The organism is Streptomyces sp. CBMA291 (genome assembly GCF_014596525.1).
In the GTDB taxonomy this organism is placed as follows: Bacteria; Actinomycetota; Actinomycetes; order Streptomycetales; family Streptomycetaceae; genus Streptomyces.
Window position 1 is genome coordinate 1 of record NZ_MSJP01000067.1, and the last position, 115,343, is coordinate 115,343.

The 115,343-nt window shown below is 70.6% G+C and carries 107 protein-coding genes, 3 tRNA genes and 4 pseudogenes (1 of these 114 running past the window's edge); 92 read left to right on the forward strand and 22 right to left on the reverse strand.

Annotation, left to right across the window (positions count from 1 at the left end):
- Positions 1-746, reverse strand: a pseudogene (locus tag BU197_RS16810) (hydrolase); the annotation flags it as partial.
- Positions 747-997: 251 nt separating this feature from the next.
- On the opposite strand from BU197_RS16810, the gene BU197_RS16815 reads away from it, so the two are divergent.
- From BU197_RS16815 to BU197_RS16840, 6 genes are all read left to right on the forward strand, one after another.
- Positions 998-1,070 (forward strand) — tRNA-Thr (locus BU197_RS16815).
- Between the two features lie 44 nt (positions 1,071-1,114).
- Positions 1,115-1,187 (forward strand) — tRNA-Met (locus BU197_RS16820).
- Positions 1,188-1,272: 85 nt separating this feature from the next.
- Positions 1,273-1,437, forward strand: a complete 165-nt coding sequence (gene rpmG, locus BU197_RS16825; RefSeq protein WP_003956487.1) for a 50S ribosomal protein L33 — start codon at positions 1,273-1,275, stop codon at positions 1,435-1,437.
- Between the two features lie 95 nt (positions 1,438-1,532).
- Positions 1,533-1,985: a MaoC family dehydratase N-terminal domain-containing protein gene (locus tag BU197_RS16830; RefSeq protein ID WP_188269118.1), complete on the forward strand. Its 453-nt coding sequence runs from the start codon at positions 1,533-1,535 to the stop codon at positions 1,983-1,985.
- A 2-nt stretch (positions 1,986-1,987) separates the two neighbouring features.
- Positions 1,988-2,416, forward strand: a complete 429-nt coding sequence (locus tag BU197_RS16835; RefSeq protein WP_188269119.1) for a MaoC family dehydratase — start codon at positions 1,988-1,990, stop codon at positions 2,414-2,416.
- Positions 2,417-2,463: 47 nt separating this feature from the next.
- The gene (locus BU197_RS16840; protein WP_188269198.1) at positions 2,464-3,576 is read left to right on the forward strand and encodes a UDP-N-acetylmuramate dehydrogenase; all 1,113 of its coding nucleotides are present in this window, start codon (positions 2,464-2,466) and stop codon (positions 3,574-3,576) included.
- 142 nt (positions 3,577-3,718) lie between these two features.
- Here the strand turns inward: BU197_RS16840 and BU197_RS16845 are convergent.
- Positions 3,719-4,340 (reverse strand): annotated as a pseudogene (locus BU197_RS16845) (NAD(P)-dependent oxidoreductase).
- On the opposite strand from BU197_RS16845, the gene BU197_RS16850 reads away from it, so the two are divergent.
- Positions 4,263-4,454 (forward strand): hypothetical protein, encoded by a 192-nt coding sequence (locus BU197_RS16850; protein WP_188269209.1) that lies wholly within the window; start codon positions 4,263-4,265, stop codon positions 4,452-4,454. The pseudogene BU197_RS16845 and the gene BU197_RS16850 overlap by 78 nt on opposite strands.
- A gap of 46 nt (positions 4,455-4,500) precedes the next feature.
- Here BU197_RS16850 and BU197_RS16855 read toward each other — a convergent pair whose 3' ends face one another.
- Together BU197_RS16855 and BU197_RS16860 are read right to left on the reverse strand one after the other, a co-directional pair.
- The gene (locus tag BU197_RS16855) at positions 4,501-5,520 is read right to left on the reverse strand and encodes an adenosine deaminase (RefSeq protein ID WP_188269120.1); all 1,020 of its coding nucleotides are present in this window, start codon (positions 5,518-5,520) and stop codon (positions 4,501-4,503) included.
- 140 nt (positions 5,521-5,660) lie between these two features.
- Positions 5,661-6,887, reverse strand: a complete 1,227-nt coding sequence (locus tag BU197_RS16860) for a pyridoxal phosphate-dependent aminotransferase (RefSeq protein ID WP_188269121.1) — start codon at positions 6,885-6,887, stop codon at positions 5,661-5,663.
- A gap of 206 nt (positions 6,888-7,093) precedes the next feature.
- Between BU197_RS16860 and BU197_RS16865 the strand changes: the two genes are divergently transcribed.
- The 15 genes from BU197_RS16865 (at position 7,094) to tuf (ending at position 25,903) form a co-directional block, all read left to right on the forward strand.
- Positions 7,094-7,166, forward strand: a tRNA-Trp gene (locus tag BU197_RS16865).
- Positions 7,167-7,269: 103 nt separating this feature from the next.
- Positions 7,270-7,557 (forward strand): preprotein translocase subunit SecE, encoded by a 288-nt coding sequence (gene secE, locus BU197_RS16870; RefSeq protein ID WP_188269122.1) that lies wholly within the window; start codon positions 7,270-7,272, stop codon positions 7,555-7,557.
- Between the two features lie 43 nt (positions 7,558-7,600).
- Positions 7,601-8,536, forward strand: coding sequence for a transcription termination/antitermination protein NusG (gene nusG / locus BU197_RS16875; RefSeq protein ID WP_188269123.1), 936 nt, complete (start codon positions 7,601-7,603; stop codon positions 8,534-8,536).
- Positions 8,537-8,695: 159 nt separating this feature from the next.
- Complete coding sequence (gene rplK, locus BU197_RS16880; protein ID WP_188269124.1) at positions 8,696-9,130, forward strand: 50S ribosomal protein L11; 435 nt, start codon at positions 8,696-8,698, stop codon at positions 9,128-9,130.
- Between the two features lie 85 nt (positions 9,131-9,215).
- Positions 9,216-9,944 carry a 50S ribosomal protein L1 gene (gene rplA / locus BU197_RS16885; RefSeq protein WP_188269125.1) on the forward strand — a complete coding sequence of 243 codons (729 nt, stop codon included), beginning with the start codon at positions 9,216-9,218 and terminating at the stop codon, positions 9,942-9,944.
- A 115-nt stretch (positions 9,945-10,059) separates the two neighbouring features.
- Positions 10,060-10,983: a hypothetical protein gene (locus BU197_RS16890; RefSeq protein ID WP_188269126.1), complete on the forward strand. Its 924-nt coding sequence runs from the start codon at positions 10,060-10,062 to the stop codon at positions 10,981-10,983.
- Between the two features lie 243 nt (positions 10,984-11,226).
- Entirely contained in the window at positions 11,227-11,757 is a 531-nt protein-coding gene (rplJ, locus tag BU197_RS16895; protein ID WP_030687887.1) for a 50S ribosomal protein L10, read from the forward strand.
- 111 nt (positions 11,758-11,868) lie between these two features.
- Positions 11,869-12,255: a 50S ribosomal protein L7/L12 gene (rplL, locus tag BU197_RS16900; RefSeq protein ID WP_188269127.1), complete on the forward strand. Its 387-nt coding sequence runs from the start codon at positions 11,869-11,871 to the stop codon at positions 12,253-12,255.
- A gap of 546 nt (positions 12,256-12,801) precedes the next feature.
- Entirely contained in the window at positions 12,802-16,284 is a 3,483-nt protein-coding gene (gene rpoB / locus BU197_RS16905; RefSeq protein ID WP_188269128.1) for a DNA-directed RNA polymerase subunit beta, read from the forward strand.
- Positions 16,285-16,384: 100 nt separating this feature from the next.
- On the forward strand, positions 16,385-20,284 hold the full coding sequence (locus BU197_RS16910; RefSeq protein WP_188269129.1) for a DNA-directed RNA polymerase subunit beta': 3,900 nt from the start codon (positions 16,385-16,387) through the stop codon (positions 20,282-20,284).
- Positions 20,285-20,421: 137 nt separating this feature from the next.
- Positions 20,422-21,246, forward strand: coding sequence for a hypothetical protein (locus BU197_RS16915; protein WP_188269130.1), 825 nt, complete (start codon positions 20,422-20,424; stop codon positions 21,244-21,246).
- 304 nt (positions 21,247-21,550) lie between these two features.
- The gene (gene rpsL / locus BU197_RS16920; RefSeq protein WP_003948652.1) at positions 21,551-21,922 is read left to right on the forward strand and encodes a 30S ribosomal protein S12; all 372 of its coding nucleotides are present in this window, start codon (positions 21,551-21,553) and stop codon (positions 21,920-21,922) included.
- Between the two features lie 2 nt (positions 21,923-21,924).
- A complete protein-coding gene (gene rpsG, locus BU197_RS16925; protein WP_015035567.1) occupies positions 21,925-22,395 on the forward strand; it encodes a 30S ribosomal protein S7 in 471 nt (156 codons plus the stop codon).
- Between the two features lie 39 nt (positions 22,396-22,434).
- Positions 22,435-24,561: an elongation factor G gene (gene fusA / locus BU197_RS16930; protein ID WP_188269131.1), complete on the forward strand. Its 2,127-nt coding sequence runs from the start codon at positions 22,435-22,437 to the stop codon at positions 24,559-24,561.
- Between the two features lie 148 nt (positions 24,562-24,709).
- Positions 24,710-25,903 (forward strand): elongation factor Tu, encoded by a 1,194-nt coding sequence (gene tuf / locus BU197_RS16935; RefSeq protein WP_188269132.1) that lies wholly within the window; start codon positions 24,710-24,712, stop codon positions 25,901-25,903.
- Positions 25,904-26,074: 171 nt separating this feature from the next.
- On the opposite strand, the gene BU197_RS16940 is transcribed toward tuf, so the two are convergent.
- Positions 26,075-28,057 carry a PIG-L family deacetylase gene (locus BU197_RS16940; protein ID WP_188269133.1) on the reverse strand — a complete coding sequence of 661 codons (1,983 nt, stop codon included), beginning with the start codon at positions 28,055-28,057 and terminating at the stop codon, positions 26,075-26,077.
- 779 nt (positions 28,058-28,836) lie between these two features.
- On the opposite strand from BU197_RS16940, the gene rpsJ reads away from it, so the two are divergent.
- The 21 genes from rpsJ to rplO all read left to right on the forward strand — a co-directional run bounded on the left by rpsJ (position 28,837) and on the right by rplO (position 38,498).
- The gene (gene rpsJ / locus BU197_RS16945; protein WP_003948644.1) at positions 28,837-29,145 is read left to right on the forward strand and encodes a 30S ribosomal protein S10; all 309 of its coding nucleotides are present in this window, start codon (positions 28,837-28,839) and stop codon (positions 29,143-29,145) included.
- Between the two features lie 13 nt (positions 29,146-29,158).
- Positions 29,159-29,803: a 50S ribosomal protein L3 gene (gene rplC / locus BU197_RS16950; protein ID WP_188269134.1), complete on the forward strand. Its 645-nt coding sequence runs from the start codon at positions 29,159-29,161 to the stop codon at positions 29,801-29,803.
- Positions 29,804-29,810: 7 nt separating this feature from the next.
- Entirely contained in the window at positions 29,811-30,461 is a 651-nt protein-coding gene (gene rplD, locus BU197_RS16955) for a 50S ribosomal protein L4 (RefSeq protein ID WP_188269135.1), read from the forward strand.
- The gene (rplW, locus tag BU197_RS16960) at positions 30,461-30,784 is read left to right on the forward strand and encodes a 50S ribosomal protein L23 (protein ID WP_053646169.1); all 324 of its coding nucleotides are present in this window, start codon (positions 30,461-30,463) and stop codon (positions 30,782-30,784) included. Before rplD ends, rplW begins: the two co-directional genes overlap by 1 nt.
- 40 nt (positions 30,785-30,824) lie before the next feature.
- A complete protein-coding gene (rplB, locus tag BU197_RS16965; protein WP_030318653.1) occupies positions 30,825-31,661 on the forward strand; it encodes a 50S ribosomal protein L2 in 837 nt (278 codons plus the stop codon).
- A gap of 12 nt (positions 31,662-31,673) precedes the next feature.
- On the forward strand, positions 31,674-31,955 hold the full coding sequence (gene rpsS, locus BU197_RS16970) for a 30S ribosomal protein S19 (RefSeq protein WP_015035577.1): 282 nt from the start codon (positions 31,674-31,676) through the stop codon (positions 31,953-31,955).
- 42 nt (positions 31,956-31,997) lie between these two features.
- Complete coding sequence (rplV, locus tag BU197_RS16975; RefSeq protein WP_004571827.1) at positions 31,998-32,345, forward strand: 50S ribosomal protein L22; 348 nt, start codon at positions 31,998-32,000, stop codon at positions 32,343-32,345.
- Positions 32,345-33,193 carry a 30S ribosomal protein S3 gene (gene rpsC / locus BU197_RS16980; RefSeq protein ID WP_033201982.1) on the forward strand — a complete coding sequence of 283 codons (849 nt, stop codon included), beginning with the start codon at positions 32,345-32,347 and terminating at the stop codon, positions 33,191-33,193. Before rplV ends, rpsC begins: the two co-directional genes overlap by 1 nt.
- Positions 33,194-33,198: 5 nt before the next feature.
- Positions 33,199-33,618 carry a 50S ribosomal protein L16 gene (gene rplP, locus BU197_RS16985; protein WP_017239579.1) on the forward strand — a complete coding sequence of 140 codons (420 nt, stop codon included), beginning with the start codon at positions 33,199-33,201 and terminating at the stop codon, positions 33,616-33,618.
- Positions 33,618-33,842, forward strand: coding sequence for a 50S ribosomal protein L29 (gene rpmC, locus BU197_RS16990; protein ID WP_017239580.1), 225 nt, complete (start codon positions 33,618-33,620; stop codon positions 33,840-33,842). The genes rplP and rpmC overlap by 1 nt, the downstream gene beginning before the upstream one ends.
- Positions 33,842-34,123, forward strand: coding sequence for a 30S ribosomal protein S17 (gene rpsQ, locus BU197_RS16995; RefSeq protein ID WP_030208995.1), 282 nt, complete (start codon positions 33,842-33,844; stop codon positions 34,121-34,123). Before rpmC ends, rpsQ begins: the two co-directional genes overlap by 1 nt.
- Before the next feature lie 106 nt (positions 34,124-34,229).
- Positions 34,230-34,598 (forward strand): 50S ribosomal protein L14, encoded by a 369-nt coding sequence (rplN, locus tag BU197_RS17000; RefSeq protein ID WP_003956455.1) that lies wholly within the window; start codon positions 34,230-34,232, stop codon positions 34,596-34,598.
- Positions 34,599-34,600: 2 nt separating this feature from the next.
- Positions 34,601-34,912, forward strand: coding sequence for a 50S ribosomal protein L24 (gene rplX, locus BU197_RS17005; protein ID WP_015035583.1), 312 nt, complete (start codon positions 34,601-34,603; stop codon positions 34,910-34,912).
- Positions 34,909-35,466: a 50S ribosomal protein L5 gene (gene rplE, locus BU197_RS17010; RefSeq protein ID WP_086024646.1), complete on the forward strand. Its 558-nt coding sequence runs from the start codon at positions 34,909-34,911 to the stop codon at positions 35,464-35,466. Before rplX ends, rplE begins: the two co-directional genes overlap by 4 nt.
- Before the next feature lie 5 nt (positions 35,467-35,471).
- Entirely contained in the window at positions 35,472-35,657 is a 186-nt protein-coding gene (locus BU197_RS17015) for a type Z 30S ribosomal protein S14 (protein ID WP_003948630.1), read from the forward strand.
- 206 nt (positions 35,658-35,863) lie between these two features.
- Positions 35,864-36,262: a 30S ribosomal protein S8 gene (rpsH, locus tag BU197_RS17020; protein ID WP_030209003.1), complete on the forward strand. Its 399-nt coding sequence runs from the start codon at positions 35,864-35,866 to the stop codon at positions 36,260-36,262.
- Positions 36,263-36,283: 21 nt separating this feature from the next.
- Positions 36,284-36,823, forward strand: a complete 540-nt coding sequence (rplF, locus tag BU197_RS17025) for a 50S ribosomal protein L6 (protein ID WP_188269136.1) — start codon at positions 36,284-36,286, stop codon at positions 36,821-36,823.
- A 3-nt stretch (positions 36,824-36,826) separates the two neighbouring features.
- On the forward strand, positions 36,827-37,210 hold the full coding sequence (gene rplR, locus BU197_RS17030; RefSeq protein WP_015035587.1) for a 50S ribosomal protein L18: 384 nt from the start codon (positions 36,827-36,829) through the stop codon (positions 37,208-37,210).
- A gap of 46 nt (positions 37,211-37,256) precedes the next feature.
- Positions 37,257-37,859, forward strand: coding sequence for a 30S ribosomal protein S5 (rpsE, locus tag BU197_RS17035; RefSeq protein WP_015035588.1), 603 nt, complete (start codon positions 37,257-37,259; stop codon positions 37,857-37,859).
- The gene (rpmD, locus tag BU197_RS17040; protein WP_015035589.1) at positions 37,859-38,041 is read left to right on the forward strand and encodes a 50S ribosomal protein L30; all 183 of its coding nucleotides are present in this window, start codon (positions 37,859-37,861) and stop codon (positions 38,039-38,041) included. Before rpsE ends, rpmD begins: the two co-directional genes overlap by 1 nt.
- Position 38,042: 1 nt before the next feature.
- The gene (gene rplO / locus BU197_RS17045) at positions 38,043-38,498 is read left to right on the forward strand and encodes a 50S ribosomal protein L15 (RefSeq protein WP_188269137.1); all 456 of its coding nucleotides are present in this window, start codon (positions 38,043-38,045) and stop codon (positions 38,496-38,498) included.
- 110 nt (positions 38,499-38,608) lie between these two features.
- Here rplO and BU197_RS31345 read toward each other — a convergent pair whose 3' ends face one another.
- The 3 genes from BU197_RS31345 to BU197_RS17060 form a co-directional block, all read right to left on the reverse strand.
- Entirely contained in the window at positions 38,609-39,205 is a 597-nt protein-coding gene (locus BU197_RS31345; protein WP_188269138.1) for a LuxR C-terminal-related transcriptional regulator, read from the reverse strand.
- A 168-nt stretch (positions 39,206-39,373) separates the two neighbouring features.
- Positions 39,374-40,039: a hypothetical protein gene (locus BU197_RS17055; RefSeq protein ID WP_188269139.1), complete on the reverse strand. Its 666-nt coding sequence runs from the start codon at positions 40,037-40,039 to the stop codon at positions 39,374-39,376.
- A 109-nt stretch (positions 40,040-40,148) separates the two neighbouring features.
- Positions 40,149-40,628, reverse strand: coding sequence for a hypothetical protein (locus BU197_RS17060; RefSeq protein WP_188269140.1), 480 nt, complete (start codon positions 40,626-40,628; stop codon positions 40,149-40,151).
- Between the two features lie 360 nt (positions 40,629-40,988).
- Between BU197_RS17060 and secY the strand changes: the two genes are divergently transcribed.
- The 10 genes from secY to truA all read left to right on the forward strand — a co-directional run bounded on the left by secY (position 40,989) and on the right by truA (position 48,402).
- The gene (gene secY, locus BU197_RS17065; protein ID WP_188269141.1) at positions 40,989-42,308 is read left to right on the forward strand and encodes a preprotein translocase subunit SecY; all 1,320 of its coding nucleotides are present in this window, start codon (positions 40,989-40,991) and stop codon (positions 42,306-42,308) included.
- Positions 42,308-42,955: an adenylate kinase gene (locus tag BU197_RS17070; RefSeq protein ID WP_188269142.1), complete on the forward strand. Its 648-nt coding sequence runs from the start codon at positions 42,308-42,310 to the stop codon at positions 42,953-42,955. The genes secY and BU197_RS17070 overlap by 1 nt, the downstream gene beginning before the upstream one ends.
- A 94-nt stretch (positions 42,956-43,049) precedes the next feature.
- A complete protein-coding gene (map, locus tag BU197_RS17075) occupies positions 43,050-43,901 on the forward strand; it encodes a type I methionyl aminopeptidase (RefSeq protein WP_188269143.1) in 852 nt (283 codons plus the stop codon).
- A gap of 292 nt (positions 43,902-44,193) precedes the next feature.
- Positions 44,194-44,415 carry a translation initiation factor IF-1 gene (gene infA / locus BU197_RS17080; protein ID WP_003956442.1) on the forward strand — a complete coding sequence of 74 codons (222 nt, stop codon included), beginning with the start codon at positions 44,194-44,196 and terminating at the stop codon, positions 44,413-44,415.
- 64 nt (positions 44,416-44,479) lie between these two features.
- Positions 44,480-44,593, forward strand: a complete 114-nt coding sequence (gene rpmJ / locus BU197_RS17085) for a 50S ribosomal protein L36 (RefSeq protein WP_003956441.1) — start codon at positions 44,480-44,482, stop codon at positions 44,591-44,593.
- Positions 44,594-44,799: 206 nt separating this feature from the next.
- A complete protein-coding gene (gene rpsM, locus BU197_RS17090; protein WP_188269144.1) occupies positions 44,800-45,180 on the forward strand; it encodes a 30S ribosomal protein S13 in 381 nt (126 codons plus the stop codon).
- A gap of 66 nt (positions 45,181-45,246) precedes the next feature.
- Positions 45,247-45,651: a 30S ribosomal protein S11 gene (rpsK, locus tag BU197_RS17095; protein WP_003956432.1), complete on the forward strand. Its 405-nt coding sequence runs from the start codon at positions 45,247-45,249 to the stop codon at positions 45,649-45,651.
- Positions 45,652-45,811: 160 nt separating this feature from the next.
- Positions 45,812-46,834: a DNA-directed RNA polymerase subunit alpha gene (locus BU197_RS17100; RefSeq protein WP_003966937.1), complete on the forward strand. Its 1,023-nt coding sequence runs from the start codon at positions 45,812-45,814 to the stop codon at positions 46,832-46,834.
- Positions 46,835-46,997: 163 nt separating this feature from the next.
- Positions 46,998-47,465 (forward strand): 50S ribosomal protein L17, encoded by a 468-nt coding sequence (gene rplQ, locus BU197_RS17105; protein WP_188269145.1) that lies wholly within the window; start codon positions 46,998-47,000, stop codon positions 47,463-47,465.
- Positions 47,466-47,544: 79 nt separating this feature from the next.
- On the forward strand, positions 47,545-48,402 hold the full coding sequence (gene truA / locus BU197_RS17110) for a tRNA pseudouridine(38-40) synthase TruA (protein WP_188269146.1): 858 nt from the start codon (positions 47,545-47,547) through the stop codon (positions 48,400-48,402).
- Here the strand turns inward: truA and BU197_RS17115 are convergent.
- A complete protein-coding gene (locus BU197_RS17115; protein ID WP_188269147.1) occupies positions 48,373-49,542 on the reverse strand; it encodes a hypothetical protein in 1,170 nt (389 codons plus the stop codon). The two genes, truA and BU197_RS17115, sit on opposite strands and share 30 nt — an antisense overlap.
- Positions 49,543-49,598: 56 nt before the next feature.
- Here BU197_RS17115 and BU197_RS17120 point away from each other — a divergent pair, with 56 nt between their 5' ends.
- The 4 genes from BU197_RS17120 to glmM all read left to right on the forward strand — a co-directional run bounded on the left by BU197_RS17120 (position 49,599) and on the right by glmM (position 53,915).
- A complete protein-coding gene (locus tag BU197_RS17120) occupies positions 49,599-51,221 on the forward strand; it encodes an ABC-F family ATP-binding cassette domain-containing protein (protein WP_188269148.1) in 1,623 nt (540 codons plus the stop codon).
- A gap of 220 nt (positions 51,222-51,441) precedes the next feature.
- Positions 51,442-51,885 (forward strand): 50S ribosomal protein L13, encoded by a 444-nt coding sequence (gene rplM, locus BU197_RS17125; RefSeq protein WP_148005774.1) that lies wholly within the window; start codon positions 51,442-51,444, stop codon positions 51,883-51,885.
- Positions 51,886-51,929: 44 nt separating this feature from the next.
- Complete coding sequence (rpsI, locus tag BU197_RS17130) at positions 51,930-52,442, forward strand: 30S ribosomal protein S9 (protein ID WP_188269149.1); 513 nt, start codon at positions 51,930-51,932, stop codon at positions 52,440-52,442.
- A 114-nt stretch (positions 52,443-52,556) separates the two neighbouring features.
- On the forward strand, positions 52,557-53,915 hold the full coding sequence (gene glmM / locus BU197_RS17135; RefSeq protein ID WP_188269150.1) for a phosphoglucosamine mutase: 1,359 nt from the start codon (positions 52,557-52,559) through the stop codon (positions 53,913-53,915).
- A 147-nt stretch (positions 53,916-54,062) separates the two neighbouring features.
- On the opposite strand, the gene coaA is transcribed toward glmM, so the two are convergent.
- Positions 54,063-55,031 (reverse strand): type I pantothenate kinase, encoded by a 969-nt coding sequence (gene coaA, locus BU197_RS17140; protein ID WP_188269151.1) that lies wholly within the window; start codon positions 55,029-55,031, stop codon positions 54,063-54,065.
- Between the two features lie 282 nt (positions 55,032-55,313).
- On the opposite strand from coaA, the gene glmS reads away from it, so the two are divergent.
- The 7 genes from glmS (at position 55,314) to BU197_RS17180 (ending at position 62,975) form a co-directional block, all read left to right on the forward strand.
- On the forward strand, positions 55,314-57,161 hold the full coding sequence (gene glmS / locus BU197_RS17145; protein WP_188269152.1) for a glutamine--fructose-6-phosphate transaminase (isomerizing): 1,848 nt from the start codon (positions 55,314-55,316) through the stop codon (positions 57,159-57,161).
- Positions 57,162-57,168: 7 nt separating this feature from the next.
- Entirely contained in the window at positions 57,169-57,537 is a 369-nt protein-coding gene (locus tag BU197_RS17150) for a holo-ACP synthase (protein WP_188269153.1), read from the forward strand.
- A 190-nt stretch (positions 57,538-57,727) separates the two neighbouring features.
- Positions 57,728-59,167 carry an NAD(P)H-hydrate dehydratase gene (locus BU197_RS17155; protein ID WP_188269154.1) on the forward strand — a complete coding sequence of 480 codons (1,440 nt, stop codon included), beginning with the start codon at positions 57,728-57,730 and terminating at the stop codon, positions 59,165-59,167.
- A gap of 422 nt (positions 59,168-59,589) precedes the next feature.
- Positions 59,590-60,738 (forward strand): alanine racemase, encoded by a 1,149-nt coding sequence (alr, locus tag BU197_RS17160; protein ID WP_188269155.1) that lies wholly within the window; start codon positions 59,590-59,592, stop codon positions 60,736-60,738.
- A 19-nt stretch (positions 60,739-60,757) separates the two neighbouring features.
- The gene (locus BU197_RS17170) at positions 60,758-62,143 is read left to right on the forward strand and encodes an alpha/beta hydrolase (RefSeq protein WP_317452195.1); all 1,386 of its coding nucleotides are present in this window, start codon (positions 60,758-60,760) and stop codon (positions 62,141-62,143) included.
- Between the two features lie 40 nt (positions 62,144-62,183).
- Entirely contained in the window at positions 62,184-62,684 is a 501-nt protein-coding gene (gene tsaE / locus BU197_RS17175) for a tRNA (adenosine(37)-N6)-threonylcarbamoyltransferase complex ATPase subunit type 1 TsaE (RefSeq protein ID WP_188269156.1), read from the forward strand.
- A gap of 111 nt (positions 62,685-62,795) precedes the next feature.
- Positions 62,796-62,975, forward strand: coding sequence for a hypothetical protein (locus BU197_RS17180; RefSeq protein ID WP_188269157.1), 180 nt, complete (start codon positions 62,796-62,798; stop codon positions 62,973-62,975).
- Positions 62,976-63,081: 106 nt separating this feature from the next.
- On the opposite strand, the gene BU197_RS17185 is transcribed toward BU197_RS17180, so the two are convergent.
- Complete coding sequence (locus tag BU197_RS17185) at positions 63,082-63,654, reverse strand: hypothetical protein (RefSeq protein ID WP_317452194.1); 573 nt, start codon at positions 63,652-63,654, stop codon at positions 63,082-63,084.
- 96 nt (positions 63,655-63,750) lie between these two features.
- On the opposite strand from BU197_RS17185, the gene tsaB reads away from it, so the two are divergent.
- The 10 genes and pseudogenes from tsaB to BU197_RS17235 all read left to right on the forward strand — a co-directional run bounded on the left by tsaB (position 63,751) and on the right by BU197_RS17235 (position 71,808).
- On the forward strand, positions 63,751-64,407 hold the full coding sequence (tsaB, locus tag BU197_RS17190) for a tRNA (adenosine(37)-N6)-threonylcarbamoyltransferase complex dimerization subunit type 1 TsaB (protein WP_188269158.1): 657 nt from the start codon (positions 63,751-63,753) through the stop codon (positions 64,405-64,407).
- Between the two features lie 32 nt (positions 64,408-64,439).
- A complete protein-coding gene (rimI, locus tag BU197_RS17195) occupies positions 64,440-64,913 on the forward strand; it encodes a ribosomal protein S18-alanine N-acetyltransferase (protein WP_188269201.1) in 474 nt (157 codons plus the stop codon).
- Positions 64,903-66,012, forward strand: coding sequence for a tRNA (adenosine(37)-N6)-threonylcarbamoyltransferase complex transferase subunit TsaD (tsaD, locus tag BU197_RS17200; protein WP_188269159.1), 1,110 nt, complete (start codon positions 64,903-64,905; stop codon positions 66,010-66,012). The genes rimI and tsaD overlap by 11 nt, the downstream gene beginning before the upstream one ends.
- 11 nt (positions 66,013-66,023) lie before the next feature.
- On the forward strand, positions 66,024-66,266 hold the full coding sequence (locus tag BU197_RS17205; protein ID WP_188269202.1) for a hypothetical protein: 243 nt from the start codon (positions 66,024-66,026) through the stop codon (positions 66,264-66,266).
- Positions 66,267-66,370: 104 nt separating this feature from the next.
- Complete coding sequence (locus BU197_RS17210; protein WP_317452193.1) at positions 66,371-67,309, forward strand: polysaccharide deacetylase family protein; 939 nt, start codon at positions 66,371-66,373, stop codon at positions 67,307-67,309.
- Between the two features lie 146 nt (positions 67,310-67,455).
- Positions 67,456-67,821, forward strand: coding sequence for a YciI family protein (locus BU197_RS17215; protein WP_188269160.1), 366 nt, complete (start codon positions 67,456-67,458; stop codon positions 67,819-67,821).
- A 31-nt stretch (positions 67,822-67,852) separates the two neighbouring features.
- Positions 67,853-69,268, forward strand: coding sequence for an RNA polymerase sigma factor (locus tag BU197_RS17220; RefSeq protein WP_188269161.1), 1,416 nt, complete (start codon positions 67,853-67,855; stop codon positions 69,266-69,268).
- Positions 69,269-69,298: 30 nt separating this feature from the next.
- Positions 69,299-69,808: a DUF6924 domain-containing protein gene (locus BU197_RS17225; RefSeq protein WP_223183285.1), complete on the forward strand. Its 510-nt coding sequence runs from the start codon at positions 69,299-69,301 to the stop codon at positions 69,806-69,808.
- A gap of 31 nt (positions 69,809-69,839) precedes the next feature.
- Positions 69,840-70,717, forward strand: a pseudogene (locus tag BU197_RS17230) (IS5 family transposase).
- A 467-nt stretch (positions 70,718-71,184) separates the two neighbouring features.
- Complete coding sequence (locus tag BU197_RS17235) at positions 71,185-71,808, forward strand: hypothetical protein (RefSeq protein ID WP_188269162.1); 624 nt, start codon at positions 71,185-71,187, stop codon at positions 71,806-71,808.
- Positions 71,809-72,053: 245 nt separating this feature from the next.
- Here BU197_RS17235 and BU197_RS17240 read toward each other — a convergent pair whose 3' ends face one another.
- A complete protein-coding gene (locus tag BU197_RS17240; RefSeq protein ID WP_223183283.1) occupies positions 72,054-73,235 on the reverse strand; it encodes a class I SAM-dependent methyltransferase in 1,182 nt (393 codons plus the stop codon).
- Between the two features lie 364 nt (positions 73,236-73,599).
- Here BU197_RS17240 and BU197_RS17245 point away from each other — a divergent pair, with 364 nt between their 5' ends.
- From BU197_RS17245 to BU197_RS31020, 5 genes are all read left to right on the forward strand, one after another.
- Positions 73,600-74,520: a polysaccharide deacetylase family protein gene (locus tag BU197_RS17245; protein ID WP_188269205.1), complete on the forward strand. Its 921-nt coding sequence runs from the start codon at positions 73,600-73,602 to the stop codon at positions 74,518-74,520.
- Positions 74,517-74,771 carry a hypothetical protein gene (locus BU197_RS17250; RefSeq protein WP_188269164.1) on the forward strand — a complete coding sequence of 85 codons (255 nt, stop codon included), beginning with the start codon at positions 74,517-74,519 and terminating at the stop codon, positions 74,769-74,771. Before BU197_RS17245 ends, BU197_RS17250 begins: the two co-directional genes overlap by 4 nt.
- A 205-nt stretch (positions 74,772-74,976) precedes the next feature.
- Entirely contained in the window at positions 74,977-75,285 is a 309-nt protein-coding gene (groES, locus tag BU197_RS17255; protein ID WP_188269165.1) for a co-chaperone GroES, read from the forward strand.
- Positions 75,286-75,386: 101 nt separating this feature from the next.
- Positions 75,387-77,012, forward strand: a complete 1,626-nt coding sequence (gene groL / locus BU197_RS17260; RefSeq protein WP_188269166.1) for a chaperonin GroEL — start codon at positions 75,387-75,389, stop codon at positions 77,010-77,012.
- Between the two features lie 247 nt (positions 77,013-77,259).
- Entirely contained in the window at positions 77,260-80,790 is a 3,531-nt protein-coding gene (locus BU197_RS31020) for a hypothetical protein (protein WP_188269167.1), read from the forward strand.
- On the opposite strand, the gene BU197_RS17270 is transcribed toward BU197_RS31020, so the two are convergent.
- The 5 genes from BU197_RS17270 to BU197_RS17290 form a co-directional block, all read right to left on the reverse strand.
- Positions 80,727-81,746, reverse strand: a complete 1,020-nt coding sequence (locus BU197_RS17270) for a hydroxyacid dehydrogenase (protein WP_188269168.1) — start codon at positions 81,744-81,746, stop codon at positions 80,727-80,729. The two genes, BU197_RS31020 and BU197_RS17270, sit on opposite strands and share 64 nt — an antisense overlap.
- A gap of 17 nt (positions 81,747-81,763) precedes the next feature.
- Positions 81,764-82,618 carry a carbohydrate ABC transporter permease gene (locus BU197_RS17275; protein WP_188269169.1) on the reverse strand — a complete coding sequence of 285 codons (855 nt, stop codon included), beginning with the start codon at positions 82,616-82,618 and terminating at the stop codon, positions 81,764-81,766.
- A complete protein-coding gene (locus BU197_RS17280; protein WP_188269170.1) occupies positions 82,615-83,514 on the reverse strand; it encodes a carbohydrate ABC transporter permease in 900 nt (299 codons plus the stop codon). Before BU197_RS17280 ends, BU197_RS17275 begins: the two co-directional genes overlap by 4 nt.
- A gap of 4 nt (positions 83,515-83,518) precedes the next feature.
- On the reverse strand, positions 83,519-84,835 hold the full coding sequence (locus tag BU197_RS17285; protein WP_188269171.1) for an ABC transporter substrate-binding protein: 1,317 nt from the start codon (positions 84,833-84,835) through the stop codon (positions 83,519-83,521).
- 108 nt (positions 84,836-84,943) lie between these two features.
- Positions 84,944-86,161, reverse strand: coding sequence for a substrate-binding domain-containing protein (locus tag BU197_RS17290; protein WP_317452192.1), 1,218 nt, complete (start codon positions 86,159-86,161; stop codon positions 84,944-84,946).
- A 173-nt stretch (positions 86,162-86,334) separates the two neighbouring features.
- Between BU197_RS17290 and BU197_RS17295 the strand changes: the two genes are divergently transcribed.
- Positions 86,335-88,338, forward strand: coding sequence for a DUF2264 domain-containing protein (locus BU197_RS17295; RefSeq protein WP_188269172.1), 2,004 nt, complete (start codon positions 86,335-86,337; stop codon positions 88,336-88,338).
- Positions 88,339-88,363: 25 nt separating this feature from the next.
- On the opposite strand, the gene BU197_RS17300 is transcribed toward BU197_RS17295, so the two are convergent.
- Together BU197_RS17300 and BU197_RS17305 are read right to left on the reverse strand one after the other, a co-directional pair.
- Entirely contained in the window at positions 88,364-89,137 is a 774-nt protein-coding gene (locus BU197_RS17300) for an SDR family NAD(P)-dependent oxidoreductase (RefSeq protein WP_188269173.1), read from the reverse strand.
- 143 nt (positions 89,138-89,280) lie between these two features.
- Complete coding sequence (locus BU197_RS17305) at positions 89,281-89,955, reverse strand: MOSC domain-containing protein (RefSeq protein WP_188269174.1); 675 nt, start codon at positions 89,953-89,955, stop codon at positions 89,281-89,283.
- A gap of 81 nt (positions 89,956-90,036) precedes the next feature.
- Between BU197_RS17305 and BU197_RS17310 the strand changes: the two genes are divergently transcribed.
- Positions 90,037-90,930, forward strand: a complete 894-nt coding sequence (locus BU197_RS17310; RefSeq protein ID WP_188269175.1) for a LysR family transcriptional regulator — start codon at positions 90,037-90,039, stop codon at positions 90,928-90,930.
- Between the two features lie 290 nt (positions 90,931-91,220).
- Here BU197_RS17310 and BU197_RS30525 read toward each other — a convergent pair.
- Positions 91,221-91,529: pseudogene (locus tag BU197_RS30525) on the reverse strand (WhiB family transcriptional regulator); the annotation flags it as partial.
- A gap of 443 nt (positions 91,530-91,972) precedes the next feature.
- Here BU197_RS30525 and BU197_RS17320 point away from each other — a divergent pair.
- From BU197_RS17320 to BU197_RS17335, 4 genes are all read left to right on the forward strand, one after another.
- Entirely contained in the window at positions 91,973-92,584 is a 612-nt protein-coding gene (locus BU197_RS17320) for a response regulator transcription factor (protein WP_003948568.1), read from the forward strand.
- Between the two features lie 243 nt (positions 92,585-92,827).
- Positions 92,828-93,430, forward strand: coding sequence for a sigma-70 family RNA polymerase sigma factor (locus tag BU197_RS17325; RefSeq protein WP_223183282.1), 603 nt, complete (start codon positions 92,828-92,830; stop codon positions 93,428-93,430).
- A gap of 152 nt (positions 93,431-93,582) precedes the next feature.
- A complete protein-coding gene (gene guaB, locus BU197_RS17330; protein ID WP_188269178.1) occupies positions 93,583-95,085 on the forward strand; it encodes an IMP dehydrogenase in 1,503 nt (500 codons plus the stop codon).
- 106 nt (positions 95,086-95,191) lie between these two features.
- Positions 95,192-96,316 carry a GuaB3 family IMP dehydrogenase-related protein gene (locus tag BU197_RS17335; protein WP_188269179.1) on the forward strand — a complete coding sequence of 375 codons (1,125 nt, stop codon included), beginning with the start codon at positions 95,192-95,194 and terminating at the stop codon, positions 96,314-96,316.
- A 58-nt stretch (positions 96,317-96,374) separates the two neighbouring features.
- Here the strand turns inward: BU197_RS17335 and BU197_RS17340 are convergent, their stop codons facing one another.
- Entirely contained in the window at positions 96,375-97,616 is a 1,242-nt protein-coding gene (locus BU197_RS17340; protein ID WP_188269180.1) for a nucleotide sugar dehydrogenase, read from the reverse strand.
- A gap of 422 nt (positions 97,617-98,038) precedes the next feature.
- Between BU197_RS17340 and BU197_RS17345 the strand changes: the two genes are divergently transcribed.
- The 6 genes from BU197_RS17345 (at position 98,039) to BU197_RS17375 (ending at position 112,385) form a co-directional block, all read left to right on the forward strand.
- Positions 98,039-99,745: a glycerol-3-phosphate dehydrogenase/oxidase gene (locus BU197_RS17345; protein ID WP_188269181.1), complete on the forward strand. Its 1,707-nt coding sequence runs from the start codon at positions 98,039-98,041 to the stop codon at positions 99,743-99,745.
- A gap of 190 nt (positions 99,746-99,935) precedes the next feature.
- Positions 99,936-102,419, forward strand: a complete 2,484-nt coding sequence (locus BU197_RS17350) for a protein kinase domain-containing protein (protein ID WP_188269182.1) — start codon at positions 99,936-99,938, stop codon at positions 102,417-102,419.
- A gap of 160 nt (positions 102,420-102,579) precedes the next feature.
- Positions 102,580-106,455 (forward strand): protein kinase, encoded by a 3,876-nt coding sequence (locus BU197_RS30530; RefSeq protein ID WP_317453393.1) that lies wholly within the window; start codon positions 102,580-102,582, stop codon positions 106,453-106,455.
- 147 nt (positions 106,456-106,602) lie between these two features.
- Positions 106,603-108,495, forward strand: coding sequence for a serine/threonine-protein kinase (locus BU197_RS17365; protein ID WP_188269183.1), 1,893 nt, complete (start codon positions 106,603-106,605; stop codon positions 108,493-108,495).
- A 230-nt stretch (positions 108,496-108,725) separates the two neighbouring features.
- Positions 108,726-110,438 carry a succinic semialdehyde dehydrogenase gene (locus BU197_RS17370; protein ID WP_223182455.1) on the forward strand — a complete coding sequence of 571 codons (1,713 nt, stop codon included), beginning with the start codon at positions 108,726-108,728 and terminating at the stop codon, positions 110,436-110,438.
- Between the two features lie 96 nt (positions 110,439-110,534).
- Positions 110,535-112,385, forward strand: coding sequence for a GMC family oxidoreductase N-terminal domain-containing protein (locus BU197_RS17375; protein ID WP_188269184.1), 1,851 nt, complete (start codon positions 110,535-110,537; stop codon positions 112,383-112,385).
- Between the two features lie 701 nt (positions 112,386-113,086).
- Here BU197_RS17375 and BU197_RS17380 read toward each other — a convergent pair.
- Positions 113,087-113,407: a chorismate mutase gene (locus BU197_RS17380; RefSeq protein ID WP_188269185.1), complete on the reverse strand. Its 321-nt coding sequence runs from the start codon at positions 113,405-113,407 to the stop codon at positions 113,087-113,089.
- Positions 113,408-113,757: 350 nt separating this feature from the next.
- Here BU197_RS17380 and guaA point away from each other — a divergent pair, with 350 nt between their 5' ends.
- On the forward strand, positions 113,758-115,343 hold the 5' portion of the coding sequence (guaA, locus tag BU197_RS17385; RefSeq protein ID WP_188269186.1) for a glutamine-hydrolyzing GMP synthase. Its footprint extends 16 nt past the window's final position; 1,586 of the gene's 1,602 nt are visible here — the first part of the coding sequence; it begins with the start codon at positions 113,758-113,760; its stop codon lies off the right edge, out of view.

The window sequence follows — 115,343 nt, forward strand, 5'->3', positions numbered from 1 at the left end:
TCCACCGGCAGCCGCCCCAGCCCCGCGCACGGCCCGATCGCCACCCCCGCCCGCAGCCCGCCCGCCATCGACGCGAGCAGCGCGAGCCGCGCCGGATCCCCGCCGTCCGTGTGCAGATCGACCGGGAGCCCGTGCTCGGCCGCCAGCCCGAGCACCGCCTCCACATAGCCCGAAGGGTCCGGATCGAGATCGGGACAGCCGCCGATCACCCCCGCGCCCATCCGCACCGCGTCCCGCAGCATCGCCAGACCGTCCGCGCCCGCCACCCCCGTGAGCAGCCGGGGCACCGCCACCGCCGTCAGGTCCACCAGACCGCGCAGCGAGCGCCGGGCCTGGAGCACCGCCTCCAGCGGCCCGAGGCCCTGCGCGTCCCCGGTCCGCACATGCGCCCGCAGCGCGGTCGCGCCGTGGCCCAACTGGAGCAGCGCCGCCTCGGTGGCCCGCCGCTGCACCTCCTCGGAGGCGTACGAGAGGGGGCCCGGCGCATCGGCGGTGAGCGCGGTGTCGGCGTGGGCGTGCGGCTCGGCGGCGGCGGGCAGCAGCAGATGCCCCCCGAGGTCGACCCGCGCCCCGACGGTGGTGAGGCTGCCGGCCGTGCCGACCGCCTCGATGCGTCCGCCGAGCAGCCGTACGTCGACGGTCCGCCCGTCGGCGAGCCGGGCGTGGCAGAGCAGGAGCGAGGTGGCGTCGGTGGTGGCGGACCCGTCCTCGGGTGGCGGCTGGGGCTGCTTGCTGTCGGCGGACATCGGCTTCTCGGGCTCCCCTCACGCTCAAGATCACGCAGCGTGGGCCGAGCCTAGGGGCGCTCCCGGCACGCTTCCGGGAGGAGCGCAATAGTCGTACCGATGAGGCCACGAGTGGCGTACGAGGCGCCGGGTCAGGCCGCAGGTGAGGTGCCTGGTGAGAGCCCGGAGCGGGCCCGGGACGGGGCGTCCGAGGGGGGCGGGGAAACGGATTTGGGTGATGGGCCGGAGACCGTGTAATGTCTTCCTCGCTCGCCCCAATAGCTCAGTCGGTAGAGCGTCTCCATGGTAAGGAGAAGGTCTACGGTTCGATTCCGTATTGGGGCTCTGGTGAGAAGGGTCCCGTCTTCGGACGGGGTCCAGATCATCAAAGCGGTGTAGCTCAGTCGGTAGAGCAAGCGGCTCATAATCGCTGTGTCACCGGTTCAAGTCCGGTCACCGCTACACACGGTAGCCGATTGTGGGGTCGGTCCTTCGATCGGCTACTCTTTTATGCGTTCATCCGTCCATCCGTCCAAGGAGCACTCACGTGGCTGCCACCGACGTCCGCCCGAAGATCACGCTGGCCTGCGTGGAGTGCAAGGAGCGGAACTACATCACCAAGAAGAACCGGCGTAACAACCCGGACCGTCTTGAGATGAAGAAGCACTGCCCCCGCTGCAACTCGCACACGGCTCACCGCGAGACGCGCTAATCAGGCTCGTATACGAGGCCGCCCCCACTCGGGGGCGGCCTCGTGTCGTTTGTCGGCAGAAAATCTCGGCAACAAATCCAGGAGGTATCGAGTCCATGGCGCTCGACCAGTCCTTCGTGGGCCGGACCTATCCGCCCACCGCGCCCTACGAGGTCGGCCGCGAGAAGATCCGCGAGTTCGCCGAGGCGATCGGCGACGCGAATCCCGCGTACACCGACACCGACGCGGCCAAGGCGCTCGGACACTCCGAGGTGATCGCCCCGCCGACCTTCGTGTTCGCCATCACGTTCAAGGCGGCGGGCGCGGTCATCGAGGACCCGCAGCTCGGCCTGGACTACAGCCGCGTCGTGCACGGCGACCAGAAGTTCGCCTACACCCGGCCCGTACGCGCCGGAGACCGGCTCTCGGTCACCTCCACCATCGAGGCGATCAAGTCCCTCGCGGGCAACGACATCCTGGACATCCGAGGCGAGGTCCACGACGCCTCCGGCGAGCACGTGGTCACCGCCTGGACCAAGCTCGTCTCCCGCGCACCCGAGGGGGCCTGACCATGACCGCGAAGATCTCCTACGACGAGGTCGAGGTCGGCACCGAACTGCCCGCCGCGGCCTTCCCCGTGACGCGCGCCACGCTCGTCCGCTACGCCGGAGCCTCCGGCGACTTCAACCCCATCCACTGGAACGAGAAGTTCGCCAAGGAAGTCGGCCTGCCCGACGTCATCGCCCACGGCATGTTCACCATGGCCGAGGCGATCCGCGTCGTGACCGACTGGACCGGCGACCCCGCCGCCGTCGTCGAGTACGGCGTCCGCTTCACCAAGCCGGTCGTCGTCCCCAACGACGACGAGGGCGCCGTGATCGAGGTCTCGGCGAAGGTCGCGGCCAAGCTCGACGACCGCCGGGTGCGCGTCGACCTCACCGCCACCTCCGCCGGCCAGAAGGTCCTGGGCATGTCCCGGGCCGTGGTGGAGCTGGGCTGAGCCCACCCGTATGTCGCCCCGGTGCCCGGCGGCGCCGGGGCTTCGGCATTTCCACCGCGGCAGTCGAAACCCGCAGTCGGAACAGCCGTAACCTTGAGCCCGTGCAGCTCCTCAACGACGCCCCCCTCGCCCCCCTGACCACCTTCAGGCTCGGCGGGCCCGCCGCCCGGCTGGTCACCGCCACCACCGACGACGAGGTGGTCGCGGCGGTCCGCGAGGCCGACGACGCGGGGATCCCGCTGCTTGTCGTCGGGGGCGGGTCCAACCTCGTCATCGGGGACAAGGGCTTCGACGGCACCGCGCTGCGCATCGCCACCACCGGTTTCTCCCTCGACGGGACCCGGCTGGAGCTGGCCGCGGGCGAGGTCTGGACGGACGCGGTCGCCCGCACCGTGGAGGCGGGGCTCGCCGGGGTCGAGTGCCTGGCCGGCATCCCCGGCTCGGCGGGCGCCACCCCGATCCAGAACGTCGGCGCCTACGGGCAGGACGTCTCCGCCACCGTGACCGAGGTCGTCGCGTACGACCGGCGCGCGGGGGAGACCGTCACGCTGACCAACGCCGAGTGCGCCTTCTCGTACCGGCACAGCCTCTTCAAGGAGCACCCCGAGCGGTACGTGGTGCTGCGCGTCCGGTTCGAGCTGGAGGACGCGGACGGCCTGTCCGCGCCGATCCGGTACGCCGAGACCGCCCGCGTCCTCGGCGTGGCGGCGGGGGACCGGGTGCCGCTCGCGAAGGCCAGGGAGACCGTCCTGCGGCTGCGCGCGGGCAAGGGCATGGTCCTGGACCCGGCGGACCACGACACCTGGTCGGCCGGCTCCTTCTTCACCAACCCGATCCTCACGGCGGGGGAGTACGAGGCGTTCCTCGCGCGCGTGGCCGGGCGGCTCGGCGCCGACGTCACCCCGCCCGCCTTCCCCGCGGGCGAGGACGGCGCGGTGAAGACCTCCGCCGCCTGGCTCATCGACAAGGCGGGCTTCACCAAGGGGTACGGGACCGGGCCCGCCCGGATCTCCACCAAGCACACCCTCGCGCTCACCAACCGGGGCGAGGCGACCACCGAGGACCTCCTCGCCCTCGCCCGCGAGGTCGTCGCCGGGGTCAGGGACGCCTTCGGCATCACCCTCGTCAACGAGCCGGTGACGGTCGGGGTCCAGCTCTAGGACCCTCCCGCACGGCCGTGCTCCGACCGACCGCACGGGACCCCTCCCGGACCCTCACGGGACCTCCTGCCTGGACCCTCACAGGACCCCGTCCACGGAGCCGGACAGGACACCGCCCCGACGGCGTCCCCGTCCGGTCTCACTACGCCACCCCCACCCCCTGCCCGACCGTGGCCGGGTCCTCGACCATCGCCGGCATCGCGTGGGCCACGTCCGCGCGGGCCAGGGAACGGCCCCGGGGCGGGTTTCCACCGACGACGGTGCGGTACCGGCCGGTGACCGGCCTGTCGGTCAGCCTGGGCGGGCGGACGGACGTCCAGTCCGTGTCGCTCGCGGCGAGTTCCGCCTCCATGACCCGCAGATCGGCGTAGACGTCCTTCAGGAAGGCGCCGACGCCCTTGAGGACGGCCTTGTCCAGGAGCCCCTGACCGGCGGGGACCGGACCGACGGGGGCCGCGCTGACCACCAGGAGCCGCCGGACCTCCTCCGCCTCCATGGCCGCGAGCACCGCACGGGTGAGCCGGGCCGCCACCCCCGCCTCCGCGCGGGTCCTGGCGCCCGGACCGGAGAGCACCGCGTCACGCCCCGCGCAGGACCTCGGGACCGGACAGATCGCTCCGCAGCACCGTGAGGCGCGGATGCGTCAGCGCGAGCCGCACCGGATTCCTGACGACCGCAGTCACCTCGTGGCCCCCGGCCAGTGCCTGACGGACGATCTCCCGGCCGACACCGCCGCCGCCCTGCTCCTCGGAGCCTGCGTCCAACGCTCCTTCGCCTGGGAGACCAGCCCGGACCGGCGTCCGCCGGAGGCCCTCGACGACTTCGCGCGGAACCTCGCCCGCACCCTGCTCCAGGGGATCGGTCCCACCACCGACTGAGCCCACGCGCGCGTACGGCCGCCCGGGAGGGGAGCGGGGGAGGGGATCAGGCGATCCAGTCGTCGATTCCCGCGAGCAGCTTCGCCCGGATGTCCGCGGGGGCCGCCGAGCCCCGGACCGACTGCCGGGCCAGTTCCGCCAACTCCTCGTCGGTGAAGTCGTGGTGACGGCGCGCGATCTCGTACTGCCCCGCGAGCCGCGAGCCGAAGAGCAGCGGGTCGTCCGCGCCGAGCGCCATCGGCACCCCCGCCTCGAAGAGCGTGCGCAGGGGGACGTCCTCGTGCTTCTCGTACACCCCGAGGGCCACATTGGACGCCGGGCAGACCTCGCAGGTCACCCCCCGCTCCGCGAGCTTCCGAAGGAGCCGGGGGTCCTCCGCCGACCGCACCCCGTGCCCCACCCGGGCCGCCCGCAGGTCGTCCAGGCAGTCCCGTACGGACGAGGGGCCCGTCAGCTCCCCGCCGTGCGGCGCCGCGAGCAGCCCGCCGTCCCGCGCGATGGCGAAGGCGCGGTCGAAGTCCCGCGCCATGCCCCGCCGCTCGTCGTTGGAGAGCCCGAAGCCGACCACGCCCCGGTCCGCGAACCGCACCGCGAGCCGCGCGAGCGTACGCGCCTCAAGGGGGTGCTTCATCCGGTTCGCCGCCACCACCACCCGCATCCCCAGCCCCGTCTCGCGGGAGGCCGCGTCGACCGCGTCCAGGATGATCTCCAGCGCCGGGATGAGCCCCCCGAGATGCGGGGCGTACGAGGTGGGGTCGACCTGGATCTCCAGCCACCCGGAGCCGTCCCTGACGTCCTCCTGCGCCGCCTCGCGCACCAGCCGCTGGATGTCCTCGGGGGCGCGCAGACAGGAGCGGGCGATGTCGTACAGGCGCTGGAAGCGGAACCAGCCCCGCTCGTCCGTGGCCCGCAGGCTCGGGGGAGTACCGCTCCTGAGCGCCTCGGGGAGGCTCACCCCGTACTTGTCGGCCAGTTCGAGCAGGGTCGAGGGCCGCATCGAACCGGTGAAGTGCAGGTGCAGATGGGCCTTGGGCAGGGTGCTGAGATCGCGGTAGACATGCTCCATCGGCCGATCCTGCCGCACCCGAATGGACGAGAACACCCCGTTTCCCCGATCGGGACCTTGCTAGAACGCAAAAACGGGCCCCGGTTCCGGAGAACCGGGGCCCGTTCGGCCGAGCCCGCCTCGGGCGGACCCGTACGGACTCAGGCGGTCGCCTCGGCGAGCAGCTTCTGGATCCGGGACACGCCCTCGACCAGGTCCTCGTCGCCCAGCGCGTACGACAGACGCAGGTAGCCGGGGGTGCCGAAGGCCTCGCCCGGGACGACCGCGACCTCGACCTCGTCCAGGATCAGGGCCGCGAGCTCGACGGAGGTCTGCGGGCGCTTGCCCCGGATCTCCTTGCCGAGCAGCGCCTTCACCGACGGGTACGCGTAGAACGCGCCCTCGGGGGTGGGGCAGTACACGCCCTCGATCTCGTTCAGCATCCGCACGATCGTCTGGCGGCGCCGGTCGAAGGCGGCGCGCATCTCGGCGACCGCGTCCAGGTTCCCGGAGACGGCGGCGAGCGCGGCGACCTGCGCGACGTTGCTCACGTTGGACGTGGCGTGCGACTGGAGGTTCGTCGCCGCCTTCACGATGTCCTTCGGGCCCACGAGCCACCCGACGCGCCAGCCCGTCATCGCGTACGTCTTCGCCACACCGTTGACCACGATGCACTTCTCGCGCAGCTCGGGCACGAGCGCCGGGAGCGAGGTGAACTTCGCGTCGCCGTAGACCAGGTGCTCGTAGATCTCGTCGGTGAGGACCCACAGACCGTGCTCGACGGCCCAGCGGCCGATCGCCTCGGCGTCCGCCTCGCTGTAGACCGCGCCGGTCGGGTTCGACGGCGAGACGAAGAGGACGACCTTGGTCCGCTCGGTGCGGGCCGCCTCCAGCTGCTCCACCGAGACCCGGTAGCCGGTGGTCTCGTCGGCCACGACATCCACCGGGACGCCGCCCGCCAGACGGATCGACTCGGGGTACGTCGTCCAGTACGGCGCCGGGACGATGACCTCGTCGCCCGGGTCGAGGATCGCGGCGAAGGCCTCGTAGATCGCCTGCTTGCCGCCGTTGGTCACCAGGACCTGGGCGGGGTCGATCTCGTAGCCGGAGTCGCGGAGCGTCTTGGCGGCGATGGCCTTCTTCAGCTCGGGCAGACCGCCGGCCGGCGTGTAGCGGTGGTACTTCGGGTTCCTGCAGGCCTCGACGGCCGCTTCGACGATGTAGTCCGGGGTCGGGAAGTCGGGCTCACCCGCACCGAAACCGATGACCGGACGCCCGGCGGCCTTGAGGGCCTTGGCCTTGGCGTCGACGGCGAGGGTGGCGGACTCGGAGATCGCACCGACGCGGGCGGAGACCCGGCGCTCGGTGGGAGGAGTAGCAGCGCTCATACGGCCATGGTCCCAGACCGGTCCAAGCCCCGGCACACAGGTTTCACGGACCGGACAGGAGCGGTCATTCCAGGTCGTACGCTCGTCCGACGGCAGGTCGCTCGTGGTTTCTGTTCGACGGGAGGGCCCCTGAGCACGTATGCTCACTGCTCGTTGGCCCACAACGACCACATCACACGATGCGGTAGGTTGAGGATCACCGACAAAGGGTCGTAGCTCAATTGGTAGAGCACCGGTCTCCAAAACCGGCGGTTGGGGGTTCAAGTCCCTCCGGCCCTGCTACACACACCGCCAGGTGTTGTGCGCATGTACGTACTTCATTGCACCGCCGTGCGGCTCAACCCGGGCGCGGCACGGCCGACCCGGAATCAGGTGAGTGATCTTGACGGACGCCGTAGGCTCCATCGACATGCCTGATGCCGACGACGAGACCGCCGAGTCGAAGAAGAAGTCCCGCAAGGGCGGCAAGCGCGGAAAGAAGGGCCCCCTGGGCCGTCTCGCGCTCTTCTACCGACAGATCATCGCGGAGCTCCGCAAGGTCGTCTGGCCCACGCGCAGCCAGCTGTCGACGTACACGACCGTGGTGATCGTCTTCGTCGTCATCATGATTGCCCTCGTCACCGTGATTGACTATGGGTTCCAGGAAGCAGTCAAGTACGTCTTCGGCTGACTTCTTGTTCCACCCCATCTGTATCGCAGGAAGAAGCAGCCACGTGTCTGACGCGAACCTGAACGACGCCTTCGAGTCCGAGTCCGTCGAGGACGAGCTGGACATCGTCGAGGCCGCCGACGAGGACCAGGCCGAAGCTGCTGACGACCTCGCCGGCGAGGCCGCCGAGGACGCCGCCCTCCACGTCGAGGACGAGGACGCCGAGGGCGACGACGAGTCCGAGGACGCCGACGACGAGTCCGGCGACGACGAGGCCGAAGAGCCCGCCGACGACGAGACCGTCGAGGACGCTGCGGACGAGGAGAGCGACGAGTCCGTCGAGTCCGACGAGGACACGGAGGAGGCCGAGCCGGCCGCCCCGGTCGACCCCGTCGCCGCGCTCCGCGAGGAGCTGCGCACCCTTCCGGGCGAGTGGTACGTCATCCACACCTACGCGGGCTACGAGAAGCGCGTGAAGGCGAACCTGGAGCAGCGCGCCGTCTCGCTCAACGTCGAGGACTTCATCTACCAGGCCGAGGTCCCCGAGGAAGAGATCGTCCAGATCAAGGGCGGCGAGCGGAAGAACGTCAAGCAGAACAAGCTCCCCGGCTACGTCCTCGTCCGCATGGACCTGACGAACGAGTCGTGGGGCGTCGTCCGCAACACCCCCGGTGTCACCGGCTTCGTCGGCAACGCCTACGACCCGTACCCGCTGACCCTGGACGAGATCGTCAAGATGCTCGCCCCGGAGGCCGAGGAGAAGGCCGCCCGCGAGGCCGCCGAGGCCGAGGGCAAGCCGGCTCCGGCCCGCAAGCTGGAGGTCCAGGTCCTGGACTTCGAGGTCGGCGACTCGGTCACCGTCACCGACGGCCCCTTCGCCACCCTCCAGGCGACGATCAACGAGATCAACCCCGACTCGAAGAAGGTCAAGGGCCTCGTCGAGATCTTCGGTCGCGAGACCCCGGTCGAGCTGAGCTTCGACCAGATCCAGAAGAACTGAATCCCTTAGGTTTCCGACCAGGTCAGGGTGGCTTCCACAGCCGCTCTGACCTGCTCGGTTTTTCGCCGCGCGTCTATACCCGTTATCGTTGTGCGGTATGCCTCCATCCGGATGACCGGATGGCGGGCTGAACACTCTCACTAGGACCCGGAGAGAGCAATGCCTCCCAAGAAGAAGAAGGTCACGGGGCTTATCAAGCTCCAGATCAACGCCGGTGCGGCCAACCCGGCTCCGCCGGTCGGCCCCGCGCTGGGTCAGCACGGCGTCAACATCATGGAGTTCTGCAAGGCCTACAACGCCGCGACCGAGTCGCAGCGTGGCATGGTCGTGCCGGTGGAGATCACGGTCTACGAGGACCGCTCCTTCACCTTCGTGACGAAGACCCCCCCGGCCGCCAAGCTGATCCTCAAGGCCGCTGGTGTGGACAAGGGCTCCGGCGAGCCGCACAAGACCAAGGTTGCCAAGCTCACGGCCGCCCAGGTCCGCGAGATCGCCACGGTCAAGCTCCCCGACCTGAACGCCAACGACCTGGACGCCGCGTCCAAGATCATCGCTGGCACCGCCCGTTCCATGGGCATCACGGTCGAGGGCTGATCAGCTCAGCTCCCCGTTTGACCTCAGTGGTAGGGCCGGCGCTGGCCCACACCACGACTCCACACCTGAACCAACAGGAGAAGAAGTGAAGCGCAGCAAGGCTCTCCGCTCCGCGGACGCCAAGATCGACCGCGAGCGGAACTACGCGCCTCTTGAGGCCGTCCGTCTCGCCAAGGACACCGCCACCACGAAGTTCGACGGCACCGTCGAGGTCGCCTTCCGCCTGGGTGTCGACCCGCGCAAGGCCGACCAGATGGTCCGTGGCACCGTGAACCTTCCGCACGGCACCGGCAAGACCGCCCGGGTCCTGGTCTTCGCGACCGGTGACCGTGCCGAGGCCGCGATCGCCGCGGGCGCCGACATCGTCGGCTCCGACGAGCTCATCGACGAGATCTCCAAGGGCAACCGCCTGAACGAGTTCGACGCCGTGGTGGCCACCCCGGACCTCATGGGCAAGGTCGGCCGCCTCGGCCGCGTCCTCGGCCCGCGTGGTCTCATGCCGAACCCCAAGGTCGGCACCGTCACCCCCGATGTCGCGAAGGCTGTCAACGACATCAAGGGCGGCAAGATCGAGTTCCGCGTCGACAAGCACTCGAACCTGCACTTCATCATCGGCAAGGTCTCCTTCGACGAGACGAAGCTGGTCGAGAACTACGCCGCGGCCCTGGACGAGATCCTCCGTCTGAAGCCGTCCGCCGCCAAGGGCCGTTACATCAAGAAGGCGACCCTGACGACGACGATGGGCCCCGGCATCCCGCTGGACTCCAACCGCACCCGCAACCTCCTCGTCGAGGAGGACCCGGCCGCGGTCTGAACCCCCCGGGTTCACTGAGTGGTCACCGGCCCCGTACCTCCCCCGGAGGTACGGGGCCGGTCCCTTTGTTACGGTTAAAACATTCGTAAAGACCTGGATCAGGGGTGGGGAACTTATGAAGAACGCCATGTGGAAGCGGGCGGGCGTCGCCCTCTCGGCCACCGCCGTCATCGTGGGCGTCGCGGGCTGTCAGGACGACGGCGGCGACAAGAAGGCCGCGGACAAGCCCGCCAAGGCGCAGGCGCAGGGCCCTGAGGACACCTCCAAGGTGATCCAGACCGCGTACAAGAAGACCTCGGCCGCCAAGTCGGCGAAGGTCCGCATGACCATGGAGATGCCCGCCGCCGCCGGCGGTGGCGGCACCCTGGAGATGACCGGCGTCCAGGGCTGGGACCCCGCGGTGATGGACATCACCTACAAGGGCGCGATGCTCGACGGCGGGGACGGCACGGGCCCCAAGGAAATGCGCATGATCATGCGCGACAACGTCATGTACATGGACATGGGTGCCGCGCAGGCCGCCGAGATGGACGGCAAGCGCTGGATGAAGATGGACCTGAAGGCCCTGACCGACGCCGCCGGTGGCGGCGACAAGGGCCTGGGGAAGTCGATGACCGGCGGCCTGGAGAACATGAACCAGGACCCGGCCCAGCAGCTCGCCCTCCTCCTTCAGTCGCCCGACCTCAAGCACGTCGGCGCGGAGAAGGTCGACGGCGTCGAGACCCAGCACTACAAGGGCACGCTGACCCTGGACCAGATGCTCGCCGCCAACAAGTCCTTCGAGGCGTTCTCCGAGGAGGAGCGCACCAAGATGGTCGAGGGCGTCAAGAAGGCCGGGGTCACCGCGTACGACACCCAGGTCTGGGTCGGCGAGGACGGCTACCCGGTCCGGATGGACGTCGGCGTGAAGACCAAGGAGGGCAGCATGAAGATGGCGGCCCACTACTCCGACTACGGCACCAAGAGCGACGTCCAGGCCCCGCCGGCCAAGGACACCGTCGACTTCATGGAGATGCTCCAGGAGATGGGACAGGGCTGATTTGCCCCTGGCCCAGGCCATCACGTACGCTTCCACAGAAGCCAAAGACCGCTGGTCGTTGCTGTGCCCTATCGGGTGCGGTGGCCGAAGGATCCGCTGACTGCGGACGACCCGCGCAGGTGACTGTGGAAAGTTCCCGAATTCATTCGGTCGAGCTACGCCCCGTGCGCCTGCGCCGGGGCGTTTTGTTTGTTCAGCCCCCTTCTGAGCGGTCCTCATCACCCGGAAGGAGGCCGACGCACTATGCCGACGCCCAACAAGGCTGCATCGGTGGCCGAGCTCAAGGACGCGTTCCAGAGCTCCAACGCCGCCGTGCTGACCGAGTACCGGGGTCTCACCGTCGCGCAGCTCAAGACGCTGCGTCGCTCTCTCGGTGAGAACGCCCAGTACGCCGTGGTGAAGAACACGCTGACCAAGATTGCGGCCAACGAGGCCGGGATCACCGCACTGGACGAGCACTTCGCTGGTCCGACCGCGGTCGCCTTCGTCACCGGTGACCCGGTGGAGTCGGCGAAGGCCCTGCGTGACTTCGCCAAGGAGAACCCGAACCTCATCATCAAGGCCGGTGTCCTTGACGGTAAGGCTCTCTCCGCCGACGACATCAAGAAGCTTGCGGACCTTGAGTCCCGCGAGGTTCTGCTCAGCAAGCTGGCCGGCGCGTTCAAGGGCAAGCAGTCTCAGGCTGCCTCGCTCTTCCAGGCGCTGCCGTCGAAGTTCGTCCGCACCGCGGAAGCGCTTCGCGTCAAGCTCGCCGAGCAGGGCGGTGCCGAGTAATTCGGCTCGCGCATTGATCCGCGCCGCCTAGTGCGCGGGTCGTAGCGGGCCGTTACGCCCGCCTCTATAGACACATCGGCACCTGCCGAATTAGTGGAAGGATCGCCCATCATGGCGAAGCTCTCTCAGGACGACCTCCTCGCCCAGTTCGAGGAGATGACCCTCATCGAGCTCTCCGAGTTCGTGAAGGCGTTCGAGACCAAGTTCGACGTCACCGCCGCCGCGGCCGTCGCCGTTGCCGCCCCGGGTCAGGGTGGTGGCGACGCCGCCGCCGCCGCCGAGGAGCAGGACGAGTTCGACGTCATCCTCGAGGGTGCCGGCGACAAGAAGATCCAGGTCATCAAGGTCGTGCGTGAGCTCACCTCCCTCGGCCTGAAGGAGGCCAAGGACCTCGTCGACGGCACCCCGAAGCCGGTCCTCGAGAAGGTCGCGAAGGACGTCGCCGAGAAGGCCGCCGAGTCCCTCAAGGCCGCCGGCGCCTCCGTCACGGTCAAGTAAGACCGTTTCGGCTCGCTGAGCTGACTCCTGCCGCCGTGTAACGCGGAGGCATCAAAAGGCGATCACCCTTATGGGTGGTCGCCTTTTGGCGTCCCCTGACGTGCGTGGCGGGGGTCCGGAGGGGCGCCGGGAGCGGAGTATGGTGATCTTCGCCGTGCGCCCCGCAGACCGGGGGGCCTTGACGAACCGCACGCAGCGCGCAATTCTCAGGACGCGTCGTCACAACGATCCGATTCCGAGGCATGGATCGACGACTGATGGGGCAGTATCGAGGTGCGCCACACGGCGCGAGGTACCACGGAGTTGAGAGCAACGAGGGTCGCGAAGAAGTCGCCCTGGACATCAGTGAGCCAAGTGGCTACACTGACCCTTTGCGCTGCCTGTTAGCTGCCTCCTGCCCGTCACCAGGGGCATACCTTCGCATCAGCTTCGTCGGCCGACCCGTTCTGACCTGGCCTTTTGGCCGTCTCAGACCTTGTCTGCCGTGGAGCACTGCTGGGGACCGGTACGCGCGTAGTGAGTCCGAGCCCTCGGAAGGACCCCCTCTTGGCCGCCTCGCGCAACGCCTCGACCAATACGAACAACGGCGCAAGCACCGCCCCGCTGCGCATCTCCTTTGCAAAGATCAAGGAGCCCCTCGAGGTTCCGAACCTCCTCGCGCTGCAGACCGAGAGCTTTGACTGGCTGCTCGGCAACGCCGCCTGGAAGGCTCGCGTCGAGGCCGCCCTTGAGTCGGGACAGGACGTCCCCACCAAGTCCGGTCTGGAAGAGATCTTCGAGGAGATCTCCCCGATCGAGGACTTCTCCGGGTCGATGTCGCTGACGTTCCGCGACCACCGCTTCGAGCCCCCGAAGAACTCCATCGACGAGTGCAAGGACCGTGACTTCACGTACGGCGCCCCGCTCTTCGTCACCGCCGAGTTCACGAACAACGAGACCGGCGAGATCAAGTCCCAGACGGTCTTCATGGGCGACTTCCCGCTCATGACGAACAAGGGCACCTTCGTCATCAACGGCACCGAGCGTGTCGTCGTGTCGCAGCTGGTCCGCTCGCCTGGTGTCTACTTCGACTCCTCCATCGACAAGACGTCCGACAAGGACATCTTCTCGGCCAAGATCATCCCCTCCCGGGGTGCCTGGCTGGAGATGGAGATCGACAAGCGCGACCTGGTCGGTGTCCGCATCGACCGCAAGCGCAAGCAGTCCGTCACCGTCCTCCTCAAGGCTCTCGGCTGGACCACCGAGCAGATCCTCCAGGAGTTCGGCGAGTACGAGTCCATGCGCGCCACCCTGGAGAAGGACCACACCCAGGGCCAGGACGACGCGCTGCTCGACATCTACCGCAAGCTGCGTCCGGGCGAGCCGCCGACCCGTGAGGCCGCTCAGACGCTGCTCGAGAACCTCTACTTCAACCCGAAGCGCTACGACCTCGCGAAGGTCGGCCGCTACAAGGTGAACAAGAAGCTCGGCGCGGACGAGCCGCTGAACGCCGGCGTCCTCACCACCGACGACGTCATCGCCACGATCAAGTACCTGGTCAAGCTCCACGCGGGCGAGACCGAGACGATCGGCGAGAACGGCAACGAGATCGTCGTCGAGACCGACGACATCGACCACTTCGGCAACCGCCGCCTGCGCAACGTCGGCGAGCTGATCCAGAACCAGGTCCGTACGGGTCTCGCCCGTATGGAGCGTGTCGTGCGCGAGCGCATGACCACTCAGGACGTCGAGGCGATCACGCCCCAGACCCTGATCAACATCCGGCCGGTCGTCGCCTCCATCAAGGAGTTCTTCGGCACCAGCCAGCTGTCCCAGTTCATGGACCAGAACAACCCGCTGTCGGGTCTGACGCACAAGCGTCGTCTCTCGGCGCTGGGCCCCGGCGGTCTCTCCCGTGAGCGGGCCGGCTTCGAGGTCCGAGACGTGCACCCGTCCCACTACGGACGCATGTGCCCGATCGAGACCCCCGAAGGCCCGAACATCGGTCTGATCGGTTCGCTCGCCTCGTACGGCCGCGTCAACGCGTTCGGCTTCATCGAGACGCCGTACCGCAAGGTCGTCGACGGCCAGGTCACCGACGAGGTCGACTACGTCACCGCCGACGAGGAAGACCGGTTCGTCATCGCGCAGGCCAACGCCGCGCTCGACGACGACCTGCGCTTCACCGAGAACCGCGTCCTGGTCCGCAAGCGTGGCGGCGAGGTCGACTACGTCGAGCCGTCGGACGTGGACTACATGGACGTCTCGCCGCGCCAGATGGTGTCGGTCGCGACCGCCATGATCCCGTTCCTTGAGCACGACGACGCCAACCGTGCCCTCATGGGCGCGAACATGATGCGTCAGGCCGTTCCGCTGATCAAGTCCGAGGCCCCGCTCGTCGGCACCGGCATGGAGTACCGCTGCGCCACCGACGCCGGCGACGTGCTCAAGGCCGAGAAGAGCGGTGTCGTCCAGGAGCTGTCGGCCGACTACATCACGGTCGCCAACGACGACGGCACGTACATCACGTACCGCCTGCACAAGTTCTCCCGCTCCAACCAGGGCACCTCTGTGAACCAGAAGGTCGTCGTGGACGAGGGCGACCGCGTCATCGAGGGCCAGGTCCTCGCCGACGGTCCCGCCACCGAAGACGGCGAGATGGCGCTCGGCAAGAACCTGCTCGTGGCGTTCATGCCGTGGGAGGGCCACAACTACGAGGACGCGATCATCCTGTCGCAGCGCCTCGTGCAGGACGACGTCCTCTCCTCGATCCACATCGAGGAGCACGAGGTCGACGCCCGTGACACCAAGCTCGGCCCGGAGGAGATCACCCGGGACATCCCGAACGTCTCCGAGGAGGTCCTCGCCGACCTCGACGAGCGCGGCATCATCCGCATCGGTGCCGAGGTCGTCGCCGGCGACATCCTGGTCGGCAAGGTCACGCCCAAGGGCGAGACCGAGCTGACCCCGGAGGAGCGTCTGCTCCGCGCGATCTTCGGCGAGAAGGCGCGCGAGGTCCGCGACACCTCCCTGAAGGTGCCCCACGGCGAGATCGGCAAGATCATCGGCGTGCGCGTCTTCGACCGTGAGGAGGGCGACGAGCTTCCCCCGGGCGTGAACCAGCTGGTCCGCGTCTACGTCGCCCAGAAGCGCAAGATCACCGATGGTGACAAGCTCGCCGGCCGTCACGGCAACAAGGGTGTCATCTCCAAGATCCTCCCGATCGAGGACATGCCCTTCCTGGAAGACGGCACCCCGGTCGACATCATCCTCAACCCGCTGGGTGTCCCGTCCCGAATGAACCCGGGACAGGTCCTGGAGATCCACCTCGGCTGGCTCGCCAGCCGCGGCTGGGACGTCTCCGGTCTCGCGGACGAGTGGGCGCAGCGCCTCCAGGTCATCGGTGCCGACCAGGTCGCCCCCGGTACCAACGTCGCCACCCCGGTCTTCGACGGTGCGCGTGAGGACGAGCTCGCGGGTCTGCTCCAGCACACCATCCCGAACCGCGACGGCGAGCGCATGGTGCTCCCGACCGGCAAGGCGAGGCTGTTCGACGGCCGCTCCGGCGAGCCGTTCCCGGACCCGATCTCGGTCGGGTACATGTACATCCTCAAGCTCCACCACCTGGTCGACGACAAGCTGCACGCGCGTTCGACCGGCCCGTACTCGATGATCACCCAGCAGCCGCTGGGTGGTAAGGCCCAGTTCGGTGGCCAGCGCTTCGGTGAGATGGAGGTGTGGGCGCTGGAGGCATACGGCGCCGCGTACGCCCTCCAGGAGCTGCTGACGATCAAGTCCGACGACGTGACCGGCCGCGTGAAGGTCTACGAGGCCATCGTCAAGGGCGAGAACATCCCTGAGCCCGGCATCCCCGAGTCCTTCAAGGTGCTCATCAAGGAGATGCAGTCCCTGTGCCTCAACGTGGAGGTGCTGTCCTCGGACGGCATGTCCATCGAGATGCGCGACACCGACGAGGACGTCTTCCGCGCAGCGGAGGAGCTCGGCATCGACCTGTCCCGGCGCGAGCCGAGCAGCGTCGAAGAGGTCTGACGGGAGTCCGGTGGGGGGACCAGCAACGGTCCCCCCACCGGCCCCAGGACCCCCGTATCAGACCCCACAGCCTTACAACCCTGAGAGGGATTGACGCATAGTGCTCGACGTCAACTTCTTCGACGAGCTCCGGATCGGTCTGGCCACCGCTGACGACATCCGTCAGTGGAGCCACGGCGAGGTCAAGAAGCCGGAGACCATCAACTACCGCACGCTCAAGCCCGAGAAGGACGGACTCTTCTGCGAGAAGATCTTCGGTCCGACCCGGGACTGGGAGTGCTACTGCGGCAAGTACAAGCGTGTCCGCTTCAAGGGCATCATCTGTGAGCGGTGTGGCGTCGAGGTCACCCGCGCCAAGGTGCGCCGTGAGCGGATGGGCCACATCGAGCTGGCCGCTCCCGTCACCCACATCTGGTACTTCAAGGGCGTTCCTTCGCGCCTTGGCTACCTGCTGGACCTCGCCCCGAAGGACCTTGAGAAGGTCATCTACTTCGCGGCGTACATGATCACGTACGTCGACGACGAGCGTCGTACGCGTGACCTGCCCTCGCTGGAGGCGCACGTCTCCGTCGAGCGCCAGCACATCGAGAACCGTCGCGACTCCGACCTCGAGGCCCGTGCCAAGAAGCTGGAGAACGACCTCGGCGAGCTGGAGGCCGAGGGCGCCAAGGCCGATGTGCGCCGCAAGGTGCGCGAGGGTGCCGAGCGCGAGATGAAGCAGCTGCGCGACCGCGCGCAGCGCGAGATCGACCGTCTGGACGAGGTCTGGTCGCGCTTCAAGAACCTCAAGGTCCAGGACCTGGAGGGCGACGAGCTCCTCTACCGCGAGCTGCGTGACCGCTTCGGCACGTACTTCGACGGCTCGATGGGTGCCGCGGCGCTTCAGAAGCGCCTGGAGTCCTTCGACCTGGAGGAGGAGGCCGAGCGCCTCCGCGAGATCATCCGTACCGGCAAGGGCCAGAAGAAGACCCGTGCGCTCAAGCGCCTCAAGGTCGTCTCCGCGTTCCTTCAGACGGCGAACAGCCCCAAGGGCATGGTTCTCGACTGCGTGCCGGTCATCCCGCCGGACCTGCGTCCGATGGTGCAGCTGGACGGTGGCCGCTTCGCGACCTCCGACCTGAACGACCTGTACCGCCGCGTGATCAACCGCAACAACCGTCTGAAGCGTCTGCTCGACCTCGGTGCCCCCGAGATCATCGTGAACAACGAGAAGCGGATGCTCCAGGAGGCGGTCGACGCCCTCTTCGACAACGGCCGTCGCGGTCGCCCGGTCACGGGCCCCGGCAACCGTCCGCTGAAGTCCCTCAGCGACATGCTGAAGGGCAAGCAGGGTCGATTCCGTCAGAACCTGCTCGGCAAGCGTGTCGACTACTCGGCGCGTTCCGTCATCGTCGTCGGCCCGCAGCTCAAGCTGCACCAGTGCGGTCTGCCGAAGGCCATGGCGCTTGAGCTCTTCAAGCCGTTCGTGATGAAGCGCCTGGTCGACCTGAACCACGCGCAGAACATCAAGAGCGCCAAGCGGATGGTCGAGCGCGGCCGCACGGTCGTGTACGACGTCCTCGAAGAGGTCATCGCCGAGCACCCGGTTCTGCTGAACCGTGCGCCCACGCTGCACCGCCTCGGCATCCAGGCCTTCGAGCCGCAGCTGGTCGAGGGCAAGGCCATCCAGATCCACCCGCTCGTCTGCACCGCGTTCAACGCGGACTTCGACGGTGACCAGATGGCCGTCCACCTGCCGCTCTCCGCGGAGGCGCAGGCCGAGGCCCGCATCCTGATGCTGTCCTCGAACAACATCCTCAAGCCCGCCGACGGGCGTCCGGTGACGATGCCGACCCAGGACATGGTCCTCGGTCTGTTCTTCCTCACCACCGACGGCGAGCTGCGTGACACCAAGGGCGAGGGCCGCGCGTTCGGCTCCACGGCCGAGGCGATCATGGCGTTCGACGCCGGCGAGCTGGCGCTCCAGTCGCAGATCGACATCCGCTTCCCGGTGGGCACCGTCGCTCCGCGTGGCTGGGTTCCCCCGGTCGCCGAGGAGGGTGAGCCCGAGTGGCAGCAGGGTGACTCGTTCCGCCTGCGCACCTCGCTGGGCCGCGCGCTCTTCAACGAGCTGCTGCCCGAGGACTACCCGTTCGTCGACTACTCCGTCGGCAAGAAGCAGCTCTCCGAGATCGTCAACGACCTCGCCGAGCGCTACCCCAAGGTCATCGTGGCGGCGACGCTCGACAACCTGAAGGCGGCGGGCTTCTACTGGGCGACCCGTTCCGGTGTCACCGTGGCCATCTCCGACGTCGTCGTGCCCGAGGCCAAGAAGGCCATCGTCAAGGGCTACGAGGAGCAGGACGAGAAGGTCCAGAAGCAGTACGAGCGCGGTCTGATCACCAAGGAAGAGCGCACGCAGGAGCTCATCGCGATCTGGACCAAGGCGACCAACGAGGTCGCCGAGGCGATGAACGCGAACTTCCCGAAGACGAACCCCATCTTCATGATGGTCGACTCGGGTGCCCGAGGAAACATGATGCAGATGCGTCAGATCGCGGGTATGCGTGGTCTGGTGTCGAACGCGAAGAACGAGACGATCCCGCGTCCCATCAAGGCGTCCTTCCGTGAGGGCCTCACCGTTCTGGAGTACTTCATCTCCACGCACGGTGCCCGTAAGGGTCTGGCGGACACCGCCCTGCGTACCGCCGACTCGGGTTACCTGACCCGTCGTCTGGTGGACGTCTCGCAGGACGTGATCATCCGCGAGGAGGACTGTGGCACCGAGCGCGGTCTGAAGCTGCGGATCGCCGAGCGCGGCGCCGACGGTGTCCTGCGCAAGACCGAGGACGTCGAGACCTCCGTGTACGCGCGGATGCTCGCCGAGGACGTCGTCGTGGACGGCAAGGTCATCGCGCCGGCCAACGTCGACCTGGGCGACGTGCTCATCGACGCCCTGGTCAACGCGGGCGTCGAGGAGGTCAAGACCCGTTCGGTCCTGACCTGTGAGTCCGCCGTCGGCACCTGTGCCTTCTGCTACGGCCGTTCGCTCGCCACCGGCAAGCTGGTCGACATCGGTGAGGCGGTCGGCATCATCGCCGCCCAGTCCATCGGTGAGCCCGGTACCCAGCTGACGATGCGTACCTTCCACACCGGTGGTGTGGCCGGTGACGACATCACCCAGGGTCTGCCGCGTGTCGTCGAGCTCTTCGAGGCGCGTCAGCCCAAGGGTGTCGCCCCGATCTCGGAGGCGGCCGGCCGCGTCCGTATCGAGGAGACCGAGAAGACCAAGAAGATCGTCGTCACCCCGGACGACGGCACCGACGAGACGGCGTACCCGATCTCGAAGCGTGCCCGTCTGCTCGTGGGCGAGGGCGACCACGTCGAGGTGGGCCAGAAGCTCACCGTGGGTGCCACCAACCCGCACGACGTGCTGCGCATCCTCGGTCAGCGTGCGGTCCAGGTCCACCTGGTCGCCGAGGTCCAGAAGGTCTACAACTCGCAGGGCGTGTCGATCCACGACAAGCACATCGAGATCATCATCCGGCAGATGCTCCGCCGTGTGACGATCATCGAGTCCGGCGACGCGGAGCTGCTGCCGGGCGAGCTGGTCGAGCGTTCGAAGTTCGAGACCGAGAACCGTCGGGTGGTCACCGAGGGCGGTCACCCCGCCTCCGGCCGTCCGCAGCTGATGGGTATCACCAAGGCCTCGCTGGCGACGGAATCCTGGCTGTCGGCCGCCTCCTTCCAGGAGACGACCCGAGTCCTGACGGATGCGGCGATCAACGCCAAGTCCGACAGCCTCATCGGCCTCAAGGAGAACGTCATCATCGGTAAGCTCATCCCGGCCGGTACGGGTCTGTCCCGCTACCGCAACATCCGGGTCGAGCCGACCGAAGAGGCCAAGGCCGCGATGTACTCGGCCGTCGGCTACGACGACATCGACTACTCGCCGTTCGGCTCGGGCTCCGGCCAGGCCGTGCCGCTGGAAGACTACGACTACGGTCCGTACAACCAGTAAGCAGTGAGTAACCGAAGGGCGGTCACCCCGTGTGGGGTGGCCGCCCTTCGGCGTACCACCCGGCGGTAGGTTGACGCCCACCCCGCCGACGCGCCGGGGCCACCCGACCGAGTCGCCACCCGCCCCAGGAGCCGCCCGTGTCCGCCCGACCCCGTCTGCTCTACGTCACCGACCTCGCCTACCCGGCCAGGGGACGCCGGTACGGGGACGAGGACACCTGGCTCACCGCCCGCCTCCGGGAGGGCTTCGACCTGGCCCTCTGCCACCCGCTGGACGCGACGGCGCTGATGGACTCCTTCGACGCCGTCGTCGTCCGCAACAGCGGGCCCGTCCTGGCCTACCGGGAGGCCTACGAGGAGTTCCGGGCCACCGCGCTGGCCCGGGGCACCCGCGTCTACAACCCGCTGCACGGACGCGGCGACATGGCCGGCAAGCAGTACCTCCTGGACCTCACCCGGGCCGGGTACCCGGTGATACCCACCGTCGACCGGGCGGCCGACCTGCCCTCGCTGCCCCCGGCGGAGGCGTACGCGGTCAAGCCGAGGGACGGCGCCGACTCGCTGGGCCTGCGCTTCCTGCCCCGGGAGGAACTGACCGGGCTCGACCTGACGGGACTGCTCGTCCAGCCGAGGATCGACTTCCGCCACGAGGTGTCGTTCTACTACGTGGACGACCGCTTCCAGTACGCCCTGTACGCCCCCGATCCGGGCCGCCGCTGGGTCCTTGAGCCGTACGGACCGGACGCGGCGGACCTCGCCTTCGCCCGCCGCTTCCTCGACTGGAACACCCTCGACCACGGGGTCCAGCGGGTCGACGCCTGCCGGGCGCCCGGGGGAGAGCTGCTCCTGGTCGAACTGGAGGACCTGAATCCGTATCTCTCCCTGGATCTGGTGCCGGGGGAGACCCGGGAGCGGTTCGTCGCCGAGTTGCGGGACTCGCTGCTCCGTTTTCTGGCAGGGTGACCGGGGAGATACGTTCCGTCGCCGGTCCGGCGCGCCGAGGTCGGTGTGGCGCACATCGCTGACCTGCGCGTGGGCATTTGTTTTGACCGGAGTCCATGCGATAGGTACGCTCATGCCTTGTGCCTGGGGTGTGCCTGGGCTCGCGTGCGTGTCTTCAACCGCACCGCGAGTCCGATACGGGCCACCGCGATCCGCGCCCGTTCCGTCTCTGGCGGCGGGAAGCGCGATTCGACACACCCGACCGCGTGGGTCGGAGAGTGTTCCAGGTTAGTTTTACCGACGGCACACAGAAACCGGAGAAGTAGTGCCTACGATCCAGCAGCTGGTCCGTAAGGGCCGGCAGGACAAGGTCGAGAAGAACAAGACGCCCGCACTTGAGGGTTCCCCTCAGCGCCGCGGCGTCTGCACGCGTGTGTTCACGACCACCCCGAAGAAGCCGAACTCGGCGCTCCGTAAGGTCGCGCGTGTGCGTCTGACCTCCGGCATCGAGGTCACGGCCTACATCCCGGGTGAGGGTCACAACCTGCAGGAGCACTCCATCGTGCTCGTGCGCGGTGGCCGTGTGAAGGACCTGCCGGGTGTTCGTTACAAGATCATCCGCGGTTCCCTCGACACGCAGGGCGTCAAGAACCGTAAGCAGGCTCGCAGCCGCTACGGCGCCAAGAAGGAGAAGTAAGAATGCCTCGTAAGGGCCCCGCCCCGAAGCGCCCGGTCATCATCGACCCGGTCTACAGCTCTCCTCTTGTCACCTCGCTGATCAACAAGATCCTGCTGGACGGCAAGCGTTCCACCGCCGAGCGCATCGTGTACGGCGCCATGGAGGGTCTTCGCGAGAAGACCGGCCAGGACCCGGTCATCACGCTGAAGCGCGCGCTTGAGAACGTCAAGCCGGCCCTTGAGGTCAAGTCCCGCCGTGTCGGTGGCGCCACCTACCAGGTGCCGATCGAGGTCAAGCCGGGCCGCGCGTCCACGCTGGCCCTCCGCTGGCTCGTCGGTTACTCCCGCGCCCGTCGCGAGAAGACCATGACCGAGCGCCTCATGAACGAGCTCCTCGACGCCTCGAACGGGCTCGGAGCCGCGGTCAAGAAGCGCGAGGACACGCACAAGATGGCCGAGTCCAACAAGGCCTTCGCGCACTACCGCTGGTAGTCGCAACCCACATCGAGACCGAGAGAAGACTGAAGCCTTATGGCTACCACTTCGCTTGACCTGGCCAAGGTGCGCAACATCGGCATCATGGCCCACATCGACGCGGGCAAGACGACCACCACCGAGCGCATCCTGTTCTACACCGGTGTCTCTTACAAGATCGGTGAAGTCCACGACGGCGCTGCCACGATGGACTGGATGGAGCAGGAGCAGGAGCGCGGCATCACGATCACGTCTGCCGCGACGACCTGCCACTGGACGCTCGAAGACGTCGATCACACGATCAACATCATCGACACGCCGGGTCACGTCGACTTCACCGTCGAGGTGGAGCGTTCGCTGCGCGTGCTCGACGGTGCTGTCACCGTGTTCGACGGTGTGGCCGGCGTCGAGCCCCAGTCCGAGACCGTCTGGCGACAGGCGGACCGCTACGGCGTTCCGCGTATCTGCTTCGTCAACAAGCTCGACCGCACCGGCGCCGACTTCCTGCGCTGCGTCGACATGATCGTGAACCGCCTTGGCGCGACCCCGATCGTGATGCAGCTCCCGATCGGTGCCGAGGCCGACTTCCAGGGCGTCATCGACCTCGTCCGCATGAAGGCCCTGGTGTACTCCGCCGAGGCCTCCAAGGGCGAGATGTACGACGTCGTCGACATCCCGGCCGACCTCGCGGAGCTGGCCGAGGAGTACCGCGGCAAGCTCGTCGAGGCCGTCGCCGAGAACGACGAAGAGGTCATGGAGCTGTTCCTGGAGGGCGTCGAGCCCACCGAGGAGCAGCTGTACGCCGCCGTGCGTCGTATCACCATCGCCTCCGGCAAGGGCGGCGAGACCACGGTCACCCCCGTGTTCTGTGGCACCGCGTTCAAGAACAAGGGCATCCAGCCCCTGCTCGACGCTGTCGTCCGCTACCTGCCGTCGCCCCTGGACGTCGAGGCCATCGAGGGCCAGGACGTCAAGGACGCGGACGTCGTCGTGAAGCGCAAGCCGTCCGACGACGAGCCGCTGTCGGCCCTCGCGTTCAAGATCGCGAGCGACCCGCACCTCGGCAAGCTCACCTTCGTCCGGATCTACTCCGGTCGCCTGGAGGCCGGCACCTCGGTGCTGAACTCCGTCAAGGGCAAGAAGGAGCGCATCGGCAAGATCTACCGCATGCACGCGAACAAGCGTGAGGAGATCGACTCGGTGGGCGCCGGCGACATCATCGCCGTCATGGGCCTGAAGCAGACCACCACCGGTGAGACGCTGTGCGACGAGAAGAACCCGGTGATCCTGGAGTCCATGGACTTCCCGGCGCCGGTCATCCAGGTCGCGATCGAGCCCAAGTCCAAGGGTGACCAGGAGAAGCTGGGTGTCGCCATCCAGCGTCTCGCGGAGGAGGACCCCTCCTTCCAGGTGCACTCGGACGAGGAGACCGGCCAGACCATCATCGGTGGCATGGGCGAGCTTCACCTCGACATCCTCGTCGACCGTATGCGTCGCGAGTTCAAGGTCGAGGCGAACGTCGGCAAGCCGCAGGTCGCGTACCGCGAGACGATCCGCAAGACCGTCGAGCGCGTGGACTACACCCACAAGAAGCAGACCGGTGGTACCGGTCAGTTCGCCAAGGTGCAGATCGCGATCGAGCCGATCGAGGGTGGCGACGCCTCCTACGAGTTCGTGAACAAGGTCACCGGTGGCCGCATCCCGAAGGAGTACATCCCTTCGGTCGACGCGGGTGCGCAGGAGGCCATGCAGTTCGGCATCCTGGCCGGCTACGAGATGACTGGCGTCCGCGTCATCCTTCTCGACGGTGGCTACCACGAGGTCGACTCCTCCGAGCTCGCGTTCAAGATCGCCGGTTCGCAGGCCTTCAAGGAGGCCGCGCGGAAGGCTTCGCCGGTCATCCTCGAGCCCATGATGTCCGTCGAGGTCACCACGCCCGAGGACTACATGGGTGAGGTCATCGGCGACATCAACTCCCGCCGTGGCCAGATTCAGGCCATGGAGGAGCGCAGCGGCGCTCGCGTCGTGAAGGGCCTCGTGCCCCTCTCGGAGATGTTCGGCTACGTCGGAGACCTCCGCAGCAAGACCTCGGGTCGCGCAAGCTACTCGATGCAGTTCGACTCCTACGCCGAGGTTCCGCGGAACGTCGCCGAGGAGATCATCGCGAAGGCCAAGGGCGAGTAACTCTTCCGAGTACACGCTTTAGGCTTGACACCAGTCGTCGGGGCTCGCCCCCGAAACCCGAGGAACGGGCCCCGGCGACTGGCATCCCAGCAAAGATCACCTGGCGCCGATGAAGCAAGGCGTTCAGAACCACTCCAGGAGGACCCCAGTGGCGAAGGCGAAGTTCGAGCGGACTAAGCCGCACGTCAACATCGGCACCATCGGTCACATTGACCACGGTAAGACGACCCTCACGGCCGCCATTACCAAGGTGCTGCACGACGCGTACCCGGACCTGAACGAGGCCTCGGCCTTCGACCAGATCGACAAGGCTCCCGAGGAGCGCCAGCGCGGTATCACGATCTCGATCGCGCACGTCGAGTACCAGACTGAGCAGCGTCACTACGCTCACGTCGACTGCCCCGGTCACGCCGACTACATCAAGAACATGATCACGGGTGCGGCGCAGATGGACGGCGCCATCCTCGTGGTCGCCGCCACCGACGGCCCGATGCCGCAGACCAAGGAGCACGTGCTCCTGGCCCGCCAGGTCGGCGTTCCGTACATCGTCGTCGCCCTGAACAAGGCCGACATGGTGGACGACGAGGAGATCCTGGAGCTCGTCGAGCTCGAGGTTCGTGAGCTCCTCTCCGAGTACGAGTTCCCGGGCGACGACCTGCCGGTCGTCCGCGTCTCGGCGCTCAAGGCTCTCGAGGGCGACAAGGAGTGGGGCGAGAAGCTCCTCGGCCTCATGCACGCCGTCGACGAGTCGATCCCGCAGCCCGAGCGCGATGTCGACAAGCCGTTCCTGATGCCGATCGAGGACGTCTTCACGATCACCGGTCGTGGCACCGTCGTCACCGGTCGTATCGAGCGTGGTGTCCTCAAGGTCAACGAGACCGTCGACATCATCGGCATCAAGACCGAGAAGACCACCACCACGGTCACCGGCATCGAGATGTTCCGCAAGCTGCTCGACGAGGGCCAGGCCGGTGAGAACGTCGGTCTGCTCCTCCGTGGCATCAAGCGCGAGGATGTCGAGCGCGGCCAGGTCATCATCAAGCCGGGTTCGGTTACGCCGCACACCAGCTTCGAGGCCCAGGCCTACATCCTGTCGAAGGACGAGGGTGGCCGTCACACCCCGTTCTTCAACAACTACCGCCCGCAGTTCTACTTCCGTACCACGGACGTGACCGGCGTCGTGACCCTCCCCGAGGGCACCGAGATGGTCATGCCGGGCGACAACACCTCCATGACCGTCGAGCTGATCCAGCCCGTCGCCATGGAGGAGGGCCTGAAGTTCGCCATCCGTGAGGGTGGCCGGACCGTCGGCGCCGGCCAGGTCGTCAAGATCAACGCCTGATCTTGAACTGACCTGGTGGCTCGCAGGAGCCGCTGAGCAGTAAGGAGAGGCCCCGCACCGAAAGGTGCGGGGCCTCTTCGCGTACCCGGGGACCGGCCGCGTGTGTGCCTGGGGACCGGCCGCGTGCGGGCCCGGGGGCCGTCCGCCGTCCGGAGCCCGTCCCTCCCCGGGTCAGGACGGGCGCCAGCTCCAGGGCTGGGCGTCGGGGCCGAGGGCCACCACCGTCGCCCCCCGCCCGTCCAGGTGCAGCGCGGGAACCGCCGCCGAGGGCGTGCCCGTACGGCTCCGCAGCCGGTCCCCGGTCCGCAGCCGCACCCTGCCGTCCTCCCCGGTGCCGAGCAGGACCGTGCCGGGACCCGCCGCCCGCGCGGCGACCACCTCGCCGAAGCCGTCGAGCCCGGCGTCCCCCTCCGGCCCGAGGAGCGCGGCGGAGGCGGGCGGCCGGTAGTACAGGGCGCCCCCGGCCGAGGCCACCGCGGACCCCGAGAGCGGCAGCCGCCCCGGCGCGGCCGCCCCGTCCACCCAGTGCCGTACGGCCTCGGCACCGGCCGCGTACACATGGACCCGGCCCGGCCCGTCGACCGAGACCGCGAGACCGTCCTGGACCGGGCCCTTCCCCGGGAGGACCCGCCACGGGCCCCAGCCGCCGTCGGCCGCCCGGACCCGGGTGGCGACCTCCCGGTCCGCGTTCCGTACGAAGAGGTGCACCCGGCCGTCGGGGGCCAGGACCGCCACCGGGGCGCCGACCCGGCGTCCCCGGTCGTCCTCCCGCTCCGGGTTCCCCAGGCCCCGCCAGGCCAGGAACGGGCCGCCGGGGGAGCGCTGCTCCAGGAGCACCAGCTCGCGCCGGTTCGGCCCGCCGTGTCCGTCGAGCGCGGCGAACCGCACCCCGAAGAGCAGCAGCCGCCCGTCCGCCGTCACCGCCGAGCCGAGCGCGGGCGCCAGCGGGCCGCCGCCCAGGTCCTCCGGCTCCTCCCAGACGCCGGGCGCCGACTCGCGCCAGCGGACCGCGCGAAGCCCGAGCACCCCGTACGCCGTGAGCCGCCCGTCCGGTCCGGTCAGCGGCACCGGGCCCGCGCCCGGCCAGCGGTGGTGGGTGGAGCGGACCCAGCCCTTGCGGTTGGTGAGCGGCCGGTCGCCGCCGACGCCGTAGTCGCCGCAGCCGGAGGGGTTCCCGCAGGCCCAGGACGGGTCGCCGCCGTACGGGACGAGCCGGGCGGCCTTCTCACGGAGGGTGCGGGGCGGGAGGTTCTTCGGCCAGTGCCGGTTGTAGTACCCCCGGAAGGCGGTGACCGTGAACGCCGGGACGGGCCCGCCGCCCTCGACCGCCTCCGTCACCCAGCGGATCAGCGCCGCCCAGGTGAAGCAGGCGGTCGCGGTGTGGTCGCCGTGGTCCGAGTAGCCCGGCTGTTCGGAGTCCCGGCCCCGGGTCGCGTCGTCGCTGTGCTGTACGTCCGGATCGGGGTCGAGGGTGTGCACCACCGTCGGCCGGTAGCGGCCGAGCAGCCAGGCGAGGACCGCCACCAGACCGTCGTAGTCGTAGCCGGCCGAGCGGGTCACCGGGGAACCGGCCGAGCGGTGGGTGGGCAGTTCGAGGGCCCGGTCGTGCCAGAGCGCGGGCAGCGCCATGTACCGGCGGGCGGTGTGCATGGGCAGGTCGAGGAAGACCAGCTCGACCCGGCGGGCGCCGTGCGCGAGGACGTCGACCTCCGCCTTCCGGCCCCCGGGCAGCGCGAGCGCCTCCCGCCGCCAGGGCGTGAAGAGGGGCAGCCCGAGCGCCGCCGCGTACGACTGGCGCAGTCCCTGGTGGCGTGCGGAGGAGTAGGCGGCCCGGTCCGGGGGAGTCTCCGGCATCCCGGCGATCCGGTTCCGGCCGGTGTGCTCGCCCGCCGTGACGTACACCGAGACCAGCGGGACCCCGGCGTCGAGCAGCCGACGGCTGTCGGGGTTCATGAAGTACAGGTCGTCGTCCGGGTGCGCGGAGAACTGCATGAGCAGCGCGCGCCGGGCCCGTGCCGAGGCGATCGGCCTGCCGGGCGCGGGATCGGCGGTTGGCGCGGTCCTGCGCGGCTCGGGGACGGAGCACCCGGCGGCGACCGGGAGGACCGCGAGAGCGGCGGCGAGGAGCGTCCGGCGGCGGGGGGCTGAGGTCATGTGCGCGGTCCGTCCCTCGGGTCGGCGGTCCTCGGTACGCGGGTACGTGTGGGTACGCGCTGCCCGGTACTCGGCAAGACGGGGATCCGGCGCCGTCGGTTGTGTGCGGTACGGGACCGGGGGAGGGGCGGTCCTCCGGCGCGGGTCCCGGTACGGGCTTCGGCGCGGTCCCTGGAGCGGTCCCTGGCTCGGTCCTCGGTGCGGTCCTCGGTGCGGTCCTCCGGCGCGGTCCTCGGTGCGGCCCGAGGGGGCCGGGGCGGGAGCCCGGGGGAGGGGCGTGCGGGGCCCGAAAAGCCCGGCGCGTGGCGCTCGGAGCGGGGGCGGGAGGCCGGTCCGGGGGCCGGGTCGCGGTGCGCCCCCGCGCATACCCATACGTGACGTGGGGTACAGTCTTCGACCCTGATTGGCGGCGGGAAGGCCCCGTATGGCAGACTAACGGGGTTGCTCGGTTGAGTGCCGATGCTGCGCGCCTCCCGTCGGGAGGACCGGAAGCGAGTCCCACAGTACTCGTCGTCCCTTTTCAGGGGCGGACGTACGGGAATCTTCTGGGAAGCGTCAGCGGGGTGCAGGCCAGGCACCCGGTGGGCCAATGGAGACAGTGCAGCCGCCCCCGGCCTGCGGTCATGGCGACCGCGCCCCCTTGGTTGGGAAGTCCTCAGGGACTTTCGCGTAGAGGGAGCGCGACACGCCCGACCGCGTGGGTCGGAGGAGAGGGCACGTTTCCGGAAGTACGGCCCCCGGGTCCCAGAGCGTTACGAGACAAAGGACTACTAGTAGCCATGGCGGGACAGAAGATCCGCATCCGGCTCAAGGCCTACGACCACGAGGTCATCGACTCCTCGGCGAAGAAGATCGTCGAGACGGTGACCCGCACTGGTGCGTCGGTCGCGGGCCCGGTGCCGCTGCCCACTGAGAAGAACGTGTACTGCGTCATCAAGTCGCCGCACAAGTACAAGGACTCGCGCGAGCACTTCGAGATGCGCACGCACAAGCGCCTCATCGACATCCTCGACCCCACGCCGAAGACGGTTGACTCGCTGATGCGTCTCGACCTGCCGGCGGGCGTCGACATCGAGATCAAGCTCTGAGGTGACGCGCGAGATGGCTAAGAACATCAAGGGCATCCTGGGCGAGAAGCTCGGCATGACGCAGGTCTGGGACGAGAACAACCGGGTCGTCCCGGTGACCGTCGTCAAGGCCGGCCCGAATGTCGTGACCCAGGTCCGTACGAACGACGTCGACGGCTACGAGTCGGTCCAGATCGCCTTCGGCGAGATCGACCCGCGCAAGGTGAACAAGCCCCTCAAGGGTCACTTCGCCAAGGCCGACGTCACCCCGCGCCGCCACCTGGTGGAGCTCCGCACCGCTGACGCCGCCGAGTACACGCTCGGCCAGGAGATCACCGCCGAGGTCTTCGAGGCCGGCGTGAAGGTCGACGTCACCGGTAAGAGCAAGGGCAAGGGCTTCGCCGGTGTCATGAAGCGCCACAACTTCCGTGGTGGCAAGGCTTCGCACGGTGCCCACCGCGTGCACCGCAAGCCCGGTTCCATCGGTGGCTGCGCCACTCCGGGCCGTGTCTTCAAGGGCATGCGCATGGCCGGTCGCATGGGCAACGAGCGTGTGACCACCCAGAACCTGACCGTCCACGCCGTTGACGCCGAGAAGGGTCTGCTGCTCATCAAGGGCGCCGTCCCCGGCCCGAACGGTGGCCTCGTCCTGGTCCGCACCGCGGCCAAGGGGGTTTGAGGAACCGATGAGCACCATTGACATCCTTTCGCCGGCAGGCGACAAGGCCGGGACCGTCGAGCTCCCCGCGGAGATCTTCGGCGCCAAGGTCAGCGTTCCGCTGATCCACCAGGTCGTCGTCGCGCAGCTGGCCGCGGCCCGTCAGGGCACGCACAAGACCAAGACCCGTGGCGAAGTCCGCGGTGGTGGCAAGAAGCCTTACCGCCAGAAGGGCACCGGCCGCGCCCGTCAGGGTTCGACCCGCGCCCCGCAGTTCGCCGGTGGTGGCGTCGTGCACGGCCCCGTGCCGCGTGACTACTCGCAGCGGACCCCGAAGAAGATGAAGGCCGCCGCCCTCCGCGGTGCCCTCTCGGACCGGGCGAACCACTCCCGCATCCACGTCGTCACCGGCGTGGTCGAGGGTGAGATCTCCACCAAGGCCGCGAAGACGCTGTTCGGCAAGATCTCGGAGCGCAAGAACGTGCTCCTGGTCGCCGAGCGTTCCGACGAGGCCGCGTGGCTGTCCGCTCGTAACCTGCCCCAGGTGCACATCCTGGAGCCGGGCCAGCTCAACACGTACGACGTGATCGTCTCCGACGACGTGGTCTTCACCAAGGCCGCCCTCGAGTCCTTCGTGTCTGGCCCCCAGACCGCTGAGACCGAAGGGAGCGACGCCTGATGAGCGAGGCCGTCGTCACCAGCAAGACCTTCTCGGACCCGCGCGACATTCTCGTCAAGCCGGTCGTCTCGGAGAAGAGCTACGCCCTGCTCGACGAGAACAAGTACACGTTCATCGTCGCGCCCGGCTCCAACAAGACCCAGATCAAGCAGGCCGTCGAGGCGGTCTTCTCGGTCAAGGTCACCGGGGTCAACACGATCAACCGCCAGGGTAAGCGCAAGCGCACCAAGGCCGGTTTCGGCAAGCGCAAGGACACCAAGCGCGCCATCGTGACCCTTGCTGAGGGCAACCGTATCGACATCTTCGGCGGTCCGACCGCCTAAGGGCGGTCTGGATCGTCCGGAATCGGACGAGGACTGAGAAATGGGAATCCGCAAGTACAAGCCGACTACGCCGGGCCGTCGTGGCTCCTCCGTAGCCGACTTCGTCGAGATCACGCGGTCCACGCCGGAGAAGTCGCTGGTTCGCCCCCTGCACAGCAAGGGCGGCCGTAACAACACCGGTCGGATCACCGTTCGCCACCAGGGTGGTGGACACAAGCGTGCCTACCGTGTGATCGACTTCCGTCGTCACGACAAGGACGGCGTGCCGGCCAAGGTCGCTCACATCGAGTACGACCCCAACCGCACCGCGCGCATCGCGCTGCTCCACTACGTGGACGGCGAGAAGCGCTACATCATCGCCCCCAAGGGTCTGACGCAGGGTGACCGCGTCGAGAACGGCCCCGGCGCTGACATCAAGCCCGGCAACAACCTGGCGCTCCGCAACATCCCGGTCGGTACCACGATCCACGCGATCGAGCTCCGTCCCGGTGGCGGCGCCAAGTTCGCCCGGTCGGCGGGTGCCTCCGTGCAGCTGCTGGCGAAGGAGGGCACGATGGCCCACCTTCGTATGCCTTCCGGCGAGATCCGGCTGGTCGACGCCCGCTGCCGCGCCACCATCGGCGAGGTCGGCAACGCCGAGCAGTCGAACATCAACTGGGGCAAGGCCGGACGTAAGCGCTGGCTGGGTGTTCGCCCGACCGTCCGCGGTGTGGCGATGAACCCGGTGGACCACCCGCACGGTGGTGGTGAGGGCAAGACCTCCGGTGGTCGCCACCCGGTCTCCCCGTGGGGTCAGAAGGAGGGTCGTACTCGTTCGCCGAAGAAGGCTTCGAGCAAGTACATCGTCCGCCGCCGCAAGACGAACAAGAAGCGCTAGGAGCGGGTTTAGATGCCGCGCAGTCTCAAGAAGGGACCCTTCGTCGACGGCCACCTCGTCAAGAAGGTGGACGCCCAGAACGAAGCCGGTACCAAGAACGTCATCAAGACCTGGTCCCGTCGCTCGATGATCATCCCGGCCATGCTCGGCCACACGATCGCGGTGCACAACGGCAAGACCCACATTCCGGTGTTTGTCACCGAGTCGATGGTCGGCCACAAGCTCGGCGAGTTCTCGCCGACGCGCACCTTCCGGGGTCACGTGAAGGACGACCGGAAGTCGAAGCGCCGCTAGTAGCGGGGTGGAATGACCATGACAGACACTGGAAGGACAACCATGGAAGCCAGGGCCCAGGCGCGGTACATCCGCGTCACGCCCATGAAGGCCCGCCGCGTGGTGGACCTTATCCGTGGCATGGACGCCACGGAGGCTCAGGCGGTCCTGCGTTTCGCCCCGCAGGCCGCGAGCGTGCCGGTTGGCAAGGTGCTGGACAGCGCCATCGCCAACGCTGCACACAACTACGACCACACGGACGCCTCTTCGCTGGTCATCAGCGAGGCGTACGTGGATGAGGGCCCGACCCTGAAGCGGTTCCGTCCGCGTGCTCAGGGCCGTGCCTACCGGATCCGTAAGCGGACCAGCCACATCACCGTGGTCGTCAGCAGCAAGGAAGGAACCCGGTAATGGGCCAGAAGGTTAACCCGCATGGGTTCCGGCTCGGCATCACCACGGACTTCAAGTCCCGTTGGTACGCCGACAAGCTGTACAAGGACTACGTCAAGGAAGACGTCGCCATCCGTCGGATGATGACGTCCGGCATGGAGCGCGCCGGCATCTCGAAGGTTGAGATCGAGCGCACCCGTGACCGCGTGCGGGTGGACATCCACACCGCGCGTCCCGGCATCGTCATCGGCCGCCGTGGCGCCGAGGCCGACCGCATCCGCGGCGACCTCGAGAAGCTCACGGGCAAGCAGGTCCAGCTGAACATCCTCGAGGTCAAGAACCCCGAGATGGACGCTCAGCTGGTCGCGCAGGCCGTTGCCGAGCAGCTCTCCTCCCGCGTCTCCTTCCGTCGTGCCATGCGCAAGAGCATGCAGGGCACGATGAAGGCCGGCGCCAAGGGCATCAAGATCCAGTGCGGCGGTCGTCTCGGCGGCGCCGAGATGTCCCGCTCGGAGTTCTACCGCGAGGGCCGTGTGCCCCTGCACACCCTCCGCGCGAACGTCGACTACGGCTTCTTCGAGGCCAAGACCACCTTCGGCCGCATCGGCGTGAAGGTCTGGATCTACAAGGGCGACGTCAAGAACATCGCCGAGGTCCGCGCCGAGAACGCCGCTGCCCGTGCGGGTAACCGCCCGGCCCGTGGCGCCGGCGCTGGCGACCGTCCCGCCGGCCGTGGTGGCCGCGGTGGCGAGCGTGGCGGCCGCGGCCGCAAGCCGCAGCAGCAGTCCGCGCCGGCTGCCGAGGCCCCCAAGGCCGAGGCTCCCGCCGCCGCTGCCGCTCCGGCTGAGAGCACCGGAACGGAGGCCTGACCGACATGCTGATCCCCCGTAGGGTCAAGCACCGCAAGCAGCACCACCCGAAGCGCTCCGGCGCGAGCAAGGGTGGCACGCAGGTTGCGTTCGGCGAGTACGGCATTCAGGCCCTCACGCCGGCGTACGTGACCAACCGCCAGATCGAGGCGGCTCGTATCGCGATGACCCGCCACATCAAGCGTGGCGGCAAGGTCTGGATCAACATCTACCCGGACCGCCCGCTGACGAAGAAGCCTGCCGAGACCCGCATGGGTTCCGGTAAGGGTTCTCCGGAGTGGTGGATCGCGAACGTCAAGCCGGGTCGGGTGATGTTCGAACTGTCCTACCCGAACGAGAAGATCGCGCGCGAGGCCCTGACCCGTGCGGCCCACAAGCTGCCGATGAAGTGCAAGATCGTGAAGCGCGAAGCAGGTGAGCTGTGATGTCGGCCGGTACCAAGGCGTCCGAGCTGCGCGAGCTGGGCAACGAGGAGCTTCTCAACAAGCTCCGCGAGGCCAAGGAAGAGCTGTTCAACCTCCGCTTCCAGGCGGCGACGGGTCAGCTCGAGAACCACGGCCGGCTCAAGTCCGTCCGTAAGGACATCGCCCGGATCTACACCCTGATGCGTGAGCGTGAGCTGGGCATCGAGACGGTGGAGAACGCCTGATGAGCGAGAGCAACGTGACTGAGAAGACCGAGCGCAACGCTCGCAAGGTCCGCGAGGGCCTGGTCGTCAGCGACAAGATGGACAAGACCGTCGTCGTCGCTGTCGAGGACCGCGTCAAGCACGCGCTGTACGGCAAGGTCATCCGCCGTACGAACAAGCTCAAGGCTCACGACGAGCAGAACGCCGCCGGCATCGGTGACCGCGTCCTCCTGATGGAGACGCGGAAGCTGTCCGCCACGAAGCACTGGCGCGTCGTCGAGATCCTCGAGAAGGCCAAGTAATTCTTGAAGGGGTAACCCTTCGAGTTCGTTCCGCCAGGCTCGGCGGAGGTGCGCTAGTCACTAGCGCACCTCCGCCGGGAACCGGCAGACAAATCAGGAGATAGACGTGATCCAGCAGGAGTCGCGACTGCGTGTCGCCGACAACACTGGTGCCAAGGAGATCCTTTGCATCCGTGTTCTCGGTGGCTCGGGTCGCCGCTACGCGGGCATCGGTGACGTCATCGTCGCCACCGTCAAGGACGCGATCCCCGGTGGCAACGTGAAGAAGGGTGACGTCGTCAAGGCGGTCATCGTTCGCACCGTCAAGGAGCGCCGCCGCCAGGACGGCTCGTACATCCGCTTCGACGAGAACGCCGCTGTCATTCTCAAGAACGACGGCGACCCTCGTGGCACCCGTATCTTCGGCCCGGTCGGCCGTGAGCTGCGCGAGAAGAAGTTCATGAAGATCATCTCGCTCGCGCCGGAGGTGCTGTAAGCATGAAGATCAAGAAGGGCGACCTGGTCCAGGTCATCACCGGTAAGGACAAGGGCAAGCAGGGCAAGGTCATCACGGCCTTCCCCCGTGAGAACCGCGTCCTGGTCGAGGGTGTCAACCGGGTCAAGAAGCACACCAAGGCCGGCCCGTCGCAGGCCGGTGGCATCGTCACGACCGAGGCTCCGGTCCACGTCTCCAACGTCCAGCTGGTCGTGGAGAAGGACGGCAAGAAGGTCGTCACGCGTGTCGGTTACCGCTTCGACGACGAGGGCAACAAGATCCGCGTTGCCAAGCGGACGGGTGAGGACATCTGATGGCTACCACCACTCCGCGTCTCAAGACGAAGTACCGCGAGGAGATCGCGGGCAAGCTGCGTGAGGAGTTCTCGTACGAGAACGTCATGCAGGTTCCCGGCCTCGTGAAGATCGTGGTCAACATGGGTGTCGGCGACGCCGCCCGTGACTCGAAGCTGATCGATGGCGCGATCCGCGACCTCACCACGATCACCGGTCAGAAGCCGGCCGTCACCAAGGCCCGCAAGTCCATCGCGCAGTTCAAGCTGCGCGAGGGTCAGCCGATCGGTGCTCACGTCACGCTCCGTGGCGACCGCATGTGGGAGTTCCTGGACCGCACCCTGTCGCTGGCGCTCCCGCGCATCCGCGACTTCCGCGGCCTGTCCCCCAAGCAGTTCGACGGCCGTGGCAACTACACCTTCGGTCTCACGGAGCAGGTCATGTTCCACGAGATCGACCAGGACAAGATCGACCGTGTCCGGGGTATGGACATCACCGTGGTGACCACGGCGACCAACGACGACGAGGGCCGTGCCCTTCTGCGTCACCTCGGCTTCCCGTTCAAGGAGGCGTAAGCGAGATGGCGAAGAAGGCTCTCATCGCGAAGGCTGCCCGCAAGCCCAAGTTCGGCGTGCGTGGCTACACGCGCTGCCAGCGCTGTGGTCGTCCCCACTCCGTGTACCGCAAGTTCGGCCTGTGCCGCGTGTGCCTTCGTGAGATGGCTCACCGTGGCGAGCTGCCGGGCGTGACCAAGAGCTCCTGGTAATTCCCTAGTTGGGATGACCGGAGTCTCTCGGTAAGCATTGGGTCGGCGGAGGCCCACCCCCGTATGCCTTAGGCTTGTGGGGTTGGGCGTCCGCCGCCCGTACGACTTACTACGCCGTAGGTCCCCGCGCCGCACCCGTCCCGCCCCTGTGTGGGGAGAGGGATGGCGCACCGGAAACCACGGCGAGAGAGGCCGAAGGCCAATTCATGACCATGACTGATCCGATCGCGGACATGCTGACTCGTCTGCGTAACGCGAACTCGGCATACCACGACACCGTGACGATGCCGCACAGCAAGATCAAGTCTCACATCGCGGAAATCCTCCAGCAGGAGGGCTTCATCACGGGCTGGAAGGTCGAGGACGCCGAGGTCGGCAAGAACCTCGTCCTCGAGCTCAAGTTCGGTCCGAACCGTGAGCGCTCCATCGCGGGCATCAAGCGGATCTCGAAGCCCGGTCTCCGGGTTTACGCGAAGTCCACCAACCTGCCGAAGGTCCTCGGCGGCCTGGGCGTGGCGATCATCTCCACGTCCCACGGTCTCCTGACCGGCCAGCAGGCAGGCAAGAAGGGCGTAGGTGGGGAAGTCCTCGCCTACGTCTGGTAGTCGGGAACGGAGGAATAGCTAATGTCGCGTATTGGCAAGCTGCCTATCCAGGTTCCCGCCGGCGTGGACGTCACCATCGATGGCCGCACGGTCACGGTCAAGGGTTCCAAGGGCTCCCTGACCCACACCGTCGCCGCGCCGATCGAGATCGTTAAGGGCGAGGACGGCGTTCTGAACGTCACCCGTCCGAACGACGAGCGTCAGAACAAGGCCCTTCACGGCCTGTCCCGCACGCTGGTGGCCAACATGATCACCGGTGTGACCCAGGGTTACGTGAAGGCGCTCGAGATCAGCGGTGTCGGTTACCGCGTGGCCGCGAAGGGCTCCGCTCTGGAGTTCCAGCTCGGCTACAGCCACTCGATCATGGTCGAGGCGCCCGAGGGCATCTCGTTCAAGGTCGAGTCGCCGACCAAGTTCTCGGTCGAGGGCATCGACAAGCAGAAGGTCGGCGAGGTCGCGGCGAACATCCGCAAGCTGCGGAAGCCCGACCCGTACAAGGCCAAGGGCGTCAAGTACGCCGGCGAGGTCATCCGCCGCAAGGTCGGAAAGGCTGGTAAGTAAGCCATGGCATACGGTGTGAAGATCGCCAAGGGCGACGCTTACAAGCGTGCCGCCAAGGCTCGCCGCCACATCCGCATCCGCAAGAACGTGTCGGGTACGGCGGAGCGTCCGCGCCTCGTCGTGACGCGTTCCAACCGCGGTATCACCGCTCAGGTCATCGACGACCTCAAGGGTCACACCCTGGCGTCGGCGTCGAACCTGGACGCGTCGATCCGCGGTGGCGAGGGTGACAAGTCCGCGCAGGCCAAGCAGGTCGGCGCCCTGGTCGCCGAGCGCGCCAAGGCCGCCGGTGTCGAGGCTGTCGTGTTCGACCGTGGTGGCAACAGGTACGCCGGGCGCATTGCCGCTCTGGCTGACGCCGCCCGCGAAGCCGGGCTGAAGTTCTAAGCCCCGGTTCCGGGACTAACGGACGTAACAGAGAGAGGTAAATCCAATGGCTGGACCCCAGCGCCGCGGAAGCGGTGCCGGTGGCGGCGAGCGGCGGGACCGGAAGGGCCGCGACGGTGGCGCTGCCGCCGAGAAGACCGCGTACGTTGAGCGCGTTGTCGCGATCAACCGCGTCGCCAAGGTTGTCAAGGGTGGTCGCCGCTTCAGCTTCACCGCGCTGGTCGTGGTGGGCGACGGTGACGGCACCGTAGGTGTCGGTTACGGCAAGGCCAAGGAAGTTCCCGCGGCCATCGCCAAGGGTGTCGAGGAAGCCAAGAAGAACTTCTTCAAGGTTCCCCGCATCCAGGGCACCATCCCTCACCCGATCCAGGGCGAGAAGGCCGCGGGCGTCGTCCTGCTCAAGCCGGCTTCCCCCGGTACCGGTGTTATCGCCGGTGGCCCGGTGCGCGCCGTGCTCGAGTGCGCCGGCGTTCACGACATCCTGTCGAAGTCGCTCGGCTCCGACAACGCGATCAACATCGTGCACGCGACCGTGGAGGCCCTGAAGGGCCTGCAGCGTCCCGAGGAGATCGCGGCTCGCCGTGGTCTGCCCCTCGAGGACGTCGCTCCCGCGGCTCTGCTCCGTGCGCGTGCCGGGGCGGGTGCGTAATGGCTCGCCTCAAGGTCACGCAGACGAAGTCGTACATCGGCAGCAAGCAGAACCACCGCGACACCCTGCGCTCGCTTGGCCTCAAGAAGGTCAACGACGTGGTTGTCAAGGAGGACCGCCCCGAGTTCCGCGGCATGGTGCACACCGTCCGCCACCTCGTGACGGTCGAGGAGGTTGACTGACATGGCGGAGAACAACCCGCTGAAGGCCCACAACCTCCGTCCCGCCCCGGGCGCCAAGACCGCCAAGACCCGTGTGGGTCGTGGTGAGGCGTCCAAGGGTAAGACGGCCGGTCGTGGTACCAAGGGTACGAAGGCCCGTTACCAGGTTCCGGAGCGCTTCGAGGGTGGCCAGATGCCCCTCCACATGCGTCTTCCGAAGCTGAAGGGCTTCAAGAACCCGTTCCGCACCGAGTACCAGGTCGTGAACCTGGACAAGCTGGCCGCGCTCTACCCGCAGGGTGGCGAGGTCACGGTGGCCGATCTGGTCGCCAAGGGCGCGGTTCGCAAGAACCAGCTCGTCAAGGTGCTCGGCACCGGCGAGGTCTCCGTGGCGCTTCAGGTGACGGTTGACGCCGTCTCCGGCTCCGCCAAGGAGAAGATCGCCGCCGCCGGTGGCACCGTCACCGAGCTCGTCTGAGCCCGGACTGACTGAAAAAGCCTGGCCGACTCCCTCACGGGAGTCGGCCAGGCTTTTTGTTTCCCTCGTTCTCGGGGTCCGGCGCCGGGTCCTGCTTCGCGGGGCCCCTGTCAGGCGGCCACCGGATAGAGCCCTCTGGCCTTGAGACACGCCTGGAGCCGGTTCTCGACCTGGAGCTTGGCGAGGACCGAGGTCACGTACATCTTGACGGTGGTCTCCTTGAGGCCGAGTACGCGCGCGATGCGCTGGTTGCTCAGGCCCTCGGAGAGCAGTTCGAGCACTTCCTGCTCCCTCGCGGTGAGCTGGGGGAAGTGGACGCGGAGACCGCTCAGCTCTTCGGTCATCCCGCGCGGGAAGTAGGTGAATCCGGCCAGGGCGGCGGAGAAGGCCCGGTCGAAGTCCTGAGGGGTCGCGCCGTCCGGCAGGAACCCGTGCAGTCCGGCCGAGATGTTCGCCGGATTCATCAGGGGGCGGAGCGTGCGCCCGAACGCGATGACCCGTGTGCCGCGCGCCAGCTCTTGCAGGCGCGCGAGCGTGGTCGGGGCGTCGGCGGGGAGCCGGGCGGGCCCCAGCAGGACGATGTCCGGGGTGCTCGCGGAGGCCGCGTCGTACAGCTCCGGGCCGCTGGTGGCATTGATCATCGTTACATATGCAAATCGAGTGACGATTTGCTGGATTCCGATCGTCTGCGTCGGGCTGTCGTCCACGATCAGAATTTGGGCACCTTTATTTTCGGTCATGTCCCCCGCTTTCAGAAGCGTTCTGCGGAGCGGCGTCGCGCATCCCCCGCACGCCGCCTCCAGTGATCTCTTTCAGCTGGTTGCGAGTGTAATCACAGGTTTCTTGCCAGGGGAGGGGGAATAGTGACCGTTTTGTCAGCGTGTCACCGGGGGTGCGCAGTTCTTCCAGTCCTGATGCCATCCCGGAAGTGCGGTCGCCGGGCCGACGAGCGTGTGGTCGATGACCGAACCGACCTGACCGTCCGGGCCCGCGATCCTGACGGTCCGGTCGGGGTAGGGGCCGCCGCCGTCCGTGAAGGTGGAGGTGATCAGGCCCGCCGAGGTCGTCCACTGGCGGGTGCCGCCCGGACCGGCCTTCGCCTCGCCCGGCACGGCGGCGGGACCGAAGAGTTCGGTGGTGATCACGTCGAGCCGGTCCGGCCGGGGGTCGGGGACGCGCTCGTCGGCCGTGCGGCACGACGTCCAGTCGCGCACCGTGATGGTCTCCGGCCGGGCCGCCTCCCAGAGGCGCTCTTCCGTGAGCTTCCCGGTGGTCGTGATCAGGAAGCGGAGCGAGGTGACGGCCTCGCCCCGGTGCTCGGCGTACATCTCGATGCGGCGATGGGTGGTGCCGGGCCGTGCCGGGTCCATCATCGCCGCCTCGTCGAAGGCGATACGGGTGACGGCTGCCGCCGGACTCGCGGCGGGCGGCGGAACGGCGGCGGGCGGCGCGTCCTGCGCACTCCTGGTGATCACGGTGGCGGCCGCGGCGACCAGCACCGCGGCGGCTCCGGAGAGGACGGCCCACTGTGGCTTCATCACGCTGACGGGTCCTGATCCGTTCGTACGGGCTGGGGGCATGGGGCGGGGGCCGCCCACGCGCACGTGGGCGGCCCCCAGTGGTTCCACGGGATGACGGAGTCCGCCCGGGTCAGCAGTCGAAGCGGCGCTCCGGGCTGGTGCCGCTGCCGACGCCGGGGTCGCCGGAGACGACGCCGCCGCGCACGGTGCCCGACATGCGGTAGGTGAAGGTGCCCTGGCCCTGGCAGCGCCACTGGAGGATGCTGTTGCCGCGGTTGCCCTCCCAGTTGGTGTTGGCGAGACCCGACCAGCCGTACCAGCGGTTGTACTGGAGGGTGGCGGCGAGGGCGAAGCCGCTACAGGAGTTGTAGGTCTCGTAGGAGCCCCGGGCGTGGTCGTTCACGCCCGAGGTGGCGATGTTCTCCTTCCAGGGCGTGTACAGCTTGAGGGTGCAGGTGGCGGCGACCGCCGCCGCCGAGGCGGCCGGGGCCTGGACGGTGGTGGCCGAGGTGGTGCGCGCGGTGGACTCGGCGGCGGAGGCGGTCGCCGGCAGCGCGAGCAGGAGAGCGGCGGCGGACGCGGCGGCGGCACCGGCCAGAGACTTCTTCACAGGTTTCCCCCAGAGACGGACGAACGGGTGAGTTCCGGTGATCACCCGGAACTGTTCGAACAGTCTTGTGGGGGAAGTGTGATGGTGTCAGCCCGTCCGCTGGTCGGCCCGGCCCCCGACGAAAGTAGGAGTCCGGCGCCCCCGGCGAAAGGGGGAGACACCGGACGGACCCCGCTGGATCGCGCGCCTGTGGCCTGTGAGAGACGTTTCCGCTGGACTCGGCAGCCGGGTATGGTATCCGCTGTTAGCGTTCCCGGCAGTCTGTGGTAGGTACACAGGACTGCCGTCTTGTGTACCTACTCATCATCCAAAATTGACCGTTGCCCTCACGCGCGCTACGCGGGGGTCGCAGGAGGCACCGTGCTCACCGCGTTCGCCCGAGCGTTCAAGACGCCCGACCTGCGCAAGAAGCTGCTCTTCACGCTAGCCATCATCGTGCTCTACCGGCTCGGGGCGCACATCCCCGTGCCCGGTGTCAAGTACGAAGCCGTCCAGCAGTGTGTCAAGCAGGCCAGTGAAGGCAACAACAGCCTGTTCGGCCTGGTCAACATGTTCAGTGGCGGCGCGCTGCTACAGATCACCATCTTCGCGCTCGGCATCATGCCGTACATCACGGCGAGCATCATCCTTCAGCTGCTGACCGTCGTGATCCCGCGCCTGGAAGCCCTCAAGAAGGAGGGACAGTCCGGCACCGCCAAGATCACGCAGTACACGCGGTACCTGACCGTCGCCCTCGCCGTCCTCCAGGGCACCGGTCTCGTCGCCACCGCCAAGAGCGGTGCGCTCTTCAGCGGCTGTTCGGTCGCCGACCAGGTCGTGCCCGACCCGTCGATCTTCACCATCGCCACCATGGTCCTCACGATGACCGCCGGCACCTGTGTCGTCATGTGGCTCGGTGAGCTGATCACCGACCGCGGCATCGGCAACGGCATGTCGATCCTGATGTTCATCTCGATCGCCGCCGGTTTCCCGGGTGCCCTCTGGGCCATCAAGGAGAGCGGCAAGCTCGCCAAGGGCTGGATCGAGTTCGGCACCGTCATCCTCATCGGCTTCGTGATGGTGGCCCTCGTGGTCTTCGTCGAGCAGGCCCAGCGGCGCATTCCGGTCCAGTACGCGAAGCGGATGATCGGCCGCCGTTCGTACGGCGGCACGTCCACGTACATTCCGCTGAAGGTGAACCAGGCGGGTGTGATCCCCGTCATCTTCGCCTCGTCGCTGCTCTACATCCCGGCTCTGGTCGCGCAGTTCTCGAACTCCACCGCCGGGTGGAAGACCTGGATCGAAGCCCACTTCGTGAAGGGCGACCACCCCTACTACATCGCGGCCTACTTCCTCCTGATCGTGTTCTTCGCCTTCTTCTACGTGGCGATCTCGTTCAACCCCGAGGAAGTCGCGGACAACATGAAGAAGTATGGTGGGTTCATCCCGGGTATCCGGGCTGGTCGACCTACTGCCGAGTATCTGAGCTACGTGCTCAACCGGATCACTTGGCCGGGCTCGCTGTACTTGGGTCTGATCGCTCTTGTGCCGACGATGGCGTTGGCAGGCTTCGGCGGGGCCAATGCCAACTTCCCCTTCGGCGGGACGAGCATCCTCATCATCGTGGGTGTGGGGCTGGAGACCGTGAAGCAGATCGAGAGTCAGCTCCAGCAGCGCAATTACGAAGGGTTCCTCCGCTGATGCGAATCGTCCTCGTCGGACCGCCCGGGGCCGGTAAGGGAACGCAGGCCGCGTACCTTGCCAAGAACCTGGACATTCCCCACATCTCCACGGGTGACCTGTTCCGTGCCAACATCTCTCAGGGCACGGAGCTGGGCGTGGAGGCGCAGTCGTACATGAAGGCCGGGCAGCTCGTGCCGGACTCCGTGACGATCGGGATGGCCAAGGACCGTATGGAGCAGCCGGACGCCGTGAACGGCTTCCTGCTCGACGGGTTCCCGCGCAACGTGGCCCAGGCCGAGGCCCTGGACGAGATCCTCAAGGAGGGTCACGTACAGCTGGACGCGGTCCTGGACCTGGAGGTCCCCGAGGACGAGGTCGTGAAGCGGATCGCGGGTCGCCGCATCTGCCGCAACGACTCCTCGCACGTCTTCCACGTGACGTACAACGCTCCGGCGGCCGAGGGCGTCTGCGACGTCTGCGGCGGCGAGCTGTACCAGCGCGACGACGACACGGAGGAGACCGTGCGCCGTCGTCTGGAGGTCTACCACTCGGAGACCGAGCCGATCATCGACTACTACCGGGCGCAGAGCCTGGTCGTGACGATCTCGGCGCTGGGCAAGGTGGACGAGGTCACCGCGAAGGCGATGGCAGCGATCAAGAAGTAACCCCGGTTCGTCGATACGGCCGCGGTGCCCCTCGGGGGCGCCGCGGCCGTATCGTTGTTCCGTCACCCGTTTTCGAGGAAAGGCCGCGGCCACGATGGTGCAGATCAAGACCCCCGAGCAGATCGCGAAGATGCGCGAGGCGGGGCTGGTCGTCGCCGCCATTCACGCGGCGACCAGCGAGGCGGCGGTGCCGGGCGCGACGACCCGGGACCTGGACGAGGTCGCGCGGAAGGTGATCGCCGACCACGGGGCGAAGTCGAACTTCCTCGGGTACGGCGGCTTCCCCGCGACGATCTGCACCTCGGTCAACGAGGTCGTCGTCCACGGCATCCCCGACGACAAGACCGTCCTGAAGGACGGCGACATCATCTCCATCGACGCGGGCGCGATCGTGGACGGCTGGCACGGCGACGCGGCCTACACCGCCTTCGTCGGCACCGGGCACGCGCCGGAGCTGATCGAGCTGTCCCGGGTGACGGAGGAGTCGATGTGGGCCGGCATCGCGGCCATGCGGCTCGGCAACCGGCTGGTGGACATCTCGAAGGCGATCGAGGGCTTCATCAAGCGGCAGCCCCGTCCGGCCGTCGGCGACCACAGCCTGGGCCGGTACGGGATCATCGAGGACTACGGCGGCCACGGCATCGGCACCGAGATGCACATGGACCCGCACCTGCTGAACTACGTCTCCCGCAAGCGCGGCAAGGGCCCGAAGCTGGTCCCCGGTCTCTGCCTGGCGATCGAGCCGATGGTCTCCCTGGGCACCCCGCACACGGAGGTCCTGAAGGACGACTGGACGGTCATCACGACCGACGGCACCTGGTCCTCCCACTGGGAGCACTCGATCGCGCTCACCGAGGAGGGCCCGCTGGTCCTCACGGCGGTCGACGGCGGCAAGGCGAAGCTGGCGGAGCTGGGCGTGACGGCGGCGCCGGACCCGCTGGCGTAGCGGCCCGCGCGGACGGCGCCGCCGGGCCCCGGGGCCGGGGCCCGCGAGGGCCGTACGAGGGGACAGGGAGTCCTGCGTCACTGCGGCGCGGGGCTCCTCGGCGTATGGTCGGGAAAGGCTCCGGGGGGATCGGCGTGGTGGCTTGCGTAAGGATCTCCTCGCGTGGGCAGACTTCCCGATTCGTCTTTTCCAGGGGCCTGACGTAGACTGATGCGTCGGCTGTCGTGTACCCGTGTGTCCGCATGCGGCGAATCCGAGAGTCGATCAAGGTAGCCGATTCGAAAGGCGAAGCGTGGCCAAGAAGCAAGGTGCCATCGAAATCGAGGGCACCGTGATCGAGTCCCTCCCGAACGCCATGTTCAAGGTGGAACTCCAGAACGGTCACAAGGTCCTCGCGCACATCTCCGGCAAGATGCGTATGCACTACATCCGCATCCTTCCGGACGACCGGGTCGTCGTGGAGCTTTCTCCGTACGACCTGACGCGTGGCCGGATCGTCTACCGGTACAAGTAGATCTTGCCCGCACCCCTGCGTTCGCGCGCGGGTGATGGCACTGACCCGGAGAACCTCACATCCCATGAAGGTCAAGCCGAGCGTCAAGAAGATCTGCGACAAGTGCAAGGTGATCCGCCGTCACGGCCGGGTCATGGTCATCTGCGACAACCTGCGCCACAAGCAGCGCCAGGGCTGACGCACGCCGACCGACCTGCAATTTCGCAGTTCTTCGCGCGACGCATAGCAATTCGTACATACGCAGAGCCCGTCGGACCGTTCTCGAACGGTTGACGGCACCTCCGGCGGGGGCCGGGGACCCGGACGTACCACGCACCGCATCTCGCGGCGTCGGCGGTCGGGAGTGGTTCTGCAGCAGACCCCCGAGAACACAGGAGCCATTGAATGGCACGCGTTTCCGGTGTTGACATCCCGCGCGAAAAGCGCGTGGTGGTCGCACTCACCTACGTCTTCGGTATCGGGCGTACCCGGTCCGAGGAGATCCTCGCCGCGACCGGCGTGGAGCCGTCCACCCGTGTCCGCGACCTTGCCGAGGAAGACCTCGTCAAGATCCGCGAGTACGTGGACGCCAACCTCCAGACCGAGGGTGACCTCCGCCGTGAGATCGCCGCCGACATCCGCCGCAAGGTGGAGATCGGCTGCTACCAGGGCCTGCGCCACCGTCGTGGCCTGCCCGTCCGCGGCCAGCGCACCAGCACGAACGCTCGTACCCGCAAGGGCCCGCGTCGCGCCATCGCCGGCAAGAAGAAGCCGGGCAAGAAGTAGTCCTCAGCGGACGCTTGACCAAGCGGTCTTCGCTGTAGGACCGACCACCTCCCGTAGGAGTAAGAGATGCCCCCCAAGGGTCGTCAGGGCGCTGCCAAGAAGGTGCGCCGCAAGGAAAAGAAGAACGTCGCTCACGGCCACGCGCACATCAAGAGCACGTTCAACAACACGATCGTCTCGATCACGGACCCCTCGGGCAACGTGATCTCCTGGGCCTCCGCCGGCCACGTCGGCTTCAAGGGCTCGCGCAAGTCCACCCCGTTCGCCGCGCAGATGGCCGCCGAGTCGGCCGCTCGCCGCGCGCAGGAGCACGGCATGCGCAAGGTCGACGTCTTCGTCAAGGGTCCCGGCTCCGGCCGTGAGACCGCGATCCGCTCCCTCCAGGCCACCGGCCTCGAGGTCGGCTCGATCCAGGACGTCACCCCCACGCCGCACAACGGCTGCCGTCCCCCCAAGCGCCGCCGCGTCTGACGCACGGGCTGCTTGAATCGGGATTTCCGGGCGGTACGGTCCCTCTCCGGGGGTCGTGCCGCCCGTACCCTTGCAGTACGAGTTCAAAGCCACCGGGCCCGTTCCCGGTGGTCCGTAGGGCGTCAAATAGTGGGCGTCCACGACTGAAGGAATCACAGACATGCTGATCGCTCAGCGTCCCTCGCTGACCGAAGAGGTCGTCGACGAGTTCCGCTCCCGGTTCGTGATCGAGCCGCTGGAGCCGGGCTTCGGCTACACCCTCGGCAACTCCCTCCGCCGCACCCTCCTGTCGTCGATCCCCGGAGCCGCTGTCACCAGCATCCGCATCGACGGTGTCCTGCACGAGTTCACCACCGTGCCGGGCGTCAAGGAGGACGTGACCGACCTCATCCTCAACATCAAGCAGCTGGTCGTCTCCTCGGAGCACGACGAGCCGGTCGTGATGTACCTGCGCAAGCAGGGCCCGGGTCTGGTCACCGCCGCCGACATCGCGCCCCCGGCCGGTGTCGAGGTGCACAACCCCGACCTCGTCCTCGCCACGCTCAACGGCAAGGGCAAGCTGGAGATGGAGCTGACCGTCGAGCGCGGTCGCGGCTACGTCTCCGCCGTGCAGAACAAGCAGGTGGGCCAGGAGATCGGCCGTATCCCGGTCGACTCGATCTACTCGCCGGTGCTCAAGGTCACGTACAAGGTCGAGGCGACCCGTGTCGAGCAGCGCACCGACTTCGACAAGCTGATCGTCGACGTCGAGACCAAGCAGGCCATGCGCCCGCGTGACGCCATGGCGTCCGCCGGCAAGACCCTGGTCGAGCTGTTCGGTCTGGCGCGCGAGCTCAACATCGACGCCGAGGGCATCGACATGGGCCCGTCCCCGACGGACGCCGCCCTGGCCGCCGACCTCGCGCTGCCGATCGAGGAGCTCGAACTCACCGTTCGTTCGTACAACTGCCTCAAGCGCGAGGGCATCCACTCCGTGGGTGAACTCGTGGCGCGTTCCGAGGCCGACCTGCTCGACATCCGCAACTTCGGTGCGAAGTCGATCGACGAGGTCAAGGCGAAGCTGGCCGGCATGGGCCTGGCCCTCAAGGACAGCCCGCCCGGATTCGACCCGACCGCCGCCGCCGACGCCTTCGGCGCCGACGACGACGCGGACGCCGGGTTCGTCGAGACCGAGCAGTACTGACAGCTCGGGCCTCACGGCTCAGATGTGGCTGCGGACCGGCTCCGGCCGGTCACGCAGTTCCCCGCGCCCCTTCGGGGGCACGGGGTCTCCGACGGGTGACCGCCCGCTCGGACACTGACACCGGTACCTCATACGGCCGGTGCAGATCACAAGGAGAAACACCATGCCGCGTCCCGCGAAGGGTGCCCGCCTCGGCGGTTCCGCCGCGCACGAGAAGCTGCTCCTCGCCAACCTGGCGAAGTCGCTGTTCGAGCACGGCCGCATCACCACGACCGAGGCCAAGGCCCGCCGCCTGCGTCCGGTCGCCGAGCGCCTGATCACCAAGGCGAAGAAGGGCGACATCCACAACCGTCGCCTCGTGCTCCAGACGATCACCGACAAGGGCATCGTCCACACGCTCTTCACCGAGATCGCGCCGCGCTACTCCGAGCGCCCGGGTGGCTACACCCGTATCACCAAGATCGGCAACCGTCGTGGCGACAACGCCCCGATGGCCGTGATCGAGCTGGTCGAGGGCGAGATCGCCAAGAAGGCGACCGTCGCCGAGGCCGAGGCCGCCACCAAGCGTGCCGTCAAGGAGGCCGACGAGGCCGCCACGACCGAGGCCGCCGAGGAGTCGAAGGACGCGTAAGCGTTCCCGACCTTCTCGCGTGCGGGCCCGTACCCCCTGGGGTGCGGGCCCGCACCCGTGTCTCTGAGAGGATTTCCGCGTGAGCGATGACGTGCAGGACGGGTACGTACGGGTCCGCCTCGACCTGTCGTACGACGGCAAGGACTTCTCCGGCTGGGCCAAGCAGGCCGAGGGGCAGCGGACGGTGCAGGGCGACATCGAGGACGCCCTGCGGACCGTGACCCGCTCCAAGGAGACCTACGAGCTGACCGTGGCCGGGCGGACCGACTCCGGGGTCCACGCGCGCGGTCAGGTCGCCCATGTCGACCTGCCCGCGGAGCTGTGGGCGGAGCACCGGGACAAGCTGCTCAGGCGGCTCGCCGGGCGGCTCGCGCACGATGTGCGGGTGTGGTCCCTCACCGAGGCCCCGGCGGGCTTCAACGCGCGGTTCTCGGCCGTCTGGCGCCGCTACGCCTACCGGGTCACCGACAACCCCGGCGGGGTCGACCCGCTGCTGCGCGGGCACGTCCTGTGGCACGACTGGGCCCTGGACATGGACGCCATGAACGAGGCCGCCGCCGCGCTCGTCGGCGAGCACGACTTCGCCGCGTACTGCAAGCGGCGCGAGGGCGCCACCACCATCCGCACCCTTCAGGAGCTGCGCTGGGAGCGGCGGCCCGACGGGGTCATGGAAGCCACCGTGAAGGCCGACGCCTTCTGCCACAACATGGTCCGCTCGCTGGTGGGGGCCCTGCTGTTCGTGGGAGACGGGCACCGGCCCGTCGACTGGCCGGGCAAGGTCCTCGCGGCCGGGGTCCGGGACTCGGCCGTGCACGTCGTACGGCCGCACGGCCTCACCCTCGAAGAGGTCGGCTACCCGGCCGACGAGCTTCTGGCCGCCCGCAGCGTGGAGGCCAGGAACAAGCGGTCACTGCCCGGGAGCGCCGGCTGCTGCTGAGGCCTGCGCGCGGCCCCGGGCGTAGATCTGGTTGAAGGCGAAGGTGCCGAGGTCGTCGCTGCTCTGGAAGACCGGCTCGTCGGCCTTGGTGACCTTCTTCCCGCTGGCGAAGCCCGCCTGGGTGAAGTAGGCGTAGCGGCCGATCGCGTTCGAGCGGCGCAGACAGACCGTGCCGTGGCAGAAGTCGCCGACGCCCGCGCCGGCCAGCGGGGCGATACCGCCGGTGGCCTGGGCCTTCACCGTCTGGGCCGCCGACTCCGAGGGGAGTACGGCGATGCCGACGGTGACCGCCACGCCGTCCCTGACGTAGGTGGCGCGCAGGACGCGCTGGCAGCCGTGCGCCTTGAGGACGGCGCCGAGCCCGCCCTGGGTGGCCGCCGCGCAGTCCGTCGTCGAGGTGGTGGCGCCCTTCCGGTAGGGCCGCTCGTTCATGGTGAGCTTCGTGCCGGGGAAGAGGCCCTCGGCGGTCAGCGGCGCCTTGTCCTTCTTCGGGTCGGAGATGTAGTCCTTCGGGTTCGGCGGGGGCGGCGGCGCCACCGAGGAGAAGGTGGGCTCCGGGGTGACGGAGCCGGTGGGGGCGGCGGATCCGGTGGGCGCCCCGCCGTTCCCCGCCACGTCGTTCTTCCTGCCGGTGGCGACGACGGCGGTGGCCACGATCGCGCCGACGGCCAGGGCGGCGACGGCGCCGCCGCCGATCACCAGCCAGCGCTTGCGCCGGTCACGGGAGGCGGAGGCGTCGGCGAGGGCGCCCCAGTCGGGTGTCCCGGAGCCGCCGCCCTGGGCGCCGGGGAAGGGATCGGGGGAGGGGACGGGGCGGGGCTCTCCGTATCCCCGGGGCGGTCCGAAGCCCCGGGGCGGCCCTGAGGGCTGTCCCTGAGGGTCCCCGGAGCCCTGCCCCTGAGGCGGTCCGAAGCCCTGGGGCTCCCCGTACCCCTGGGGTTCCCCGTACCCCTGGGGCGGTCCGAAGCCCTGGGGTTCCCCGTGTCCCTGGCCTTGAGGCTGTCCGTACGCCTGGGGGTCCGGTGCGGGTGGGCCGCCGTGTCCCGGCCGCTGTCCGTACCCCTGCTGCCCAGGCTGTTCCTGCTGTCCCGGCTGCCCCTGCTGTGGCTCCTGCGGCCACCGCGGTCCCCCAAAGCTCATGCCGCGCATCCTAAACCGGTTGGGCCTGGCCCCGGCGGGCGGCGACAATGCACTTCATGGGACATGTCGAGGCCGCGCATCTGGAGTACTACCTTCCCGACGGGAGGGTCCTCCTCGGGGATGCCTCCTTCCGGGTGGGGGAGGGGGCCGTCGTCGCCCTGGTCGGGGCCAACGGCGCCGGGAAGACCACCCTCCTCCGGATGATCGCCGGGGAGCTCCAGCCGCACGGCGGCTCCGTCACCGTCAGCGGCGGGCTCGGTGTGATGCCGCAGTTCGTGGGCTCCGTACGGGACGAGTCCACCGTCCGTGACCTGCTGGTCTCGGTGGCGCACCCGCGCATCCGGGAGGCGGCGCGGGCGGTCGACGCGGCCGAGCACCTGATCATGACCGTCGACGACGAGGCCGCGCAGATGACGTACGCGCAGGCGCTCAGCGACTGGGCCGAGGTGCAGGGGTACGAGGCCGAGACCCTCTGGGACATCTGCACCACCGCCGCGCTCGGCATGCCGTACGAGAAGGCGCAGTTCCGGCAGGTCAGGACGCTCTCCGGGGGCGAGCAGAAGCGGCTCGTCCTGGAGTCGCTGCTGCGCGGCCAGGACGAGGTGCTGCTCCTGGACGAGCCGGACAACTATCTGGACGTGCCCGGCAAGCGGTGGCTTGAGGAGCGGCTCCGGGAGACCCGTAAGACCGTGCTGTTCATCTCGCACGACCGGGAGCTGCTCTCCCGGGCCGCGCAAAAGATCATCGCGGTGGAGCCGGGGCCCGCCGGTTCGGACGTCTGGGTGCACGGCGGCGGGTTCGACACCTTCCACGAGGCGCGCCGGGAGCGGTTCGCGCGCTTCGAGGAGCTGAAGCGGCGCTGGGAGGAGAAGCACGCCCAGCTGAAGAAGCTGGTCGTCAACCTGCGGCAGGCGGCGGCGGTCTCCCACGAGATGGCCTCGCGGTACGCGGCGGCGCAGACCCGGCTGCGGAAGTTCGAGGAGGCGGGGCCGCCGCCGGAGCCGCCGCGCGAGCAGGACATCCGGATGCGGCTGCGCGGCGGGCGTACCGGTGTACGGGCGGTGACCTGCGAGAACCTTGAGCTGACCGGGCTGATGAAGCCGTTCTCCCTGGAGGTCTTCTACGGGGAGCGGGTCGCCGTCCTCGGCTCGAACGGCTCGGGCAAGTCGCACTTCCTGCGGCTGCTCGCCGGGGATCCCACGGTCGCCCACACGGGGGAGTGGAGGCTGGGGGCGCGCGTGGTGCCGGGGCACTTCGCGCAGACCCACGCGCATCCGGAGCTGGCCGGCCGGCCGCTGGTCGACATCCTGTGGACGGAGCACGCCAAGGACCGGGGCGCGGCGATGTCGATGCTGCGCCGCTACGAGCTGGAGCGGCAGGGCGACCAGTCGTTCGACAAGCTCTCGGGCGGGCAGCAGGCCCGGTTCCAGATCCTTCTTCTGGAGCTGGCCGGGACGACGGCGCTGCTGCTCGACGAGCCGACGGACAACCTGGACCTGGAATCGGCCGAGGCCCTTCAGGACGGTCTGGAGGCGTACGAGGGCACGGTGCTCGCGGTGACCCACGACCGGTGGTTCGCGAAGAGCTTCGACCGCTATCTGGTCTTCGGCTCGGACGGCGTCGTCCGGGAGACGACGGAGCCGGTGTGGGACGAGCGCCGGGTGGAGCGGGCGCGGTAGGGGCGGCGCGTTTTGACCCGCCCGGGGTGGCGCGGGTAGTGTTGCGCTTTGTTATGCGTATCGGCTTCGCGTGTTTTCACGCGAAGGGCCTTTACGCAGGTTCCCTGGAGCAGTTACCAGTGGCTCGCATACGGGCGGTGTCCCGGCAGTGCAGGCCCCAGCTGCATGATCGCTTCAGGTGTGTCTGGACTCCATCCACTGAAGAAGCGAAGGCTACGAAGTGCGTACGTACAGCCCCAAGCCCGGCGATGTCACTCGCCAGTGGCACATCATCGACGCGCAGGACATCGTCCTGGGCCGTCTGGCGACCACGGCAGCCAACCTCCTGCGAGGCAAGCACAAGCCGGTCTACGCCCCCCACATGGACATGGGCGACTTCGTCATCATCATCAATGCCGACAAGGTTCACCTGTCCGGCAACAAGAAGACCCAGAAGCTGGCGTACCGCCACTCCGGCTTCCCGGGTGGTCTGCGCTCCGTCCGTTACGACGAGCTGCTGGCCAAGAACCCCGAGAAGGCCGTCGAGAAGGCCATCAAGGGCATGATCCCCAAGAACACCCTGGGCCGTCAGATGCTCTCGAAGCTGAAGGTCTACGCGGGCGAGAACCACCCGCACGCTGCGCAGCAGCCGGTTCCGTTCGAGATCACCCAGGTCGCGCAGTAGTTCCGGCCACACCCCCTAAGAACGAAAGAAATCTGAGGAGCATCGTGGCCGAGACCACCCCCGAGACCCCCGTCGACGAGTTCGAGGGCGTCGAGGAGTACACCACCGAGACCGAGCTGGTCGAGGGTGACTACACCTCCGAGTCGCTCGCGTCCCGCTTCGGCGACCCGCAGCCGGCCGCCGGCCTGGGCCGTCGCAAGAACGCCATCGCCCGCGTCCGGATCGTTCCGGGCACCGGCAAGTGGAAGATCAACGGTCGCACCCTTGAGGACTACTTCCCCAACAAGGTGCACCAGCAGGAAGTCAACGAGCCCTTCAAGGTGCTCGAACTCGACAACCGCTACGACGTCATCGCCCGCATCGCGGGTGGCGGTGTCTCCGGCCAGGCCGGCGCCCTGCGCCTCGGCGTGGCCCGTGCGCTGAACGAGGCGGACGTCGAGAACAACCGCCCGGCGCTGAAGAAGGCCGGCTTCCTTTCCCGCGACGACCGTGCGGTCGAGCGCAAGAAGGCCGGTCTCAAGAAGGCCCGTAAGGCTCCGCAGTACAGCAAGCGTTAATCGCCTGCTCGGTCTGCTTTCGTACGCCCCGGCGGCACTTCTCGTGCCGTCGGGGCGTACGTTTTTTTCATCATCTCTTGCACCGGCTCGGGCACGTAAATTCGGAGGAATGCTGTGGGACGACTCTTCGGCACGGACGGCGTACGCGGTGTGGCCAACGCGGACCTGACGGCGGAGCTGGCGCTCGGCCTGTCCGTAGCGGCGGCGCACGTGCTCGCCGAGACCGGCAGCTTCGCGGGCCATCGGCCGACCGCCGTGGTCGGACGTGACCCCCGCGCCTCCGGAGAGTTCCTCGAAGCCGCCGTGGTCGCCGGGCTGGCCTCCGCCGGTGTCGACGTGCTGCGCGTCGGCGTGCTGCCCACCCCGGCCGTCGCCCACCTCACCGGCGTCCTCGGCGCCGACCTCGGCGTGATGCTCTCCGCCAGCCACAACGCCATGCCCGACAACGGCATCAAGTTCTTCGCGCGCGGCGGCCACAAGCTCGCCGACGAGCTGGAGGACAAGATCGAGTCCGTCTACGAGGAGCACCGCACCGGCGCCCCCTGGGAGCGCCCCACCGGCGCCGGAGTCGGCCGCGTCCGCGACTACGACGAGGGCTTCGACACCTACGTCGCCCACCTCATCGCCGTCCTCCCCAACCGCCTCGACGGCCTCAAGGTCGTCCTCGACGAGGCCCACGGCGCCGCCGCCCGCGTCTCGCCCGAGGCCTTCGCCCGCGCCGGAGCCGAGGTCGTCACCATCGGCGCCCAGCCCGACGGCCTCAACATCAACGACGGCTGCGGCTCCACCCATCTGGAGCTGCTCCGTGCCGCCGTCGTCGAGCACGGCGCGGACCTCGGCATCGCCCACGACGGCGACGCCGACCGCTGCCTCGCCGTCGACGCGCGGGGCGACGAGGTCGACGGGGACCAGATCCTTGCCGTGCTCGCCCTCGCCATGCGCGAGGCGGGGACGCTCCGCGGGGACACCGTCGTCGCCACCGTCATGTCCAACCTGGGCTTCAAGCTCGCCATGGAGGGCGCGGGGCTGAACCTCGTCCAGACCGCCGTCGGCGACCGCTACGTCCTGGAGTCCATGAAGGAGCACGGCTACGCGCTCGGCGGCGAGCAGTCCGGGCACGTCATCGTCCTCGACCACGCCACCACCGGCGACGGCACCCTCACCGGCCTGATGCTGGCCGCGCGCGTCGCCGCCACCGGCTCGACCCTCGCCGAACTCGCCGGGGTCATGGAGCGGCTGCCGCAGGTCCTCATCAACGTCCCCGACGTCGACAAGTCCCGGGTCACCACCTCCGGCGACCTCGCCGCCGCCGTCACCGCCGCCGAGCAGGAGCTGGGCTCCACCGGCCGGGTCCTGCTGCGCCCCTCCGGCACCGAGCCGCTGGTCCGCGTCATGGTCGAGGCGGCCGACATCGAGCAGGCCCGCGCGGTCGCGCAGCGCCTCGCGGATGTGGTGAAGTCCGCGCTGGGCTAGGCTTGTTGAGGCATCGTCATGCAGCGGAAGGCCCCGCCGCACCGGAACTCCGGTACGGCGGGGCCTTCTTCGTGCCCACGAGCATGTCGACGTGCATGTCGGCGTGCTGGTCGACGCGCCGGCCCGCGCGCATGTCGCCCGTGGCCGTCAGAGCTTGCGCAGGCTCAGCTTCTGCACCTTGTGGTCGGGGCCCTTGCGGACCACGAGCGTCGCCCGGCCCCGGGTCGGGGCCACGTTCTCCAGGAGGTTCACCTTGTTGATGGTCCGCCACATCGTGCGGGCGTAGTCGAGGGCCTCGTCCTCGGAGACCCGGGTGTAGCGCTGGAAGTACGAGGACGGGTTCTGGAACGCGGTGTCGCGCAGCTTGCGGAACCGGTTGAGGTACCAGCGCTCGATGTCCTCCGGGCGCGCGTCCACGTACACCGAGAAGTCGAAGTAGTCGGCGAGCCCGACCCGTGTCCTGCCGTCCTGGCCGGGCAGGGCCGGCTGGAGGACGTTCAGGCCCTCCACGATCAGGATGTCCGGGCGGCGCACGACCAGCCGCTCGTCGGGCACCCGGTCGTAGATCAGGTGCGAGTAGACCGGGGCGGTGACCTCCGGCTTGCCCGCCTTGATGTCCGCGACGAACCGGGTCAGCGCCCGGCGGTCGTACGACTCGGGGAAACCCTTACGGGACATCAGCCCGCGCGCCTTCAGCTCCTCCATCGGGTACAGGAAGGCGTCCGTGGTGACCAGCTCCACGCGCGGGTGCTCCGGCCAGCGGGCGAGCAGCGCCTGAAGCAGCCGGGACACCGTCGACTTGCCGACGGCGACGGAACCGGCGACGCCTATGACGAACGGGGTGCCGCGCTGCTCCCCGCTCTCCCCGAGGAAGGTGTTCAGGGCGCCGCGCAGCCCGCTGGTGGCCTGCACGTACAGGTTGAGCAGGCGCGACAGGGGAAGGTAGACGTCCCGGACCTCGTCGAGGTCGATGACGTCCCCGAGCCCCCGCAGCCGCTCGACCTCCTCGGCGGTCAGCGGCAACGGCGTCTTGTCGCGCAGGGCGCTCCACTCGTCCCGGGTGAGGTCGACGTAGGGGCTCGCCCCGTTGGCGCTTCGTGGCGGCGAAGTGATCACCCCGCCATTGTCCCGGCTGGACCGGGGGCGTGGGGGGTGGGGTGGGTCACGTGGGGGAGGGGGACGGGCGACCTCGGTGGGGGAGGAGGACTCGCGGCGTACGGGGCGGGGCCCGGGGACGTACGGGGGCGGGGCTCAGGGGCGTACGGGAGGGGGCTCGGGGGCGTGCGGGGGCGGGGCCCAGGGGCGTGCGGTGGGTGTCGTCGGCGCCGGAGCCACCCGGAGGTGTGGCCCTCCGCGCGTACCCCCTGCTCCCGGCGTCTTCCGCCGTACGCTGCCGACATGTGCGGAATCGTGGGATACGTCGGCGGGCAGTCGGCGCTTGATGTGGTGGTCGCGGGCCTCAAGAGGCTCGAATACCGGGGCTACGACTCGGCCGGTGTCGCGGTGCTCTCCGACGGGGGACTCGCCTCGGCCAAGAAGGCGGGCAAGCTCGTCAACCTGGAGAAGGAACTCGTCGAGCGGCCCCTCGCGGGGGGCTCCGTGGGCATCGGGCACACCCGCTGGGCCACCCACGGCGGGCCGACCGACGTCAACGCGCATCCGCACCTGGACAACGCGGGGCGGGTCGCCGTCGTCCACAACGGCATCATCGAGAACTTCGCCGCCCTGCGCTGGGAACTCGCCGGGCGCGGCCACGAGCTGCTCTCCGAGACCGACACCGAGGTCGTCTCCCATCTCCTCGCCGAGGAGTTCTCCTCCGCCGGTGACCTGGCCGAGGCCATGCGGCTGGTGTGCCGGCGTCTCGAAGGGGCGTTCACCCTGGTCGCCGTGCACGCCGACCAGCCCGGCACCGTCGTCGGCGCCCGCCGCAACTCGCCGCTGGTCGTCGGCGTCGGCGAGGGCGAGAACTTCCTCGCCTCCGACGTGTCCGCCTTCATCGCCCACACCCGCTCGGCGATCGAACTCGGTCAGGACCAGGTCGTCGAGCTGACCAGGGACGGCGTCACCGTCACCGACTTCGACGGAGCGCCCGCCGACGTCCGCGCCTTCCACGTCGACTGGGACGCCTCCGCCGCCGAGAAGGGCGGCTACGACCACTTCATGCTCAAGGAGATCGCCGAGCAGCCCAAGGCGGTCGCCGACACCCTCCTCGGCCGGATCGACGGCGAAGGGCGGCTCACCCTCGACGAGGTGCGCATCCCCGACAGCGTGCTGCGCGAGGCCGACAAGATCGTCGTCATCGCCTGCGGCACCGCCTTCCACGCCGGGCTCATCGCCAAGTACGCCATCGAGCACTGGACCCGCATCCCCTGCGAGGTCGAGCTGGCCAGCGAGTTCCGCTACCGCGACCCCATCCTCGACCGGCGGACCCTGGTCGTCGCCATCTCCCAGTCCGGCGAGACCATGGACACCCTGATGGCCCTGCGGCACGCCCGCGAGCAGGGCGCGAAGGTCCTCGCCGTCTGCAACACCAACGGCTCCACGATCCCCCGCGAATCGGACGCCGTGCTCTACACCCACGCCGGGCCCGAGGTCGCCGTCGCCTCCACCAAGGCGTTCCTCACCCAGCTCGTCGCCTGCTACCTCCTCGCCCTCTACCTCGGGCAGGTGCGCGGCACGCAGTGGGGCGACGAGATCCACGCGGTCGTCCGCGAGCTGGCCAGGATCGGCGACGAGGTCGAGCGCGTCCTGGAGACCATGGAGCCGGTACGGGCCCTGGCCCGCTCCCTCGCCGACAAGAACACGGTGCTCTTCCTCGGCCGGCACGTCGGCTACCCGGTCGCCCTGGAAGGCGCCCTGAAGCTCAAGGAACTCGCGTACATGCACGCCGAGGGCTTCGCCGCGGGGGAGCTGAAGCACGGGCCGATCGCGCTGGTCGAGGAGGATCTGCCGGTGGTCGTCGTGGTGCCGTCGGCGCAGGGCCGCTCCCTCCTCCACGACAAGATCGTCTCCAACATCCAGGAGATCAGGGCGCGGGGCGCCCGCACCATCGTCATCGCCGAGGAGGGGGACGAGACCGTCGTCCCGTACGCCGACCATCTCATCCGCATCCCCGTCACGCCTACGCTGCTTCAGCCGCTGGTCTCCACGGTGCCGCTCCAGGTCTTCGCCTGCGAGCTGGCCACCGCACGGGGCAACGAGGTAGACCAGCCGCGCAACCTGGCCAAATCGGTGACCGTGGAGTGAGCAGAAGATGATCATTGGGGTGGGGATCGACGTGGCGGAGATCGACCGGTTCGCCGCGTCCGTGGAACGGACACCGGGGCTGCTGCAACGCCTCTTCGTCGAACGCGAGATGCTGCTGCCCAGCGGCGAACGGCGCGGCCCGGCCTCCCTCGCGGTGCGCTTCGCCGCGAAGGAAGCCCTGGCCAAGGCGCTGGGTGCGCCGGGCGGGTTGCACTGGACCGACGCCGAGGTGTACGTCGAGGGCACCGGCCAGCCCCGCCTCCGCGTCCGGGGCACGGTGGCGGCCCGCGCCGCCGAACTGGGCGTCAAGCACTGGCACGTCTCCCTCAGCCATGACGCGGGGGTCGCGTCGGCGGTGGTCATCGCGGAGGGCTGAGGGGGAGGGGACGACAGGGAGGGGCGAGGGGGGAGGGAGGGGCGAGGGGGGAGGGAGGTGACGAGGGAGAAGGCGGTGACGAGGGAGGGCGGTGACGAGGGGGTGGCCTGGGGGCCGGAACGCCTTCCGGGCCCCGCGTGTCCGCCCCCGTCCCAGGACACGGCGCCGAGGCCTGCGGCAGACTGCCCCCATGCGTACCGCACACCGCGTGGAGACCGTACGGGCCGCCGAAGCCGTGCTCATGGCGCGGCTTCCCGAAGGGGCCCTCATGGCGCGGGCCGCCGCCGGGCTCGCCGCCGCCTGCTGCTCGCTGCTCGGCAAGGGGCGGGTCTACGGGGCGAGGGTCGTCCTCCTCGTCGGCAGCGGCGACAACGGCGGTGACACCCTCCACGCCGGAGCCCGGCTCGCCCGGCGCGGCGCCGGGGTCACCGCCGTCCTCCTCGGCTCCCGCGCCCACGAGGGCGGGCTCACCGCCCTCCGGCGGGCCGGGGGCCGGATCGCCGACGACCCGTTCGAACCGCTCGCCGCCGCCGATCTCGTCCTCGACGGCATCACCGGCATCGGCGGGCGCGGCGGTCTGCGCCCCGACGCCGTGCCCGTCGCCCGCGCCGCACGCGGTTCCGGAGCCGTCGTCGTCGCCGTCGACCTGCCCAGTGGCGTCGACGCGGACACCGGCGAGGTCTCAGGGGAGGCGCTGCGGGCCGACGCCACCGTCACCTTCGGCACGTACAAGCCCGCGCTCCTCGTCGACCCCGCGCGCTCCTACGCGGGCGCCCTGCGGCTCGTCGACATCGGGCTCGGCGACGAACTGCCCGGCGTGCCCGATCTGGAGGCGCTCCAGCACCGTGACGTGGCCCGGCTGCTGCCCGCGCCGGGCGCGGAGAGCGACAAGTACCGGCGCGGTGTCCTCGGCGTCGTCGCCGGGTCCGCCCGCTACCCGGGCGCGGCCGTCCTCACCGTCACGGCGGCGCTGCGCGGCGGCGCGGGCGCCGTGCGGTACGTCGGCCCGGCCGCCGACGCGGTGATCGCGGCCCACCCCGAGACCCTGGTCCACGCCGGGCCGCCGGACCGGGCCGGACGGGTGCAGGCCTGGGTGGTCGGGCCCGGCCTCGGCGACGAGCCGGGGGCCGCCGACGTCCTCGCCTCCGACGTGCCGGTGCTCGTCGACGCCGACGGGCTGCGGGGTCTCGATCCCGCCCTGGTACGGGCCCGCAGCGCCCCGACCCTGCTCACTCCGCACGCGGGCGAGGCGGCGGCGCTCCTGGGCGTCACCCGAGCGGAGGTGGAGACGGGCCGGCTCGCGGCGGTACGGGAACTCGTGGCCCGGTACGGCGCGACGGTGCTGCTCAAGGGCTCCACGACGCTGGTCCTCGGCCCGGCGGGCGGTCCCGTACGGGTGAACCCCACCGGGACCGCCTGGCTGGCCACGGCGGGCACCGGCGACGTCCTCTCCGGCCTCGCGGGCTCGCTCCTCGCGGCCGGACTGCCCCCGGTGGACGCGGCCTCCTGCGCCGCCTACCTGCACGGCCTCGCGGCCCGCCGCGCCTCCCACGACCGCGCCCCGGCGACGGCGGGCGACATCGCGGACGCGCTGCCGGGGGCGTGGGGGGATGTGCGGGCGGGGGAGTAGGGAGGGGGGAGCCTTGGGCGGCGCGGGCTCGGCCCCGGGCGGTGCGGTCCCGGACGGCGCGGCCCCGGGTGGTGCGGCCTCGGCCCCGGGTGGTGCGGTCCCGGACGGCGCGGCCCCGGGTGGTGCGGTCCCGGACGGCGCGGCCCCGGACGGTGCGGTCCCGGACGGTGCGGTCCCGGACGGCGCGGGCTCGGGCGGCGCAGCCTCGGTCTCGGACGGCGCGGCCCCCGACGGCGTGGTCCCGGGCGGTGCGGGCTCGCAGGGGGGGGTCCCGGACAGCGCGGTCCCGGACGGCGCGGTTCCCGACGCCCCCTCAGGCGTCCGTTCCCCATGCCCTCTCGGCGGCGTTCCCCCGGCCCGTCGTCACCGCCTTCCCGGACGGGGAAGCGGTCCCGGTGCCCGCACCTGAGAGACTGGGCGCGATGACTGAGACAGCCCAGCCCCGCAGAGCCCGCGCCGAGATCGACCTCGGCGCGCTGCGTGCGAACGTCCGCACGCTGCGCGCCCGCATCGCCCCCCACGTACGGATCATGGCCGTCGTGAAGGCCGACGCGTACGGACACGGCGCGGTGCGCTGTGCCCGTGCCGCCCTGGACGCGGGCGCTGACTGGCTCGGCACGGCCACCCCGCACGAGGCGCTCGCGCTGCGCGCCGCAGGGATCGTGGACGTGCCGGTGATGTGCTGGCTCTGGACCCCGGGCGACCCCTGGGACCAGGGCATCGAGGCCGGTCTCGACATGTCGGTGAGCGGCCTGTGGGCCCTGGAGGAGGTCGTCGCGGCGGCCCGCGCGACCGGCGGGACGGCCAGGATCCAGCTCAAGGCCGACACCGGTCTGGGCCGCAACGGCTGCCAGCCCGCCGACTGGCCCGAGCTGGTGGACCGGGCCCTCGCGGCCGAGGCCGAGGGCCTGGTCAAGGTCACCGGCCTCTGGTCGCACTTCGCCTGCGCGGACGAGCCCCACCACCCCTCCATCGCCGCGCAGCTCGACGTCTTCCGTTCGATGATCGACCACGCCGAGAAGGCGGGGATCGACCCCGAGGTCCGGCACATCGCGAACTCGCCCGCCACCCTCACCCTCCCCGAGGCCCATTTCGACCTGGTCCGGCCCGGGATCGCGATGTACGGCGTCTCGCCGAGCCCCGAACTCGGCACCTCCGCCGACCTCGGTCTGCGCCCGGTGATGTCGCTCAAGGCGAGCGTCGCCCTGGTGAAGCGGGTCCCGGCCGGTCACGGCGTCAGCTACGGCCACCACTACGTCACCGGCACCGACACGACCCTGGGCCTGGTCCCGCTCGGCTACGCCGACGGCGTCCCCCGGCACGCCTCGGGCCGGGGCCCGGTCCTGATCGACGGTCACCGACGCACGGTCGCCGGGCGGGTCGCCATGGACCAGTTCGTCGTGGACCTCGACGGGCTGACGCCGGAGCCGGGCACCGAGGCCGTCCTGTTCGGCCCCGGCGACGAGGGCGAACCGACCGCCGAGGACTGGGCGGTGGCCGCCGACACCATCGCGTACGAGATCGTCACCCGGATCGGCGCGCGGGTCCCGCGCGTCTACCTGGGCGGATAGAGCGGACAGAGGGGGAACCGTGGGCGAGTCCAGTGGCACCGGTACGTGGCGGCGCGCCGGATTCGCCGGCGCCGCCCTCGGCGTGCTCGCGGCGGGCGCCGCCGCCGGAGTGGCCGTGGAACGGCTCACCGTGGGCCGCTCCGTACGCCGCAAGGCCCGGCTCGACCTCGACGCCACCGGGCCGTACGGGGGGCTGCGCGGAACCCCGGGCCGGGCACTCGCCGACGACTCGACCGTCTTGTATTACGAGGTCGACGAGGTCGACGAGGTCGGTGGGGCCGGTGGGACCGATGGGGCCGGTGGGGTCGACGGGGCCCGTGGGGTCGACAGGTTCGGTGGGGTCGGTGAGGTCGACAGGACCCGCGAGACCGGCGGGACCCATGGGACCGGCGGAGCCCACGAGGCCAGTGGGACCCATGAAACCGGCGGGGCCCACGAGGCCAGCGGGGCCCGCAGGACCAGTGGGACCGGTGGGACCGGCGGGACCGGTGGGGCCAGTGACCCCGACCTGGAGGCCCGTCGGCGGCGGCTCTTCGGGGACAGGCCCGCCCCGCCCCTCACCGTCGTCTTCAGTCACGGCTACTGCCTCAACCAGGACTCCTGGCACTTCCAGCGGGCCGCGCTGCGCGGGCTCGTCCGGACCGTCCACTGGGACCAGCGCGGTCACGGGCGCTCCGGGCAGGGCGTCTCGCAGGGCGGGCCCGACGGAGTGCCGGTCACCATGGACCGGCTGGGCCGCGACCTCAAGACCGTCCTGGACGCCGCCGCGCCCGAGGGGCCGCTGGTCCTGGTCGGGCATTCGATGGGCGGCATGACGGTGATGGCGCTCGCCGAGCGGTACCCGGAGTTCTTCCGCGAGCGGGTCGCGGGCGTCGCCTTCGTCGGCACCTCGGCGGGGAACCTCGGAGAGGTGTCGTACGGCCTCCCGGTCGCCGGGGTCAACGCGGTGCGCCGGGTCCTGCCGGGGGTGTTGCGGGCCCTCGGCACCCAGCCCGAGCTGGTCGAGCGGGGGCGCAGGGCGACCGCCGACCTGTTCGCCGGGCTCGTCAGGAAGTACTCGTTCGCGTCGAAGGACGTGGACCCGGCGGTGGCCCGGTTCGCCGAGCGGATGCTGGAGGCGACCCCGATCGACGTGGTCGCCGCCTTCTACCCGGCCTTCACCGAGCACGACAAGGCCGCCGCCCTCGCCATACTGGACGGGCTGCCGGTCCTCGCCCTCGCCGGTGACCACGACCTGGTGACACCCGGCTCGCACACCGAGGCCATCGCCGCCCTGCTGCCCGACGCGGAGCTGGTGATCGTCCCGGACGGGGGCCATCTGGTGATGCTTGAGCACCCGGAGGCGGTCACCGACCGGCTCGCGGAGCTGCTGGTGCGGGCGGGGGCGCTCCCCGTCGGCGACTGAGGGAACCGGCCGCTTTCCGGAACGGGCTAAGTTGGCCGGTATGGAAGCAGCGCACCCGCCCGTCTCCGGCGCCACCCTCTCCGTCGACTCCCCCGAGCGCATGACGGACCTCGGCCGTCGGCTCGCGAAGATCCTCCGCCCCGGCGACCTCGTCATGCTCACCGGCGAGCTGGGCGCGGGGAAGACCACCCTGACCCGGGGCCTCGGCGAGGGCCTGGGGGTGCGCGGGGCCGTGACCTCGCCCACCTTCGTCATCGCCCGGGTCCACCCCTCGCTGGTCGGCGGTCCGGCCCTGGTGCACGTGGACGCGTACCGGCTCGGCGGCGGTCTCGACGAGATGGAGGACCTCGATCTCGACGTGTCGCTGCCCGACTCCGTGGTGGTGGTCGAGTGGGGCGACGGCAAGGTCGAGGAGCTGACCGAGGACCGGCTGCACCTGCTGATCCACCGGGTGACCGGCGACACGGACGACGACCGGCGCACGGTCGAACTGCGCGGGATCGGGGCGCGCTGGGCCGACGAGGAACTGGGCGCGCTCTGACCGCTCCGGTAGATTCCGACAACGTGTCGGGAAGATGTTGCATCGGCCCCTCGCTCCGTGGTCACATGGAGGCACGAGCTGGTTAGGTGTACCTAACTACGGGAGGCATGCATGGCGACGCCGGAGCGCGCGGAACCCACGCCCGACCACGTCCCGATGAGCGAACTGCTGGCGTCCTGCGTGGCCGCCCGCACGCTCTCGACCCCGCCGCCGAGAACCGGGCCGGAGCGCCCCGGACACGGATACGGGAAGGGCCGCCCGGAGCCGGTGACACGGACCAGGGCGGCCTGAGGGGCGCGAGCACGGCCTTTACGGGGGCGCGAACGTGGCCCGAGGGGCGCGTGAGGGCCCGTAAGAGGGGCGCGCGAGGGGTGTGAGGGCGGGTCCGGGAGCCGCGTTACGCGACGACGACGACCTTCGCGCCGATCACCGCGAACGTCCACAGCGCGTCCCCGTCGGCCCGCTTCATGCGGATGCCGCCGGTCTTGCGCGCCGGGTCCGGGGCCGGCGTCGAGCCGTCGACCGCCGCGCTGAAGCCGATCGCCACGTCCTGCGCGACCGTGAACCGCACCACATGCTCGATCTGGACGCCGTCCGTGCCGCGGACCGTGCCCGAGCGGGACGTCACGTTGTACGCGCCGGGCCGCGGGTCCACCGTGCTCGGCATCACCGTGAACGTACGGCTCGCCTTGCCCTTCGCGTCGACCAGCCACACCCGGCGCTCGCCGAGCGCGTACACCACGCGCTCCCCGGTGCCCGAGGCCGCCGGGACGGCCGGGGGCTTCCCGGCCGAGGGCTTGGAGCCGCCGCTCGGCGAGACCGCGGGAGCGGCCGTCGTGGGCTTGGTGGAGGGCGCCGCCAGATCGGCGGGAGCGGGGACGGTGGCCGAGGCCTGGTAGGCGAGGAAGCAGACCGCGGCGACGCCCGCCGCCGTGAGCCCGGCCACGAATCCCGAGCTGCTCCGTGCCACCGTGCCCACCTTTCGTACGAACGTATCGAAGGGTGACGGTAGCAGCCGGGGGAGCGGGCGGCGGGGCACCGGGCCCGGGAGCCGTAGGCTGTTCGCGTGCTGTTGCTCGCCATGGATACCGCCACCCCCGCCGTCACCGTCGCCCTCCACGACGGGGAGACCGTCGTCGGCTCCTCGGAGCAGGTCGACGCCCGCCGTCACGGAGAGCTGCTGCTGCCCGCCGTCGACCGGGTCCTCAAGAAAGCCGGGCTGAGGCTCGACGCGGTCACCGGGATCGTCGTCGGCGTCGGCCCCGGCCCGTACACCGGGCTCCGGGTCGGTCTGGTCACCGCCGCCACCTTCGCCTCCGCGCTCGGGGTGCCCGTCCACGGTCTGTGCACCCTCGACGGCCTCGCGTACGCCTCCGGGATCGAGGGCCCCTTCGCCGTCGCGACCGACGCGCGCCGCAAGGAGGTCTACTGGGCGCGCTACGAGGACTCCCGCACCCGGGTGACCGACGCGGCCGTCGACCGGCCCGCCGACATCGCCGAGCGGCTCGCGGGGCTCCCCGTGGTCGGCGCGGGCGCCCGGCTCTACCCCGAGGCCTTCCCCGACGCCCGCGACCCCGAGCACCAGTCGGCCGCCGCGCTCGCCGCCCTCGCGGCGGAGCGCCTCGCGGCCGGCGGCGAGGGCTTCCTGGACCCGCGGCCGATGTACCTGCGCCGCCCCGACGCCCAGGTGCCGAAGAACTACAAGGTGGTCACCCCCAAGTGAGCGCCGCCGAGACCGGGGCCGTGCTGCGGGGGATGCGCTGGTGGGACATCGAGCCCGTGCTCGCCCTCGAAGCCGCGCTCTTCCCCGAGGACGCCTGGTCGGAGGGGATGTTCTGGTCGGAGCTGGCGCACGCCAGGGGGCCTCGGGCCACCCGTCACTACGTCGTGGCGGAGGACCCGGCCGACGGGCGGCTCGTCGGTTACGCGGGCCTCGCGGCGGCCGGCGGGCTCGGCGACGTGCAGACCATCGCCGTCGCCCGCGACCAGTGGGGCAGCGGGCTCGGCGCCCGGCTCCTCACCGATCTCCTCAAGGAAGCCACCGCCTTCGAGTGCGACGAGGTCCTGCTCGAAGTGCGCGTGGACAACACCCGGGCCCAGAAGCTCTACGAGCGCTTCGGCTTCGAGCCCATCGGTTTCCGGCGCGGCTACTACCAGCCGGGAAACGTGGACGCGCTCGTGATGCGACTGACCGTTCAAGGAACAGAGACTGATTCTGATGGCTGCTGACGAACCGCTCGTACTCGGCATCGAGACCTCCTGCGACGAGACCGGCGTCGGCATCGTCCACGGGACCACGCTCCTCGCGGACGCCATCGCGTCCAGCGTCGACACCCACGCGCGCTTCGGCGGCGTCGTGCCCGAGATCGCCTCCCGCGCCCATCTGGAGGCCATGGTCCCGACGATCGAGCGCGCCCTGAAGACGGCGGGCGTCTCCCCGAAGGACCTCGACGGCATCGCCGTCACCGCCGGCCCCGGCCTCGCGGGCGCGCTGCTCGTCGGCGTCTCGGCGGCCAAGGCGTACGCGTACGCCCTCGGCAAGCCGCTCTACGGCGTCAACCACCTCGCCTCGCACATCTGCGTCGACCAGCTGGAGCACGGCAAGCTGCCCGAGCCGACGATGGCCCTGCTCGTCTCCGGCGGGCACTCCTCGCTGCTGCTCTCCGCCGACATCACCTCCGATGTGCGCCCGATGGGCGCCACCATCGACGACGCGGCGGGCGAGGCCTTCGACAAGATCGCCCGGGTGCTCGACCTCGGCTTCCCCGGCGGACCGGTCATCGACCGGCTCGCCAGGGAGGGCGACCCGGCGGCCATCGCCTTCCCGCGCGGGCTGAGCGGCTCGAAGGACCCGGCGTACGACTTCTCCTTCTCCGGTCTGAAGACGGCCGTCGCCCGCTGGATCGAGGCCAAGCGCGCGGCGGGCGAGGACGTGCCCGTGCGGGACGTGGCCGCGTCCTTCCAGGAGGCCGTCGTCGACGTCCTCACCCGCAAGGCCGTCCGCGCCTGCAAGGACGAGGGTGTCGACCATCTGATGATCGGTGGCGGGGTCGCCGCCAACTCGCGGCTGCGGGCCCTCGCCCAGGAGCGCTGCGAGCGCGCCGGCATCCGGCTGCGGGTGCCCCGGCCCGGACTGTGCACGGACAACGGCGCGATGGTCGCCGCCCTCGGCTCCGAGATGGTCGCCCGCAACCGGGCCGCCTCCGACCTGGAACTCTCGGCGGACTCCTCGCTGCCGGTCACGGACCCGCACGTGCCGGGCGCCCACGCGCACACGCACGACCACGACCATGTGCACGAGGTCAGCAAGGAGAACCTGTACTCGTGAGGCTCACGCTCATGTGGGAGGCGCGGGCCGCCCGGGGCAGGGGCCCCGAACTCCTCGAATGGGCCAGGGCCCAGGTCCTCGCCGACGAGCCGCTGCGCCGCGAGATCTTCCGCGCCCCACAGGACCGGGTCCTCGTCCTGACCTGGTGGGAGACGGACGCCTTCGACACGGAACTGCCGGAACTGCCCGAGCCGGAGGCCTCGCTCATCACCCGTCCGGTGCACCGATGGCGCTTCGAGGCGGTCGACGACTAGGGGCGGCCCCCTGGGGGTGTCCCTTGTGAGGGTGCCCCCGTGAGGGTGGCCCCTGAGGCCCGTTAAGTCGGCCACACGTACGAATATCGAGCAACCATTCGATCGTGGTGTCCATCAGACACCGCGTGAAGAAGACGATCGCGCTCTGGGCGGCGCTGACCGCCGTGACCCTGCTGGTGACCGGCTGCACGGCGACGGCGGGGGCGGAAGCAGGGGCCGGAGCGGGGGCAGGGGCCTCCGGCGCGGCGACGCCGGGGTCCGAAGCGACGACCACCCCGACCGCCGCCGGTTCCACCACCGGCACCCCCACCGACTCCGCCGTCCCACCCGCCCCCGGGGCCCCGGGAAGCGCCGTCGCCTCCGAAGCCGCGTACCGCAAGTGGGGTCTCAAGCCCTTCGCGCCCGCGCCCGCCCCGCCCGCCGTCAAGCCGGTGCGGCGCCCGTCCGGCGGCCCGGTGCCGGTGATCAGCGAGATACCCACCACCGAGAAGATCGTCTTCATCACCATCGACGACGGCGCGGAGAAGGACCCCGCCTTCGTGGCGATGATGGCGGAGCTGAGGATCCCCGTCACCATGTTCCTCACCGACTCCGCCATACGGAGCGACTACGGCTACTTCGCCCCGCTCGTCGCCCAGGGCCACGGTCTCGCCAACCACACCCTCACCCACCCCGACCTGCGCACCCTCTCCCGGACGGCACAGCGCGAGGAGATCTGCGGCCAGCGGACCAGACTGGAGCAGCGGTACGGCACGGCCCCGCGCCTCTTCCGCCCGCCCTACGGCAACTGGAACGAGGACACGCGCGCGGCGGCCGGGGAATGCGGGGCGGACGCGATCGTGCTCTGGCGCGAGTCCATGCAGATCAAGAACATGCAGTACCAGCGCGGCGACCGGAAGCTGCGCCCCGGCGACATCATCCTGGCCCACTTCCGGGGCCCCGCCGAGCTGAAGGGCCGGACGATGACCGAGATGACGGCCACCATGCTGCGCCGTATCCAGGAACAGGGCTTCACGGTGGCGCGCCTGGAGGACTACGTCTGAGACGCCCCGCCGGAGGACCCGCCCGAGGGGCTCCGCCGGGGCGCGGGGAAATTTCTCCGGCGGGACTGTCGATGCGGGGCGGGCCCGTTCGACGTATGAGTGAGAGGCGGGGAACGGCCCCGCCACCGCACCCGCGAGGAGTCGTCATGCCCCGCTATCTGTCCCTGGTCCGCATCGAGGAGAACACGATCGACATGGCGGACGCCGATCCCGGCTTCCAGGAGCGCATGGGCGCGCTCTTCGAGGAGATCACCAAGGCGGGCGTCATGCTCGACACGGCGGGCCTCAAGCCGACCGCCGAGGCCAGCCGCCTCACCTGGTCGGGCGGGAAGGTCTCCGTCACGGACGGGCCGTTCACCGAGACCAAGGAGGTCGTCGGGGGGTACGCCCTGATGCAGTGCAAGGACCGGGCCGAGGCCATGGAGTGGTCCCGTCGCTTCCTGGCCGTCCACCCGCCGCACTGGACGGTGGGCCTCGAACTGCGCGAGGTCGAGGAGATGCCGGAGGGCTGACTCCGGGCCGTTGTCGGTGCCGTGTGCTGTCATGGGAGACGTGACGGCACACGGCACCGGCCAGGTGCGGAGCACCCTCGACACGGTCTTCCGGATGGAGTCCCCGCGGATCGTCGCCACGGCCGCGCGGATCGTCCGGGACGTCGGCATCGCCGAGGAGATCGCGCAGGACGTCCTCGTCGCCGCCCTCGAACAGTGGCCGGGGACGGGAGTCCCCGAGCGGCCGGGAGCCTGGCTGACGGCCGCCGCCAAGCATCGCGCCGTGGACCTCGTCCGACGGCGCGAGACGTACGCGAGAAAGCTCGCCGAGGTGGGCCGGACGCTCACGGAGGAGGCGTACGACCCCGAGCCGGCGGGCCCCGGCGACATCGACGACGACGTGCTGCGGCTGATCTTCACCACCTGCCATCCGGTGCTCTCGGCCGAGGCGCGCGCCGCGCTGACCCTGCGGCTCGTCGGCGGGCTGCGCACGGACGAGATCGCCCGCGCCTTCCTCGTCCCCGAGGCGACCGTCGCCGCGCGGATCACCCGGGCCAAGCGGGCGCTCGCGAGGGCGGGCGTGGAGTTCGAGGTGCCGTACGGGCAGGCGCGGGCCGCCCGGCTCGGCTCCGTCCTCGAAGTCGTCTATCTGATCTTCAACGAGGGGTACGCGGCGACGGCGGGCGACGATCTGCTGCGGCCGGGACTCTGCGAGGACGGACTGCGGCTCGCCCGGGTCCTCGCCGCCCTCGCCCCCGACGAGGGGGAGGCCCAGGGTCTGGCCGCCCTCCTGGAACTCCAGGCCTCCCGGACCGCCGCCCGCACCGGCCCCGACGGACGCCCGGTGCTCCTCGCCGACCAGGACCGCCGCCGCTGGGACCGGCTGCTGATCCGAAGGGGGTACGCGGCCCTGGCACGGGCCGGTGACGGACGCTCGTACGGCCCGTACGCCCTCCAGGCGGCGATCGCGGCCTGCCACGCACGGGCCGCCTCGTACGAGGAGACGGACTGGGAGACCATCGCCGCGCTCTACGGACGGCTCGGCACCCTGACGCCCTCCCCGGTCGTCGAACTGAACCGCGCGGTGGCCGTGTCGATGGCCCGGGGCCCGGCGGCGGCGCTCCCCCTGGTCGACGCCCTCACATCGGAACCGTCCCTGGCCCGCTACCACCTGCTCCCGAGCGTACGAGGCGACCTCCTGGCCCGCCTGGGCCGCCCGACGGAGGCCCGCACGGAATTCGAACGAGCGGCGGCGCTCACGCGCAACGAGAGCGAGCGGACCCTGCTGAGGGTCCGGGCACGGGAGGTGGGGGGTCCAGGCGGCGACGCGGCCGATGCTGCCGGCGCGGCTGGGGCCCCCGGTGCCGCCGATGTCCCTGGTGCCGCCGATGTCTCCGGTGCCCCTGGCATCCCCGATGGCCCTGGCGGCCCTAGGTCGTTTCCTCTGGATCACTCCCGAGGAAGCTGATTGTCGGTGCGGCGTGGGAGAGTCCTGTGCATGACGATGCCGGAGGGCCTTGAGCGAGTGCTGCCTGAGATCGTCGGACGCGACATGTTCGACGCTCTCGTCATCAGGACCGACTTCAGCGACGAAGAGTCGTGGACTGCGGTGGTCGGGGAGCTTCGCCGGCCGTGGGGGCCGGACGGCGAGTTTCCCGCACGGGTGCAGGTGGTCGACGCCCCCAATTGGTCGGGAGCGATAGCTGATGAGGTTCTTGCCGCGGTGGACGATGACGAATACCTGAGTGTCGTCTTCGTCGCCGACTGTCACACGATGCAGTCGCCGACGCGGGCGCTGCTGGCTCTGTCGACGGTCTGGGAGGACGAGGGTGACCTTGATCCCGTCTACTACCAGGAACTCGTCGAGTCGCCGGAGCCCCGGGAGTTCCGGGCCGCGCCCGCCGCGGTGCACTCGGTCCATGTGAACGTGACGCTCGGCAACATGGGCTTCGCCGAATTCGCCACGGCCGCTTCCGCAGAGCCTGATCAGGTCCTGCGGCCCGTCTGACGGGTGCAACGGGCAGCCGTTGCCTTGGAAGGTGCGGGTCGTTCGTCGGGGCGTGTCGTTGAGTAATGCGCAGTGGGCGCGGATCGAGCCGTTGTTGCCGGATCGGACGCCGAGGCGGGGTGGGCGCTGGCGGGATCACCGGCAGGTGATCGACGCGATCGTGTTCAAGTACCGCACCGGGATCCCCTGGACGGATCTGCCCGAGCACTTCGGTTCGTGGAAGGGCGTCCACAACAGGCTGCGAAAGTGGGCGGCCGACGGCACCTGGAAGAGTGTCTTCACCGCGTTGCTCGCCCAGGCCGACGCCCAGGCCGACGCCGAGGGCGATCTCGACTGGGTCGTCGCGGTCGACTCCACCGTCGTTCGTGCTCACCAGCACGCGGCCGGAGCCCGCAAAAGGGGGCGCTGGCCGGCGAGCCGGACCACCATGCGCTTGGACGTTCTCGTGGAGGGCTAACGACGAAGATCCACTTGGCGGCAGACAGCCGATGCCGTCCTCTGGCCTTCGTCATCACGCCCGGCCAGGCTGGTGACGCCCCTGCATTCCCCGAGGTGATGGCGAAGGTCCGGGTGCCCCGTCCGGTCGGCAGGCCACGGACGACGCCTCATGTGGTCCTCGCGGACAAGGCGTACTCATCCCGCGCGATCCGCACCTACCTGCGGCGCCGTGGGATCCGGGCGGTGATCCCCCAGCCCATCGACCAGACTGCGAACCGCAAACGGCTCGGCCGTCGTGGTGGGCGCCCTCCAGCTTTCGAGCGCGAAGCATACAAACAGCGGAACACCGTCGAACGGTGCATCAACAAGATCAAGCAATGGCGCGGCCTGGCCACCCGCTACGACAAGACCGCCACCATCTACCTCGCCGCCCTCCACCTCACAGGCATCTTCATCTGGTCAGCGAGGTGATCCAGAAGAAACGGCCTAGTGCCCCTGGTGCCCCTGGAGTCCCCGGCGTCTCTGGCACCCCCGATACGTCCGGCGATTCCAGCGGCCCCGGGCCCCGGCGATCCCGGGCACCGGTAACTCCGGGCACGAGTAACTCCGGCTGCTCGCAACCTCGGACGCCGACGACCCGGGACCCTGGAAACCTCAGACACCGGCGACCTGGGTCTTGAGGACCTGGGCCTTGAGGACCGGGGACCTCGGGACCCCGGGACCCCGGGACCCCGGAAACCCAGAGTCTGGGACCTCGGCGACTCCGGCCCTCCGAAGCCCCGGTCACCCGTACCCTCGCCCCTCGCCCACCCGCCCATCCGCCCATCCGCACTCTTGCCCCCTCGCCCACCCGTCCCCCCGGAAGCCGCCCCGGAGCGCAACCCCCCTGACCTGGCGGCCCTCTGATGAGGCGTCCGGATTCCCTTAGGGTGCTTGGCATGTCCCCGCGTACTCCGCTTCCGCCGCCGCCCCCGCCCGCCGAGCTTCGGAGCTGGCCCGACCGGGACGCGCTGCTCGCCGACCGGGCGCGGGCCCTCGACGAGCTGGGGCGCCGGCTGCTCGGCGGCGGCAGGCTCGCGCTGTTCCTGCTCTGGTTCCTCCTGCTCGAACTGGGCTGGTCGCTCATCGGCGTCCTGATCATCGCCCTCGGCTTGCCCCTGGTCGACCCGTTCTCCGTCGTCTTCGGGGTCGTCACCACGGCGTTGGGCATCGGGATACTCGTCCCGGCCGTCTGGCTGACGGTCCGCAGCCTGCGGCAGGACCGGACCGTCCGCGAGCGCCTCGCGCAGTGGGCGGCCCTCGACCGGCACGGCCCGACGGACGCCCGGCTGCGCGCCCCCGCCCTCAGCGCCTGCTGGTTCCTGCTCTCCAGCCTGCTGTGCGGTCTCGGCCTCTGGACGGGCTTCGCGGTCCCGGCGGGCGCGACCCACGAGGACGGCTACGGCCTGGTCGTCTACGGCATGGGCGCCGCCCTGATCCTCTGGATCACCGGACTGACCGGCCTGGCGAAGGCCGTCGGGCACTACCGCCTGGCGGTCCGCCTCTCGCCCCGGCCGCGCTGAGCCCCTGGCCGCACTGGACCCTTCGGCCGCACCGAACCCTCCAGCCGACTGAACATCGGCCGCCCCGAGCCAGGCCGCACTGAGCCCCGGCCGCACCGGGCCCCGGCCGCACCGAACCCTCCAGCCGACTGAACATCGGCCGCCCCGAGCCAGGCCGCACTGAGCCCCGGCCGCACCGGGCCCCGGCCGCACCGGGCCCCGCCGCGTCACCGCTCAGGCCGCACCGGGCCCCGCCGCGTCACCGCTCAGCCCTTCGCCGGTCGGCCGATCAGCATCGTGGGGGCGCCCGCGACCCGGGTGAGCAGGACCGTCGCCGCGTTCGGGCCCTTCGGCTTCACCTTGCGGCGGATCTCCTCGGGCTCCACGGCCGAGCCCCGCTTCTTCACCGTCAGGTTGCCGACCTCCCGTTCCCGCAGCAGCGCCTTCAGCTTCTTCAGGTTGAAGGGGAGTTCGTCGGTGATCTCGTAGGCGGCGGCGTACGGCGTCGGCAGGAGCGCGTCCGCCGTCACATAGGCGATCGTCGGATCGATCAGACCGCCGTCGACCTCCTGCGCGAACTCGGCGACCAGATGCGCGCGGATGACGGCGCCGTCCGGCTCGTACAGATAGCGGCCGAGCGGGCGGACCGCCGGGTCGGGGAGCCCCCGGCCGGTCAGCGCGGCGCCGGACGGCAGCAGGGTGGCGCGGCGGGCGCCCGGCTCCGTACCGAACCACAGCACGGCCTCCTTGACGTCTCCGCCGTCGGAGATCCACTCGGCCTCGGCGTCCTCGGGAACGGCCTCGTGGGGGATGCCCGGGGCGACCTTCAGGGCCGCGTGCGGGGCCTTGCGGGCGGCCTCCACGGCCCAGGAGAGCGGCGGGGAGTACGCCTCGGGGTCGAAGATCCGGCCGCGTCCGCCGCGCCGGGCCGGGTCGACGAAGACGGCGTCGTACGGGGTGGTGTCGATGTCGGCGACGTCCGCGCAGCGCACCTCGACGAGGTCGGCGAGGCCGAGCGCCTCGGCGTTCGCGCGGGCGACGGCGGCGGTCAGCGGGTCGCGGTCGACGGCGAGGACGGAGATCCCGGCGCGGGCGAGCGCGATCGCGTCGCCGCCGATCCCGGAGCAGAGGTCGGCGACGCTCCGGACGCCGAGTGCCTTCAGACGGGTGGCCCGGTGGGTGCCGACGGCGGCGCGGGTCGACTGCTCGACGCCGTGGGGCGTGAAGTACATGCGGTACGCGTCCGCGCCGAACTTCGCCACCGCCCGCTGCCGCAGCCGCGCCTGTCCGACGGCCGCCGTGACCAGCTCGGCGGGGTGGTCGCGGCGCAGCCGGGAGACGACCGCCAGTTCCTGGGCGGGGTCGTGGTCGCGCAGGGCGGCCAGCAGGGTCTGGCCCTCGGGGCCGAGCAGCGGGGCGAAGGAGTCGAGATCGGTCACCCGTCCCATTGTGGTCCCTGCGGGGGAGAGGGACGGCCGGGGTGGTGTGGGGGCGGGGTGACCGGTGGGGCGGGTGACCCGTGGGGCGGCGCGTTCCCAGGGGTGGCCCCAGGGACCCCGAGGGTCGGCCCAGGTCGCCAGGTCGCCAGGTCCCCAAGGGACCAGAACCCCAGGCGTCCCCAAGGGTGACCCCAGGAACGCCCCCGAGAAGGCGCAGGCGGCGGCCCCGCCCCGGAGTCTGTGGGCCGCCCGGGGGACGAGGGCGGCCGGCCGGGGGACGGCGGCGGCGGTACGGCGGTGTCGCGGGCCCGCCCGCACCCCCGCGCTGACAGGATGCGGCGCCATACCGCTCGTACGACAAAAGGAATAGATGATGACACAAGGTGTCCACCGTTCCGCGCGGGCGCTCGCCGCCGCCCTCGTCGTCGCCGCCCTCGCCTCCGCCGCCGCTGCCTGCTCCGGCGGCACCGGACCGGCAGGCGGCGCGCCCGGTCCCGCCGCCGCGCGGCAGGCCAAGGAACGGAGCGCCGCCGGAGCGCTCGACACCTACGTCGAGAAGGTCCGCGAGCAGCGGTCCGCCCGTGTCGCCGCCGCCAGGAAATGGGGCCTCGCCCGGCCCCCGCTCGACGCGCCCGCCCCGCCCGCCGCCAAACCGGAGATCACCACCCGCAAGGGCTTCGAGACCGACGGGGACGACCTCCCGCCGGTCTTCACCACCGTCCCCACCGACCAGAAGGTCGTCTTCCTGACCATCGACGACGGCGCCGAGAAGGACCCCGACCTGCTGCGGATGATGAACGACCTCCGCATCCCGTACAGCGCCTTCCTCAGCGACTACGTCGTCAGCGAGAACTACGGCTACTTCAGCCGGATGCAGAAGTCCGAGGAGGGCGGGATCGCGCTCCACAACCACACCCTCCACCACCGCTACCTCCCCGGACTCTCGTACGACGAGCAGCACCACGAGATCTGCGGCATGCAGGACATCATGGAGAAGCGTTTCGGCAAGCGCCCGCCGCTCTTCCGCCCGCCCTACGGCAACTACAACGAGGACACCCTGCGCGCCGCGAAGAGCTGCGGCGTCAAGGCGGTGCCGCTCTGGGCCGCCGAAGCCTTCCCCGACCACATGGAGTGGCGCGAGTGGGACCGGGACCTGCACCCCGGCGACATCGTCCTCACCCACTTCCGGGGCAAGGAGGAGTGGAAGGGCACCATGCCGGACATGATCCGCCATGTGATGGACGTGATCACGGCCAAGGGATACGCCGTGGCGAAGCTGGAGGACTACGTGTGAGACGCGCACGCCGCACGGGCGGGCGCCCTCCCCGGAACGGGCCTCGGGCCCGGCGCCCGCTCGCCGTGCCGCCGCGCGCCACCGTGCTCCTCGCCGCCGCGCTCCTCGCCCTGACCGGCTGCGCCTCGACCGTGGACTCCCTCGAACGGCTCGGCCGCAAGGCCGTCGAGCGGATCGGAACGGGACCCGCGCACGGCACCGGGCAGCGCCCGCCCACGGCGGCGGGCACGGGGGCCGCCGGGACGCGCTGAACCCCGTACCGGAGCCGCCACGGAGTGAGGAACTGGCACTCCGCTTGACCGAGTGCTAATCGCGGTCATAGTCTCGGCTCTGGCACTCCCCGTTGGAGAGTGCCAACACAGCGACGGGCAGGTCCGGCACCCGCGACGACGGATCCACCTGGTCGCCACCTCAGACAGTTAACCCCGTGAGATCTCCGAAGGGGGAGGTCGGATCGTGACGACCACCAGCTCCAAGGTTGCCATCAAGCCGCTCGAGGACCGCATTGTGGTCCAGCCGCTCGACGCCGAGCAGACCACCGCCTCCGGCCTGGTCATCCCGGACACCGCCAAGGAGAAGCCCCAGGAGGGCGTCGTCCTGGCCGTGGGCCCGGGTCGCTTCGAGAACGGCGATCGTCTGCCGCTCGACGTCCAGACCGGCGACATCGTGCTGTACAGCAAGTACGGCGGCACCGAGGTGAAGTACAACGGCGAGGAGTACCTCGTCCTCTCGGCTCGCGACGTGCTCGCGATCGTCGAGAAGTAATTCACCCGAAGCAGATGCTTTGAGCTGCGCCCCGGGCCCTTACCGGGCACCGGGGCGCTGTTCGTTCCACACCAGTTTTCCGAGAGGGCTGAACCGCTCCCATGGCGAAGATCCTGAAGTTCGACGAGGACGCCCGTCGCGCCCTTGAGCGCGGCGTCAACAAGCTTGCCGACACGGTGAAGGTGACGATCGGCCCCAAGGGCCGCAACGTCGTCATCGACAAGAAGTTCGGTGCCCCCACCATCACCAACGACGGTGTCACGATCGCCCGCGAGGTCGAGATCGAGGACCCGTACGAGAACCTCGGCGCCCAGCTGGTGAAGGAGGTGGCGACCAAGACCAACGACATCGCGGGTGACGGCACCACCACCGCCACCGTGCTCGCCCAGGCCCTGGTTCGCGAGGGTCTGCGCAACGTCGCCGCCGGTGCCTCCCCGGCCGCCCTGAAGAAGGGCATCGACGCCGCCGTCAAGGCCGTCTCCGAGGACCTCCTGGCCACCGCGCGCCCGATCGAGGACAAGTCCGACATCGCCGCCGTCGCCGCGCTCTCCGCGCAGGACCAGCAGGTCGGCGAGCTGATCGCCGAGGCCATGGACAAGGTCGGCAAGGACGGTGTCATCACCGTCGAGGAGTCGAACACCTTCGGCCTGGAGCTCGACTTCACCGAGGGCATGGCCTTCGACAAGGGCTACCTCTCCCCGTACATGGTCACCGACCAGGAGCGTATGGAGGCCGTCCTCGACGACCCGTACATCCTGATCAACCAGGGCAAGATCTCCTCGATCCAGGACCTGCTGCCCATCCTGGAGAAGGTCATCCAGGCCGGCGCCAGCAAGCCGCTCCTGATCATCGCCGAGGACATCGAGGGCGAGGCCCTCTCGACCCTCGTCGTCAACAAGATCCGCGGCACGTTCAACGCCGTGGCCGTCAAGGCCCCCGGCTTCGGCGACCGCCGCAAGGCGATGCTCGGCGACATGGCCACCCTCACCGGTGCCACCGTCATCGCCGAGGAGGTCGGCCTCAAGCTCGACCAGGCCGGTCTGGACGTGCTCGGCACCGCCCGCCGCGTCACCATCACCAAGGACGACACCACCATCGTCGACGGTGGCGGCAACTCCGAGGACGTGCAGGGCCGCGTCAACCAGATCAAGGCCGAGATCGAGTCCACGGACTCCGACTGGGACCGCGAGAAGCTCCAGGAGCGCCTCGCGAAGCTGGCCGGCGGCGTGTGCGTGATCAAGGTCGGCGCCGCCACCGAGGTGGAGCTGAAGGAGAAGAAGCACCGTCTGGAGGACGCCATCTCCGCGACCCGCGCCGCGGTCGAGGAGGGCATCGTCTCCGGTGGTGGCTCCGCGCTCGTCCACGCCGTGAAGATCCTTGAGGACAACCTCGGCAAGACCGGCGACGAGGCCACGGGTGTCGCGGTCGTCCGCCGCGCCGCCGTCGAGCCGCTGCGCTGGATCGCCGAGAACGCCGGCCTTGAGGGCTACGTCATCACCTCGAAGGTCGCGGAGCTGGACAAGGGCCAGGGCTTCAACGCCGCCACCGGCGAGTACGGCGACCTGGTCAAGGCCGGCGTCATCGACCCGGTCAAGGTGACGCGCTCCGCCCTGGAGAACGCCGCCTCCATCGCCTCCCTCCTGCTCACCACCGAGACCCTCGTGGTGGAGAAGAAGGAAGAGGAGCCGGCGGAGCACGGCCACGGCGGCCACGGGCACTCGCACTGAGTCCCTTGACGCCTGACGTGTCGGGCGCCTGACGCCTGATCGTCCGACGCGCCTGACGCGCCTGACAGCGGGGCCCGGTACTCCCTTACGGGGGAGCACCGGGCCCCGCTGCGTTTCCCCGCTTTCGTACGGGGCAGGCGAGGCCTTCGTACGGGGAAGACGACGCCTTCGTACGGGGGCAGGCGACCGCCCTCCCGAAGCCCCTGATCGGCCTTCTCCGCCCTCCTGTACCTGGCAGCATGGGGGCGTGGACCGGGGGATCAGCGTCGACAACGACGGCACGGGCGTCGTGGTGATCGGCGACAACAACACGGTGGGGCCGGGGGCGGAACGGGCGGTCGGCTCGGCGTACCGCACGCAGCTCCTCCGCCTCGCCCCGCCCGAACTCGTCGACCGCGAGACGGAACTCGCCGAACTCGCCGACTTCTGCCGCACCGGACGCGGCTACCGCTGGTGGCGGGCGGACGCGTGGGCCGGGAAGTCGGCGCTCATGTCCTGGCTCGCCCTCCATCCCCCCGAGGGCGTACGGATCGTCCCCTTCTTCGTCACCGCCCGCCTCGGCGCCCAGAACGACGTCGTCGCCTATGTGGACGTCGTCCTCGAACAGCTCGCCCACCTCGCGGGCGAGGGCCTTCCCGCCCTGCTGACCGCCGCCACCCGCGAGGCCCATCTGCTGCGCCTGTACGAGACGGCGGCCGATACCTGCGCCCGGCGCGGCGAGCGGCTCGTCCTCCTCGTCGACGGCCTCGACGAGGACCGGGGCCTGACGACGGGACCCGAGGCCCACTCGATCGCCGCGCTCCTCCCGTACAGCCGCCCCGACCTCCCGGTCCTCGTCTCCGGGCGGCTCAACCCGCCGCTTCCCGCCGACGTCCCCGAGGGCCATCCGCTCCGCGACCCGGCGACCGTCCGGATCCTCGCCCCCTCCCCGAGGGCCCGCGTGATCCGGTACGAGGCCGAGCGGGAGCTGAAGAGCCTGCTGACCGGCGGCGGACTGACGTACGAACTCCTCGCCCTGCTCACGGCGGCGGGCGGCGGACTGACCGCCGACGACCTCGCCGAACTGACCGGCGAAATCCCCTATCAGGTCCGCGACGTGCTGCGCACGGGCCCCGGACGCACGTTCGCGCTGCGCGGCGGGGCGTATCTGCTCGCCCACGAGGAACTGGCCGTCGCCGCGCGGGAGATGCTGGGCCACCGCGAACTGGAGCGGTGCCGGGAGACCCTGCGGGGCTGGGCGGAGGAATGGCGCGCCCGCGACTGGCCCGCCGGGTCCCCCGCCTATCTGCTGCACGGCTGGTTCCCGATGCTCCGCGAGACCGGCGACCTGGACGGGATGCTGACCTGCGCCCTGGACGGGCCCCGGCACGAACGGCTCCTGGAGGAGACGGGAGGCATCGGCGGGGCGTTGGCGGAGATCCGCGCGACGGGCGAGGCGGTGCTTGAACGGGGGGACGGGGAGGCCCTGGTGGCGACCATGCTGCGGCTCGCCTTTCGACGGAGCGAGCTGAGCTGGAGCGCCCGCGAGATCCCGGCGGAACTCGCGGCCTGCTGGGCGGCTGCCGGGCAGGTGGAACGGGCGGTGGCGATGGTGCGGAGGGAGGACCGGGTCGCGACCGGCCGGGGGTTGTGCGTCGTCGGGCTGCGGCTGATCGAGTGGGGGGATCGCGCGCGTGCCGAGGAGCTTGCCGTGGAAGCCGAAGGGCTCTTCTACGGGGAGAGCAATGTCCACGAGCGGCGCAACCTGTGCGACAGCCTGGTGAGGCTGCTCCTGGCCCTGGGGCACCGGGACCGGGCGGAGCGCGCGTACGAACGGATCGACGCACTGACGAACTTCGGCAAGGTGGTGCCCCACCTGGTCGCGGCGCGGTGTGCGGCGGGGGAGTACGACCGGGCGGCCGCGCTCGCCCGCGCCGAACCCGACAGCGACCTGAGCACACGGATGACGGAGACGGTCGTCCGGGCCCTGCTCGCGGCACACTTTCCGGACCGTGCCGAGGCGGTGGTACGGGAAGCGGCGGTGGCGCGTCCGGCACTGCGTCCGGCGCTGCTGCTCGATGCCTCCCGGGCGTGGGGGGACGCAGGCCGGGTGGAACAGGGCGGGCTGTTTCTGGCCGAGGCGTTGGCGGAGCTGGCCGATGGAGTGGACCGGGCCGGCGGGGACAGCACGGTACGGGCGCTGGCCGCCGCAGGCGCCTTCGACTGCTTGGACGCCTTGCTGGCCACCTCTGAGAGGGAGCCGGAGTACTGGGGCGATGCCCTTGCCCGGGGCGGAGCTTGGGACCGGGCGCGCGCCGCCGCCGAGTCGGCCCCGAGGTACATGGAGAGCCAGATCCGGCAAACGATCGCTCGGGAAATGCTGAACGCCGGACTCCTGGAAGAAGCCGAAAAAGCTACGCTGGAAGCTCCGTACTCGCTCCTCTGGGGAGCGCTTGCGGCGGCGCACCTCCGCGCGGGGGAGCTGGACCGGGTCGGGGCGCTGCGCGCCCGCCCGGATACCTGGTGGGACATCGAGGTACACGCGGCCTACGCGAAGGCCCTGTGCGCCGCGGGTCGCCGCGCGGAGGCGATGGCCCTGCTGGTCGGCGGGCCGTCCGACTCCGGGATCGGCATCGGCATCGCGGACGCCCTGCTCGACGCCGGTGAGCAGGCCGCCGCCGTCGAACTGCTCACCTCGCTGGAGCGCCGGCTGCGGGTTCCCCGCCCGAGGCCCCTGGCCTGGAGCATGCTGTCGCTGGCCGCCTGCCTGCTCGGCGACGGGTCCGGAGCGGCGAAGGCCGAGGATCTGCTCGCCTCGGTGCGGCGCCACAGAGGCCTGGACGAGGACGATCCCCTGCACGCCACGGTGCTCCTGGCTCGCGGGCAGCGGGACCGGGCGGAGGAACTGGCCTGGCAGGAGGAGAACGCCTGGACACGGGAGCGATGGCTGGTCAAGGTCCTGCAAGCGCGGCTCGCGGCGGGGGAGTACACGGCTGTGGCCCGGCTCGGGGCGCGGGCAGCGGACGAACTGCTCTCCGCAGCGGACGAACTGCTCTCCGCAGCGGTGCGGGGGCTCGTGGAGGCGGGAGCCTGGGAGGAGGCACTGCCGCTCCTGGAGGAGGCGGGCGGTTTCGAGGAGTGGCGACTGTCGGCCGTGATGGCGACGGGTCTCGCTCGGGCGGGCCGCGTGGCCGAGGCGGCCCGATGGCTGCGGAAGCCCGAGCAGGTCATGAGCCGGGGCCTGATCATGCTCGTCCTGGTGGACGTCACCCGCGCCTATCTCACGCTGGGGCGACATGAGGAGGCCGTACGGCTGGTGGAGCGCGCGCGGGTCGAGATGCGGGATTGGGACGGCAATACGTTTGAGACCGCCGTCGCCCGTGCCCTCGTCCTGCTGGGCTCGTACGAGGAAGCGGTCGACTACGTCCGGGAGACGGCCTCGCTGGACGCGGGCAGCGCCCTGATCTCCGTAGCGGAGCAGCTGATCACCGAGAAGGAGTACGAGCAGGCGCTCACTCTCCTCGGCGAGCTGAACACGATCGGGCAGCCGCGCGCGGCCCTCTACACCAAGCTCGCCCTCGTCCACCCCCACCCGCAGACCGCCCGGGAGTGCGCCGCCCGCGCCCTGCACCTGGGCGACTGGAGGGAGGACCTCCCGGCCGTCCTCCACTGCGCCCCCGAGACCGTCCCCCTCCTCGTAGCCGAAGGCGAACGTCTCCGCGGCCTCCTGGCCCGTTACGCCGAACGGGACAAGTCCGACACCCGTACCTCCTCCACGAACGCCTCCCCCCGTACGTAACGCTCGACCTCTCCCAGCGCCTGGTCCGTCATGCGGTGGAGTTCGTTGCCCAGGGAACCGGCCACATGGGGGGTGAGGAGGACGTTCGGGAGGGTGTAGAGGGGGGAGTCCGGGGCCGGGATTTCCGGGTCCGTGACGTCGAGGATCGCGTGGAGGCGGCCCGAGACGAGGTGGGGGAGGAGGGCTTCCTCGTCGATCAGGGAGCCCCGGGAGGTGTTGATCAGGGTCGCCCCGTCCGGCATCGCCGCCAGCCGCTCCGCGTCGATCATGCGGTACGTGGCGGGGAGTTGCGGCGCGTGGACGGAGACGACCGAGCTGCGGGCGCACAGTTCGTCGAGGGTGACGAGGGTGACGCCGGGCGGCGGGGACGTCACGTACGGGTCGTACAGGAGGACGTCGAGGTCGAAGGGGGCGAGTAGTTCGATGACCCGGCGGCCGATGCGGGAGGCGCCCACGATGCCGACGGTGCGCCGGTAGTTGCCCCAGTCGGCGGCTTCGGCGAGCCAGGGGGGTGCGGCGCCGAGTTCCGCGTACTGCCGGGCGGATTCGAGGACCCGCTTCCCGGCGAAGAGGATCGCGGCGAGGGTGTATTCGGCGACGGGCAGCGCGTTGGCCCCTGCGGCCGAGGTGACGCGCAGGCCCCGCTCCCAGCAGGCGTCGGTGATGTGGTGCTTGACCGAACCCGCCGCGTGGATGACGGCCTTGAGGCGCGGGGCGCGGTCGAGGACCTCGGCGGTGAGCGGGGTCGCGCCCCAGCAGGTGAGGAGGATCTCGGCCTCGGCGAGGGCGGCGGCGACGCGTTCGTCGGGCCTGTTCAGGTCGTGGGCGACCAGGTGCGGATCGGTGCGGGTGAGCGCGCCGAGGCGGGCGCGGTGGGTGTCGTCGAAGAGGCGGTCGGCGACGCCCTCGCCCATGGCGAGGAGGAGGGACGGCCGATTGTCAGTGGTCGGGTGCATCGTGGTACCTGGCTTCCTCACTTGACGCTGCCGGCGGTCATTCCGGCCTTCCAGTGGCGCTGGAGGGAGACGAAGGCGACGACGAGGGGGACGACGGCGAGGAGGGAGCCGGTGACGACGAGGGGGTAGAAGTCGGGTTCGGCGTGGGCGTTGCTGTTCCACGCGTACAGGCCGAGGCTCAGCGGGTAGAGCTTCTGGTCCGAGAGCATCACCAGGGGGAGGAAGAAGTTGTTCCAGATGGCGGTGAACTGGAAGAGGAAGACGGTCACGAAGCCGGGCATGACCATGCGCAGGCCGATGGACCAGAAGACGCGCAGCTCGCTCGCCCCGTCGATACGGGCGGCTTCCAGGGCCTCGTCGGGGAGGTAGCCGGCGCAGAACACCCGGGACAGGTAGACGCCGAAGGGGTTGACGAGGACGGGGATGAAGACGGCCCAGTAGGTGTTGACGATGCCGACCTCGCTGGCGAGGAGGTACATCGGCAGGGCGAGCGCGGTGGTGGGGACGAGCACGCCCAGCAGGACGAGGCCGAAGAGCTTCTCCTTGCCCCGGAAGTCGTAGACGTGGAAGGCGTATCCGGCGGCGACGCTGACGAGCGAGCAGACCAGGGCGCCGATCCCGGCGTACAGGAGGCTGTTGGCGTACCAGTGGAAGTAGATGCCGTCGTTGTACGAGGCGAGCCGGGAGAGGTTGCCGCCGAGGTCGAAGCCGTCGAAGGAGAAGGCGTTTCCGGCGAGCAGTCCACCGGCGTCCTTGGTGGCGGCGGTGACCAGCCAGACCAGCGGGAAGAGCATGTAGACGACGGCCAGGACGAGGGCGCCGTTGACGGCCGCCTTGGAGAGCCAGCGGTTCGCGGGGCGGGAGCCGTTCACGCGGTGCGCTCCTTCCGGGCGGCCCGGCGGCCGTTCAGCCGTGTCACTCCGAAGGAGAGCAGGGCCGCCGTCAGGGCGAGGAGGACGGAGGCCGCGGCGGCGAGTCCGTAGTCGTTGCGGTCGAAGGCCGCGGTGTAGGCGTACATGTTCGGCGTCCAGGTGGAGGTGACGGCGGAGCCGGTGCCCTTGTTGAGGATCAGCGGTTCGGTGAAGAGCTGGAGCGAACCGATGACGGTGAAGAGGGCGACCATCGTGAGGGAGGCCTTGACCAGCGGGACCTTGATGGCGAAGGCGATCCGCCAGGCGCCCGCGCCGTCGACGGTGGCCGCTTCGAGGACGGACCGGTCGATGGCCTGGAGGGCCGCGTAGAAGATGACCATGTTGTAGCCGAGCCACTCCCACAGCGCGATGTTGACGACGGAGGGGAGGGCGCCTTCGGGGGAGAAGAAGTCGAAGCCGATTCCTCCGCTCTCCATGGCCTGGACGACCGGGCTGAGCTGGGGCGTGTAGAGGTACACCCAGATCAGGGCAGCGATGATGCCGGGGACCGCGTGCGGCAGGAACAGCGCGAGCTGAAAGAAGCGGCGGGCGCGGGCGAGCGCCGAGTCGAGCAGGAGGGCGAGGCCGAGGGCCCCGGCGAGCAGCAGCGGGATGTAGAACAGGCAGTAGCCGAGGAGGACGACGAAGCCCTCGCGGAAAGCCCGGTCACCCAGCGCCGCCGTGTAGTTGTCGAGGCCGCTGAAGACGGTCTCGGCGCCGCCGAAGCCCAGTCCCGACTGCTTCTCGGTGAAGAGGCTGAGCCAGACCGCGTATCCGATCGGCACCACCATCACGGCGAGGAACAGGACGAAGAACGGGGTCAGCAGGATCGTGGCGGCGCGGGTGCGGGCCTTCATTCGGTCAGCCCTCTACCTTCAGGCCGCGCTTGGTCAGCTCCGCGACGGTGGCGTCGTGACCGGCCTTGATCGCGTCGGCGATGCCGGGACCACCCTGGGTGATCTTGCCGAAGTTGTCCTTGATGGTGGTGTTGGTGGTGCCGGTGGTCGGTCCCCAGGCCCAGTTGGGGCTGATGGAGGCACCGGCGGCCTCGAAGAGGGCGTAGATGTCCTGGCCGCCGTAGTAGCCGGCGTCGAAGGCCTTCTTGGCGGCGGGCCGCAGGGCGGTGGCGGCCGGGAAGGCGGAGGAAGTGCCGGAGGCGATGCGGGCCTTGATGCCTTCCTCGGTGGTGGTCATCCACTTGGCGAAGGTGACGGCGGCGGCCTTCTGCTTGCTGCCCTTGGTCACGGCGAAGGAGGTGCCGCCGAGCATGCCGCTGGCGGGCTTGCCGTCCCAGCTGGGCATGGGGGCCACGGCCCACTTGCCGTCCTGCTCGGGGAGGGTTCCCTTGAGGACGCCCGCGCCCCAGGACGCGCCGAGGTAGCCGATGGTGGAGCCGTTCTTGAGGGAGCCGGTCCACTCGGGGCTGAAGGAGGCGTTCTTGTGGACGAGCCCGGCGTCGAGGAGGCCCTGCCAGTAGGCGGTGACCTTGGTGGTGGCGGCGTCCGTGGTGTCGACCTTCCAGGTCTCGTCCTCGGCCTTGAACCACTGGGCCCCGGCCTGCCAGGCCATGGCCTCGAAGGTGGTCGGGTCGTCCGGGAAGAAGGTGGCGATACGGGCCTTGGCGTCGGCCTTCTTGACCTGCTCGGCGGCCTTCTTGAACTCGTCCCAGGTGGTGGGGACCTGGACCTTGTACTTCTCGAAGAGGTCCTTGCGGTAGAAGAAGGCCTGGGGGGAGGCGTCGAAGGGGACGGCCCAGGTCTTGCCGCCGAGGGTGGTGAGCTCGACGGTCTGCGGGAGCAGCTTGGCACGGTCGGCCTCGGTGAACTCGCCGCCGATGTCCTGGAGGGCGCCCGAGCTGACGAACTCGGGGAGCGAGGAGTACTCGATGGAGACGAGGTCGGGGGCGTTTCCGGCCTTGACGGCGTTGGAGATCTTGGCGTAGCCGCCCGCCGTGCCGGAGGGGATCTCCTCGAACTTCACCTTGATGTCGGTGTGCGAGGCGTTGAAGGCGTCGACGACGTCCTTGGAGCCCTTGGCCCAGCCCCAGAAGGTGAGGTTGACGGGCTCGTCCGACTTCTTCGCTGTGTCGTCACCGCTGCCGCCGCACGCCGTGAGCACGGCGAGGGCGGCGGCGGTGCCGGCTATGACACGGGACGTTCTGCTCCAACTGAGAGTCACGGCACGGCTCCTCTGGGCGGTCTTGGGAGGTTGTGGGCGTGATCCTGTGTCCGTTTATGACCGAAGTCAAGAGCGAAAGATTGTTTGATCGAAAAAAGATCAGTTCGATCAGCGGCGGAGGTCGGGCGTGTCGGCCCCCGCGACCCTGTTCGCACCAGCGGCCGGGGAAGGGTTCGCGGAGGGGTTCGTGACCCCGCCCGTGACCCCGCCCGTGACCCCGCTCGCGACCCCGCCCGTACCGGCCCCGGCCGCCCCGCAGGACTCCCGTACGCGCAGCCTCGGCAGCAGTCCGAGATGGCGCCGCGCCGCGTCCTCGCCGGGCCGCTCCGTGAGCCGCTCAAGCAGGAGTTCGGCCGCGTGCCGCCCCACCTGGCGCTTCGGCGGGGCCACCGCCGTCAGCGGGATGTCCGCGAGGGCCGCCACCTCGTCGTCGTACGCGATGAGCGCCAGGTCCTGCGGCACCCGCACGCCCAGCTGGGCCAGGCGCTGCACGACCTCGATCGCGTCCACGTCGTTGTGCACGAGCGCCGCGCTCGTCAGCCCCGAGCGGACCGCGTCGTGCAGCGTCCGCACCGCGCGCTCGAACCCCTCCGGATCCGCCTCCGCCGACACGGAGTCGACGACCGGCCGGGGCTCCGCGAGGCCCAGCGTCTTCAGCGCGTCGGCGTATCCGGCGCGCACGGCGAGCGCGGTGGGGGAGTCGAGCCGGGCCACGAGCAGCGGCGTCGCGTGCCCGAGGGAGAGCAGATGGCGCAGGGCGAGCAGCACGCCGTGGCCGTGGTCGGACGAGACCCGGTCCAGGCCGTCGAGCGGGCTGCCGGGCTCGGCCGTGCGCTCCAGGAGCACGGCGGGCACGGGCAGTTCCGCGAGCCAGTCGCCGTACGCGGGCCGGTCCTCGGTCCCGCGCCAGCCCGGCGCGACGAGCACGCCCTCCGCGCCCGCCGCGAGCAGCCCCTCGGTCCGGGCCCTGTCCTCCTCCGGCCGGTAGTCCGAGATCCGCAGCACGAGCCGGGCGCCGGCCCGCGCCGCCGCCTCGTGCGCCCCCTGGATGACCTCGGCGAAGTAGTACGTGGCGGAGGGCGCGAGCAGGCCGATGACCAGGCCTTCGGCGGGCCGCGCGCCCTCGCCGCCGCCCTGCCGCTCCGGCCAGGACACCTGGCCGTGCACCCGGTCGAGCAGCCCGCGCCCGGCCAGGAGTTCGACGTCCCTGCGGGCGGTGACGGGGGAGACCCCGAGCCGTTCGGCCAGTTCGGAGACGCGGGCGGTGCCGCGCTCGCGCACCAGGGCCAGCAGTCGGTCGTGTCGGTCGGCAGCACTCTCGCGCACGCGCAGTTCCCCCTCGCGGTGGTGGTGGTCCTCCGACCTTAGTTCACTCCCCCCTGCGAATGATCGAAAGAAAGGAGTTTCGATCATTCGCTCGGATTCTCTTGACGTTCGATCGGAGTTTGTTCAGGATTCCCGACGACGCCGATGTCACCGCAGGGAGCCCAGGGAGCATCATGCCCACGCCGCCCGAGAACCGTGAGCGCAGCCCGTACACCGGCTGGACCCGTGCCCACTGGGAGTCCGCGGCCGATCGACTCCTGCTCGCGGTACGCCCGTTCGCGTCCCCGCGGTACGGACTCGTCGACCTTCCCGGACCCCGCCCCAGCTGGTCGGGGGCCCGCTCCGACGGTCTGGAGGGCTGGGCCCGCACCTTCCTCCTCGCGGCGCTCAGGGTCGCGGGCGCCCGAGGCGAGGACCCGTACGGGCATCTCGACCGTTACGCGGAGGGACTCGCGGCGGGCCCGGCGGGCGGACTGGCAGGCGCGGCCCTCGGCGTCGGCTCCGGAGCCGGAACCGGCAAGGGCACCCGCACAGGCACCCGCACAGGCACCGGCACAGGCACCCGCACAGGTACTGGCACCGACCTCGGTCCCGACGCCTGGCCGCTCACCACCGACACCCGGCAGGCCATCGTCGAAGCCGCCTCCGTCGCCCTCGGACTCCGCCTCACCCGCCCCTGGCTCTGGGACCGGCTCGACGACCGCGTCCGCGAACAGGTCGTGGAGTGGCTCCGCCCCGCCCTCGGCCCCTCGCCCGTCGACAACAACTGGTGGCTCTTCGGCCTCACCGTCGCCGGATTCCTCCAGGACGCCGGAGTCGAGACCGACCTGGCCGCCGCCACGATCGACCGCTCACTCGCCCGGATCGAGGACTGGTACCTCGGCGACGGCTGGTACAGCGACGGCGACAACCGCGCCTTCGACCACTACAACGCCTGGGCCCTGCACTTCTACCCCGTCCTCCACGCCCACCTCGCGGGCGACCGGGAACTCCTCGACCGCTACGGGCCCCGGCTCCGCCTCCACCTGGAGGCGTACGGGCACCTCTTCGACACGAACGGCTCCCCCCTCCCGTACGGGCGATCCCTGATCTACCGCTTCGCCGCCGCCGCCGCGCCCTGGCTCGGCACCCTCACCGGGCACACCCCGCTCACCCCGGGCGCCACCCGCCGCCTGGCCTCCGGGACCCTGCGCCACTTCCTCGACCGGGGCGCCACCGACGCGGACGGACTGCTGACCCTCGGCTGGCACGGCCCGTACGCGCCCCTCGTGCAGGAGTACTCGGGCCCCGGCTCCCCCTACTGGGCGTCCAAGGGTTTCCTCGGGCTCCTGCTCCCCGCCGACCACCCCGCCTGGACCGACCGCGAGGAAGCGCTGCCCGCCGAACGCGCCGACACCGCCCGGCCCCTCGGCCCGACCGGACTGCTCGTCCAGACCACCGCCGCCGACGGACTCGTCCGCCTCCACAACCACGGCAGCAACCATGTGCACAGCGGGCCGGGCGCCGAGGACGACCCCGGCTACGCCCGGGGCGCCTACTCCACCCGTACGGGACCCACCACCGGGTCCGCCCCCGCCGACAACCACTTCGCCCTGATCGTCGACGGCAAGGCCACCACCCGAGGCCCCGCGACCCCGGCGGGGACGAGCCCCACCGTCCCCTACGGGCCGGGCGCAGGGACCAGCGCCACGGACACCCCCGGAAGCGCCCCCGCCTGGGCCGCCTCCCGGCACACCCCCCGTCCCGGCGTACGGGTCCTCTCCGCGACCCTCGTCCACGGACCGGCCGAGGTCCGGGCCCACCTCGTCACCGGCGCCCCGGAGGGGACCCCCGTACGGCAGACGGGCTGGGCCACCACCCCCGGAGGGCCGCACGCCCGGCTCCAGCCGGTCCACGGCTACGACCCGGAGCACACGGCCGCCGAACTCCCCACCGGGGAAACCCTTCAGGGTCCCGACAGCCGCACCCTGGCCCTGCACGGCGTCACCACGGGACCGGCCACGCTCTTCGTCGCCCTCGCCTCCCTGACCGCCGGACCCGACCCGGACCCGGCCGCCGCCCTCGCGGACGTCCGGGTCACCGGCCACGTCCTCGACGTCACCTGGCGGGACGGCGCCGTCACCCGGCTCGACCTCGACGGGCTGGCTCCCGACGCCTCGACGGAACCCGGCGCCTGACCGGACCCCGACGCGGGCGGGAGGGTCAGCGGGGCCCGTACTTGCGGCCCGCCTTCGAGGACGCTCCGCCCAGCAGCCCGCGCGGGGCCAGCTTCACCACGCCCATCAGGGCCTTGTAGCGCGGGTCGGGGATCGACAGGGTCCGGCCCCGGGCCAGGTCGGCGAGGGCCGCCGTCACCAGCTTGTCCGCGTCGAGCCACATCCAGCCGGGGATGTTGTCCGTCCCCATCCCGGCCCGGTCGTGGAACTCCGTCCGTACGAAGCCGGGGCAGAGCGCCATCATCCGCACCCCGCTGCCCGTCAGATCCCGCGCCGCCCCCTGGGTGAACTGCACGACCCACGCCTTCGACGCGCCGTACGTGCCCCGGGGCAGGAAGGCGGCCACCGAGGCGACGTTCACGACGGCACCCCGCCGCCGCCCCTTCATCGACGTGACGGCGGCCGAGGTCAGCCGCAGCACCGCCTCGCAGTGCACCGTGAGCATCTTCAGCTCGTCGGCCATGGACACTTCGAGGAAACGGCCCTTGTTGCCGAAACCGGCGTTGTTCACGAGCAGGTCGACCGGCCGCTTCGGGTCCGAGAGGCGCGCCTCGACGGCGGCGATGCCCTGCTCCTCGGAGAGGTCCGCCGAGAGGACCTCCGCCTCGACGCCGTGCCGGTCGTGCAGCTCGGTCGCCTGCTCCCGGAGCCGCTTCACATCCCGGGCCACGAGCACGACATCGTGGCCGTCCGCCGCGAGTCTCCGTGCGAAGGCGGCCCCGATGCCCGCGGTGGCGCCCGTAATCAGTGCAGTCGTCATACCGGCACGTTAATGCCCCGCCGGGGACCGCGCCGGTACCGTGCCGCTCCGTCAGGACCCGGCTACGCACGCGTACTTCCCGCCCGGCTTCCGAAAGACCCGGCTACGCGCGCGTACCCCCGTCCGACGCCCGGCGGACCCGGCTACGCGCGCGCGTACTTCTCCGTGTACTGCCGGGCGAGCGCCAGGAGGCCCGACTCCATCCACTCGGCGGCGACCAGGGTGGAGGGCAGCAGCGCCCGCTCGACGGTCGCGGCGCGGTGCAGCAGGGCCACCGTGATGGCGTGGTCCGGCCGGTGCACGACCGTGACCGGGTCGCCCGCGCGGATCTCGCCCGGCACGATCACCCGCAGAAACGCGCCGGGACCGGCGTCGGACTGCGTGAACCGCCGCACCCAGCCCTGCTCGCCGAGGAAGCCCCCGAACGTACGGCAGGGGATGCGGCCGCCGGTCACTTCGAGGACGACCTCCTCGCCGATCCGCCAGCGCTCGCCGATCAGAGCCCCGTTCACCTCCACGCCGGAGGTGGTGAGGTTCTCGCCGAAGGTGCCGTTGACGAGGTCCCGGCCGAGTTCCCGCTCCCACCGGTCGAGGTCCTCGCGGGCGAAGGCGTAGGCGGCCCGGTCGTTGCCACCGTGGAACCGCAGGTCGCAGACCGAGTCACCGGCCAGACCCGCGCCCCCGACCCCGGGGACGCCGGGGGCCTCGATCCGGACGGGCCCGTCGACGGGCCGCTTGTCGATGCCGGTGAGACCGGAGGCGGCATCGGTGTAGTCCACGGCCTTGGCACGGCCCACATTCACACTCAGCAAGGTCATGGAGGAACCTTACGGGCAGCGGTCTCAAAGAAACGGGCGAAAATCCCGCACTTCACCCAAGAGTCACTTATGCTGGAACGCATGATCGAGGCACGCCACCTCCGCGTCCTGCGCGCCGTCGCCGCCACCGGCTCCTTCTCGGCCGCCGCCCGTGAACTGGGCTGCACCCAGCCCGCCGTCAGCCAGCAGATGAAGGCCCTCGAAGCCTCCGCCGGCACCCCGCTGCTCATCCGTACCGCCCGCGAGATGCGCCTCACCCAGGCCGGAGAGGTCCTCGTCCGGCACGCCTCCGGCATCCTCGCCGGGCTCACCGCCGCCGAGGAGGAGGTCGCCGCGATCGCCGGGCTCCGGGCGGGCCGGGTCCGGCTCGTCTCCTTCCCCAGCGGCAGCTCCACCCTCGTCCCCACCGCGCTCGCCTCGCTGCGGGCGGCGCACCCCGGCACCCGGGTCTCCCTCGTCGAGGCCGAGCCGCCGCGCTCGGTCGAGATGCTCAGGGGCGGCGACTGCGACGTCGCGCTCGCCTTCCGGTACGGGGCGGGGCAGGCGGAGTGGGACGACCTGGTGGTCCGGCCGATCCTGGCCGACCGCCTCGTGGGTCTCGTTCCGGAGGGGCACCGGCTCGCCGAGGCCGGTTCCGTGGGCATCGCCGAACTCGCGGACGAATCCTGGATCGCGGGCTGCCCGCGCTGCCGCCGTCAACTGGTCGACGTCTGCGAGGAGGCGGGCTTCACTCCCCGCATCGACTTCGCCACCGACGACTACCCGGCGGTGGTGGGCCTGGTCGGCGCGGGCCTCGGCGTCGCCGTCCTGCCGGAACTCGCCATCGAGTCCGTACGCCCGAAGGGGGCGCGGACCGTGGCCGTGGAGCCTGCCGTGGAGCGGGAGATCGTGGCCCTGACCCTGCCGGACCTGGCACAGGTCCCGGCGGTCGCCGCCACGCTGGACGAACTGACGCGCGCGGCCACGCGCGCGTAGCGCCGCATCGGATCGCCCGTCGGCGGTCCGTGCCCGGCCGTGCCTCGCATGCCTGGCGTGATCGACCGTGCCCCGTGCGCCCGGCGCGTCCGGCCGTGCTGGGCGTGCTCGTCGCGCGGCCGTGTCCATCCGCCCGGATTCCCGTACGGATGAAGAAACGTTCCTTCTGAGTGCGCTCCGCGCTCCGCGCTCTACGTCCGCTCGGCGATCGGCCGGCCCGACGGCTGCGCCGACGCCGATGCCGACGTCGTCAGGGGGGTCACGGACGCCACCGGTGCGCCCGGGGCGGGCGACGACGGTGCCGTCGTCGTGACCAGGCGGTTGCGCGCGCGGCCCATCAGCTCTTCGCGTTCGTCCTCGGTGAGGCCGCCCCACACTCCGTAAGGCTCCCGGACGGCGAGTGCGTGTGCCGCGCACTCCGCGCGCACCGGGCACCGCATGCAGACCTCTTTAGCCGAGTTCTCACGCGCACTCCGTGCCGCGCCGCGCTCTCCCTCGGGGTGGAAGAACAGGGAGCTGTCGACCCCGCGACAGGCCGCGAGGAGCTGCCAGTCCCACAGATCGGCGTTGGGTCCGGGAAGGCGGGAGAAATCTGCCATAGCGCTTGTCCCCTTGAAACCGTGTCGAACGGATAGGTGGGCGGGTGGATGGCTGACGGCAGGGTCTCCTCGGGGGCCCAGCCGGGTCTGGTGGTACACCCACTCTCTAATACTGTCTAAGTAGATGTAAATATGACTCATTGCGAATCTAGCCACAGACACCGGAAAAAGCGAAGAAAACCGTCTAAATGGTGCATACCTTTCACCGGCAGACGAAAGAGTCGCGTCGCTCTCCTCTGTGCGCACCCCCTCACGTAGAGTGCCGAAGGGCGCCGTCCGACCCGTAACTCTTTCGGGTGACCGTCGTTGAGAGTGCGGAGGCGGTTGAAGGAAGAAGCGCTCGGGCAGGCGTCCGAGAGCGTCAATCGCACAGGTGACGATTACGTACAGCCCTGGAGGCTCAAGGTGACGCGCAACAGCTGCGAGAGCCACGGAGGTCAGTCATGACATCCGTCCTCGTCTGCGATGACTCCCCGCTTGCCCGAGAGGCGCTTCGCCGCGCGGTCGCGACCGTGCCCGGCGTCGAGCGCGTGACCACCGCGGCCAACGGCGAGGAAGTCCTCCGCCGCTGGGGGGCGGACCGCTCGGACCTGATTCTGATGGACGTGCGCATGCCCGGACTGGGCGGCGTGGAAACCGTACGCCGGTTGCTCTCCGCGGACCCCGGCGCCCGCATCATCATGCTCACCGTCGCCGAGGACCTCGACGGCGTCGCCCTCGCGGTCGCCGCGGGTGCCCGTGGCTATCTGCACAAGGACGCCTCACGCGCCGAACTGCGGGCCACCGTCACCCAGGCGCTCGCCGACCCCACCTGGCGGCTGGCCCCGCGCCGGCTCCGCTCGGCCGAGATGGGCGCCGCACCCACCCTCACCGCGCGCGAGATCCAGGTCCTCGAAGGCATGAGCCACGGCCGGTCCAACGCGGAGATCGGCCGCGAGCTGTTCCTTTCCGAGGACACCGTCAAGACCCACGCCCGGCGCCTCTTCAAGAAGCTCGGCGCCTCGGACCGCGCGCACGCCGTCGCCCTCGGATTCCGCTGGGGCCTGGTCCGCTGAATCGCAGGTCACCCGCCATGTCCCCGTCCTCACCCGGGTCCCTCGCGGGGTGGACGGGGCGGGCTTGTGTCACTTCCTCGCCGGATGACGCATCCTTGAGATGTGGAGTTCCTCGGGGACGATTCGATCGAGCGGGAGGGGAGGGCGCGGGAGATGAGTTCCGGCGCGCCTGCTCATAACGCTTCGGTGCACAACTACGGACGCGGTGCCGCGGACGCGGAAGCGTCGGGGCACCATGGAGCGATGCGCGACGAAGACACCGCGGGTTCCCCCGTGCCCGCCGGGCAAGGGGAGATCGGCGCGCTCGTGCGCCGTGCGGTCGAGGGCGACGCGCAAGCCACGCACGACCTGCTCGCGCGCGTGCATCCGCTCGCCCTGCGGTACTGCCGCACCCGCCTCAGCCGGCTTCCGGGTGATGCCCGACACTTCGTAGAGGACCTGGCCCAGGAGGTCTGCGTCGCCGTCCTGATGGCGCTGCCGCGCTACAAGGACACCGGCAGACCCTTCGAGGCGTTCGTCTTCGCCATCGCGGGACACAAGGTCGCCGACCTCCAGCGGGCCGCCATGCGGCACCCGGGGTCCACCGCCGTGCCCTCCGACGAGATGCCCGAGCGCCCCGACGACTCCCTCGGCCCCGAGGAGCGCGCACTGCTCAGCAGCGACGCCGCCTGGGCCAAGAAGCTGCTGGCCAACCTCCCGGAGAACCAGCGCGAACTGCTCGTGCTGCGGGTCGCCGTCGGACTGACCGCCGAGGAGACCGGGCAGATGCTCGGCATGTCCCCGGGGGCGGTCCGGGTCGCCCAGCACCGCGCTCTCAGCCGACTGCGAGCGCTGGCGGAGCAGTAGCCTGGGAGTAAGAGCCGCGGAGCGATCCCGGCCCTTTCGTACACGTGGGAACGTCCAAAGCCCGCGGCTGATCTTGAACGTGGAATGAGACGCCGCTCCAGGCCGTTAGCATGGACATCCGCACCGATCAAGGCCATGTTGGGGAAGGTGTCATGACTGCAAACGTCGACGGAGTGCCCGAGAAATTCGCGACACTCGGGCTGACCTACGACGACGTGCTGCTCCTGCCGGGCGCGTCCGACATGGCTCCCGATCAGATCGACACCGCCTCGTACATCTCGAAGAACGTGCGGGTGAACATCCCGCTGCTCTCCGCCGCGATGGACAAGGTCACCGAGTCCCGGATGGCGATCGCCATGGCGCGCCAGGGCGGTGTCGGTGTCCTGCACCGCAACCTCTCCATCGCCGACCAGGCCAACCAGGTCGACCTGGTGAAGCGCTCCGAGTCCGGCATGGTGACCGACCCGATCACGGTCCACCCGGAAGCCACGCTCGCCGAAGCCGACGCGATCTGCGCCAAGTTCCGCATCAGCGGCGTCCCGGTCACCGACCCGGCCGGCCGGCTCCTCGGCATCGTCACCAACCGTGACATGGCCTTCGAGTCGGACCGCAGCCGCCAGGTGCGCGAGGTCATGACCCCGATGCCGCTGGTCACCGGCAAGGTCGGCATCTCCGGCGTGGAGGCGATGGAGCTGCTCCGCCGCCACAAGATCGAGAAGCTGCCGCTGGTCGACGAGGCGGGCCTCCTCAAGGGCCTCATCACCGTCAAGGACTTCGTCAAGGCCGAGAAGTACCCGAACGCCGCCAAGGACAAGGAAGGCCGCCTGCTCGTCGGCGCGGCCGTCGGCGTCGCCGGTGACGCGTACGAGCGTGCCCAGGCCCTGATCGAGGCGGGCGTCGACTTCATCGTCGTCGACACCGCCCATGGCCACTCCCGGCTGGTCGGCGACATGGTCGCCAAGATCAAGTCGAACTCCTCGGTCGACGTCATCGGCGGCAACATCGCCACCCGCGACGGCGCCCAGGCCCTGATCGACGCCGGTGTCGACGGCATCAAGGTCGGCGTGGGCCCCGGCTCCATCTGCACCACCCGTGTCGTCGCCGGCATCGGCGTCCCGCAGGTCACCGCGATCTACGAGGCCTCCCTCGCCGCCAAGGCGGCCGGGGTCCCGGTCATCGGCGACGGCGGCCTCCAGTACTCCGGCGACATCGCCAAGGCCCTCGTGGCCGGTGCCGACACCGTGATGCTGGGCTCGCTCCTCGCGGGCTGCGAGGAGTCCCCGGGCGAGCTGCTCTTCATCAACGGCAAGCAGTTCAAGTCGTACCGGGGCATGGGCTCGCTCGGCGCCATGCAGACCCGCGGCGAGCAGCGCTCCTTCTCGAAGGACCGCTACTTCCAGGAGGGCGTCGCCTCCGACGAGAAGCTCGTGCCCGAGGGCATCGAGGGCCAGGTGCCCTACCGGGGCCCCCTCGCCGCCGTCGTCCACCAGCTGGTGGGCGGTCTGCGCCAGTCGATGTTCTACGTCGGCGGCCGCACGGTGCCGGAGCTTCAGTCGAACGGCCGGTTCGTCCGGATCACGTCCGCGGGCCTCAAGGAGAGCCACCCGCACGACATCCAGATGACGGTCGAAGCACCGAACTACAGCAGGAAGTAACAGAGCGCGACGCGTAGGGGGCGGTTCCGGGACAACCCGGAACCGCCCCCCACGCTTGTGTCGGGGATACTGGTACGCGCAGACGTAGAGGGAAAGGCCACACATCGTGACTGAGATCGAGATCGGGCGCGGCAAGCGCGGCCGCCGGGCGTACGCGTTCGACGACATCGCCGTCGTGCCGAGCCGGCGCACCCGGGACCCGAAGGAGGTCTCGATTGCCTGGCAGATCGACGCCTACCGTTTCGAGCTGCCGTTCCTGGCCGCTCCGATGGACTCGGTCGTCTCGCCGCAGACCGCCATCCGCATCGGCGAGCTGGGCGGCCTGGGCGTGCTCAACCTGGAGGGTCTCTGGACCCGGTACGAGGACCCGCAGCCGCTGCTCGACGAGATCGCCGAGCTGGACGAGGCGACCGCGACCCGCCGTTTGCAGGAGATCTACGCCGCTCCGATCAAGGAGGAGCTGATCGGGCAGCGCATCAAGGAGGTGCGCGACTCCGGTGTCGTCACCGCCGCCGCGCTCTCCCCGCAGCGCACCGCCCAGTTCTCCAAGGCGGTCGTCGACGCGGGCGTCGACCTCTTCGTCATCCGGGGCACGACGGTCTCCGCCGAGCACGTCTCCGGCGCGGCCGAGCCGCTGAACCTGAAGCAGTTCATCTACGAGCTGGACGTCCCGGTCATCGTCGGCGGCTGCGCCACGTACACCGCCGCCCTGCACCTGATGCGCACCGGCGCGGCGGGTGTCCTCGTCGGCTTCGGCGGCGGCGCCGCCCACACCACCCGTAACGTCCTGGGCATCCAGGTCCCGATGGCGACCGCCGTCGCCGACGTGGCCGCCGCCCGCCGGGACTACATGGACGAGTCCGGCGGCCGGTACGTGCACGTCATCGCGGACGGCGGGGTCGGCTGGTCCGGCGACCTGCCGAAGGCGATCGCCTGCGGCGCCGACGCGGTCATGATCGGCTCCCCGCTCGCCCGTGCCACGGACGCGCCCGGCAAGGGCCACCACTGGGGCATGGAGGCCGTCCACGAGGACGTGCCGCGCGGCAAGCTGGTGGACCTGGGCATCGTCGGCACCACCGAGGAGATCCTCGCGGGCCCGTCGCACACCCCGGACGGCTCGATGAACTTCTTCGGCGCCCTGCGCCGCGCGATGGCCACCACGGGCTACAGCGAGCTGAAGGAGTTCCAGCGCGTCGAGGTCACCGTCGGCGAGGCCCAGCACAAGCGCTGACGCTTCCCCGGACGTACCGGAAGGCCCCGCACCCGGGTGGTGCGGGGCCTTCCGCCGTTCACAGCCGGTGGGCCGCGCCCGTCGGGGTGGCGCCCCGGGTGTCGAGGAGGAGCTGCGCCTTCACCGAGAGACCTTGCAGGTCGTACGTGCGGTGGTGCTGGAGCAGCACGGTCAGGTCGGCGTGGGCGGCGGCCTCGTAGAGCGAGTCCACACGGGGGACGGGCAGCTCGCGGACGCGCCAGTCGGGGACGTACGGGTCGTGGTAGCCGACGGTCGCGCCCAGATCCATCAGCCGGCGGGCGATCTCGTCGGCGGGGGAGCCCTGCCGGTCGGGGAGATCGGGTTTGTACGTGACGCCCAGGAGCAGGACCCTGGCTCCCCGCGCCGACTTGCCGTGCTCGTTGAGCAGTGCGGCGGCGCGCTGTACGACGTACTGGGGCATGCGTTCGTTGACCTGTCCGGCGAGTTCCACCAGGCGGAGCGGACGGTGGGCGCCGACGGTGTCGACGGGGGCGCCGTGGCCGCCGACGCCGGGGCCCGGCCGGAAGGCCTGGAAGCCGAAGGGCTTGGTCTCGGCGCAGCGGATGACGTCCCACAGGTCCACGCCGAGTTCGTGGCAGAGCACCGCCATCTCGTTGACGAGGGCGATGTTGACGTGCCGGAAGTTGGTCTCCAGGAGCTTGACGGTCTCCGCCTCGCGCGGTCCACGCGCGCGTACCACCTTCTCCGTGAGCCGTCCGTAGAAGGCGGCGGCCGCTTCGGTGCAGGCCGGGGTGAGGCCGCCGATGACCTTGGGGGTGCCGGAGAGGCCGTGGACGCGGTTGCCGGGGTCGAGCCTGCCGGGGGAGTACGCGAGGTGGAAGTCGCGGCCCGCGCGCAGGCCGGAGCCCGCTTCGAGGAGTTCCCGGAGCAGGCCCTCGGTGGTGCCCGGCGGGACGGGCGACTCCAGGAGGACGGTGGTACGCGGGCGGAGCCGGGCGGCGAGCGCGCGGGCGGCCGAGGAGAGGCCGGTGAGGTCGAGCGCGCGGTCGGGGCCGAGGGGGGTGGGGACGCAGAGGACGGCGGTACGGACCCGGCCGAGTTCGGCGGGGTCGGTGGTGGGCCGGAAACCTCCCGCGAGCATCCGGCGGACCTCGGGGCCGGTGAGGGAGCCGTCGGCGGGCGCGCGGCCCCCGGCCAGCTCGGCGACGGGCCGGGGGTCGGAGTCGAAGCCGATGGTGTCGATGCCCGCGGCGGCGGCGGCCCGCGCGAGGGGGAGGCCGTGGTGGCCGAGGCCGATGACGGCGAGATCTGCGGGCATGGGGTGGGCCGTCCTTCCCGATAGCCGGTGGTGACGCTTCGCGCAAGCCCGGTGGACAGAACGGGTCGGCGCGATGTCAGACTAGGCGTAAATATGACCGATATGTCGTATTGGAAGGTCGTGGAGCGTCGGGTGTTATCCACAGGCCGGCGACGAGGCGGTGGCTGAAGTCGCCGGGGCGGGACAGAATCAATCTGTGAGCCGGACCGCGGGGGCCCGGCTCGCATCGGACCGAGAGGCCCCGGCCCCCGGCGCCCGGACGGTCCTGGCCTGCGGAGACCGGGCGGTCCCGGCCCCTGCGGGCCAGGCGGTCGGCGGATCCGTACGAGGGCCGGACGGTCCCGGCCCATGCCGGGCGGGGACGGCGGAGACGAAGGCACGAAGGACACCGGAAGCGACGGGACGACGGGAAGGCGGCAGCCGTGAGGACAGCGACACTGGGACCCGCCGAGCGCGCCGAGGCGCTCGCGGCCATGGCGGAGCACGAGCTGGACGTACTGGTCGTCGGCGCCGGAGTGGTCGGCGCCGGGATCGCACTGGACGCGGTGACGCGAGGGCTCTCCACCGGCATCGTCGAGGCCCGCGACTGGGCCTCCGGCACCTCCAGCCGCTCCAGCAAGCTCATCCACGGCGGACTGCGCTACCTGGAGATGCTGGACTTCGCCCTCGTGCGGGAGGCCCTCAAGGAGCGCGGCCTCCTCCTGGAGCGCCTCGCCCCCCACCTGGTGAAGCCGGTCCCCTTCCTCTACCCCCTCCAGCACAAGGGCTGGGAGCGGTTCTACGCGGGCTCCGGCGTCGCCCTGTACGACGCGATGTCGCTCTCCTCGGGCCACGGCCGGGGCCTCCCCGCGCACCGGCACCTCTCCCGGCGCGGCGCCCTCAGGGTCGCCCCCTGCCTCCGCAAGGACGCGCTCGTCGGCGCCCTCCAGTACTACGACGCCCAGATGGACGACGCCCGCTTCGTCACCACCCTCGTGCGCACCGCCGCCTCCTACGGGGCCAGGGCCGCGAGCCGGGCCCGGGTCACCGGCTTCCTGCGCGAGGGTGAGCGGGTCGTCGGCGCCCGCGTCCAGGACGTCGAGGCCGGGAGCACGTACGAGATCCGGGCCCGGCAGATCGTCAACGCCACCGGGGTGTGGACCGACGACACCCAGGCCCTCATCGGCGAGCGCGGCCAGTTCCACGTCCGCGCCTCCAAGGGCATCCACCTCGTCGTCCCCAAGGACCGCATCCACTCGACCACCGGGCTCATCCTGCGCACGGAGAAGTCCGTGCTCTTCGTGATCCCCTGGGGCCGGCACTGGATCATCGGCACGACCGACACCGACTGGGATCTCGACAAGGCGCACCCCGCCGCGTCGAGCGCCGACATCGACTACCTCCTTGAGCATGTGAACGGGGTGCTCGCCACCCCGCTCACCCGGGACGACGTCGAGGGGGTCTACGCGGGACTGCGGCCCCTGCTCGCCGGGGAGTCGGACGCCACGAGCAAGCTCTCCCGCGAGCACACCGTCGCCCACCCGGTGCCCGGCCTCGTCGTCGTGGCGGGCGGCAAGTACACGACCTACCGGGTCATGGCGAAGGACGCCGTCGACGAGGCCGTGCACGGTCTCGACCAGCGCGTCGCGCCCTGCGTCACCGAGGACACCCCGCTCCTCGGCGCCGAGGGCTACCGGGCCCTGTGGAACGCGCGGGCCAGGATCGCCGCCCGCACCGGCCTGCACGTCGTCCGGATCGAGCACCTCCTCGACCGCTACGGCTCCCTCGCGGAGCAGGTCCTCGAACTGATCGCCGGGGACCCCTCGCTCGGCGCACCGCTGGCGGCGGCCGACGACTACCTCCGCGCCGAGATCGTCTACGCCGCCTCCCACGAGGGCGCCCGCCACCTCGACGACGTCCTCACCCGCCGGACCAGGATCTCCATCGAGACCTTCGACCGGGGCACGCGCAGCGCCCGCGAGTGCGCCGCACTGATGGCACCCGTCCTCGGCTGGGACGAGCACCAGGTGGAGAAGGAAGTCGAGCACTACGAGAAGCGGGTCGAGGCCGAGCGGGAATCGCAGCGGCAGCCCGACGACCTGACGGCGGACGCGGCACGGCTCGGAGCGCCCGACATAGTGCCGATCTGACGGGACGTCCGGGTCGTCCTGTTCCGATGGGAACCCTGTGGGTATGCGTGGGTGCCGTCTTCCCGGAGTACGGACCCGGGGGCGCCGTCCTTCCTGAGGTGAGGGACAATGGGCTCTCTTCCAGGGCGGGTTACCGCATCGCGCGGGAAGCGGCAGACGCGGCGAAGATCAGGGATCGCAGAGGGGACGCATGTCGGAGGCGGAGCAGTCGCGGAACACGGCGAAGGACCCCGGGCGGGACGCCGCCGGGGCCGCGACCGACGGCGAGGCCGACGCCTCCCGCGCGGCGGGCGGTTCGAGCGGTTCGCGCGGTCCGGACACGGCGGAGACGGCGGACACGGTGGACCCGAAGGCCACGGCGAACGGGGCGGACGAGCCGGATGGCTCGGACGATCCGGACGGGACGGACGGGGCGTCGGAGGCGGTCGGGTCGCGCGAGGGCGCCGGTCCGGGCGGCTCAGGTGACCCGCGTGACCTGGGTGATTCGGGTGATTCGCGCGGCGCGGACGCCCCGCGTGATTCAGGTGATTCGCGTGGCGCGAACGACCCGCGCGGCTCCCACGGCTCCCGTGGTGCTCTCGATTCCGGCGAGGCTCGTGTTTCCGTGGTGAAGAACGGTCAGGAGCCCTCCACGGCAGGACGACTGCGGGGCACCGAGCCGTCGACCGGGTCCGCCGGGTTCGGCGCGGGGGACGGCGACGGCGCGAGCGACCGTCGGTCCGCGACGGCCACCGGCACCACGCGCGGCGCCGACCGTACGCGCAAGGACCCGGCGGGCGAGGGCAGGCTCCTCGCGGGCCGCTACCGCCTCGGCGTGGTCCTCGGGCGCGGCGGCATGGGCACGGTGTGGCGCGCGGTCGACGAGACCCTCGGCCGTACCGTCGCCGTCAAGGAACTCCGCTTCCCCAGCAGCATCGACGAGGACGAGAAGCGACGCCTCATCACCCGGACCCTGCGCGAGGCGAAGGCCATCGCCCGCGTCCGCAACAACGGCGCCGTGACCGTGTACGACGTCGTCGACGAGGACGACCGTCCATGGATCGTCATGGAGCTGATCGAGGGCAAGTCCCTCGCGGACGCCGTACGCGAGGACGGCACCCTCACGCCCCGGCGCGCCGCCGAGGTCGGCCTCGCCATTCTCGACGTGCTGCGCTCGGCCCACCGCGAGGGCATCCTGCACCGCGACGTGAAGCCGTCCAACGTACTGATCGCCGAGGACGGCCGGGTCGTCCTCACGGACTTCGGCATCGCCCAGGTCGAGGGCGACCCCTCGATCACCTCCACCGGCATGCTCGTCGGCGCCCCCTCGTACATCTCACCGGAGCGAGCCCGAGGCCACAAGCCGGGCCCCGCCGCCGACATGTGGTCGCTCGGCGGACTGATCTACGCGGCGATCGAAGGCAGCCCGCCGTACGACAAGGGCTCCGCCATCGCCACCCTCACGGCGGTGATGACCGAGCCGGTCGACCCGCCGAAGAACGCGGGCCCGGGTCTTGAGAAGGTCATCTACGGCCTCCTCGCCAAGGACCCCGCCCAGCGGCTCGACGACGCGGGCGCGCGGGTGCTGCTGCGCGCGGTGCTCGACGCCCCCGACCCGGTGGCCGAGGCGTCGCCCGAGGTCACCAGGGTCGTACCGCTGCCGCCCGGCCCCGAGCCGAGGACGGCGGCGGCCGGCCGGGGCAGGACGCCCGGCGCGCCCGCCGACCGGCCGAGGAGCGCCCCCGAGCCCATGCGCCAGGCACCCGCCGGAGCCCGGACGAGCCGTCCTCCGGTGGTGGCCCCCGCTGCGGTGCCGCACCCGAACACGGCGGTGAACTCCGCGCGGACGCACGGCGCGGGCCGCCCGCCCGCCCCGGCGCGCGCGCCGCTCACCGATGTCGTCCCGCGCCGCACGCTGGTGATCATCGCCGCCGTCGTGGTGCTCGCCCTGCTCGGCACGATCCTCTACGTCGCCCTCGGCGGCGGTGACGACGACAACCAGGCCAAGGGGAACGGCGGCACCACCGCCTCCGCCGGAGCCACGGCGGGCGGCGACGGTTCCGGCGGTTCCGGCGGGCAGCCCGGCACCCCCGACCAGCAGGGCGGCGCGCAGCCCGGCACCGGCACCGACGGCTCGACCGGCACCACGGGAACGACGGGAACCCCCGGCACCCCGGACGGCTCGACCGGCACCAGCGCCACCCCCTCGGGGAGCACCGGCGGCCCGTCCGCGCAGCTCCCCGCCGGTTACACCCTCGTCGTCAACGACCGCTTCCACTTCAGCATGGGAATGCCCGAGTCCTTCCGGATGCGCTCCATACCGGGGTACGGCGGCGGCGGGATCTTCAGCGAGAGCGGCGGATTCCCGCGCGTCCAGGTCGACTTCAACGGCAGCCCCAAGGACGACGCGGCCAGTGCCTGGGAGCTGGCCAAGGTCGGCGTGGCCGCCACCAGCAAGGGCTACCGGCACATCGGCATCAACACGGTCTCGTACAAGGGCTATCCGACCGTCGCCGACTGGGAGTTCGAGCGCACCCAGCAGGACATGCGGGTCCACGTCCTCAACCGGGGCTTCAAGGCGGACGCGCGCCACGGCTACTCGATCATGATCACCTGCAAGGCGGACGAGTGGGACGGCGCGGAGTGCCGGACCCTCCGGGAGACCGCGTTCGCGACGTTCAGCCCCAAGGACTGACCACTCCCACGTATCGTGAGAGTTCGAGGACCGTACGACGTCGGACAGAGTCGTCGACCGGACGGTCCGGACCGGAAGCGTCGGACCCGCCCGATCCCGCACGACCACCGGGGGTCCGAAGGTCCACGGGGGACACAGCGTGCGCGCGTGGGGAGGCGTCGTGGACGACTACGCGGGAAGGGTGTTGGCGGACCGCTACCGCCTGCCGCTGCCGCCGACGGGCGAGGACGTGCCGGCCGACGCCTTCGCGCTGGCCGAGACGCGTGCCTTCGACACCTACAGCGGGCAGGAGGTCCTGGTCCGCCAGGTGCCGCTGCCCGAGTTCGTGGACGCCGAGGTGCTCGACGGCGAGGACGGGCCCGCCGGGGCGCGTTCCGGGGCGGGCCGGGCGACCCGCCGACCCGCCGAGCCCGTGGTGCGGCGGGCGATCGAGGCGGCCCAGGCGGCCGCGCAGATCCCCGACCATCCGCTGCTCGACCAGGTCTTCGACGTCTTCGCGGAGGCCGGTTCGCTGTGGATAGTGAGCGAACGCGTCGCGGCCCGCCCGCTCTCCGCGCTCCTCGCCGAGCGTCCCCTCAGCCCGTACCGGGCCGCCGAGATCGGCGCCGACGTCCTCACCGCCCTGCGCGCGCTGCACACCCACGGCTGGGTGCACCGGAACATCACCGCCCGGACGGTACTCGTCTGCGAGGACGGCCGTGTGGTCCTCTCGGGCCTCGCGGTCGGCGCGGCGGAGGAGGCCCTCTGCGGCTACGCGCCGGTACCGGAAGGGGACCCGGAACCGCACGGCTCGGGCTGGCACACCCCGGCCGACGAGCCCACACCCGAGGCCTGGGACCACACGGACGCGGATGCCGATGCGGACGTGGATGCCGATGCGGACGTGGACTCGGACCCTGACGACGACCCGGAGGGGTTCGGCGGGGAGTACGACTCCGAGGAGGAGAGCGGGAAGGGGTACGTCGAGGCGTACGGCGAAGAGGCATACGGCGAGGAGTCGTACGGCGCCGAGGGGCGTGCCTCGGGCGGGTCCGGCGGCGGGGCGTACGGCATCGAGGACGAGTCCGTGGAGTACGCCCCCGGGCTGTACGAGGCGGAGATCCACGAGGAGACCGACTGGCCGGTCCCCTACGGGGTGGACGGGACCGGGGAGCCGGGGCCCGTCCCCGCCGCCCACAGTCCCGCCCCCTACGGGACCCCGACCCCCTACGGGACCCTGGCCCCGGCCCCGTACGGAGACCCGTACGACGATCCCTTCACCGACGACCCCCACGAGACGGACCCGCCCTACGGGAAGGGTGACCCCTACGGGAAGGCCGACTCCTACGAGGAGGGCGACCCCTACGGGACCGGTACCGGTCAGGGGGTCGGTCCCGAGACCGCCTTCGGCGACGCCCATGCCGAGGCCGATACCCGTGGCACCCGCGACCCCCGCGACACCGACGGCATGCACGACGGCGACGGCGACACCGGCTACGACACCGCCGCCCACGAAGCCGAAGACGGTTCGGATGCCGACCCGCTGACGCCACGGCAGCGGACGTACGCCTCCGGTTTCGGTCCCGACGACTCCGCCTCCCCCTACGGCGCCACCCCCGGCTCCTACGGCTCCGACCCCTACGGGAAAGCGGGCGCGGCACCCTCCGCCCCGTCGGGCCCCGTACCCGCGCCGCCGACGGCGGACGTACGGGCGGCTCGGGCCGGGGCCATCGCCGCCTACCGCGCCGGAGCGCGCGCAGCCGCCGCGCTCGGCGAGACCGGCGCGCTCCCCGTCCAGCGCCCCGCGCCGCAGGAACCGCCCGCGCCGCCCCCGCCGCCCACTGCCCAGGCGGTCGGTTCGCCCGAGCCGCAGTGGTGGGCGAAGGTGGCGGACGAGGCCGACGACGGCGACGATGACGACGGCGACGAGCCGTACGGCGACGGCGGCCCGCGCACCGGACCGCCGCCGCGCGTGATGCTTGCGGGCAACTGGAGCGACGGCCCGCACAGTTCCCGGGACGGCTCGGGACCGATTCCCGCCGGGGGAAGCCGGGGCCCCGCGCTGCCCGGTTCGGGCCTCCCCGCGCTGCCCGCCGGGTACACCGCCGCGACCCCGGGCCCCGACCGGCGCCCGGCCCAGGAGCGTTTCCCGGTCCCCGTCGGCGTCGGGCCCGACGCCGCGGGCGGGGAGCCCGTGGAGGCGTACCGGGGCCCCGCCACCCGGCTCGCCGCCGAGCGCGCCCGGCAGACCCGGATCGCGGTCGTCGGCGCCGTCACCGAGCGCTGGGCGCCCGAGCAGGCGGGTCCCGTCCACGAGAACTGGCGACTCGCCCCGCCGATCGGTCCCGCCACCGACCTGTGGGCCCTGGGCGCCCTTCTCTACCGGGCCGTCCAGGGACACGCGCCCTACCCCGAGGACAACGCGGCCGAACTGGTCCAGCTGGTCTGCGCCGAGCCGCCCGCCTTCGCGGAGGAGTGCGGCCCGCTGCGCCCGGTCGTCGAGTCCCTGCTGCGTCAGGACCCGACCGAGCGGCCCGACTTCGAGGAGCTGCGGGGCTGGCTGCGCTCCCTGGTGCGCTCGGCCCCCGAGCCGGAGACGGGCGCCGGAGCCGTACCGCCGCCGCCGCTCGAAGAGGGACGGCTGCCGATCGTGCGCCGGCGCGGCGAGCTGGTGCGCCGGCGGCGCGGGGGCATCGGAGCGGGCCGCCACCGCTACAAGCGGGGCAAGGAGCCGCGCCTGCCGTTCTCGGGCGAGGACGGGTTCCCGCCGGAGACCGAGGCCGGGACCGATCACCCGGGAGCCGGATACGGGCAGCCGGGCGGTGGCTTCGACGACCACGGACGGACCGGTCTCCACGAGGAGTTCGGCCCGGACCCCGCCCTGACCGCCCCCCGGGGCGGCACCCGCGATGAGCCGCGCCGGGCGGCGCACGAGAACTTCGGCCAGAGACCCCAGGACGACCAGAGCCCCCAGGACGACTACCGGGACGACTACCACGACGATTTCCGGGACGACTTCCGTGACGACGGCGGGGACGGCGGGGACGACCTCCGGGACGGTCCTCGCGACGGCCACCGCAGCGACGCCCGCCCGGAGATACGCCAGGACACCCGCCAGGACGCGTGGCGGGAGACCCGTCCGGACGTACGGCAGGAGTACGGCGGAGCCTCTCCTCAGGGTTTCCCCCGAGGCTTCCACCAGGAGTCCCCGCAGAACTTCCACCGGGACGTCCCCCAGGACTTCCACCAGGATTTCGACGAGGAGATCCCGCAGCGCGCCCCCCGGGCGCTCCGTACCGCGCGCAAGGCCAGGGTGCGGGGCGGCGCGTCCGACTCCCCGCGTTCCCTCGGCCGTACGGTCCTCGTCCTCGTCTTCCTGCTGCTCGGCGGCGCCGTCGCGTACGCCGTCCTGTTCATGCCGGGCGACGAGAAGGAGCCCGGCCCGACGGCGGGACCCACGGCCGCAGGCTCCGCCCCCGCAGGTTCCACACCGGCCGCCGAGGGCCAGGAGCCGGGCTCCGGCGCGCCCTCGGAGACCACGGCGCGCCCGACCGCGCCCCGCACCACCACCCCGCCCCCGGCGGCCTCGTCGGGTCCCGCGCTCGCCGCCGGGTACACCGCGCGGCAGGACCCGGAGGGCTTCCGGATCGGGGTGCCGAACGGCTGGCGACGCAGTCCTATCAACGACGCCGGGCAAGTCCGCTACACCGGAGGCGATTTCACGATGATCGTCGTACCCGGCCGGGACGCCGTCCGGGGGAACGGCTCCGACCCGCTGGAGTACCAGAACTCCAAGGAGCGGGAGCTGGACCCGTGGCGGGCTTCCAGCTGGTCGGGGGCGGAGAAGACGCGCCGGGTCGACATCGGCAGGACGGCGACGGCCACCGGAAGCTACTGGTGGCTGGACGGTTCGGGCCGCGAGGTGTTCGTCCGCAACCTCGCCCTGATCGACGGCGGTCGGTACTACGTCGTCCAGGTGATCGGGCCCAACGCCGACCGCGACAAGGTCTCCGAGATCCACGACGAGGCCACGAAGGCGTTCCGCCCGGGACGCTGAGCGGGCCCGGGGCCGCCGCCGACGCGTGCGCGGTCCCGAAACCGGCCAAACACCTACGGTCACAGTGCTGTTCCTATGGCAGCCCCGAGGTTCCGCCGCCCTTACCCCCCTCCGTAACCTGGCATCCGAAGGAACGGGCGGGGACACGTGGAACATTCTCAGAGCACAGGCGAGGGACTGCTGCTCGCCGGTCGTTACCGGCTGGGCGAGTCCATCGGTCGCGGCGGCATGGGCAAGGTCTGGCGCGCGCACGACGAGGTGCTGCACCGTGTGGTGGCGGTGAAGGAGCTGACGGCGGGTCGCTTCGCGGCCGAGGCCGACCGGCTGGTGCTGCACGCCCGGACGCAGAAGGAGGCGCGGGCCGCCGCGCGGATCACCCACCCGGGCGTGGTGACGGTCCATGACGTCCTGGAACACGACGCCCGGCCGTGGATCGTGATGCAGTACGTCGACGGGCCCTCGCTCGCCGACGCCGCGAAGGAGACGGGCACGATCGAGCCCCGCGAGGCGGCCAGGATCGGGCTGCACGTCGTCGGCGCGCTGCGCGCCGCGCACGCCGCCGGGGTGCTGCACCGGGACGTCAAGCCGGGAAACGTCCTCCTCGCGCGCGACGGACGCGTCCTGATCACCGATTTCGGGATCGCGGCCATCGAGGGGGACTCGACGATCACCCGTACCGGTGAACTCGTCGGATCGATCGACTATCTCGCTCCCGAACGGGTGAAGGGCGGCGATCCGGGACCCGCCTCCGACCTGTGGTCCCTCGGCGCCACCCTGTACACGGCCGTGGAAGGCACCTCCCCGTTCCGCCGTACGTCACCGATCAGCACCATGCAGGCGGTGGTCACCGAGGAACCGCCGCACCCGGAGAAGGCGGGCCCGCTGGCCCCCGTCATCGTGGCCCTGCTGCGCAAGGACCCCGCGCAGCGGCCCCACGCGGACGAGGCCGAGCGGATGCTGCTCGACGCGATGGAGGGCCGGAGGCCGGAGGCGGCCCAGGCGTACGTACCGACGCAGCGGGTGGCCAGGGAGGACCTGGACGGCGGACGGGCGTCGGACCGGTCCGACGCACGCGACCCGGGCCGGTTCGACGTACGAACTCCGGACCGGGCCGACGGGCACGGTGATGACTGGTCCGACCATCGGACCGGCGGCGGAGAGCCGGGCCCGGATGCGGACGGGCCCGGTACGCCGGACGCGCCGGGCGGTGACCGGACGGCAGCTGCGGCGCACAACCCGGCGCATACTCCGGCGCTCACCCCCGTGCCCACCACGGATTCCGCCCCTGCCCCCACCCCTGCCCCCACCGCCCAGTGGCCGCAGCCGCCCCAGGTGTCCCAGGCGTCTCAGGCACCCCCGGCACCCCAGGCCGTCTCCGGGTGGGCCCGTTGGCGGATCGTCGTGCTGGCGGCGGTGCTCGCCGGGCTCGTCGCGGGCGGCGCCGTCTTCGTCGCGATGAACCACACGACCGCCGACCGGCGCGACCAGGGCGGCCGGGTCACGACGTCCGCCCCCGCGCCCCCGGTCGTCCCCACCGAGGCCACCGCCACTCCCGTCACCCCGGCCCCCCGGGACAAGGAGAGCGACATCCCGGCCGGCTGGCACCGCGTCGAGGACCCGGAGGGCTTCAGCCTCGTCGTACCGGACGGTTGGAAGCGCCAGAAGGAGGGCGACCAGATCGACTACACGCCGGACAACGGCCGCCACCGCATCCGGATCAGCATCGACCGCAGCCCCGACTTCGAGAACCCGTACGCGCACGCGCTCGATCTGGAGGGCGCCCTGCGGAAGCGGATGGACTACTCCCGGGTCAAGCTCGTACAGACGGCCTACCGTGACAAGGTGCGCTCCTGCCTGTGGGAGTTCACCTGGATGGAGAAGAAGAACTTCCCCGGCCCCCGGCACGCGATCGACCAGATGTACTACGCGGACGACGGCACGGAGTACGCCCTCTACATGTCCTCGCCCGAGTCCGGCTGGCAGACCACCCGGGAGCAGTTCGACGTGGTCCTCCAGCACTGGCGCGCGCCGGGGGAGTGAGCGCCGGAGAAGCCGTGCCGTGCGCCGGGGGAGTGGACGCCGGGAAGCCTCCGCCGCGTGCCGGGAGGGTGGACGAGTGAGCGCCGGAAAATCTCCACTCGGCCTCTCCGTCGCCCCAACCCCCTGATCAGGCCTTATGTGCCAGCGATCGCTGGCGTAATGTGCATGCCCGGTGAAAACGCGTTACCGACGGGTACCCAAAGGGCGGAACGCGGCCTACGCTCGCCCTCATGACGGACTCGCAGGCCCCCGCCACCCCTTCGGTTCCCGACGCCTCCACCACGCAGGCCGGTGACGCCTCCGCCGCGAAGGCAGAAGGCGCCTCCGCCGCGCGGGCCGGAGCCCCCCTCCCCGCCGGGGCCACCAACCCGGTCGCGCCCGTGCCCGCCGGTGCGCGTACCGCCGCCGACGTCGTGACGCCCGAGGTGATCGCCCGGCTCATCCAGGGCGTCGTCGGTTCCGGGCGGACCGCCAACCACACCCCCTTCACCGGGGCGCGGCTCGCGGAGCTGCCCGAGGCGACCCCCGAGGACGTCGCCGAGGCCTTCACACGCGCGCGTGCCGCCCAGTCCGTCTGGGCCGCCACCCCGGTCAGGGCCCGCGCCGCCGTCCTCCTGCGCTTCCACGACCTCGTCCTCCAGCGCCAGTCGGAGGTCCTCGACCTCATCCAGCTGGAGACGGGCAAGGCGCGGCTGCACGCCCACGAGGAGGTGCAGGCGGTGGCCGTCGCCGCCCGCCACTACGGCCGCAAGGCCCCCGCGTATCTGAGCCCCAGGCGTCACACCGGTGTCGTCCCGACCCTCACCAAGGTCACCGAGCTGCGCCAGCCGCGCGGGGTCGTCGGCCAGATCGCCCCCTGGAACTACCCGCTGGAGCTGTCGGTCGGCGACGCGCTGCCCGCCTTCGTCGCGGGCAACGCCGTCGTCATGAAGCCCGACACGGAGACCGCGCTCACCGCGCTCTGGGCCCGTGACCTGCTCATCGAGGCCGGTCTGCCCGCCGGGGTCTTCCAGGTCGTGCTCGGCGAGGGCCCGGTCGTCGGCCCCGAGGTCGTCCGGCACGCCGACTACGTCTCCTTCACCGGCTCGACCCGTACCGGCCGCGAGGTCGCCCAGGGCGCCGCCGCCCGGCTCGTCGGCGTCTCCCTGGAACTCGGCGGCAAGAACGCGATGCTCGTCCTGCGGGACGCCGACGTCGAGAAGGCCGCCGCCGGAGCCGTCCGCGCCTGCTTCTCTTCCGCCGGCCAGCTCTGCATCTCCATCGAACGCGTCTACGTGCACGAGTCGGTCGCCGACGCCTTCCTCGACCGGTTCGCCGCCCGCACCAGGGCCATGCGGCTCGGCAACGCGCTCGCGTACGGGGCGGACATGGGCTCCCTCGTCGGCGAGCGCCAGCTGGAGACCGTCACCCGGCATGTCGAGGAGGCCGTCGCCAAGGGCGCCCGGCTCGTCGCCGGTGGCGTCGCCCGTCCCGACATCGGCCCCCTTTTCTACGAGCCGACCATCCTCGACGGCGTCGAGGCGCCGATGGCCGTCTGCGGCGAGGAGACCTTCGGCCCCGTCGTCTCCGTCTACCGCTTCACCGACGAGGACGAAGCCGTCGACCTCGCCAACGCCACCCCGTACGGCCTGAACTCCTCGGTCTGGACGCGGGACGCGCGCCGGGGCCACGCCGTCGCCGCCCGGCTGCGCACCGGAACCGTCAACATCAACGAGGGATACGCCCCCGCCTACGGCAGCGTGCAGTCCCCGATGGGCGGCATGAAGGACTCCGGACTCGGCCGCCGCCACGGCTCCGAGGGCATCCTCAAGTACACCGAGGCCCAGACCATCGCCCAGCAGCGGCTGATCCCGCTCGCGCCCTCCTTCGGCATGGACGACGAGCGGTACGCGGCGTTCATGAGCACGTCCCTGAAGGTGATGAAGGCCCTGCGCCTGCGCTGACGCCCTCCCCGCCAGCCCCACTTCTCCGCTCCCGTTCCTTCCGTCCCCCCCTCTTTCCGTCCTTCCGTCCTTCCGTCCTTCCGTACGAGGTGAGCCATGGCCGCGGTACCCCCTGCCCGGAATCAGCGAGCGAGCGCAGCGGACGGCGCGGGCGGTGCCGACGACTCCGGCGGCGCCGACCCCGCGTACGACTACGACGTCCTCGTCGTCGGCTCCGGCTTCGGAGGTTCGGTCACCGCCCTCCGGCTCACCGAGAAGGGCTACCGGGTCGGCGTCCTGGAGGCGGGGCGCCGCTTCACCCGCGCGACCCTGCCGAAGAACTCATGGGACGTGAAGAACTTCCTGTGGGCCCCCGCCCTCGGGCTCTACGGCATCCAGCGCATCCATCTGCTCGGCAACGTCATGGTGCTGGCGGGCGCGGGCGTCGGCGGCGGCTCCCTCAACTACGCGAACACCCTCTACGTACCGCCGAAACCGTTCTTCGACGACCCGCAGTGGCAGGACATCACGGACTGGCAGGACGAGCTGCGGCCGTACTACGACCAGGCCAAGCGCATGCTCGGCGTACGGCTCAACCCGACGACCACCCCCTCCGACGTGCACCTGAAGGCCGCCGCCCAGGCGATGGGCATCGGCGACACCTTCCACATGGCCCCGGTCGGCGTCTTCTTCGGGGACGGCGACGACGCCGACGGCACGGCGCGGGCCAACCCCGGCGGCGAGGTCGCGGACCCGTACTTCGGCGGCGCCGGTCCGACCCGGCGCGCCTGCACCGAGTGCGGCGAGTGCATGACGGGCTGCCGGCACGGCGCCAAGAACACCCTGAACGAGAACTATCTGCACCTCGCCGAGGCGGCGGGCGCGACCGTCCACCCGATGACCACGGTCGTCACCGTCACCGAGGACTCCCGGGGCGGCTTCGCCGTGCGGACCCTCCCCACCGACCGGCGGCGCAAGGGCCAGGGCCGTACCTTCACCGCCCGCCGGGTGGTGATCGCCGCCGGCACGTACGGCACCCAGACCCTGCTGCACCGGATGAAGGACAGCGGACTGCTGCCCCGGATATCGCCGAGGCTCGGCGAACTCACCCGTACCAACTCCGAGGGTCTCGTCGGCGCCCAGACCACCGACCGCCGCTACCGCGAACGGCACGGCACGGAACGGGCCGACTTCACCCGGGGCGTCGCCATCACCTCCTCGGTCCACCCCGACGCCCACACCCACATCGAGCCGGTGCGATACGGCCGGGGCTCCAATTCCATGGGCAGCCTGACCGTCCTCCAGGTGCCCTACGGAGCCCACCGGGTCCGTAACTGGCTCCTCAACCTGCTCAAGCACCCCACGCTCGCCGCCCGCTCGCTCTCCACCCGGCGCTGGTCGGAGCGGACCATCATCGGTCTGGTCATGCAGTCCCTCGACAACTCCCTGACGACCTACCGCAAGCCCGGCGGTCTCGGAAAGGGCCTGCTCACCGCCCGCCAGGGGCACGGCGCCCCGAACCCGGTCCAGATCCCCGAGGCCACCCGCGCCGCCACCCTCCTCGCCGAGGAGATCAACGGCTTCCCCGGCTCCAACGTCGGCGAACTCATGGGCACCCCGCTCACCGCCCACTTCCTGGGCGGCTGCCCGATCGGCGCCGACGCCGAGTCCGGCGTCATCGACCCGTACCACCGGCTCTACGGGCACCCCGGGATCTCCGTCGTCGACGGCGCGGCCGTCTCCGCCAACCTCGGAGTCAACCCGTCCTTGACGATCACCGCACAGGCGGAACGGGCGATGTCCTTCTGGCCGAACAACGGCGAGGAGGACATCCGCCCAGGCCAGGGCAGTGCGTACGTACGTCTCGCGGCGATCGCCCCGAAGTCCCCCGCCGTCCCGGCCGAAGCCTTCGGCGCCCTGCGGCTGCCGTTCCTCGGAATGCCCGCAGTGCCGCCGAAGAAGGCGTGAGGCCGCCGGGCACCGCCGGACGCCCGCACGGGAAAGGCACCGCGCGGGAGAAAGCACCGACAGAAGAAAGGGCGCTGCACCCCCCTCCGAGTGCAGCGCCCTTTCCGTTCTTGGTGGTGCCGCATACATGACCTGTGACCGGGGGGATTGGTTGTAGCGGTTGCACGGAATTTCCATGTGACGCGTGTCACGTTCCGGGGGTACGGCGAAGGGCCCCGTGGCGCGATTCCGGTCGCGCGGCACGGGGCCCTTGGCATCGGCACCGGGCATCAGGGCAGCGGCGGCGCCGAACGGGACGGCGCCGGGGGGTGCGCCGTGTGGGGGAGAAGCAGGGGAAGGGGGCTCGGGGTGGGTTCCGGGATGCTGGCGGTCGCGGAGTCCACGACCGGAGGGGCCGGTTGCGGCCGACCCCGAGCGTCCTCGGGGCCGACCGCCCTTTTGGGTGACCGGGCTGCTGTCCCCTGCTGCCCGGTCACAAGCGCTGGTGCGAGGTCCCACGGCACACCGGAGAGGTGCGCCACACGCCCCAGCGAAGCCACGCGTGGTTTCCTGCTGGCCCGCCCCTGGCTGGCACGGACACCCGGACCAACGAAGCCGACTCCGGGCCGGTCACGCGCCGTATGGGTGAGAGCGGGCCCGAACTCAGATGCGGTCCCTCGCTCGGGCACTCCTCCTCGCGTACGCCCCGGCGCGGGCCTCGGTCAGATGCGCCCCCGGCACAGCTCCAGCATCGTCATCGCGAGGGCCGTACCCGGCTTGCCCAGCGCGTCCCGGTAGTGGCCGAGGACGTCCATCTCGCGCGCCAGGTTCACCCGACGGCCGCCGGAGGAGATCCGGGCCTCCTGGATCACGGCCGAGACCGCCACCCGTTCCTGGATGAGACCGATGATCCGATCGTCGAGCGAGTCGATCCGCTCGCGCGCGTCGCCGATCAGCTTCGCCGCCTCGTCGGTGCGGGCACCGGTCTTCTCCGGGGTGGAGGCGGTGGCGAGGGCGGGGGCGGCGGAGGTGGAGTGCGTCACGGTGGGCTCCTGGGGTGTGAAGCGGACCCGGCGGCTGCCGGACCCTGTCGGATGCCCCGGGGCGACCCGGCCCGTAAACGACAGAACGCCCCGGGCCTGTCGGCCCGGGGCGCCTGGGAAGTCGCTTGTCAGTTGCTCAAGCAGCACGACCATGGCAGCCGGTGGGCCGGTTGCCATAGGTAAAGACGAAGGTCGTGAGCTTGCGCATGGGGACCAGTATGGACCCTGCCGAGCCCCGGGAACCCACCCCGCCCGGATGGTGAGACGGAAAGCGCCACCGGCGCGCCGGTAGAATCGGCAGATAGCACCCCCCTTTCGGGGACACCTCCTACCGCCGGAAGGCCGCCGTAGTGTCATCAGTGACCCCCGCTGCCGCGCCCGACGTCACCAACCCGGACGTAGTCCTCGTTGTCGACTTCGGCGCACAGTACGCCCAGCTCATCGCCCGTCGCGTCCGTGAGGCCCGGGTCTACAGCGAGATCGTCCCGTCCACCATGCCGGTGGCCGAGATGCTGGCCAAGAACCCCAAGGCGATCATCCTCTCCGGCGGCCCGTCCTCCGTGTACGCGGAAGGCGCCCCGCGCCTCGACCGCGGCCTCTTCGAGGCCGGCGTCCCCGTCTTCGGCATGTGCTACGGCTTCCAGCTGATGGCGACCGCCCTCGGCGGCACCGTCGACGACAACGGCGCCCGCGAGTACGGCCGCACCCCGCTGCACGTCACCAAGGCCGGCTCCACCCTCTTCGAGGGCACCCCGGTCGAGCAGTCGGTGTGGATGTCGCACGGCGACGCCTGCTCCGCCGCTCCCGAGGGCTTCACCGTCACCGCGTCCACCGACGTCGTGCCCGTCGCCGCCTTCGAGAACGACGAGAAGAAGCTCTACGGCGTCCAGTACCACCCCGAGGTGCTGCACTCCACGCACGGCCAGCAGATCCTGGAGCACTTCCTCTACCGCGGCGCCGGCATCGAGCCCAGCTGGACCACGGGCAACGTGATCGAGGAGCAGGTCGCGGCCATCCGCGCCCAGGTCGGCACCAAGCGCGCCATCTGCGGTCTCTCCGGCGGCGTCGACTCCGCCGTGGCCGCCGCGCTCGTCCAGAAGGCCATCGGCTCGCAGCTCACCTGCGTCTACGTCGACCACGGCCTGATGCGCAAGAACGAGACCGAGCAGGTCGAGAAGGACTTCGTCGCCGCCACCGGCGTCCAGCTCAAGGTCGTCGACGCCCAGGACCGCTTCCTCGCCGCCCTCGCCGGGGTCTCCGACCCGGAGACCAAGCGCAAGATCATCGGTCGCGAGTTCATCCGCGTCTTCGAGCAGGCGCAGGCCGAGATCATCGCCGAGTCCGCGGGCACCGGCGAGGACGTCGCGTTCCTCGTCCAGGGCACGCTCTACCCGGACATCGTCGAGTCCGGCGGCGGCACCGGCACCGCCAACATCAAGTCCCACCACAACGTGGGCGGCCTCCCCGAGGACCTGGAGTTCGAGCTCGTCGAGCCGCTGCGCCAGCTCTTCAAGGACGAGGTCCGCATGGTCGGCCAGGAACTCGGCCTGCCCGAGGAGATCGTCCAGCGCCAGCCCTTCCCCGGCCCCGGCCTCGGCATCCGCATCGTCGGCGAGGTCACCAAGGAGCGCCTGGACCTGCTGCGCGAGGCCGACGCCATCGCCCGCGAGGAGCTGACCGCGGCCGGTCTCGACCGCGAGATCTGGCAGTGCCCGGTCGTGCTGCTCGCCGACGTCCGCTCCGTGGGCGTCCAGGGAGACGGTCGCACCTACGGCCACCCGATCGTCCTCCGTCCGGTCTCCTCCGAGGACGCCATGACGGCCGACTGGTCGCGCCTGCCGTACGAGGTCCTCGCCAGGATCTCGACCCGCATCACCAACGAGGTCGCCGACGTCAACCGAGTCGTCCTCGACGTCACCAGCAAGCCGCCGGGCAC

Bases quoted from the DNA above. Each gene is read 5' to 3' on its own strand.
- BU197_RS16830 (WP_188269118.1), top strand. From the start codon at position 1,533: ATGGCGCTCGACCAGTCCTTCGTGGGCCGGACCTATCCGCCCACCGCG.
- BU197_RS16835 (WP_188269119.1), top strand. From the start codon at position 1,988: ATGACCGCGAAGATCTCCTACGACGAGGTCGAGGTCGGCACCGAACTG.
- BU197_RS16855 (WP_188269120.1), bottom strand. From the start codon at position 5,520: ATGGAGCATGTCTACCGCGATCTCAGCACCCTGCCCAAGGCCCATCTG.
- BU197_RS16860 (WP_188269121.1), bottom strand. From the start codon at position 6,887: ATGAGCGCTGCTACTCCTCCCACCGAGCGCCGGGTCTCCGCCCGCGTC.
- rplK (WP_188269124.1), top strand. From the start codon at position 8,696: ATGCCTCCCAAGAAGAAGAAGGTCACGGGGCTTATCAAGCTCCAGATC.
- BU197_RS16890 (WP_188269126.1), top strand. From the start codon at position 10,060: ATGAAGAACGCCATGTGGAAGCGGGCGGGCGTCGCCCTCTCGGCCACC.
- rplJ (WP_030687887.1), top strand. From the start codon at position 11,227: ATGCCGACGCCCAACAAGGCTGCATCGGTGGCCGAGCTCAAGGACGCG.
- rplL (WP_188269127.1), top strand. From the start codon at position 11,869: ATGGCGAAGCTCTCTCAGGACGACCTCCTCGCCCAGTTCGAGGAGATG.
- rpsG (WP_015035567.1), top strand. From the start codon at position 21,925: ATGCCTCGTAAGGGCCCCGCCCCGAAGCGCCCGGTCATCATCGACCCG.
- fusA (WP_188269131.1), top strand. From the start codon at position 22,435: ATGGCTACCACTTCGCTTGACCTGGCCAAGGTGCGCAACATCGGCATC.
- BU197_RS16940 (WP_188269133.1), bottom strand. From the start codon at position 28,057: ATGACCTCAGCCCCCCGCCGCCGGACGCTCCTCGCCGCCGCTCTCGCG.
- rpsJ (WP_003948644.1), top strand. From the start codon at position 28,837: ATGGCGGGACAGAAGATCCGCATCCGGCTCAAGGCCTACGACCACGAG.
- rplC (WP_188269134.1), top strand. From the start codon at position 29,159: ATGGCTAAGAACATCAAGGGCATCCTGGGCGAGAAGCTCGGCATGACG.
- rplD (WP_188269135.1), top strand. From the start codon at position 29,811: ATGAGCACCATTGACATCCTTTCGCCGGCAGGCGACAAGGCCGGGACC.
- rplW (WP_053646169.1), top strand. From the start codon at position 30,461: ATGAGCGAGGCCGTCGTCACCAGCAAGACCTTCTCGGACCCGCGCGAC.
- rplB (WP_030318653.1), top strand. From the start codon at position 30,825: ATGGGAATCCGCAAGTACAAGCCGACTACGCCGGGCCGTCGTGGCTCC.
- rpsS (WP_015035577.1), top strand. From the start codon at position 31,674: ATGCCGCGCAGTCTCAAGAAGGGACCCTTCGTCGACGGCCACCTCGTC.
- rplV (WP_004571827.1), top strand. From the start codon at position 31,998: ATGGAAGCCAGGGCCCAGGCGCGGTACATCCGCGTCACGCCCATGAAG.
- rpsC (WP_033201982.1), top strand. From the start codon at position 32,345: ATGGGCCAGAAGGTTAACCCGCATGGGTTCCGGCTCGGCATCACCACG.
- rplP (WP_017239579.1), top strand. From the start codon at position 33,199: ATGCTGATCCCCCGTAGGGTCAAGCACCGCAAGCAGCACCACCCGAAG.
- rpmC (WP_017239580.1), top strand. From the start codon at position 33,618: ATGTCGGCCGGTACCAAGGCGTCCGAGCTGCGCGAGCTGGGCAACGAG.
- rpsQ (WP_030208995.1), top strand. From the start codon at position 33,842: ATGAGCGAGAGCAACGTGACTGAGAAGACCGAGCGCAACGCTCGCAAG.
- rplX (WP_015035583.1), top strand. From the start codon at position 34,601: ATGAAGATCAAGAAGGGCGACCTGGTCCAGGTCATCACCGGTAAGGAC.
- BU197_RS17015 (WP_003948630.1), top strand. From the start codon at position 35,472: ATGGCGAAGAAGGCTCTCATCGCGAAGGCTGCCCGCAAGCCCAAGTTC.
- rpsH (WP_030209003.1), top strand. From the start codon at position 35,864: ATGACCATGACTGATCCGATCGCGGACATGCTGACTCGTCTGCGTAAC.
- rplF (WP_188269136.1), top strand. From the start codon at position 36,284: ATGTCGCGTATTGGCAAGCTGCCTATCCAGGTTCCCGCCGGCGTGGAC.
- rplR (WP_015035587.1), top strand. From the start codon at position 36,827: ATGGCATACGGTGTGAAGATCGCCAAGGGCGACGCTTACAAGCGTGCC.
- rpsE (WP_015035588.1), top strand. From the start codon at position 37,257: ATGGCTGGACCCCAGCGCCGCGGAAGCGGTGCCGGTGGCGGCGAGCGG.
- rpmD (WP_015035589.1), top strand. From the start codon at position 37,859: ATGGCTCGCCTCAAGGTCACGCAGACGAAGTCGTACATCGGCAGCAAG.
- rplO (WP_188269137.1), top strand. From the start codon at position 38,043: ATGGCGGAGAACAACCCGCTGAAGGCCCACAACCTCCGTCCCGCCCCG.
- BU197_RS17070 (WP_188269142.1), top strand. From the start codon at position 42,308: ATGCGAATCGTCCTCGTCGGACCGCCCGGGGCCGGTAAGGGAACGCAG.
- map (WP_188269143.1), top strand. From the start codon at position 43,050: ATGGTGCAGATCAAGACCCCCGAGCAGATCGCGAAGATGCGCGAGGCG.
- rpmJ (WP_003956441.1), top strand. From the start codon at position 44,480: ATGAAGGTCAAGCCGAGCGTCAAGAAGATCTGCGACAAGTGCAAGGTG.
- rpsM (WP_188269144.1), top strand. From the start codon at position 44,800: ATGGCACGCGTTTCCGGTGTTGACATCCCGCGCGAAAAGCGCGTGGTG.
- rpsK (WP_003956432.1), top strand. From the start codon at position 45,247: ATGCCCCCCAAGGGTCGTCAGGGCGCTGCCAAGAAGGTGCGCCGCAAG.
- BU197_RS17100 (WP_003966937.1), top strand. From the start codon at position 45,812: ATGCTGATCGCTCAGCGTCCCTCGCTGACCGAAGAGGTCGTCGACGAG.
- rplQ (WP_188269145.1), top strand. From the start codon at position 46,998: ATGCCGCGTCCCGCGAAGGGTGCCCGCCTCGGCGGTTCCGCCGCGCAC.
- BU197_RS17115 (WP_188269147.1), bottom strand. From the start codon at position 49,542: ATGAGCTTTGGGGGACCGCGGTGGCCGCAGGAGCCACAGCAGGGGCAG.
- BU197_RS17120 (WP_188269148.1), top strand. From the start codon at position 49,599: ATGGGACATGTCGAGGCCGCGCATCTGGAGTACTACCTTCCCGACGGG.
- glmS (WP_188269152.1), top strand. From the start codon at position 55,314: ATGTGCGGAATCGTGGGATACGTCGGCGGGCAGTCGGCGCTTGATGTG.
- BU197_RS17150 (WP_188269153.1), top strand. From the start codon at position 57,169: ATGATCATTGGGGTGGGGATCGACGTGGCGGAGATCGACCGGTTCGCC.
- BU197_RS17155 (WP_188269154.1), top strand. From the start codon at position 57,728: ATGCGTACCGCACACCGCGTGGAGACCGTACGGGCCGCCGAAGCCGTG.
- alr (WP_188269155.1), top strand. From the start codon at position 59,590: ATGACTGAGACAGCCCAGCCCCGCAGAGCCCGCGCCGAGATCGACCTC.
- tsaE (WP_188269156.1), top strand. From the start codon at position 62,184: ATGGAAGCAGCGCACCCGCCCGTCTCCGGCGCCACCCTCTCCGTCGAC.
- BU197_RS17180 (WP_188269157.1), top strand. From the start codon at position 62,796: ATGGCGACGCCGGAGCGCGCGGAACCCACGCCCGACCACGTCCCGATG.
- rimI (WP_188269201.1), top strand. From the start codon at position 64,440: ATGCGCTGGTGGGACATCGAGCCCGTGCTCGCCCTCGAAGCCGCGCTC.
- tsaD (WP_188269159.1), top strand. From the start codon at position 64,903: ATGGCTGCTGACGAACCGCTCGTACTCGGCATCGAGACCTCCTGCGAC.
- BU197_RS17205 (WP_188269202.1), top strand. From the start codon at position 66,024: ATGTGGGAGGCGCGGGCCGCCCGGGGCAGGGGCCCCGAACTCCTCGAA.
- BU197_RS17215 (WP_188269160.1), top strand. From the start codon at position 67,456: ATGCCCCGCTATCTGTCCCTGGTCCGCATCGAGGAGAACACGATCGAC.
- BU197_RS17220 (WP_188269161.1), top strand. From the start codon at position 67,853: ATGGGAGACGTGACGGCACACGGCACCGGCCAGGTGCGGAGCACCCTC.
- BU197_RS17225 (WP_223183285.1), top strand. From the start codon at position 69,299: ATGACGATGCCGGAGGGCCTTGAGCGAGTGCTGCCTGAGATCGTCGGA.
- BU197_RS17235 (WP_188269162.1), top strand. From the start codon at position 71,185: ATGTCCCCGCGTACTCCGCTTCCGCCGCCGCCCCCGCCCGCCGAGCTT.
- BU197_RS17240 (WP_223183283.1), bottom strand. From the start codon at position 73,235: ATGGGACGGGTGACCGATCTCGACTCCTTCGCCCCGCTGCTCGGCCCC.
- BU197_RS17245 (WP_188269205.1), top strand. From the start codon at position 73,600: ATGACACAAGGTGTCCACCGTTCCGCGCGGGCGCTCGCCGCCGCCCTC.
- groL (WP_188269166.1), top strand. From the start codon at position 75,387: ATGGCGAAGATCCTGAAGTTCGACGAGGACGCCCGTCGCGCCCTTGAG.
- BU197_RS17270 (WP_188269168.1), bottom strand. From the start codon at position 81,746: ATGCACCCGACCACTGACAATCGGCCGTCCCTCCTCCTCGCCATGGGC.
- BU197_RS17280 (WP_188269170.1), bottom strand. From the start codon at position 83,514: ATGAAGGCCCGCACCCGCGCCGCCACGATCCTGCTGACCCCGTTCTTC.
- BU197_RS17295 (WP_188269172.1), top strand. From the start codon at position 86,335: ATGCCCACGCCGCCCGAGAACCGTGAGCGCAGCCCGTACACCGGCTGG.
- BU197_RS17300 (WP_188269173.1), bottom strand. From the start codon at position 89,137: ATGACGACTGCACTGATTACGGGCGCCACCGCGGGCATCGGGGCCGCC.
- BU197_RS17305 (WP_188269174.1), bottom strand. From the start codon at position 89,955: ATGACCTTGCTGAGTGTGAATGTGGGCCGTGCCAAGGCCGTGGACTAC.
- BU197_RS17310 (WP_188269175.1), top strand. From the start codon at position 90,037: ATGATCGAGGCACGCCACCTCCGCGTCCTGCGCGCCGTCGCCGCCACC.
- BU197_RS17320 (WP_003948568.1), top strand. From the start codon at position 91,973: ATGACATCCGTCCTCGTCTGCGATGACTCCCCGCTTGCCCGAGAGGCG.
- BU197_RS17325 (WP_223183282.1), top strand. From the start codon at position 92,828: ATGCGCGACGAAGACACCGCGGGTTCCCCCGTGCCCGCCGGGCAAGGG.
- guaB (WP_188269178.1), top strand. From the start codon at position 93,583: ATGACTGCAAACGTCGACGGAGTGCCCGAGAAATTCGCGACACTCGGG.
- BU197_RS17340 (WP_188269180.1), bottom strand. From the start codon at position 97,616: ATGCCCGCAGATCTCGCCGTCATCGGCCTCGGCCACCACGGCCTCCCC.
- BU197_RS17350 (WP_188269182.1), top strand. From the start codon at position 99,936: ATGTCGGAGGCGGAGCAGTCGCGGAACACGGCGAAGGACCCCGGGCGG.
- BU197_RS17370 (WP_223182455.1), top strand. From the start codon at position 108,726: ATGACGGACTCGCAGGCCCCCGCCACCCCTTCGGTTCCCGACGCCTCC.
- BU197_RS17375 (WP_188269184.1), top strand. From the start codon at position 110,535: ATGGCCGCGGTACCCCCTGCCCGGAATCAGCGAGCGAGCGCAGCGGAC.